The sequence below is a fragment of the Nocardia sp. bgisy134 genome, from assembly GCF_057708325.1.
The window spans coordinates 113774-229116 of sequence record NZ_JBYIRW010000002.1; the positions used below are offsets into that span (position 1 = coordinate 113774).

The window sequence follows — 115343 nt, forward strand, 5'->3', positions numbered from 1 at the left end:
ATTGCTCGCCGGACAGCTTGCGCTGCGCTGTGCGCAGGGCGTCGCCGAGCCGCAGCAGGCCGTCCACCTCGTCCGGGACCGAGCGCGCGAGCAGATTCACGGCCCACGCGGTCACCGTCGGCTTGCGCAGCTTGCCGATGGCGGACGCGAGCTCCTTGTCGCCTGCCTCTTTGGCCTCGGCGACCCGCGCGGCGCGCGCCGCGACGAACTCGGCGGGCTGCACCGCGTACAGCTCGCCCGCGACGTCCTCGAGCGTCATACCTGCCAAGAGTAACGACGCGCCGCTCGAGGACGACACAGTCGACGTATTGGACGAACGTCCACCAAGTGGACGATCTGCGGAAGGCATTGCTAGTGAACTACTTTGGTCTGCAACTGCTCGGTCAACTGCTCCCGCGAGTGCTCGGCTTCGCGATCTTGGGAATGTACGGCGCCGGCTTCTGAGCCACCGCCCGCCGTTCGACGAGGCTGATGCGGTCACCGCGATCGTGAAGGTATCCTCACCGCGTTCACGCCCGTGAACGAATTCGGTGAGAGAGGTTTTCCCGTGAAGTTCCCAGGAACGAGGCTGCTGGCACGTGTTGTGCTCGCCCTCCTGGCGGTGGCCGCGCTCGCGGTCGCGGTGACCGGCTGTTCGGCGATCGACAACGCAACCAAGTCCGACGTGGCCAAGACGAAGGTCGGTGACTGCATCAACATCACCGACAACTCGCCGACCGCCACCGAGGGCGAGCCGATCGATTGCTCCTCGCCCAAGGCTGTGTACAAGGTGCACCAGAGCTTCGACCAGCAGACCGAATGCGCGTCGAAGGAGTACACCAGCTACACCGAGCAGCTGGCCAGCGGCGGCACCGCGTTCCTGTGCCTAGCGCCCAACTTCGCCCAGGGCAGCTGCTACAACGACGTCGGCACCTCGCCGTACAAGTGGGTCGACTGCTCCTCGACCGAGGCCACGTTCAAGGTCCTGCAGCGCGTGGACGGTCAGACCGACGAACTGCTCTGCGAAAGCGCCGAGGAGTTCATCACCGTCTCGGACCCCAAGACCCTGTTCTGCGTGGGCAAGCCCAACAGCTGATCATTCCAGCAGCGCGACCGACGCGATCCGGTGCAACGTGAAGTGCCGGACCGCGCCTGTCACCGGGTCCAACGCGTCGAGCTGCCCGTTGCCGACCTTCAACGGCTCGACGACGCGCTGAGACGCGACGCCAGAGGCGTCGACATAGCCGATATTCACCGGCCGCCGCACTCGCGCCGCCAGTTGCAGCAGCGCGAGAGTGGCGGCCGTGCTGGTTCTGGTGCCGTCCGTGCGCACCGATTGGCCCGCGCGGGCGCTTGCCGCGCGCTCGCCCGCCCTGAGCTCGGCGACGAGCAGTTCGAGCTGTTCGGTGCTCGGCGGCGTCGGCCGGTAGGCCTGGCGCGCGTTCGGGCGCACCGAGATGCGGGCGCCGCGCGTGCGCAGATCGACGATCGCGCCCGCCGAATCCTCGCCCGCGGGCGCGAAACCGGCCGCGCGCAGCTGTTCGAGCACCTCGCCCAGCGGCGCCTGGGAGATCGCGACCGTGGGGGCCACCGCGCGCAGCGCCAGCGCGGAAGCGACCGGCGCGGCGAGCACCTGGGCGAGCAGCGTGGGGTCGTCGCTGCGCACGAACGCCTGCGCCATGCCCGCCCGCAGCCTGCCGTGCCTGCGGGCCACGTCATCGATGAGATAGGTCAGCGCCTGCGGGATCGGCGTGCGCGAGTGCGTGGTGAAGAGCGTGTGCAGCTCGGCGGCCGTGAGCCCGGCGTCGAGCGCGCGTCGCACCGAGTTCTCGCCGATTCGGTAAACCGTTGCCGCACCCGCCGATTCGACGTCGGCGACGAGCGCGACCCGCTGCTGTAGCTCGGCCGTCAGCGGACCGGGCGCGATCACGGTCAGGTCGGCCTGCACCAGCACATGGTCGACCGGGGCGGGCAGCGCCGCCTCCATGGCGGCCTCGGCATCGGCCGCACTGGTCACCCCGCCGTGCAGCAGCGCCCTGGCAGGCGACCCGAGCGCACCGCGTCCGACGAGACCGACCTCGGCCGCCTCGCGCACGGTGTTCTCGACCGCCTCGCGCCGGAAGTGCCTGCGCCTGCGCGGCTGCCGCCAGGCCAGGATGCGGCCGACGTCGGCGGGGGCTACGGCGGCGCCGGACGGATACTCGGCCAGCAGTTCGAGGACGGCGCGCCGGTCGCGCGGCGCGGTCGGGGTGCGCAGTTCCAGGGAGAGCGCGGCCAGCGGCTTGTCGTTGGCGTCGCGCATGCCGATCATCCACGGCATCCGGTCCAGGTCGAGCCACACCATGGCGAGCACCGTCCAGCGGCGGGCCGCCGGACCCTCCAGCCATCCGTCGGCGGCGGGAGTCGGCGCCCAGAAGTCGTCCACGGAGTCGAAATCCGGCGGTGGATCCGGTTGCCCCTTCTCGATGAGCTTCGCGGCCGCCAGCAGCTCGACGAGCAGGCCCGCCCGCATCTCGTCGATGCCGGTCTGCTTGGCGATGCGGCGCAGCTCGCGCACGCCGAGCCCGCCTGCGCGCAGGGCGGGCGCAGGCGCTTGTCCGAGCGCTTCCAGGATGTCGGTGCAATGGCGCAACAGCTCGCCCACCTCACCCGCGGCGACGGCGTTGACCTCGGCGGGGGCCTGCTTGGTCAGCTCCGGCTTCGGGGGCATGAGGGCATGCGGATGGCTCACCGGCTCGCGGCGCAGCACTTGGCCGACGGTGATCGGCAGCTCGACGGTCTCGTCATCGATGCGGTGCAACAGCCGGCGGGCGAGCAGCTGCTGGACCGGGCGGTCGGCGGGGGTGCCGGGTGCGGCGTCCCTGGTGCGGCCGCGCGGACCGGTGCCTGCCAGCTTCTCGAGCAGGGCGTGTTCGGCGGGGGAGATCTCGGCCAGCGCCGCGGTGGTCTCGGCTTCGGTGAGCGCGTCGGGCAGCTCGGTGCTGCTGCCCATCGGCCAGGGCAGCGCCTCGGCCGCGGTGGCGACCAGGTGCAGATCGTCACGGTCGAGCCAGACCAGTGCGCGGGCGGTCAGCCGATCGAGCGACTCCTCGATCGCGGCCTTGGTCGCGCGTCCTTTCAGTTGCGCGTGCAACGCCTTGCGGGTCAGCGGCGTGCTGTCGCCCGGCGCTCGCGTCGCACCGTGCACCGCAAGCGTTTCCACGAGGGCGAAGTCGAGGGTGTTCAAATCGTCGGTGGCGCGCAGCACCGAGGCGCGCTGTTCGGCCCTGGCCGCGAGCACCGCCATCGAGGATGGCAGCGGCACGGCGAGATCGGGCCGCAATTGCAGCAGGTGCACCAGTTGGTCATCGCTGCGCGCGCCGAGCCACGCGGCAAGGGCACTGGTCACGGTCATCCAATCCAGCCTAATCTGTCCCGCCTCTCCGCGTTCAAGGCCAGGCTCAGGTGCGGGGCTGGGTTGCGTTGGCGGCCGGCGGCAAGGAGATGGCTGAGTTGGCTCGTCCCCGGTGAGTTACCCGGGCCGTGCGAAATCTGTCGTCGCGTAAGGCATATCAGCGCTGCCGGCGGAGCGGGAGGTTCTCCGGTGGCGCGACCCGGCTCGAGCAGGTCAGAGGGGAAGGAGGCTCGAACGCGGGGGTTTGCACCTCCCGCTAGCATGAGGGCGTGGTGAACAAATCGAAGAAACCCTATGTCGACAACGGTTGGCCCCAGGTGGCCGATGGTGATCACGCGGTCACTGAGCTCTCGTCGACCCGTTCCGGTGGCCTGTCGCCCTACGGCGAGGACACCGAGTTCCCGGTCCCGGCCGAGCAACTGGCCTACGTGCACCCTCAGACGGTGATCAACCGCTGATCTCGCCGATCACGGCCGTAGGTACGAACAAGGCCCCCGCATCCTCGTTGATGCGGGGGCCTTGTTCGTGAACGGCGAAACTCAGGAGGGCAGCAGGCCCTTGTTCGCCTCGTAGAAGTTCACGACCGTGGGGTCCAGCGTGACCCCGTTCGCCTTGGCGGCGTTGAAGAAATCGAGTGCGGGCTGCGGGATCTGCACGCCCTGCTGCTGCACCGCGGCGATCGCGCGGTCGACGGCCTGGAAGATCTCCTGGTTGGCGTCGGCGGCCTGCGCCTGCTGCGGGGCGGATGCCTCGGGGGCCCACCGCGGGGTGTCGACGGTGGCCGGAGCGCTGCGCTGGCTCGGTGAGCTCTTGAGCCCCAGCTTGGACGAGCACGAGGGCCAAGCGCCCCAGCCCTGCGAGGCCAGGACCTTTTCGGCGACGACGATCTGCTCTTCGCGGCTGGCCTGGTTGGCGGTGGCCGCGTACTCCTGGCCGCCGTGGGAGTTCCAGGTGCTCGGGGAGAACTGCAGGCCGCCCTGGAAACCGTTGCCGGTGTTGATGCCCCAGTTGCCGCCCGCTTCACACTGCGCGAGGCGATCCCAGTCGGAGTCGGGAGCCGCGCTGGCGTTTCCCGCGAGGGCAACACCTGCGGTGCCGAAGATCGCGCCGGTGACGGCGACCTTGGCTACGGTGCGCCCGGTGGAGGTCGGCTTGCGATGGCGTCCACTCATATCGGGTTCTTCCTCTCGTCCGCACCTGCGAGGTTTCGCTCGGGTTCGGACTGAGAGGTCGTCCGTCCCGCCCCCGCCCCTGTTTCCGTCGGGGTCCGGTACCCGCGGGGCGAGGTTCGGTGCGGCGGGCCGGTGGTGCCGGGTGTCCCGGCTGGGATAGACCGTACGTCGATCGCCGCGAAAAATCACTATTTGATAACCGGCGTGTACCCGTCGGTCTCGATGTGGTCTCGGCCGCTGCGAAATCGCTTCCGCGCAGCTAGAAGCCGCGGCGCACGGATGGCTCCGGTCCGTTGCCGGTCCGTGACCCGTGCTTGATGTGACGAGGATCACACCGCAGGGTGGGTAACGAAAGGCTCGGGTACCCAGTTGCCGGTCATCTGGACCGGCGGCCGGACCAGAGCGCGAACACGAGCGCGCAGAGGAAACCGACGGGCGTCAGCATCGCGAGCAGATACAGCCACAGTCCCGGCTGCCCGTCGGTGAGGATCGGCGTCAGGAAGATCGCGATGATGGCCAGCAATCCGACCGCGAACAGGCCGAGCGCGAGCTTCAACAACCAATCTCCTGACCGGCGCGGCGAGCTGCTCGGCGGCGGCGGTACGGAAGGGTTCGTCACCTCTCGACGGTAAAACTGATGTGCTTCGGTTATCGCCACCGGGGTAGACTCGATGACAATCGCGTCCTACAGGCTTGTGGGGCGCGTTCTTTACGCAAACTGACAGGAACTGCTCCCGGCGGGAATTCGTCGCGCAGTTTCGAGCAGACAGGTGTGCTCGGACCGACCGGGTCCGGGTGTCGAATGATGAACGGGTGAGCGCAGTGCCGACCGGCAGGGTGAAGTGGTACGACGTCGAAAAGGGCTTCGGCTTCCTTTCCCAGGACGAGGGTGAGGACGTCTACGTCCGCTCGTCCGCGCTGCCCGACGGTGTCGAAGGCCTGAAGCCCGGGCAGCGTGTCGAATTCGGCATGGCCGCGGGCCGTCGCGGTCCGCAGGCGCTCAGCCTCAAGCTGCTCGAGGCGCCGCCGTCGGTGCGGCAGGGCCAGGAGCGCGACCGCAGTGCCCGCAAGGAGCCCACCGGCCCGCGCCGCACGCCCGACGAGCTGCACGGGATGGTCGAGGACATGATCACCCTGCTGGAGACCAAGGTGCAGCCGGACCTCCGCAAGGGCCGGTACCCGGATCGCAAGTCCGCGCGCACCATTTCCGAGGTCGTCCGCGCCGTCGCGCGCGAGCTCGACCACTGACGAGCCGCGAGCGCTCGCTCGGTCGAGCGCCGATGATCCGGTCCCTGTCGTGACCGATCCGCCGGGATGCCGTGTGCGCCCGGCGGATCGAGCGATCAGGCCGTGCGGATCGACCAAGCGGCGTGCGGAACGGTTGTCTCCCTGCCGTTCTCGTCGATCGCGGGCACCGGCAGCTGCAATTCCACGCCGATGAGCCTGAGTTCGGGCAGCGGCCGCGAATCGATGGTCAGCGCGAGCGCGCCCTCGGGGTAGTCGTTGTGGCTCACCACGCGGTCCACGACGTCGCCGTTCGGCAGCGCGTAGACCAGCTGCGCCAGCCACGGCGCGTCGGCGATCGAACGGGGCAGCGACAGTTGCAGCGGATAACCCGCGGGAACCTCGAGATCGATGGATTCGCCACCGCGGCAGTTGGACAGGTCGAGCTGGTCCTCGCCGACGATCCTGATGTCGCAGTACTGGTACGGCGGCACGGTGACCGACCTGCCGTGCGCGTAGGCGGTGATCTCGGGGTCGTGGTCGGGCGCGTTGCGCACCGTCACGGTCACCACGACGGCGACCGTGGCGGCGACCAGCAACAGCGCGACCGCGGACAGCGCGGCGATGGTGCGGCCAGTGAGCTTGTTCACCAGATCGGATCTCCCGTTTCTCGTTGGATGCTGTCGCCGTGCGGTTTACGCGCCGCGGGCACTTCCTGTTCCGCGTGCTGCGGCCGGTTCCCGCCGAAGCCGGGCAACAGCGAGTGGCCGCGATAGCTGACGAAGGTCTGGATCAGTCCGAGCACGAGTATTCCGGAGACGACCGCGAAACCCTTCCAGTAGTCGGTCGGCAGCAGCACGCCCGCCGCGCCGCCGACCACCCAGCTCAGCTGGAGCACGGTCTCCGAGCGGCCGAATCCGGAGGCGATCGACTCCGGCGGCAGGTCGTCCTGGATCGACGCGTCCAGCGACACCTTCGCCAGCGCGCTCGCGCCCGCCGCGACCAGGGTGGCCACCGCCGCGCCGAGCAGGTTGTCGGCGAACACCGCGAAGATCGCGACCCCGGTGCACGCGGCGGTGCAGCCGAGCACGATGAGCGATGGCCTGCCGAGGGCGAGGCGGGCGCCGGTGGCGTTGCCCGTGAAGTTGCCGATCGCGGCGGCCGCGCCGACCGCGCCGAGCATCGCCGCCTGCTGCACCGGCCGATGCTCGGTCGCCTTGGCCACGAACGCCACGTAGAAGGTGAGGAAACCGGTCAGCACGCGGATGGCGCCGTTGCCCCACAGTCCGGTCACCACGGCGCGGCCGAGCGGCTGCCTGCGTTTGCGTGCGGGCACCGCGGACTGCGCGCCCTGGCGCAGCACCTCGGTGTGCGCGTCGTCGCCGTGATAGCTCAGTGTCGCGGGCACCTCGCCCTCGGTCACCTCGACCCAGCTCGGGATGCGCAGGCTCAGATAGGTGCCCGCGCCCGCGATCAGGACGGCGAGCACGAGCGCCCCCGTGGAGCCCGCGATGGTCGCGATCAGCGCGGCGACGGTTCCGGCGCCGATGGTGCCGCCGACCAGACCGAAGACGGTGAGCCGGGAATTGGTGCGCACCAGGTCGATATCCGGTGGCAGCACGCGCGGTGTCACCGCGCTCTTGAGCACCGAGAACGACTTGCTGCCGATCATCATGCACAGCGCGAGCGGATAGAGCGCCCAGGTGTCGAACTGCATGATCAGCACCACCGCGAGCACGGCGCGCGCCCCGAACGAGGTCGCCAGCGCCAGCCTGCGGCCGCGCTGCAGACGGTCGAGCAGCGGGCCGATCAGCGGCGCGATCACCGCGAACGGCGCGATGGTGATCAAGAGATACAGCGCGACATTGGACTTGCTCTCCGCGGTTGCGCTGGCGAAGAACAGCGTGTTGGCCAGTGCCACCGCGATCGCGGCGTCCAGCGCGAAGTTCGCCATGGTGGCGTAGGTCAGCGCGGTGAGGCCGGACTTGTCCGCGCCGTCCGCCTTGGCGGCGCGCTGGAAGGTGGCGATGCCCTTCTCGGTGAGTTCCTTGCCGCGCAGTGCGGCGACCCTGGTGACGGTCAGTTTGCGCGGAGCGCGCTGCTCGCTCGGCGGTGCGGCGGGTTCCTGCCGTTCGGGTTCGGGGGGCCGGTCCTGCGCCTCGAAGCGCTTGGTGTCGGCGGGCCGTTGCGCGGGCGTGTGCGGGAAGACGCGGCGCGGGGTCTTGCGGGTCGGCTCGTCGGGCGGACCGGAGCGGGCGGGCGGCCTGTCCGTCCGTCCGGGCGGATCGAGTTCGGGCGGCGTCTTGCGCAACGGACCGAGTGGGTCGCGCTGCGGCGCGTGGCGGCGGGGATCCAGCGGCGGCAGCGGTCTGCGCCCGGACGGCGCGCTGGGCGGGGGATACCGGTCGTAGCCGGGATGCCGTTCGATCGGCGCTTCCTCGCCATCCCATGGACCACGCTCGGGACCGAAGGGATCGCGCGGAGTAGTCACCCCTCAATTCTGTCGTACTGCGCCGACAGGAACTCACCGGCGCTCCACGGTGCGGGCCAGAAGTGACGTTCCTCGCGTCCCGTGACGGCTCAGGCGGGCACGAAACGGACCTCGAACATGGCCGGCCAGTATTTCCCGGTGATCAGGAAGCGATCGGTGCCGGGCAGCTGGGCGATCCCGTTGAGCACCTCGGCGTCGGCGCGCTGCTCGCGGGTGAGCAGCGCGGAGGCGTCGGCGACGCCGAGCACGACGCCGGAATCGGGGTCGATGCGCAGGATCCGGTTCGTCGGGTAGTCGTTGGCGTAGACCGAACCGTCCGCGGCGCAGTCGAGTTCGTTCAGGTGCGCACCCCTCTGGCCACGGAGGGTGACCGAACCGGTCGGCGTGAAGGTGACCGGATCGCGGAAGGTCAGCGTGTTCGTCCCGTCGCTCATGACCAGCTGGCCGTCGCGGGCGCACAGTCCCCAGCCCTCACCCTGATAGGCGGCCTCTGTCCGGGTGTGGAGGGTGACCGGATCGCGGGCGAAGGCAACGCCGTCCTGCCAGGTCAGCTGCCACAGGGTGTCGCCCGCTCTGGCGATGCCTTCACCGAAATACGGCTCCGGCAACTCGACGCGGGTCAGCTCGGCGCCCGTCCGCAGATCGGTGGCGCGCACGGTGGAGCGGCCGCGCAGCCCGGTGCCTTCGTACAGGGTGTCGCCGTCCACCTCGAGCCCCTGTGTGAAGGCCCCTGGATCGTGTGGACGGACGCCGACGACCTCGATCCGCAGCCCCGGCGGCTCCGGCTCGGCGTCGCCGCAACCGCCCGTCAGGAGCGAACCGACCAGCACACCGATGGCCAACGCACGCGGATTCAGCTCCATACGGCAAAATGTAGGCCGTGAGCGCAGTTTCTGTTTCGGAGCCCGACGTCCGGCCGGTACTCGCCGAAGCCGTGGACCTGGCCCGCCGTGCGCTCCTGGAGTTGGAGCCCTCCGCCGTCGGCGCGCACCTAGGTGTCAGCGCCGAGGACGAGAGCGCGGCGACCCATCGGTTCGAGGCCACGCTGCCCGGCTATCGCGGCTGGCAGTGGGCCGTGGTCGTGGCGGCGCCGCCGGACGCGGACCGTGCGACGGTCAGCGAGTCCGCGTTGCTGCCCGGCCCCGACGCGCTCGTCGCGCCCGACTTCGTGCCGTGGGAGCAGCGCATCCGCCCGGGCGACCTGTCGCCGGGCGACCTGCTCGCCCCGGCGCAGGACGACCCGCGCCTTGCGCCCGGCTACGTGGCCAGCAGCGATCCCGAGATCGACGAGGTCGCGCTGGAGATCGGCCTCGGCCGCACCAAGGTGCTCAGCGAAGAGGGCCGCGTCGAGGCGGCCGAACGCTGGTACTCCGAATACGGCCCCGACACCGACATGGCCAAGGCCGCCCCCGCCACCTGCGGCACGTGCGGCTTCTACCTGCCGCTGGCGGGCGCGCTGCGCGCCGCCTTCGGCGTCTGCGGCAACGCGATGGGCGCCGACGGCCGCGTGGTGCACGCCGAATACGGCTGCGGAGCCCACTCCGACGTGGTCGCGCCGACCGGCAGCGGCTCCCCGCTCTACGAGGCCTACGACGACGCGGCCTTCGACGTGATTCCGTCCGAGGAGCTGGGCAAGCCCGCGAGCCGGTCCGACGTGGTCGCCGGTGACGGGGCGCAGTCCGCTCCCGAAGCCGTGAGTGCCGAAACTGCCGCGGACGAAGGTGTTTCCGCGGCCGCCGAGACCGAGGCACAGGTCGTCGACGGGGAGAGCGTTGCCGCCGCTGTCGATTCGATCGGCGAGCAGACCGCGACCATCGACACGTCGGCCGGTACCGAGGTCGGAGGCGATTCGGCCGAGGGCGTAGCCGCTGCCGAGGATCTCGGGGTCGAGCAGGCAAAGCCGGTCGCCGAAACCGCGGCCGTCGCCGAACCCGTTGCGCATCCGGAAGCGATTGCCGACGCCACCACCGCCGAATCGGCTGTGGCCGCCGCGGTGGATGCCGAAAAGGATTCGGAGCTCGGCGGTTCGGTCGCCGATGAGACCGTGACCCCCGAGCAGAGCGGCGTGCGCGAAGCGGCAGCCGAGGAGCGGGCCGCTGCCGATGCGCCGGTGTTCGACGAATCGGCGAACGCGGAGACGAACGCAGCTGAACCGGTGACCGGTGAAGTGCCGTCGTTGGATGCCGGCCCGGCGGCCGAATCGGTTGCTGACGTAGCGCCTGCGGCCGAGTCGGTTGCGGCTGAATCGGTGATCGGTGAAGCGGCATCGTTGGAGACGAGCCCAGCAGCCGAATCCGTGGCTGACACAGCGCCTGCCGCCGAGGCGAAGACGGCCGAAGCGGTGACCGGTGAAGCGTCGATGGTGGAGAGCAGCCCAGCGGCCGAGTCGGTGACCGACGCAGCCCTCGCCGTCGAGCCGGGCGCGGAAGCAGGCGAGGGGCCGACGGCCTCGGAGTCGAGCACTGCCGAGCCGGGTGTGGCTGAATCGGTGACTGGCGAAGCGTCGACGGTCGACAGCAGCCCGGCGGCCGACGCAACGCCCGCCCCCGAGTCGGGCGCGGTGAGCGTGGACGCAGGCGACGTGCAGCCGTCGACCTCGGATGACGCCTCGGCACCCTCGGAGTCGAATGCCGCCGAGCCGGTGACAGCTGAGGTGCCGTCGCTGGAGGCGACCCCGGCCGAATCCCCGACCGATGCAACACCTGTCGCCGAGTCGAGCGCGGTGAGCGTGGAAGCGGAGGATGTGCCACCAACGGTTTCGGATGATGCCTCGGCCCCCTCGGAGTCGGACGCTGACGAGCCGGTGACGGGTGAAGTGCCGCCGCTGGAGACGAGCCCGGCCGAATCCCTGGCTGATGCAACACCTGCCGCCGAGTCGACCGCGGTCAACGCGGAAGCCGACGATGTGCAGCCGTCGCTTTCGGAGGACGCCGCCACAGCCGCGGGCACCGAAGCGCCCGCGAGCGACGTTGCCGCCGAGCCGGGTTCGACGCCCGCCGCGCAGGCGGGTGCGGATGACGAGGCGGAATCGCGGCCGGAGTCCGGGTCATAGCCGCGGAACTGGTCGGCTCGGCCGACCCGTTCGGCACCGAAGGGCTGCGCGCCGCCGTTCTCGCCTCGTGGCGTGATTCGCCGACCCGGCTTCGGGAGGACGCCGCCACCGAGGCGGATCTGGTCCGCGCCGGTTACCGTGACCGGCTGCTGACCGAGATGGCGCAGAACGCCGCCGACGCCGCGGCCAAGGCGGGCGTCCCCGGCCGGGTTCGCGTCCAGCTGGACGGTCGTACGTTGTCCATCGCGAACACCGGTGCGCCATTGGACGTTTCCGGCGTGCACGCCCTCACGGCTCTGCGGGCTTCCGGAAAGGCCGAGGCAGCCACGGTCGGTCGTTTCGGCGTCGGGTTCACCGCCGTGCTCGCGGTGAGCGACGACATCGAGTTCCGCTCCACCACCGGATCGCTGCACCTCTCCCGCGACAGAACGCGAGAGGCGCTGAGCGAGGGCGGAATAGCCACGCCGAACGCGGTGCGTCCTGATCGGCCTGCCGATGCGGACCCTGCCGCGCCGACCTTCCAACCCCCTGCGCTTCGCTTGGCCTGGCCCGTCGAGGCCCGCCCCGCACCGGGCTTCGATACCGAGGTCGTGGTGCGCCTGCGCGCCGACGTGGACGCCGAGGCCCTACTCACCGCCATGCACGACGAGGCCGCGGATCTGCTCCTGGAACTGCCCGCCCTGCAAGTCCTTCGGATCGATGACGCCGAGTTCACCTCCGTGGTGCGCGAACTCGGCGACGGTCTGGCGGAACTGGGGGTGACCGGTCCGGACGATCGCCGCCGCACCTGGTGGCAGTTCCGTACGCCGCGCGCGCGATGGCTGCTGCCGCTGCGCGACGGCAAGCCCCACGCCGCGCCGCACGACGTCCTGCGGGCACCCACTCGTTCCGACGAGGAACTGTCCCTGCCCGCCCTGCTGATCGCCGATATCCCGATGCAGCCGGACCGGCGCCGCCTGCTGCCCGGCGCCCGCGTCGCCGAACTGGCCTCGGGCTATGCCGATTTCGCACGGGCGCTGCCCCCGGGCGAGCGTCTCGTCCTGGTCCCCGCACCGGGTTTCGCCCGCAGCGAGGCCGACGGCCTGCTCCGCGAGGCCCTCGTCCGCGAACTGCAAACCCACTCGTGGTTGCCCGTGGTCGACACGAGCGCGGGGCGCACCGAATCCGGTCCGGCGGACGCCGGCACCCTGGAAACGGTCGATCGCAGCGGTGAACTCGGCCAGGGCATCGACCTGGATCGAGGCGCGGCACCCACGGCGGTGCCTACTCGCGCGAGCGTCTTCCCCTACCTCACACCGGAATTGGCCCGCCTCCTGGACGACGTGGTCGGCTCCCTCGTCATCCCCGAACTGTCGGACCGCGCCCACACCGAAGCACTCGCGGTGCTCGACGTGCATCGCCTCGGCCTGGCGAGGCTCGCGGAGCTGTCCGGCGGTGTGGATCGCCCGCCCGCCTGGTGGCGGGAGTGGTACGCGGCGCTGGAACCGTTCGTCGTGGACCCGCTGACCGCCGAGGAACTCGGGGCGCTGGCTGTTCCGCTGGCCGACGGCCGCTTGGTGACCGGTCCGCGCACCGTCGTCCTGGACGACCTGCTCGAGGTCGCCATCCCGTTGCACTGGGCGCGCCTCGTGCATCCGGAGGCCGCGCACCCGCTGCTGTCGCGCCTCGGCGCTCGCTCGGCCACCGCCGAGGACCTGCTCGCCGATCCGGCGCTGCACGCGGACCTGGCGGACCACCCGGACGATCCCGACCTGGTCGACGCAGTGCTGCGCTTGGCCGCGCACGCCGATCCGGACGCGCTGCCGCCCTGGCTCGGCATGATCGAATTGCCGGACGCCACAGGCGAATTGCTGCCCGCCGACGAACTGCTGCTGCCCGAGGCGCCGCTGTACGCGTTGCTGGTCGAGGACGCGCCGCTCGGGACCCTCTCCGAGGAGGTCGTGGCCGAGTACGGCACGCAGGCGCTGCGAGCCGTCGGTGTCGGCTGGGATTTCGGCATCGTCGCCGAGTCCGATCCGACCGGACCCGATCACCATCTGGACGACGAAGAGGCCTGGTGGGCAGGCCTGCCCGAGGAACCGTCCGAATTCGTCGCCGTCCGCGATCTGGACCTGGTCGACGACATCGCCTGGCCGGACGCCCTGCACCAGCTGCTTTCCGAACCGCGGACCAGGCGTCTGCTGGCCGACCCGGACGGCTACACCGCCTGGTGGCTGCGCAGGCACGCGCGTTTGGACGGCATCCCGCTCGGCCACTACCGCCATCCCCGCGACGCCGAATTCACCGGCCTCCTCCCGGAATTCGCGGTGCCTGGCCTGAGCCACGCCGATCTGGAGGTGCTGCGCACCGTCCTCGCGAATCCGGAGCGGATCACCCCGGACCTGGCCGACGCCCTGCTGGCCGCGCTGGCCGATCCGGCGAACAGCCCTGAGCCGGAAGTCGTTTCGCGGGCGCACCGCCACCTTGCTGCCGTGGCGGACCGCCTGGACCTCACCGAGCTGGTGCTGCCGGAACGGGTGCGCGCGCTGTCCGGCGCGACGGTGGCCGCCTCGGACGCGATGGTGCTCGACCTGCCGTGGTTCGGCCTCGCGCTGCCGCCCGATCGCCTCGTCTTCGGCGATCAGGAGACCGCATCCGGCCTGGCGACCCTGCTCGACCTGCCGCTGGTGTCGGAGTCGGTTACCGCCGAGGTGCTCGGCGCGGGCCTGCGCACCTCCTGGTCTGCGGCGCCGCTGGGAGTTGTGCTGCGCCAACTGTTCTCGCTCGCGCCGCAGGAGGGCGAGCTGGTGTTGCACGAGGACCTGCGGGTACGTCTTTCGGGGGCGGCGACCGGCACGGTGTCCGTGCCATGGTGGCGTACGGGAACCGAGACGCATGTCCGCATGCCCGCTGCGGTCGACGGAACGTCGCCCGCAGCTTCCTGAGCGGCTGTTACGCCGCGTACCCCGCGATCATCTCGCTCAGCAGATCGAGCTGGGTGCGCACCGCCTCGCTGTCGTTGTCGACGAGCCAGCGCAGCACGACGCCGTCGATGACGTTGAGGGTGAAGCGGCTCAGGGTCTGCACCGGCACCGACCACTCGGTGGCCGTGGCGTCGCGCGCGTGGTCGAGGATGTCGGTGAGCGTCGAGTCGTTGAAGGCGTACTGCTCGCGCGCGATGGCGAGTTTTTTCGGGGTCTGTTCCCCTTCGCGCAACGCATAAGTCGTTGTTTCGTAGGTGAGCAGTTGTCGTTCCGGTGTGGCCTCGATGTTGAGCCACATCAGTTCGAGCCCGGCGCGCACCAATTTTTGAAGCGCTTCTTTTCCACTTTCGACGTCTTGCCAAACTGTTTCATTGGCGTCGACGGAATCGCGTAATTCCATCGACAACGCTTTGACCAGCTCGGTCATCAGCGCGTCCTTATTTTCGAAACAGTAATGCACCACACCGAGCGAGACACCGGCTGCTTGAGCCACATCGCGCGTGGTCACGCCTGCCACGCCCTTTTTTTCGGCAAGGCCGATCGCGGCCTCGATAAGGTGGGCCCGTCGTTCTTCGACGCTCAATCGGGAGGACACCTCAGCGAGTTAAGCGCCCGCAGCGCGCGCAGTCAATTCGCGCCGCAGAAAAATCTGGACTGGACGAATGTCCAGTTGTGTGGTTCGCTGCCAAACGGAAGAAGGGAGGCTCGGATGCCGGTGCCACGCAGAACGGTTCTCGCCCGAACCGCGGTAGGTTCGGCCGCGCTCGCCGCCACGAGCGTCGTGCCGGGGCTGACCGCCACACTCGGGGCGAGCGCCGCCGCCGCACCGGACGCGGGCTACCAGGCCGGCGTCGGCCTCTCCGACCTCACCGGGCCGGCCGCCGAATGCGGGATGATGGGCTACTCCCAGCTCGAGCAGACCACCGCGGGCATCCATCTGCGTCCGCGCGCCCGTGCGTACGTGATCGCCGCGGGCGGGCGGCGCATCGTCTTCGTCGTCGCCGAGAACGGCATGATCTTCCAGTCGGTGCACCGCGGCGTGCTGCTCGAGCTGGCCCGCCGCTTCGGCGATCTCTACACCGAGCAGAACGTGCTGCTCACCTCGACCCATTCGCACGCGACCTGCGGCGGCTCCAGCCACGACTATGCCTACAACCTGTCCATCCTCGGCTTCCAGCAGCAGGTGTACGACGCCGAGGTGAACGGGATCGTCGAGGCCATCGCGGCCGCGCACGCCGATCTCGCGCCCGCCGCCCTAGCGCTCGGCCGCGCGGAATTGCACGACGCCAGCGTCAACCGCTCGCGCGTCGCCTTCGATCGCAACCCCGCGGCCGACCGCGATCACTTCCCCGAGGCCATCGACCCGGCCGTGACCACGCTCTCGATTGCCAAGGGCGGCAAGCGGGTCGGCGCCATCACCTGGTTCGCGACCCACAACACCTCGATGACCAACGCGAACCGGTTGATCAGCGCCGACAACAAGGGCTACGCCTCCTTCACCCATGAGCACACCGAACACGGCGTCCGATACCTCGACGGCGCACCGGACTTCGTGTCCGCCTTCGCCCAGACCAATGCGGGCGACATGTCGCCGAACCTGAACCTGCGCCCCGGCTCCGGGCCGACCGAGGACGAGTTCGAGAACACCCGCCTGATCGGTGAGCGGCAGTACCGCGCCGCCAAGAACGCGCTGACCGCAGCGCGCGCGCTGAGCGGACCGATCGATTCCCTCCTCTGCTACATCGACCTGGCCGATATCGCGGTCGACGGACGCTTCACCCCGGACGGTCAGCCGCGGCACACGGCCTCGGCCGCCGCGGGCGTCTCGTTGATCGCGGGCAGCGTCGAGGACGGGCCCGGCCTGCCGGGCGGGCCGATTCCCGAGGGCGTGCGCAATCCGTTCCTCGGCGCGCTCGGCGATCCGAACCAGCCTGCGCCCGCTTGGCTCGCGGATGCCCAGGCGCCCAAGGCGATCGCCGCGCCGCTCGGTCTGCTGCCGCCGGTGCCGTGGGTGCCGAGCGTGGTGCCGATCCAGCTGGTGCGGATCGGCGAGCTGTATCTGGCGGCCGCGGGCGGTGAGTTCACCATCGTGTCCGGGTTGCGCGTGCGCCGCGCCGTGACGGAGGCGCTCGGCGTCGGTCTGGACCAGGTGCTGCTCCAGGGCTATGCCAACGCCTACCACGAATACGTCACCACGCCGGAGGAATACGACGCCCAGCAGTACGAGGGCGCGTCGACGCTGTACGGGCGCTACACCTTGCCCGCCTACCAGCAGGAATTCCACCGCCTGGCAACGGCTTTCGCGGCCCGCACCGCGGTTCCGCGCGGCCCGGCCCCGCGAGACGTGTCGAACCTCCAGCCGAACTTCGTGCCCGCGCCGGGGCCGGACGCCACTCCGCCGGGGCGTGGCTTCGGCGACGTGCTGATCCAGCCCGCCTCCTGCGCTCGCGGGGAAAGGGTTGTCGCCGAATTCGTTTCGGCGCATCCGAAGCACAACCCGCGCCGCAACGGCACCTTCCTCGAGGTGCAGCGCCGAACCGGAAGCGGCTGGGTGCGCGTCGCCAACGAGGGGGAGTGGGCGGTGAGATACCACTGGAGCACACGCGGCTCGGCCGAATCGGTGGCCGGGTTCAGCTGGGACGTGCCCGCCGACGCGGAGCCGGGCGACTATCGGTTCGTGCACTTCGCCGACAGCCTCGGCGCCGACGGCGTGCTGCGGCCGTTCACCGGGGTGAGCGCGGAATTCCAGGTGAGCTGATCACCGCAGACCGGTCTGCGCGCCCTTGTCGCCGCGCCGGGCGCCGCGGCGCTGGATCAGGAAGATGGTCAAGCCGATCAGGCCGACCACCAGGCCCATCAGGCAGACGGGCCGGGCCGACTCCCAGCGCTCGCCGCTCGCCCACACGACGATGGTGGCGATCACCCACAGGGCGCTGCCGACGGCGAGCACCGGCCGCGGATCGGTCAGCCGCGGCGGGATCTCCGGCACTTTCTGGGTCACGGCCTCAGCGTAGCGGCGGGAACAGGCGTCCCGCAGTCGGCCGGTCCCGTATCGTTTGCCACTGTGACAACGCCATCGGATGTTCGAGCCCTCGCCGGTGAACTCTCGCTGGCGGTGGTTCGGCTGACGCGACACCTGCGGGGGCGTCGCGCCGACTCACAGATCTCGCTCACCCAGCTCTCCGCCCTGGCCACGCTGGCGCGCGAGGGTGCGATGACACCGGGCGCGCTGGCCGCCAAGGAGCGGGTGCAGCCGCCGTCGATGACCAGGGTGATCGCTTCGCTGTCCGACCTGAACCTGGTGGAGCGCAAGCCGCATCCGACCGACGGACGCCAGATCATCGTCTCGCTCTCCGAATCCGGCCGTGCGTTGATCGCCGACGAGGCCAGCGCACGCGAAGCCTGGATGACCGAGCAACTCTCGTCCCTCACCGACGACCAGCTTGCGGTCCTCACCCAGGCCGTCACCATCATGAAGCACATCGTCTCCGAATCGGAGTAGCCCTCGTCGCACGCGTCCCCCACGCCTCGCAGCGATTGCGAGCGCTGCGAAGCGTGCGCACGGTCCCCGAACTCAGCCGGCGCCGAAGGGGCGGTCGGAGTCGACGATCTCGCGGCCGAGGGGGAAGAGCGAGAGGGGGATGAACTTGAGGTTGGCCCAGCCGAAGGGGATGCCGATGATCGAGAGGAACAGCGGGATGCTGGTGAGCAGGTGGCCGAGGGCAAGCCACCAGCCGGCCACGATGAACCAGATGATGTTGCCGATCAGCGAGCCCGCGCCCGCGCCCGGTTTCTCCACCGTGGTGCGGCCGAACGGCCACAGAACATAGGCCGCGATGCGGAACGAGGCGATGCCGAACGGGATCGTGATGATCAGGATGAAGCAGATGATCCCGGCGACGACGTAGCCGAGCGCCATCCAGAACCCGGCGAAGATGAGCCAGAGGATGTTGAGAACCAGCTGAAGCGGCTTCATGTTCTCCAGGATGCCAGCCTGTCGCCGACCCGTGGGGACATTCCGGGTCGGGCGCGGAACCCGCACCCGGTCCGAGGAAGCCGCGGTCAGAAGAACCAGCCGAGCACCGCGTCCCGGTCGGCGCCGAACGCCTCCTCGAGCGCGCGCAGCGTGCCGTAATCCTTGACCTGGAGCCGATTCGCCGCCGCGAACGCGCGCGCCGAGTAAGCGCCGAGGTACATGCTGCCCAGGACGTCGATGCCGAGCTCGATGTCTGCCGCCCGGTCGGTGGGCGCGCACTCGGCCTGTCCGTTGCGCACGGTGAGCGCGAACGTGCCACCCGCCGCGCGGAACGGGTCGGTGACGCCGAGGACGACGTCGAGATCGGTCCCGTAGTCGCGGGCCGTCAGCGCGCCGGGGACGTTCATCAGCCGCAGCCAGAGGTTGTCGTAGCGCGCGGTGGTGCGGACCAGCCGGGGATTCCGCAGCAGGTACGGGAGCGGGTCGTTGTCGCTGAGCTCGGCCTTGACCTGCGTGACCAGGTCCAGACCGAACAGTGCGCGCCAGAGCGCGGCGTGCGCGTCGGTGGTGACCGTGCGCATCTCGACGACGTCGACGATCATCTCCCTGCCCTCGCGGTAGTAGCGATAGAGCGCGTAGCCGTCCGGGTGCAGCAGCGTGAACAGATCCGAGCCGCCGCCGCGGAACCGCTCCGGATCGGCGAACAGATGGCCCCACGACGCGTCGGGCCGCACTTGCGCGCCCGGGGTCGGCCTGCGCCAGCGGTCGTAGATCTCGCGCACCCGGTCGGCGACGTCAGCGAGCATCACGAGCTCGACGCCGCCGGGATCCGGTGTGCTGGGCAGGAATTCGACGAACCTGCGATCGATCTCGACCGCGTTCAGCCGCACCGTCGGCCCGTACCCGAACCGCCCGTAGATGCCGCCCTCGCTCGCCGTGAAGATGGTCAGCGGCAGGCCCTGCGCCTCGGTGCGCCGATGCTGTTCGGTGTACATGGCGCGCAGAATGCCGCGCCTGCGGTGCGTGGGCGCGACGCCGACTCCGGCGATGCCGCACGCCGAGACGGTCCGCTCCCCGGGCACGGTCAGGATCATCTCCCGCGACCGGACGTGCCCGACGACGCGGTCGCCGTCCACCGCCACGATGACGTCACGCGGCGGGAACAGTTGCGCCGACCGCTCCAGCCACGCCTCGTCCGACCTCGTGCCGAACGAGGTCTCCACGAGTAGCCGCACCCCCGCCGCGTCCTCCTCGGTGGCCGATCGGACGGTGATGCCGGGTACGAGCGTCATGCGCCGATCGTCACACGACTCCCGCCCCGGCGCACCCGGTTTTCCGGCCGAGACCCGGTCGGGAAAGCCCGATCGCCGTGTCCGCACCGGCCGGTCGTTGTCCGGTCCGTACACCGGATCCAGCGGGTGGACCTGGGCCGTTGCCGAGCAAGTGCGGGTCGAGGTCGAACGCGGCGATCCGCCGGTATCCGGTCAGCAGTTGGGCCGTGAAACGCGTCGCCTCATCGACGGTCGCCCCGGTGACGGCGGTCACCGTGGCGGTATCGGACGTGTCGGTTCTAGCGTCGACCTCCTTGGCCAGTCGCAGTGCCGACTCGGCGACCCGTGCTGCTCGATCGAGATCGGCAGCAGCACAGGGAGTTTCGGTCGTGCGCAGGGCGCGCGTCCGAGCGTTCGGTGTAGGTGTGCCATCTTCTCCCCCGCACTCGCGCGCGATGAGGTCGGACCAGTCGCGCGTCAGCTGCTCGTGCAGGGTGCTGATCGTGCAGGGTCTCGGAATCGCCTGCGGCCGAGCAGATCATCCGATCGGGATCCGACCACGCCGGGCCGGTGGTGACGGCACGGCCCGTCGGTCCGGCGATGGCGAAAGCGAACAGAATCGCATGCATCTCGCGGTCACCCTGCCTCGTGCGCTTCCGCTGATTCGGCGGCTCGACTCGCCGAATCAGCGGCGTCCCGCGCGGTGGACGGGTGCGGTTTCGAGCGCCCGGCCGGGGCGGGCAGGATATGGCGGTGGCCGAAGTGATCGATATCGATGATCCCAGCGATCCCCGGGTCGACGATTTTCGCGACCTGGCGTCGGCGGATCGGCGGCCGGACCTGCCCGGTCGCAAGGGACTGGTGATCGCCGAGGGCGTAGTGGTCGTGCAGCGGATGCTGGACTCTCGGTTCCGGCCGAGCGCACTGCTCGGAGTGGCGCGCCGGTACGAGCAGTTGACCGAGGATCTGGCGACGGTCGACCTGCCGTATTACCGGGCCAGCGCCGAGGTGATGGCGGAGATCGTGGGCTTCCACCTCAATCGCGGGGTGCTCGCGGTGGCGCGGCGCCCGCCCGAGTTGACCCTGGACGAGGTGACCGAGGGCGCGCGCACCGTCGCGGTGCTCGAGGGGATCAACGACCACGAGAATCTCGGGTCCATGTTCCGCAACGCGGCCGGACTCGGGGCCGAGGCGGTCCTGTTCGGCGATCGCTGCGCCGATCCGCTGTACCGGCGTGCCGTGCGGGTGTCGATGGGCCACGTCCTCCGGGTGCCGTTCGCTCCGGTGCCGGACTGGCCGAACGGCCTGGAGGTGCTACGGAGCAAAGGATTTCAGATCATCGCGCTCACGCCGAATCCCGCGGCGCCGAATCTGGCCACCGCCATGACGGGCGAACGGGTCGCGTTGCTGCTCGGCGCGGAGGGGCCCGGCCTCACCGAGGACGCGATGCGCGCGACCGATGTCCGCGCGCGCATTCCGATGTCTCCGGGCACCGATTCGCTGAATGTGGCCACGGCCGCGGCGATGGCGTTCTATGAACGGGTGAGAACGTCGTGAGGGACAAGGACATGGTGGATCACCCGACGAACGGTGCGTACCGTCCCTATCCGCCCGCGCAGGATCCGACGCCGTGGGCCGCGGGTATCACCGTGACGGTGATGGTCGCGCTGCTGGCGGCCGTGGCCGTCTACGCGTTCGGCATCGCCCTGGCCCAGGTGCATCCGCTGCTGGCCGTGGTGGTGAACCTGGTGGCGGCGGGTGGCGCCGCGCCTACCGCCTGGCGTGCGCGGTTCACGCCGGTGACCAGGTGGGTGTTGCTCGGCTGCGGAGTGGGCGTGGTGCTCGGCTGGCTGGCGCTCGTCGTCGAGGGTCTGTCGGCGCTGTGAGAAGACCGGCTGTGCAAAGGAAACGGGGCACTTGACGCTCCGCGGATCCGACGCGGGGGTTGGTCCAACGTCGCTTTGGTTCGATGCCGGGCCGGTCCGATTCAGCCGACCCGGTCGCCTCCGCGCAGCCAACCGAACAGCCCACGCCTCGGCTTGATCTCGGTCCGGAGCCTTTCGGAATCGACCAAGGTCGAGTGGTCGGGCGCCGCGCCTTTCGCGTACAACGTGAACCCGCACACCGCGATGTCACCGGGCACCAGCGCGCCTTGGGCCGACGGGGCGCGGTAGTGGAAGCCGAGCCACTCGTTGTTGGCGGCATCGGCGAAGTCGGGCGGGTCGAAGGGCAGCGTCTGCGGGTCGGGCAACTCCCCGGCATGCCAGCGAACGGGATGCTCGCCCGCCCAGAAAGGTCGCTCCCACACCAGCGGAAGGCCCTCGTCCTCCAGGATGTTCACCCTGGTCGAGCTGAACGCGCGGCGGAATTCCCCGCGCTCCCAATGCGCGAACGCGCCCCAGTTGATGGCGGTGTCGAAGGAGAGCAGGTAGGTGTGGTCGGAGGCGAGCGGGCGCACCAGAAGCTCCGGCAGTTTCGTCGGCCGCGGCAGTGCGGCCTGCGCCGAACACACCACGGTGACACCGGGATAGCAGCCGATGTACACCTCGTCCAGGTCAGGGCCCGCGCAGCCGCCGAGGGTGCCGACCATGATCGGCACCACGTCGCGGTCGGCGTAGAGCTGCTTGGCCAGTGCCAGCGCGGCGTCGGGGTCCGGGTCGTGGTCAGCGCGCAGTACCGCCAACGGGTCGGGGGCGTCGACATACCAGAGGGACGAGGCTTTGGACAGCATTTTCCGGCACCTCCCGATGGTCGCACGAAACTACTCCGCGAACTTCCCGCTACCTTTCGTGTCCGGTGACGGTGCGCGTCATCCGGCACGTATCGAAAAATCTACTCGCCTCGGACGACCCGCGACGCAGCTTCCGTGACGGAACACGCCAGCGCGCCGAAAATTTCGGGTCCAGCAATCTGGGCGAGTCACCCAGCAAACTCTGCGGGGAGATGGTACGAGCCGGAGCGCGTCGATTCGACTCAGTGACCCGAGCTGCGCACGCCGAGCAGCACGTCCTCCCAGGACGGCATGGGCGCCTTCCCGCGCTTGGTGCGGTTCGGCTTGGCGGGAGCGGACTTGCCGTTCGCGTTGCCGGACTTGGTGTTCTCCTCGGCGGGCGCGGGGTTCGCTGCCGGTGCCGAGGTGTTCGCGGACTGCGCGCCGTTGGTGGGAGCGCTCGCCGCAGGGGCGGCGTTCGTGCTCGCCGCCTGCGTCGTGGTGCTGTTGCTCGCGGCCGGTATCGCTGCGGAACTGCCGCCTGCGGCCGGTATCGCTGCGGAACTGCCGCCCGCGGCCGGTATCGCTGCGGAACTGCCACTCGCGGCCGGAATTGCCGCGGCGCTGCCGCCGGTGGCCGGGATCGCCGCGGCGCTGCCGCCTGCGGCGACCGCGCGCTGCTCGAAGTACTCGTCCAGCGTCGGCTGCTGCTGCCGGGCCGTCGCGGGACGCGCGCCGGTGGCGGCGGGCGTTTCCTTGCGCGGCTCGACGACGGGCTCGGCGGGCTCGGGCGCCTCCAGCTCGGCCTGCGGCGGAAGCACTGTCGCCAGACCGCGCAGCGCGCGACCGAAATCGGGATCGATCAGATCCGCGGCGGGATCATCGAGCGGCGAGACCGAACCGCCGTGCGCGTCGGGCTGGTAACGCCAGTGCGCGGCGATCTCGGAACGTCCGTTCTGCCACTGCAACTGGGCCACCCAGTAGCCCTTTTCGTCCTTCCACGCATCCCACTCGGCATTCTCGAGCGTGTGCCCACGCTCGGTGAACGCGGCGGTGACGATATCGATCAGAGTTTCCACGGCGGGGCCGTCGGGACGCACCGGGTGCGCTTTCTGCGCGAGCTCGGCGGCCCGGGCGCGCTCCAGCAACACCGGATACGCGAAACGCTCGACCCGGCTCGCGGGCATGCCGGATTCTTCGGTGACCTGTTCGACGGAGGCCCCGGCACGGATACGGGCCTGGATATCGCGGGGACGCATAGACGCTTCCATTTCGATCTCGATCTGGCCGAATCGGGCAAGGTCTCCGCGCGCGGCGGCTCGTAGCTTGTCGTCTGCGGGCAGCCGGAACTTCTGGCCGGACTCGGTGTCGATGCACACGATGTGCGTGGAGTCGGGCGTCACCCCGATCACTCGAAGTTCACGCACCGTTACCTCCTTATCGCGTCGGCTCGCGACACCGCCCACTTTCCGAAACAGTAGTGCACAGTCGATGATCTCGAGGCAAGACACGCGGCACCAAAATCTGCCGCGCTTTAGAGGAAACGGCTAGTGTTTGCTCTTTGGTTCGGTGCGCGAGGGGTTCACTGGGTTGCTGGCGCACATGCCCAGGGCGGGTATGCGGGCTGTGTTTTTGGCGCGCTGGCGCGCGCGTGTTCGCGGCCCTTATGTCTCGCTTCCGAGCGGTCGGGACTCGCGACTTCGTCGCATGCGCTTCGACCGCTCGGAAGCGAGACGGCCGCGAACGGGCTCGTAAGACTCGCCCTGGACGGGGCTGGGAGGCGGGGAATTTCGGTTGTTCAGTGGGGTTTACCGCTTTTCGGCGGGGTGCCCACGTAATCGTGGTTCGAGCGCGGCGCCCGCGGTCTGGGGTCAGACCACGGGCACCGGGAAATTCGCTCAGGAAAGCTTTTCGACGACCCAGTCGATGCTGCGGGTGAGCTGGCTCACGTCCTCCGGGTCGATGGCCGGGAACATGCCGACGCGCAGCTGGTTGCGGCCCAGCTTGCGGTAGGGCTCGGTGTCCACGATTCCGTTGGCCCGCAGCACCTTCGCGACCTGCGCCGCGTCCACCGAGTCGGCGAAGTCGATGGTGCCGACGACCTGCGAGCGGTGCGCCGGGTCGGTGACGTAGGGGGTCGCGTATTCGCTCGACTCGGCCCACGAGTACAGCCGCGAAGAGGAATCCAGCGTCCGCTTGACCGCCCAGTCCAGACCGCCGTTGGCGTTCAGCCACTCGATCTGGTTGGCGAACAGCAGCAGGGTGCCCAGCGCCGGGGTGTTGTAGGTCTGGTCCTTGGTGCTGTTGTCGATCGCGACCGGGAGCGAGAGGAACTCGGGGGTCCAGCGGCCGCTGTCCTTGATCTCCTCGACCCTGGCCAGCGCCGCGGGGCTCATCAGCGCGACCCACAGGCCGCCGTCGGAGGCGAAGCACTTCTGCGGCGCGAAGTAGTAGACGTCGGCGTCGGCGATGTTCACCGGCAGGCCGCCCGCACCGGAGGTGGCGTCGATGGCGATCAGCGCGTGCTCGGAACCGGCCGGACGCTGCACCGGAATGGCCACGCCCGTCGAGGTCTCGTTGTGCGCCCAGCCGATCAGGTCGGCCGACGGGTCGGCCACCGGCTCGGGAGCGCTGCCCGGCTCGGACGAGACCACGATCGGGTCACCGATGAACGGGTTGCCCTTGGCCACGGCGGCGAACTTGCTGGAGAACTCGCCGTTGGTCAGGTGCAGCGAGCGCTCGCGGATCAGGCCGAACGCGGCGGCGTCCCAGAACGCGGTGGTGCCGCCGTTGCCGAGGACGACCTCGTAGCCGTCGGGCAGGGCGAAGAGCTCGCGCAGGCCGCTGCGCACACGCGCGACCACGTCCTTCACCGGCTTCTGCCGGTGGGAGGTTCCGAACACCGAGGCCCCCACCTTGACGAGGGACTCCAGCTGTTCCGGGCGCACCTTGGAGGGGCCACAGCCGAACCGTCCGTCGGCGGGCTTGAGGTCGTCGGGAATGGTCGGGAACGCAGTGGTCATGGCCAACAGAATAAAGAGTGTCCGACCTGCTCGGTTCGTGCGGGTGGGTACCCGAGGCCCGTGACGTCCCGGAAATCGGCGAAGGTGTGATCAATTACTCATAGAACCAACGTATTGCTGTGGCGCACGCCACAGTCCGGCTACCCTTTCCGGCCATGGGCATGGCGTCGGCTGATTCCGGGTGGCGGATTCGCGCCCGGCGACCACGGAATTTCGGTCTGCGGGCGGGCGCCCTGTCGGGCGCGGCGCGGCGCGAATTGCTGATCCGCGGCACGGCGGGATCGGCGACCATCCTCGGCATGCGGAAGAGCTCGGCGCCGTCGTTCGCGCTGCCCTTCGTGGCGGGTCCTGGGCCGCAGCCGCGGCGAGGTGAGCCGAGTCACGTGTTCTGGGTTCGCGTGCAGATCGACGAGGAACTCCCGTACGAGACCAGGGTGCGGCAGCGGGTGCGCGAGGAAGACCTGGAGTGGATGCAGCCCGCCGACGTGGTCGCCTGCCGGGTCGATCCGGGGGACCGGGACCGGCTGGTGCTCTATATCCCCGACGCGGACGAGGCGGCCAGGGTGAGCATCGCCAAGATCCTCGCCGATGGGCGCAGGGCCGACGCCACCGTGCTGGCGGCCGCGCCGGTGGCGGCCGACTACTCCGGCCGCGACGATCCGGTGCTCCGCCTCGATCTCGAGCTGCACGCCTGGGACGAAGCGCTGCCGTGGCGGGTCCGCCTGATCCAGCCGGTGCCGCTGGCCGCCCTCGGCCTGGTCGACCTCGGCCAGCACCTCGAGGTGGCCTTCTTCACCGTCGATCACGGTGAATCCGTCGCGGTGGACTGGGCGGCTTCGCTCGGCGACGAATAAGGGCGTCTCGCCCCGGCGTGCGGGGTGGATTCGGGCCGCTCGCACTAGGGTCGTCGGATGTGAGTGCGGTGCGGTCGAGACACAGTTACGCCGGACAGTCGGTCGCGGAGCGGCAGGTCGAGCGGCGCGCGTTGTTCTTCGAGGCCGCGCTCACGGTGTTCGCGGAGAAGACGTACGCGCACAGCTCCATCACCGATATCTGCGCGGCGGCGGGGTTGTCCCGCAGGCAGTTCTACGAGCAGTACGCCGGCCGCGAGGAACTGCTCGTCGAGGTCTACGACCGGATTCACGAGCAGGCGCGCGACGCCGTGGCGCGGGCGCTCGCCACGGCGGACATCGTCGAGCCGCGCGTGCTGGTCGACGTGGCCATCCGCGCCTACATCGAGGCCGTCGTCGGTGACATCCGCAAGGCGAAGGTCGCGTTCGTCGAGATCGTCGGGGTCAGCGAGGCGGTGGAACGGCATCGCGCCGACGTCAGGGATCGGTGGGGCGCGGTCGTCGAGGCCGCCGCTGGATCGTTGCCGGGAGTGCGCACGCCGCCGGGTGGCTGGCGGGTGGCCATGGCGGCGTTCATCGGGGCGGTCAACGGCCTCGTGCACCAGTGGAGCCTCGACGATCCACGGCCGCCCGTCGAGGTGCTCGTCGACGTGCTGACCACGCTGCTCACCGCACTGGCACTGCCGGACGACGCCTCGAACTGATTGCGTCCCAGACACATCCGTGCCATAGTGTGCCCCAGATTGAGACGCAGGCGTCTCAATCTCGGAAATCGTGAGGATGTGGGTCGATGAGGACCAGTACGAGGCCGGGTCGGATACGCCGGTTCTGCATGGTGTCCATGAGCGCGGCGGTCGCCGTCTCGCTCGCGGGGGTCGGGGCGCAGGCGGGAGCGGAGCCGGACGCGCCGGTCGGTCCTCCCGTCGAAGCCGCGCGCGTGCTGCCGCTGCCGCCTGAACTCGATCAGGCTTTCTACCGCCAGCTCCCGGACGTGCTGGCCGCGGCCGCGCCCGGCGAGGTGATCGCGGTGCGCCAGGTCAACCTAGCGAATTTCGGCCTCATCCCGCTCAATGTGGATGCCTGGCAGGTCTCCTACCGCTCCAGCGACAGCAGGGACCAGCCGATCTCGGCCGTCGCCACGCTGATCAAGCCGCGCGGCGTCGCGCCGGAGCCGCGCAAGTTGCTGTCGTTGCAGATCGCCGAGGATTCGACCGCCGGCTACTGCACGCCGTCCTACGCGCTCCAGCACCTCTCCGTCGCGCCGCTGCTCGGGCAGATCGTGGCGCCGGGCGAATTCGTATTCGCCCAAGCCGCATTGCAGCAGGGCTGGGCCGTGGTCATCCCCGATCACCAGGGGCCGAATTCCGCGTACGCCGCGGGTCCGCTCGGCGGTCGCATCACCCTGGACGGCATCCGCGCCGCGACGTCGTTCGCGCCGCTGGAGGTGGGACCCAACGCGCCGGTCGGCCTCTACGGCTACTCGGGCGGTTCCATGCCGACCGGTCACGCCGCCGAACTACGGGCCACCTACGCGCCCGAATTGAACATCGTCGGCGCGGCGCAGGGCGGTGTCGGCGCGGACCTGGGCGCGACGCTGAACATGGCCAACAACCAGGCCACCGCCGGACTGGTGTTCGCCGCGGTGATGGGTCTGGCGCGCGAGTACCCCGAGTTCGCGGCATTCCTCGACCGAAAACTCGATCCGCTCGGCAAGGCACTCGTGGCGGTCAAAGCGCCGCTGTGCGTGCAGTACCAGTCGGCCCTGTTCCCGTTCCTGAATCTGAAGGGACTCATCAAGACCCAGGGCGATCCGCTGCTCGATCCGGTGGTGGCCGCGATGCTGGAAGACACGAAGCTGGGTAAGACCGTGCCCGACGTGCCGATGTTCATCTGGCATTCGGCGTGGGACGAGATCCTGCCGCTCGGCTCGACCAACGACCTGGTGAACACCTACTGCCAGAACCCGGACGCACGGGTGCAGTTCACCCGTGACCACGCCAGCGAGCACATCGTCGCGGAGGTCACCGGCGGCCCCGCGGCCCTGCTGTGGCTGCGTGACCGGCTCGATGGCGTGCCCGCTCAGCCGGGGTGCAGCACCAGCGACATGCCGACAATGCTCGCCACCCCGGGCGAGCTGCCGTTCCTGGCCGCGGTGTTCGGCGAAACCGTCGCCTCGTTCTTCGGGAAGCCGATCGGCGCACGGTAGTTGGAAGATGAAGCACCGCCCCGGGATGTGCGTGGCACGTCGCGGGGCGGTGTGGTCTTCGGACGGTCGCTATCGCGTCGGTCTCACCCGGAAACGCTGCGAGCCGGATGCCGTGGCGGGCAAGGAGACCCGCCGGGGCATCCGGCTCGCGATCGTTTGTGCGGTCAGCGCCTCAGAGGTGGGCGATGGCCGCCCAGCCCGCGACCTCTTCCGGCCTGCGCGCGGCGGGACCGGTGTAGATCGCGGCCGGGCGCACCAGCTTGCCCAGCTGCTTCTGCTCCAGGATGTGCGCACACCAGCCCGCGGTCCGGCCGCAGGTGAACATGGCGGGCATCATGTGCGCGGGCACCTCGGCGAAGTCGAGGATCACCGCGGCCCAGAACTCCACGTTGGTCTCGATGGCGCGGTCGGGGCGACGCTCGCGCAGCTCGGCGAGCGCGGCCTGCTCCAGCGCGGCCGCCACCTCGTAGCGCGGGGCCTGCAAACGCTTGGCGGTGGCGCGCAGCACGCGGGCGCGCGGGTCCTCGGCCCGGTACACCCGGTGACCGAAGCCCATCAGCTTCTCCTTGCGGTCGAGGATCCCCTTGACCAGCGCACGGGCGTCGCCCGTCTTCTCGACCTCTTCGATCATCGGCAGCACGCGGGCCGGGGCGCCGCCGTGCAGCGGACCGGACATCGCGCCGATCGCGCCGGAGAGCGAGGCGGCCACGTCGGCGCCGGTCGAGGCGATGACGCGGGCGGTGAAGGTGGAGGCGTTCATGCCGTGCTCGGCGGCGGAGACCCAGTAGGCGTCGATGGCCTCGGTGTGCCGCGGGTCCGGATCGCCCTTCCATCGGGTCATGAAGCGCTCGGTGACCGTGGTGCACTCGTCGATCTTCTTCTGCGGCACCGCGGGCTGGTAGATGCCGCGCGCCGACTGCGCCACGTAGGACAGCGCCATCACCGAGGCGCGAGCCAGGTTCTCGCGCGCTTCCTGGTCGTCGATGTCGAGCAGCGGCTGGTAGCCCCAGATCGGCGCGAGCATGGCCAGACCGGCCTGCACGTCGACGCGCACGTCGCCGGTGTGCACCGGAAGCGGGAAGGGCTCGGCGGGCGGCAGGCCGCGGCCGAACTCGCCGTCGACAAGTAGCGCCCACACGTCGCCGAAGGTCACCCGGCCCGCGACCAGGTCCTCGATGTCGACGCCGCGGTAGCGCAGCGCGCCGCCGTCCTTGTCCGGTTCGGCGATATCGGTGGTGAAAGCCACCACGCCCTCGAGGCCGCTGACGAAATCGCTGGGTACGGTGGCCTGGCCACCGGGAACCGCGGGGCTGGTAGTCATGTTGTGACTCTCCTTGCACTTCGGGTCGCATGGGTTCTCGCCGATGAGGGTGCTGCTCGCCGAGCACATGCCGATCACCAAAACCTTAGCCCCCTGCTACCGCGGAGTAACGTCTGGCCCATGCGTGACCTGGACAATTCAGCGCCGGATCCCGTCCTGCTCCCGCCGGACGCGGGACGCAACGCGATCGAGCTCCCGGTGGACACCGACCTGTCGTCGATGCGGGCCGAGTACGGCGGCGCGCCCTTCGGCTCCGGCGAGGACATCGACCTCGACGAAACGTGGCTGGCCGGGGGCTGGGAGCCGCTGCTGCGCCACTGGATCGAGCAGGCCACCGCCGTCGGCATCGCCGAACCCAACGCGATGATCCTCGCCACGGTCTCGCTGGCGGGCGGCGCGCCGCGACCGGTCGCCAGAACGGTGCTGTGCAAAGGACTCTCACCGGAAGGTGTGACTTTTTACACGAATTACGACTCCGCCAAGGGCGCGCAACTGGCCGCCGTCCCGTTCGCCGCGGCGACGTTCCTGTGGCCCGCCCTCGGCAGGCAGGTGCACGTGCGCGGGCCGGTCGAGCGATCCTCCGCCGATCAGACCTCGGTGTACTGGCGCTCGCGTCCACGTGACTCCCAGCTCGGGGCGTGGGCCTCGCACCAGTCCCGCCCGATCGGGTCGCGGGCCGAACTGGATCGCGCGCTGGCCGAGACCACCGCGCGGTTCGCCGACGTCGACGAGATCCCGGTGCCGCCGCACTGGGGTGGCTATTTGCTGCGTCCCGACGAGGTGGAGTTCTGGCAGGGCCGACGCGGCAGGCTGCACAACCGGATTCGGGTGCGGATCGCCGAGGGCCGGATGATGGTCGACCGTTTGCAGCCCTGACAAGATCTGATCATGTGATGAATCTCGCGTCGTCTGGCCGGCCGGAAACTCGCTAATCTCCGGCCGGTGAAGCTGCTCGCCGACACCACCCCGCTGCGCAATCCCGACTACCGCAGGCTGTGGACGACCAACATCGTCACCGTCATCGGGGCCCAGCTGTCGGTGGTCGCGGTGCCGCAGCAGATCTTCCAGATCACCGGAAGTTCCGGATATGTCGGACTTTCCGGGCTTTTCGGACTCGTGCCGCTGATCCTGTTCGGGCTGTGGGGCGGTGCGCTCGCCGACGTCATGGACCGGCGCAAACTGATGGTGATCACCACCGCGGGCACCGGCGTCACCGCGGTGCTGTTCTGGGCGCAGGCGGCGGCCGGGCTCGACAACGTCTGGGTGGTGCTGGTCCTGTTCGCCGTGCAGCAGGCGTTCTTCGCGGTGAACCAGCCGACCCGCAGCGCGGCCATCTCCCGCATCCTGCCGCCCGAACAACTCGCCGCCGCCAGTTCGCTGAGCATGACCGTGCAGCAGGTCGGCGCCATCGCGGGGCCGGTGCTCGCGGGTGCGCTCATCCCGCTGATCGGGCTGTCCACGCTCTACCTCGTCGACGCCATCGCCCTGCTCGTCACGCTGTGGGCGGTGTGGCGGCTGCCCGCGTTCCCGCCGACCGGCGACACGCGCAGGGCCGGATTCCGCACGGTCCTGGACGGTTTCACGTACCTGGCCACCCAGCGCATCCTGCTCGCCTCGTTCCTGGTCGACGTCATCGCCATGGTGTTCGGCATGCCGCGCGCGCTGTTCCCGCAGATCGCTCACGAGACCTTCGGCGACCCGGCCAGCGGCGGCGTGGCGCTCGGCCTGCTGTTCGCGGCCATGTCGGCGGGCGCGGTGCTCGGCGGCGTGTTCTCCGGGTGGATTCCGCGCATTCGCCGCCAGGGTCTCGCCGTGATCGTCTGCATCGCGCTGTGGGGCGTCGCGATGGTCGGCTTCGGGCTCGCGGTCGGCTTGGCCGGGCAGCTGTTCGGGCTCGGCGTCTGGCTGTGGATCGCGGTGGCGTTCCTCGCTTTCGGCGGAGCGGTCGACATGGTGTCCGCCGCGCTGCGCACCACCATGTTGCTGACCGTCGCCACCGACGAGATGCGTGGTCGCCTGCAGGGGGTGTTCATCGTGGTGGTCGCTGGTGGCCCGCGGGTCGGTGATGTTGCCCACGGTTTTGCTGCCGCCGGCCTGGGTACCGCGGTCGCCGCGGCGGGCGGCGGCGTGCTGGTGGTGATCGGTGTCGTGCTGGCCGCGTTGGCCTTCCCAGCATTCGTTCGCTACCGGGTCGCCCGCCCGCACACCGAATCGCTGCCCGCCTGACCGGCGAAACCTCACGTGACGACACGGCGTTTGTGAGGTCGCTCGGTGGGCACCCTCGTGGCTGGGCCGCGTGGACAGCGACTAGCGTCTAGGTAATCGCACCGCCGTGCCGACCGCACTTCGATGCCGACGGTCCTAGCCTGAGAGGGATCCTTCCGTGCCCGAGAAAGACATCAACGACGCCAAACCGGTGCTGAGCTACCCGGGTGGCGAATACGCCATGACGATCACCGAAGCCTCCGAAGGCAACGACGGTGTCGACCTCGGCAAATTGCTGGCCAGCACCGGGTACGTCACGTACGACCCCGGATTCATGAACACCGCCCCGACCAAGTCGGCGATCACCTACATCGACGGCGAAGCGGGCATCCTGCGCTACCGCGGCTACCCGATCGACCAGCTGGCCGGTTCCTCGACCTTCATCGAGGTCAGCTACCTGCTGATCTACGGCGAGCTGCCGACCCAGGCTCAGCTCGACGAGTTCACCGACCGGATCCGCCGCCACACGCTGCTGCACGAGGACCTCAAGCGGTTCTTCGACGGCTTCCCGCGCAACGCGCACCCCATGCCGGTGCTCTCCTCCGCGGTCAACGCGCTGTCGGCGTACTACCAGGACTCGCTGGACCCGCGCGACCCCGAGCAGGTCGAGCTGTCCACCATCCGCCTGCTCGCGAAGCTGCCGACCATCGCGGCCTACTCGTACAAGAAGTCCGTCGGCCAGCCGTTCCTCTACCCGGACAACTCGCTGAGCCTGGTGGAGAACTTCCTGCGCATGACCTTCGGTTTCCCGGCCGAGCCCTACGAGGTCGACCCCGAAGTGGCGGCCGCGCTGGACATGCTGCTGATCCTGCACGCCGACCACGAGCAGAACTGCTCCACCTCCACGGTGCGCCTGGTCGGCTCTTCGGACGCCAACCTGTTCACCTCGGTGTCCGGCGGCATCAACGCGCTGTGGGGCCCGCTGCACGGCGGCGCCAACCAGGCCGTGCTGGAGATGCTCGACGACATCAAGGCCCAGGGCGGCGACGTCAAGGAGTTCATCCGCAAGGTCAAGAACAAGGAAGACGGCGTGAAGCTCATGGGCTTCGGGCACCGCGTCTACCGCAACTACGACCCGCGCGCCTCCATCGCCAAGAAGCACGCCGACGCCATCCTGCGCAAGCTCGGCGGCGACGACGAGCTGTTCGACATCGCGCAGGCGCTGGAAGAGGCCGCGCTCACCGACGACTACTTCGTCTCGCGCCAGCTCTACCCGAACGTCGACTTCTACACCGGCGTCATCTACAAGGCCATGGGCTTCCCGACCCGCATGTTCACCGTGCTGTTCGCGATGGGCCGGCTGCCCGGCTGGATCGCGCACTGGCGCGAAATGCACAGCGAGCCGCTGAAGATCGGTCGTCCGCGCCAGATCTACACCGGTTACGGCGCGCGCGACTACCGCGAGATCACCAACCGCTGACAATCCAACCCACCTATCGAAGGGGATAGCCGAATGACCAAGCCGGTTGTCGAATTCCAAGAGGGCCCCGCGCCCACCGAGCTCGTGATCAAAGACCTTGTCGTGGGCGAGGGCAAGGAAGCCGTGCCCGGCGGCACCGTCGAGGTGCACTACGTCGGTGTCGAATTCGACAGCGGCGAGGAATTCGATTCGTCGTGGAAGCGTGGCGAATCCATCACCTTCCCGCTGCGCGGCCTGATCCAGGGCTGGCAGGACGGCATCCCCGGCATGAAGGTCGGCGGCCGCCGTCAGCTCACCATCCCGCCGGAGCTCGCCTACGGTCCGGCCGGCGCGGGCCACCACCTTTCCGGCAAGACCTTGATCTTCGTGATCGACCTGCTGAACGCAGGCTGATCGGCTGACTCGCTCGTGGCCCGCACTCCTCGGAGTGCGGGCCACGGTCGTATCCGGGGCAATTGGGTGGAACCGGAACGGCTTCCGTTGCGTCGAAGATGATGTGGGCATCGTCCGGCACCGTCGCCCTCGGCAGAGGGAAGCCACCGCCGCATGCTTTCCGGACCGCACCGATCGGTCGGATCTGCGGTGGGGCCATTGGACATAGTCGCCGGAAGACGTAGGCCGCGGAGGGGAAGCAGGGTGATGCGAGCGATGAAGAAGGCCGTGCTGATGGTGGGGGTGCTTGCCGCGGGGGTCGGGCTGGCGGGGTGTGGGGGATCTACCGGTGGGGAGGCGCAGCCTTCCGGTGGTGTGACGAGCAGTGCGACAACGGCTGTCGGGGTTGGCGGTGGATGTGCCGAAGGGGTCCAACCCGTGTACGGATGTGCCTGAGAGTGTGCTGAAGTCGGAGCGGTTGGTGAAAGGTGTCGCCGACAACAAGGCCAACGCCGACGGACCCAATGGCACCAAGTGGCGAGGCTGTAGATGGGTCATCGCTGGCGGCAACGGTTATTCGGTGGCGATCCAGGCATCGAATCTCACCATTCCGTATGTTCGCGAGCACTACTCGTTCGACGTTCGAGAACTCACAGTCGCAGGTCGACCGGCGATCACTACGCGCCGCAACGAGACTCGCGCCAGCGAGGTTTGCAATGTCAACGTTGAGATCTGGTACAGCGATGCCAACGACCGGTTCCCGCGCCCACTGAAGTACCTCAGCCGGTTCGCCGTGCAGAACGATTTCGATCAGCACCGTCTCGGGGTGCGCGCCCGCTACTCCCGCGACGAGCTGGAGGAGATCGAGTTCGCGATGCAGACGCTGTCCACCTCGGACATGCGCATCGAAATCCTCGGCGGCTCACGGAAACACAAGAACAGCACGGGCGAGGTCAAGCAGTACCGCATCCTCGGGGCGCGCAATGTCTCGCACGCGGTGGTCGCGTTCCAGACCGTGCTCGACGACGAGAACGGCCCCATCCGGCTGCGGACCTGCCCTCCGGAATCGCTGGCCGCCCAGATCGTGCGATCCATCCCGCCGTGCCAGCCGGGCAAACAGCAGCCCGCCACCTTCCATCCCGACGATCTGCGCCCGAATCGCGACACCTATCTACAGGACAATGCCCGCAACACCCCGCGGGAGCAGTATCGACGCCTGCTCGGCAGGCCCGCGGACGGCGGCGGCTCGGCCGGTCTGCGCGTCGGTCCGCTGCACACCCGGCCCGACGCCGTGCACACGTTGCAGTGGTACGACATCGCCGACGACGGCCGCTACACCGAGGTACGCGCCCAGCACATCAGCGTGCGGCCGACGACGCCCGCCGATCTCGCGGCCGCGTTCTCGCGGTGGATCGATGGTGCCGTGCAGCGCTTGCGGGAGGCCGACGACGACCGTCTCGACGACCCGCGCTGGCACAGCAGGCTCGGATAGCGGCGTTCACTCGCGGACGATCTCGACCGGGTCGGTGAGGGCGAGGGCGATCGCGGACTGCTGGGTGGTGCTGCGCATCGGGAGGGCTTCCATGGCCTTGCCAGTCTGTGTATTGAGGTTGGTCACGATCTGCTGTAGCTGGGTGACCCCGCCGGTGAGCTGGCCGATCGCGTCGACCAGCTGCGCGCCGCCCTGTTCGGCGAGCTGGGGGAGACCCTCCGCGAGCTTGGCGCCCTCGTTGAGCTGGGCGCTGGCGGACTGGAGGCGGCCGACGACGGTACGCAGCAGCGCGCCCAGGTCGGTATTCGGGTCGACGGCGCCGCCGACGAGCAGGTCGAGGCCGTCCAGCTGCGAGCCCGCCTGACCCGAAACCGCGCGTAGCGCATCGAGTTTGCCGATGATGTCGGCCAGCGCGGGATCGTGGGCGAAGGGCAGCGCGCGCAGCAGCGGCAGGATCTGGTCGAGGCCGGTGCTGACGGTGCCCGCGGTCTGCTGCACCTGCGCGATCGTGATCCCGGTCGAATCCAGTGCCTCGGCAAGCTGATTCGCCTGCACGGCCGCGCCGTCGATGGTGTCGTTGAGCATGGCGATGGCCGAGGTCAGCTGCGCGGAGCCCGATCTCGCGAAGTCCAGGAAGCCGAGGAGCTGATCGGCGCCCGCGCTGAACTGATCGGCGCCCGAGGCCGCGGCATTCACCCCGGCGCCGAGCAGCTGGGCGGTGAACTGCACGCCGGTGAGCTGGCTGCGGGCCTGGGCGACGGCGGCCAGCGCGGTATCCACGCCGGTCGCGCCGATGCGGTGCGTCACCGCCTGGACGGCCCCGTTCACCAGGTCGCCGTCGGCGTTGTCGTGCGCGGCGACGGTGACGATGGCGCGCTGCGGTTGCGGACCGGCCAGCGTGCCCATGGACTGGGTGAGATCGGCGGGCAGCGTGATCACGGCGGCGTAGTCGTCGGGGTCGGTCTCGCCCGGCTTCGCCATGGTCCACTGGTAGCCCGCGCCGTCCTGCTCGAGCGCTTGCACGATGCGCGCGCCGGTCGGGCCGGTGTCGGCGTTGACCAGTGCGATCCCCGACGGCCCCGAGCCGGGGCCCGCGCAGGCGGTGAGTCCACCTCCGATCGCTCCTGCGGTGACGATCCCAACGGCGAGCAGGGCCCAGCGGGCGCGATGTCCGATCACGAAAACCGACCCTAGGGATCGCTGCTAACGGTCCCGTTGGCGTTTCTCTGAGAGTTCGATAAGGGCGCAAAGGTTTTCGTTGCGCTCAACGCCGCTCTCGCGATGCTCGCCACCATCGCGCGACAGCTGGGCGGCCATCGCCGATTCTCCGAGGGGCCCTCGACACCGCGGTACTCAGCGGCCGCGGTAACCGGACCCGTTCGACGTGAACTGGCCGTCGAGGCGATGCCGCTCCGGCAGGTCGAGCACCAACCGCGCGCCACCGAGCGGACTGTCCTCGAAGTACGCCCGCCCGCCGTGCAACTGGGCCTGCTGGGCGACCAACGCCAGGCCGAGCCCGGAACCGCCCTTGCTCGCCTGGCTGCCGCGATAGAACCGGGCGAAGACGGCGTCGCGCTCCTCGACCGGAATGCCGCGCCCGTTGTCGTCGACGGCGATCACGATGTGGCCCCGCGGTGTTCGGTGCGCCGAGACCACCGCCTCGGTGGCCCCGCCGTGCTTCACCGAGTTGGCGAGGGCGTTGTCCACCGCGAGGCGCAGGCCCGCGGGCAGGCCGCGGGTCACCAGTTCGGCGTCGGTCTCGATGCGCACGGTCAGGCCGGGGAAGTGGCGCATGGCGTCGTGCGCGGCCTGGTCGCACAGGTCGCCGACGTCGGTGTCCACGTGATCGCGTTCGTTGGTGAGATCGCCGGTGGCCAGCCGTTCCAGCGCGGCCAGCGTGGTTTCCACCCGGCCCTGGCTGCGCTGCAGGTCGGCGAGGATCTCCGCGCGCTGCGTCTCGTCCAGGTCGAGGGTGCGCAGCACCTCCAGGTCGGTGCGCATGGCGGTGAGCGGGGTGCGCAGTTCGTGCGCGGAGACTGCGGCGAAATCGCGCGCGGTCTCCAGCGCGGCCGCGGTCTCCTCCTGCGCTTGATCCACCCGTTGCAGCATGCGGTTCACGGCGTCGGCCAGCTCTTCGGCCTCGCGCATGCCCTTGCCGTCGACCGGGGGTTGCGGATTGTCGCGATCGGGAAAGGCGCTACGGGTGCCGACCTGACTGGTGAGGTCGACGATGGGCCGCACCGCGCGGCCTGCGAGCAACCAGCCGAGCGCGCCCGCGGCGGCCACCGCGAGCAGTGCGCCGCCCATCACCCAGCGCTGCTGTTCCGCCGTGGCGCGTGCCGCTTCGTCGGCCGGAATGCCAAGGGAGACAGTGCGATCCGGCGGTTGGTTCTCGGTCGTGGTGAGCACGCGGTACGGGACGCCGCCCACGGTGACGGTGCGCGATCCGGTGGACAGGTCGGGAAGCTGGACCGGGCTGCTCGCCACCACGGAACCCTTGTCGCGCACCGTGATCGCCATATCGTCGTTGAGCCCGGTCAGCCCGAGCACGCCGACCGCGATCACCGGGTCGAGCAGGACGAGCCGGGACGCGACCGCGAGTTGCTGGTCGCTCTGCTGCAAGTTGGTGCGCTCGATCGCCTGCACGGTGATCGCGCTCAGCGCGGTCACGATGATGACGGCGCCTGCCGCCGCCGCACCCGCCACCCGGGTGCGCAGCGAAAAGGTCTTGCGCCCACGCGTTTTCATGGCACGGCCGGATTCATTTCGGCGCTCGCAGGACGAATCCGACGCCGCGGATGGTGTGCAGCAGACGCGGGGTGTCGCCGACCTCCAGCTTGCGGCGCAGATAGCCGACGAAGACGTCCACGACGTTGGTGTCGGCGGCAAAGTCGTAGCCCCACACCAGTTCCAGCAGACGTTCCCGGCTCAGCACCACGCCCACGTTGCGCGCCAGCGTGGACAGCAGCTCGAATTCCCTTTTGGTCAGCTCGATTTCGGTGCCGTGCAGCAGCGCGCGATAACCCGCGACGTCGATCTCGAGCGGACCGACGGTGATGGCGCCGGGGGTCGCGGGGGCGGGTGTGTCGGTGCGGCGGCGCAGCAGCGCGCGGATCCGCGCCACGAGCTCGGCGAGCACGAACGGTTTCACCAGGTAGTCGTCGGCGCCGGATTCCAGCCCGGAGATCCGATCGTCCACCGAGGCGCGGGCGCTGAGCACGCAGATGGGTACTTCGTTGCCCATGGCGCGCAGCGCGGTCACCACCCCGGCGCCGTCCAGCACCGGCATGTTCATGTCCAGCACGATGGCGTCGGGGGCGTGCTCGCTCACGCTGCGCAACGCCGCGGCGCCGTCCCGGGCGACCAGCACCCGGAAACCGGACAGCCGCAGCCCGCGCTCGACGGAGGCGAGCACGTCCTCGTCGTCGTCGACAACGAGGACGGTCGGCGTCGAGGTGGTCACGTCGTTCATTCTGCCGCTCTCGGGTGCGGTCGTCGGTCAGGCGTCGATCAGTAGTTGTGGCAGGACGCCGCCACGGCCTGGATCGTCTCGCGCAGTCCCGCCGCTCGCGGATCGTTCTCCGCCTCGCGCGCGGCGCCCGGGTTCTGGTCGACCAGGCGCTGGAACTCGGCGCGGCGCTGCTCCACCGGCTGATCGAAGCGGCGCTGGAGCTCCGCCTTCCTGGACGGGTTCGCGTCGAGCATCGCGGCCAGCTGCGGCGCCTTGTCGTGCAACGCGGCGTCGACCTGGGCGAAGGTGCAGTCCGAGGCGAGCAGCGGGGCGGCCAGCTCCGCCGGGTCGGCGGACGCGAGCGCCGGGGAAAGCAACATCGCCACCGTGGCCATGCTGCCCGCGGTCAGCGCGGCACGACCGGTGCGACGACGGAAAGAGTTCATCGAGAATGCCTCCAGTTCTTCGAGGGATCGAGCGAAAGCGCATCCGACGCTATTGCGAAGCGCTGGCACGCGTGTGAGCTATCCCTGAGAAAGTTCTGAGGGCACGATCGCCACCGGAGGGGAATCAGGACGGCGCAACGGGATCCGAGTCGGGCAGGGTCGCCTCGCCGTTGTCCGCCGCCGCGTTCGCCTCCTCCTCGTCGGCCCTGGTGGTGATGATCTGATCCTCCAGCGCGGCGAGCACGGCGGGGTCCTCGATGGTGGAGGGCATGTCGTAGGTGTCGCCCGCGGTGATCTGCCGGATCGTCTTGCGCAGGATCTTGCCCGATCTGGTCTTCGGCAGCCCGGCGACGACGATCGCGTCGTGCAGCGTGGCGATCGCGCCGATCTTCTCGCGCACCAGGGCGATGAGTTCCTCGCGCAACTGGACCGGGTCGACCTCGACGCCTTCCTTGAGCACCACGTAGGCGATCGGGCGCTGGCCCTTGAGCTCGTCGGGCAGACCGATCACCGCGCACTCGGCCACCGCCTCGTGCCCGGCGATGGCGGCCTCGATGCTGCCCGCCGACAGCCGGTGGCCCGCCATGTTGATCACGTCGTCGCTGCGGCCGAGGACGTAGAGGTAGCCGTCCTCGTCGAAGTAGCCCGAGTCGCCGGTCAGGTAGTGCCCGGGGAAGGCCGACATGTACGAGCGGCTGAAGCGGGGCTCGTCCTGCCACAGGCCGGTCAGCGTGCCCGGCGGCATCGGCAGCCCGATGACGATGTTGCCCTCGGTGCCCGCGGGGACGGGGTTGCCCTCGGCGTCCAGCACCCGCAGTCGATAGCCGGGCACCGGCACCGAGGCCGAACCCGGCTTGATCGGCAGCTCCTGTAGTCCTAGTAGGTTGGCGCAGATCGGCCAGCCGGTCTCGGTCTGCCACCAGTGGTCGACGACCGGGCAGTCGGGGCGGTCGGCCAGCAAGGTGCCGGTCGCCCACTCGTAGGTGGCCGGGTCGAGCCGCTCGCCCGCGCAGAACAGCGCGCGCAGCGAGGACAGGTCGTAGTTGCGGGCCAGCTTGGCCTCGGCGTCCGCCTTGCGGATGGCGCGCAGCGCGGTCGGCGCGGTGAACAGCACGCGCACGCCGTGTTCGGCGACCACGCGCCAGAAGGCGCCCGAGTCCGGGGTGCCGACCGGCTTGCCCTCGTAGAGCAGCGTGGTCGCGCCGACGAGCAGCGGCGCGTAGACGATGTAGGAGTGGCCGACCACCCAGCCGACGTCGGAGGCGGCCCACATCACCTGGCCGGGGCCGACGTCATAGATGTTGCGCATCGACCAAGCCAGCGCGACCGCGTGGCCCCCGTTGTCGCGGACGACGCCCTTCGGCTTCCCGGTGGTGCCCGAGGTGTAGAGGATGTAGAGCGGATCGGTGGCCGCGACCGGCACCGGATCGGCGGGCTCCGCGTCGCGCACCGCGTCCTCCCAGTCCAGCCACTGCGCCGCCACCGTGGCTTCGGAGCTCGGCAGCGTCTCGGTGGCTGCCTGGGGCGCGGCGAAGGTGATCGGGGTGAACTGGTCGGGCCGCTGCTTGACGATCACATGCCGCGGGGCGGTGGTCTCCGCGATGTCGAGTGCCTGCAACACGATGGGCGGGTATTCGATCTTGCGGCCCGGCTCGATGCCGCCGGAGGCGGTGATGATCAGCACAGGCTGGGCGTCATCGATGCGGGCGGCCAGCTCCGGGGCGGCGAAGCCGCCGAACACCACCGAGTGCACCGCGCCGATCCGCGCGCAGGCGAGCATCGCGATCACGGCTTCGGGAATCATCGGAAGGTAGATGACCACTCGATCGCCCTTGCGGACACCGAGCCCGGTCATCGCGCCCGCGAAGGTGGCCACCTCGTCGAGCAGTTCGGCGTAGCTGAAAACGACCTTGGCGCCGGTCATAGCGGAGTCGTATATTAGGGCCGGCTGATCGGCCAGGCCCCCCTCGTCGGCGGTGCCGGTGCGCACATGACGGTCGAGGGCATTGAAGGAGGTATTGAGGCTGGCATCCGGAAACCACCTGGTCACGGGCCTGGCAGTCGGGTCGACGATCTGGCTGGGGGGCACCTCCCAGTCGATCGCTTCGGCCGCGCCGGCCCAGAACTCGGCGGGATCGACCAGGCTGGTCTGATAGACGGGTCGGTAGTCGTGCTTCGCGTGTCCACCCGTCGACCGGCCACCGCCCTCCACCGAATCACCCTGTGATGCTGTGCTCAAACCCGTGACTCCCTAGCTTCGCCTCGATGCCCGCCTCGATAGATCTGGATGATTGTGGCAGACTTCACGCGACGCCCGGGTGGGTGCCGCGACCTTTGGTTTTGCCTGGAACGGGCAGGTCAAGGCCCGTAGCTATACTCGATGTCACCCAAGCTGTTATTGATCCGTTAGAATCTGATGTCACTTATTTCGGCCGTCGTAGACGCAATTTCTCGGCCAGCCGCAGTTCTCGGCCAGCTCCACCCGTCGAGCCAGCATGCGATTGTGGAGGTTCGCTGATGGCGCGCGTGAATGGGGCCAGTTTGGAAAGTGAGTGGGAGATGCGTGACGCCGCTAGGTCCGGCAAGAAGCGCTGGGCGCTCGGCAATTGGGACCTGCGCTGGAAGGTTACGGCGGTTCTTGCCGTGCCGCTGGCGGTCGCGGTGGGCCTCGGCGTGTCGAGGATTACCTCGGAGTTCACCGAAGCGAACCGCTTGGAAGGGGTCGCAGGGAACGTCGCGGCGATCCCGGCCGTCACCGGTCTGAGTGCGGCCTCGGCCACGGTCGCGGGCTCGCAGATGGTCTCGCTGTTGCCGGGCCAGAGCGTGGTGACCGACCAGGACCTCAGTGATCTGGACAAGGCGATATCCACGGCGCAGAGCGCCGTGAGCAAGCTCGCCGGGCAGCCGAAGGCCGAGGCCGCGCTGCAGAACATGATCACCGAGGCCAAGGGGATCCTGTCCAGAGGCAAGGCCGCCGCGGACTCCGCGGAGGCGCTCGGCGGGATCGACAGGATCCGCAACGACAGCGTGCGGATCGTGGAGAGCACCGTCTCGCAGGTGTCCGACCCCGCGCTGGACGCCGCGAAGCTGCGCCTGGTGGACTCGCTGAACACCCGCGCGACCCTGGTCGGCGAGCTCGCCGCGTTCAACGACGTGCTGCACAGCACCCAGTCCGGCATCGCGTCCTTCCTGACCGCCGCGAACACCGAGCGGCAGCTGCTGAACGTGCTCGCGCACCGCTTCCCCGACGGCGACGCCTCGATCGCGGACATGCGCGCGGGCGTCGACAACCGGGTCTCGCTGCTGGGCAGCCCGGAGGCGGCGGCGGGCAAGATCCCGCTCGGCGAGTTGAAGAACTCGCTGACCGGCAGCGTCGACGTCTACGAGCGAGTGGTCGCCAAGGCCACCAAGGACATCGACACCGCGATGGACGCGCTGGCGGCTCAGGCCAACCGCGACGCCTGGACCTATACCGCGGTCGTCATCGCGACCATCCTCGCGGCGCTGCTGCTCGCGGTGTTCGTCGCGCGCTCGATGATCGTGCCGCTGCACCGGCTGCGCCTCGCGGCGCTGCGCGTGGCGGAGAGCGATCTGCCGCACGAGGTCGCCCAGCTGCGTACCGGCGCCCGCCCGGAGGACGTGCCGCTGGAGCCGATGCCGGTGCGTAGCACCGAGGAAATCGGTCAGCTGGCGCGCGCCGTCGACGACATCCACGGCCAGGCGCTGCGCCTCGCGAGCGACCAGGCGCAGATGCGCCGTCAGGTGAACGATATGTTCGAGACCCTGGCCCGCCGCTCCAAGTCGCTGGTCGACCATCAGCTCAGCCTCATCGAGGCGATGGAGTACGACGAGAAGGACCCCCGCCTGTTGGAGAACCTCTTCCGGCTGGACCATCTCGCCGCCCGTATGCGTCGTAACGGCGACAACCTGCTGATTCTGGCGGGTACGAAGCAGCGCCGCGGCAAGTCCGCGCCGGTCGAGGTCGCCGACGTGCTGCGTGCCGCGATCTCCGAGGTCGAGGACTACGAGCGGGTCAAGCTCGGCGCGACGCCTCGCGGTTCGCTGAAGGAACCGGCCGCCTCCGACCTCGCGCACCTGTTCGCCGAGCTGCTGGACAACGCGCTGCGGGCCTCCCCGCCGGAGACCGACGTGAAGTTCACCTTCGCGCAGGCACACGACCAGGGCATGCTCATCGAGGTCGCCGACCGCGGCATCGGTATGCCGCCCACGGAGATGGTCGAGATCAACAGGAAGCTCGAGCAGACCGCGGAACCCGGCCCCGACACCGCCCGGCACATGGGTCTGTTCGTGGTCGGCCGCCTTGCCGAGCGCCACGGCCTGACCGTGCGGCTGCGCCCGACCTTCGACACCGCGCGCGATCCCGGTGTCACCGTGACGGTGCACGTGCCGATCGGACTGATCGTCGCCGGAGGGCCGATCTCGGGCCCGCAGCCCGTGACGCCGACACCGTCGCCCGCCGCGCCGCAGCGCCAGTCGACTCCGTCGTCGTCCATGCAGATGCGCTCGATCACCCGCACGCCGGGCGGCAACATGATGGTCACCGTCGATCCCGGGGTGAGCGGACCGATTCCGGTCAGCAAGCCCGCCGAGACGAGCGACGACGCCGCGGGCGGACTCCCGCAGCGTCAGCCGGGCAACGCGATGCCGACCGGACTGCGCCAGGACACGGCTCAGTCGAGCCCAACCCTGCGTCCGCAGCCCGGCCAGACCACCAACGGTCCGCAGCGCGGCAAGCTCGCCGCGGCGAGCCTGCCCAAGCGCAACCTATCCCCGGGTGGCCCGCAGCGGCCGACGCCGCCGCCGACTGTCAGCGGCGCGAAGCCGGGCGGCACCGGTGCGCCGCCGCAGCGCGAGACGCCGCAGTCCGGTGATCTCCCGCAGCGTCAGCCCGGTACCAACGGCGTACCGAAGCCGACCGTCGGCGGTCTGCCGCAGCGCCAGCCCGGTACGAACGGTGCGCCCTCGCGTGACGCGGCCTCGGGCCTGTCTCCGCGTGACGCCGCCTCGGGCCTGTCCTCGCGTGATTCGGCCTCGGGCCTGTCCTCGCGTGGCGCGGCCTCCGGTGGTTTGCCGCAGCGTGATTCGGCGGCGGGTGGTTTGCCGCAGCGTGATTCCGCCGCGGGTGGTTTGCCGCAGCGTCAGCCGGGCGCCAACGGAATGCCGCCGCGTAAGCCGTCTTCCGGCCTCCCGCCACGCGAGGGCGCCGCGAACGGTCTGTCGCAGCGCGACGCGGCGCCCAACGGTCTGCCGCAGCGGGAGCCCGGTGCGAACGGTGCGCCCGCGCGTGACGCCGCGTCGGGTCTGCCGCAGCGTGACCCGTCCGTCGGTGGTTTGCCGCAGCGTGAGTCCGCGTCCGGTGGTCTGCCGCAGCGCGATCCCGCGTCCGGTGGCTTGCCGCAGCGTGACTCGGCCTCCGGTGGTCTGCCGCAGCGTGATTTCGCCTCCGGCGGCTTGCCGCAGCGCGATTCCGCCGCGGGTGGTCTGCACCAGCGCGATCCCGCAGCCGGTGGTTTGCCGCAGCGTGATTTCGCCTCCGGTGGTTTGCCGCAGCGTGATTCGGCCTCGGGTGGTCTGCACCAGCGTGACTCCGCCTCCGGCGGTCTGTCGCAGCGTCAGCCGGGCGGCAACGGCCTGCCCCAGCGCGAGCCGGGCGCCAGCGGCGCACCGCGGCGCGACCCGTCCTCGGGTGGTCTGCCGCAGCGGCCTGCCGCGGCGGACCGCCTGTCGCAGCGCGAGGCCCCCAACGGCCTGCAACAGCGTCCTACGGCCGCACCGTCGCCCACCGGCCTGCCGCAGCGGGATCCCGGCGCCACGGTGATGCCGCAGCGCGAGGTGCCGCCGGGAGTCGGGCTGCCGCAACGGGAACGGACCGTGCAGCCCGCCGCGACCCACGCGGAACAGGGAGCCGAGCCGAGCACGCAGGCGGGCCGCGACCCCGGCAAGCACAGTTACCGGTCCAATCCGTCGAAGACGGCGTCGTTCTTCCAGACTCGCCTGCAACCCGCGGTCGAGCCCGGTTCGACGATGGACAGCCCGATCTTCGCCGAGATGATGTCGGCGTGGCTGGCCGATCCGAACCCGGACCGGTCCCAGATCGCCGCCTCCTTCGAGGGGGCGCCGGGCGACGAAGGTTGGCAGGCCGCACGCCGGGCCAGCGAGGCGCAAGCCGAAACAAAAACCGCCGCCGGCTTGCCTCAACGCAATCCGGGCGGGAGGCTTGTCCCCGGCGCCGTCAGCGGCACCGCGGATCGGGCGCCGAGCCGAGATCCGGAAACGATCAGGTCCAGCTTGAGCCGTCACCAGCAGGGCGTCCGGGATGGCCGTGCGATGAGAGAAATGAACCTAACCGGAGACAAAGGAGACCGATGAACCCCGATCTAGGTGGTACGAACCGTCAGCTGGATTGGCTGGTTTCGAACTTCGCCAACGAGGTTCCTGGCGTAGCTCATGCCGTCCTGGTCTCGGCTGACGGCCTACTCATGGCCGCGAGCGCCCAGCTGCCCGTCGACCGCGCTGAACAACTCTCGGCGGTCACCGCCGGCCTGGCCAGCCTCTCGGTCGGCGTCTCGAACCTGTTCGAGGGCGGCACGGTGCTGCAGTCGGTCGTCGAGATGGAACACGGATACCTGCTGCTGATGGCGGTCGGCGACGGCTCCTATCTCGCGGTGCTGACCAATACGTCCTGCGATATCGGACAGGTCGGCTACGAGATGGCTCTGTTGGTCGAGCGTGTTGGCCAGACGGTACAGGCCACGCCACGCGTCACGATGGGTTCCTGATGGTGGGATGGACATAGAAGATCACCGCGTGGGGAGCGCCGAGCCGAGTCTCGTTCGCCCATACTCGTTGACCGCGGGCCGGACCAGGCCCACGGTCGAGTTGGCGCTGGAGGCCCTCGTCGCATCGCATCCGGTCGCCCTGGAGCGGCAGTTCGAACTGACCAACATCGAGACGTCAATCGTGGAGTTGTGCAGAGAATCGCCGTCCGTTGCCGAAGTAGCGGCTCGACTCGGAATTCCGATAGGTGTGGCACGAGTACTCGTGGCCGACCTCATCGAGGCCGGGCACGTACGCGTTTCGGCGACTTTGAAAGACGATTCCAGCGACGATGAACGTCGCGAGCTGATCGAAAGGGTTCTCAGTGGACTCCGGCGTATTTGATTCGACGGCACAGGTCGATACCCGCACCAGCAAGCCCACCTCGGCGAAGATCGTGGTCGCTGGTGGTTTCGGTGTTGGCAAGACCACGTTGGTCGGTGCCGTCTCGGAGATCGTTCCGCTGCGTACCGAGGCATTGGTGACCAATGCCAGTACCGGAATCGATAATCTGACCGGCATTCCGATGAAGTCCACCACCACGGTGGCCATGGACTTCGGCCGGATCAGCCTCGCGGACGATCTGGTTCTGTACTTGTTCGGTACGCCGGGCCAGTACCGGTTCTGGTTCATGTGGGACGACCTGATCCGGGGTGCCATCGGCGCCGTGGTGCTGGTCGACACCCGCAGGCTGGAGGACAGCTTCGCGGCCGTCGACTACTTCGAAGCGCGCAACCTACCCTTCCTGGTCGCGCTCAACGAATTCGACGACGCACCGCGTTATCCGATCGAGGACATCCGCCAGGCACTCGCGGTGCCCGCGGACGTGCCGATCCTGTCCATCGACGCGCGGCGGCGCGAGCCCGCCAAGCAGGCGCTGGTCTCGCTCACCGAGTACGCCCTACGCAAGGTGATGCAGGGCTACTGATCGCGGGGGCGGCCGCGGCTCGCCGCGGCTGTCTCGTCACCGACCGATCCGCCGCGCGGACGGCTGTGCCGTCCGACCGTGCGGATATGCTCGCGCGATGCGAATTTCGGCGCGAGAGTGGCTCGGGCAACTGCTCGACGCGGAGTCGTTCGTCAGCTGGGATCGGCCACCACTCGAGGTGGCCGCGTCCCCGCGATATCGCGAGGATCTGCGTAAGGCTGCGTCGACGGCGGGCACCGACGAGTCGGTGCTTACCGGCGAGGGTTTGCTGCGCGGTCGGCGAGTGGCCGTGATCGCCTGCGAGTTCGGGTTTCTGGCCGGCTCGATCGGCGTCGCGGCGGCCGAACGCATCGTCGCGGCCGTCGAGCGGGCCACCGAACTCGGTCTGCCCCTCGTCGCGTCACCGACCTCCGGCGGCACCCGCATGCAGGAGGGCACCGTCGCGTTCGTGCAGATGGTGAAGATCGCGGGCGCAGTCGCCGCGCACAAAGCCGCGGGCCATCCCTATCTGGTCTACCTGCGCGACCCGACCATGGGCGGGGTCTTCGCGTCGTGGGGCTCGTTCGGCCATATGACCTTCGCGCAGCCGGGCGCGCTGATCGGCTTCCTCGGCCCGCGCGTCTACAAGGCCCTGTACGGCAAGGACTTCCCGGAGGGCGTGCAGGTCGCGGAGAACCTGTACCACCGCGGCGTCATCGATGGGGTGATGCCGGTACATGTCTTCCGCCGGATCGCCCATCGCGCGCTGAGCGTGCTCAGCGGAGAAGTACGCGACGAAGAACCGGCCGCGACTCGGCGTGCGGGTCATGCAGCGACCGCGGGCGAGACGACCGCGGATGCCGCCTGGCGCTCCGTGCTGGCCTCGCGCCGCTCCGATCGCCCCGGCCTGCGCGATCTGTTGCGCCATGTGACGCAACGGGTTCCGCTCAGCGGCACCGGCCAGGGCGAGACCGATCGCAGCGTGGTGCACGCACTCGCCAGATTCCGCGGACAGCCCTGTGTGGTCTTCGGCCACGATCGGGCCGGGTGGCTCGGCGAGACCATGGGCCCGGCCGCGTTGCGCGAGGCACGCCGCAGCATGGCGTTGGCTGAGGAGTTGCGGCTGCCGCTGGTGCTGGTGATCGACACGGTGGGCGCGGCGCTGTCCAAGGAGGCCGAGGAGCGCGGACTCGCTCCCGAGATCGCGCGCTGCATCGCCGATCTGGTGACTTTGGACACCCCCACCATCTCGGTGCTGCTCGGCCAGGGCACCGGCGGCGGCGCGCTCGCGCTGCTGCCCGCCGACCGGGTTCTGGCCGCCACCAACGCCTGGCTCGCGCCGCTACCACCGGAAGGCGCCAGCGCGATCGTCTTCCGCGACACCGAGCACGCACCGGAACTCGCCGCCGCCCAACGCATCAGCGCACCCGCTCTGCTCGCCGACGGCATCGTCGACCGCATCGTCCCGGAACACCCCGACGCCGCCGACGAGCCGGTCGACTTCGCCTGCCGCATGGTCGCCGCCATCGGCGCGGAACTGGCCCTCCTGCGCACGCTGCCCCTGCACGATCTCGAACGGGCCCGCCGCGGGCGTTACCGCAGACTCGGACTCCCGGCGGCCTGACCGAACCGAGCCCGTGCGCTGCCGCGGTCTCGTCCGCTAACGGCCCGCAACGACATCCGCTGTCGGCGCGCCTGCCCGAGCACGCGGGCGAAATGCCCAGTTCAGGCGTTTTGTCGCGTGTGAACACGCGGGTAAGCGTCGTTGACGGTTTGCCCGCGCGCTTCTACGGTCGAACGGTGAGCTTCCGAAGCGAGACCTCCGCCGTGCCTTCGATCGTGCTGAACGACGGCAACGTCATCCCGCAGCTCGGGTTCGGCGTGTTCCAGGTGCCGCCCAAGGACGTGGCCGACGTCGTCACCTCCGCGCTCGAGGCCGGGTACCGCAGCATCGACACCGCCGCGATCTACGGCAACGAGGAGGGCACCGGGCAGGCGATCAACGCGTCCGGCCTGCCACGCGACGAGGTCTACGTCACCACGAAGCTGTGGAACGCCGACCAGGGCTATGACGCCACGCTGCGCGCCTTCGACGTGAGCATGGCCAAGCTCGGCCTGGACTACCTGGATCTCTACCTGATCCACTGGCCGGTGGCCATCGCCGACAAGTTCGTCGACTCTTTTCGCGCCTTCCAAGAGCTCAAGCGTCAGGGCAGGGTCCGCTCGATCGGTGTGTCCAACTTCACCGTGGCGAATCTGCGGCGGGTGATCGAGGAGACCGGCGAGATCCCCGCGGTCAACCAGATCGAGCTGCACCCCGGCCTCGCCCAGCACGAGCTGCGCGAATTCCACGCCGCCAACGCCATCGCCACCGAGGCGTGGAGCCCGCTCGGCCAGGGCACCCTGCTGGAGGACAAGACCATCACCGCGATCGCCGACGAGCTCGGCCGCACCTCCGCACAGGTGATCATCCGGTGGCACCTGCAGCTCGGCAACATCGTCATCCCGAAGTCGGTCACGCCGTCGCGCATCGCCGCCAACTTCGACGTGTTCGGCTTCGAGCTGGCCCCCGCACAGATGGACGCCATCGACGCGCTCGACCGCGGCGGCCGCCTCGGCCCCCACCCGGACAGCTTCACCATCGGACTCTGATCGGCGGCTCAGCGGCGGTCGCCGAGACCGAGATGCTCCGTCAGCTCGACGGCGGCCGCCCGGCCCGCGCGGTTCGCGCCGATGGTGCTCGCCGACGGGCCGTAGCCGATCAGGTGGATGCGCGGATCGACGGCCACCTGCGTCGCGAGACGCCCGGTCATGGTGATCCCGCCGCCCGGCCCGCGCAGCCGCAGCGGGGCCAAGTGGTCGAGCGCGCTGCGAAACCCGGTGGCCCACAGGATGACATCGGCCCGCTGGAACGAGCCGTCGGACCAGCGCACGCCGTCGGGTTCGATGTGGTCGAACATCGGACGCCTGCGCAGCGCGCCGCGCGCGTCGGCGGCGCGCAGCCGGTCGTCCCAGCGCAAGCCCGTCACCGAGACCACCGAACCCGGCGGCAGGCCGTTGCGCACCCGGTCCTCGACCAGCGCGACGGCCGTCCGCCCCGCCTCGTCGCTGAACTCGGCGTCGCGGAACACCGGCTCGGTCCTCGTGACCCAGGTGGTCGTGGTGACCTCGGAGATCTCGTCGAGCAGCTGCACGGCGGAGATGCCGCCGCCGACGACGACCACGTGTTGTCCGGCGAACTCCTCGGCGGTCCGATAGTCGCGCGTGTGCAGCTGACGTCCCGCGAAGTTCTCCTGACCTCGGTAGCGGGGGATGAAGGGCCGTTCCCAGGTTCCGGTGCCGTTGATCAGTCCGCGCACCCGGATCGTGCCCGCGGTGTCGGTCTCGGCGTTGAGGACGGTCCCGCGCCCGTCGCAGCGCAGGCCGTCGTCGGTGCGGTCGCACACCACGCCGACCGACACCTGCCTGCGCACCCGCAGATCGAAGCGCTTCTCGTACAGCTCGTAGTAGTGCGGCACGGCCGTGGCCGCGGGCGCGCTTTCCGAACCGGGCGGCAAGGTCTCGGCGAACGGCATTCCCGGCAGATCGTGCACTCGGTTGACGGTGCTCAGCGTGAGCGATGGCCAGCGGAACTGCCAGGCCCCGCCCGGACCCGGCGCGTGGTCGACGACGAGAAAATCGACTTCCGGGCGCAGCCCGAGGCGACGGAGGTGGTAGCCGGCCGACAGTCCCGCCTGACCAGCGCCGATCACCAGGATGTCGAAGTCGGTCGGCACAGCCGCCGATCGTATCGCCTGCGACATACCGCTCCGCCGCCTGTGGCAGAGTGAAAGCAACCAAACGACACGTTGAGTCGGGGAGGATGCATGCTCGGAGTTAGCCGAGATGGTGACGTCGTCACCATCGAATTACAACGCGAGGAGCGGCGCAATGCGCTGAACCACGAGCTCGTGACCCGGCTACGCGAGGCCGTCCTAGCCGCCGTCGCCGAGGGGGCGCGGGTGATCGTCCTCACCGGGCGCGGTCCGATCTTCAGTGCGGGCGCCGACCTGTCGGGTGTCTACTCCGACGATTTCCTCTCCGGTCTGCTCGACATGCTGCACACCATCGAGTCGGTCCCGGTGCCGGTGATCTCCGCCATCAACGGCGGCGCGCTCGGCGCGGGCGTGCAATTGGCGCTCGCCTCGGATCTGCGGGTGATCGCGCCGGATGCCTACATCGCCGTCCCGGCCGCCAAGCTCGGCATCACCGTGGACCGGTGGACCGCGCGGCGGCTGGTCTCGCTGATCGGCGGCGGTCCGGCCCGCACCGTTCTGCTTGGCGCCGAACGGATTCCGGCCGCCGACTGCTACTCCTTCGGCTTCGCCAACAAGCTCGGTACCCTCGCCGACGCGCAGGAATGGGCGAGATCGATCGCAGAGCTGGCGCCGCTTTCGCTGCGCCACATGAAACTGGTGCTCAACGACGACGGCACCCGCGAACCGGAATCCGCGCAGCAGCGCGCGGCGCTCGAAGCCGCGTGGTCCAGCGCCGACGCCCATGAGGGCAGGACGGCGCGGGCGGAGAAGCGCGCGGCGAAGTTCGTGGGGCGATGATGAGGACGAAGAAGATGTTCGGTTTCGCAGCAGGGGCGTTCGGTCTCGCCTGGGTGGTCAGGGCCGCGTGGGACATCCCGTCGGCGATCGGCGCCTCGATGTCGGCCATCCAGCCGTACGCGGCCGGATCGGTGAGTTATCGCAACCGTCAATTCCACAACAGCGAGCCGAGCACCCAGATCGCCGCGGGTTCGGTGCCCTCCCTGCTGTATTCGGCGTTCACCAAGCGCAATTTCGGGCGCCCGCGCGGGGTGGTTCCGCTGCAGAAGCCGCAGCCGCCCGCCGAGGCCGCCGATCTCGCGGTGACCTGGTACGGCCACGCGTCGGCGCTGATCGAGGTGGACGGGTACCGGATCCTCACCGATCCCGTTTGGAGCGAACGGGTTTCGCCCTCGCCGCTGGTCGGGCCCGCGCGGTTGCATCCGGTGCCGGTCCCGCTCGCCGAGCTGCCGCAGGTGGACGCGGTGATCATCTCTCACGACCACTACGACCACTTGGACAAGGAGACCATCCGGGCGCTCGTGGTCGGGCAGTCGACGCCGTTCCTGGTCCCGATCGGGATCGGCGCGCACCTGCGGCACTGGGGTGTTCCCGAGCATCGCATCATCGAATTGGATTGGGGCGGTTCGATTTCGCTGGCGGCGCTGGGCCGCGAGCGGGACGGGACCGATCTGGTGCTCACCTGCACCGAGGCGCGGCACTTCTCCGGTCGCGGCCTGGTGCGGAACACCACGCTCTGGGCGTCCTGGTCCATCGTCGGCCCGACGCGGCGGGTGTACTTCGGCGGCGACACCGGCTACACCAAGTCGTTCGCCGAGGCGGGCGCGGCACTCGGTCCCTTCGACCTGACGCTGCTGCCGATCGGCGCTTACGACGAGCGCTGGGCCGACGTGCACATGAACCCGGAGGAGGCGGTGCGCGCGCACGCCGATCTGTGCGTCGGCGATGCCGGCCACGGCCTGCTCGTGCCGATCCACTGGGCGACGTTCAATCTGGCCTTCCACGGATGGTCGGAGCCGGTGCACCGGATGGTCGCCGCCGCGGAAGAAGTGGGCACCTCGGTCGCGGTACCGATGCCCGGACAGCGCGTTGTTCCGCAAGCTCTGCCTCCCCGCGATTCATGGTGGGAAAATGTAGGTTGACCTGTCGGTATCTCCGACATCCGATTGGCGGCAGGAAAGGAACGACGGCGATGAGCCTGGCGGACACTCTGAAGGGCCTGGTCGGTAAGGGCAAGGAGGCGGCGTCCAAGAACGCGGGCAAGATCAACGAGGCGGTCGACAAGGCCGGCGACTTCATCGACCAGAAGACGCACGGCAAGTACACGGACAAGATCGAAAAGGGCAAGGAAGCCGCCAAGAAGGTGGTTCCGCCGGAGCAGCCCGGACAGCCGGGCCAGGGCCCGGCACCGCGGGCCTGACGATCGCACGGCCGGGGACCGCCGACCTGTCGGTCCCCGGCCGTACTATCGAGTCATGGTGTCCCGCCGTGCATTCGGCGGTGGTCCGGGCCGACCCGATATCGAGGTCGAACTCAGCAATCTCGACAAGGTGCTGTATCCGGCGACCGGGACCACCAAAGGCGAGGTGATCGCCTACTACGCGGCCATCGCTCCGGCGATGTTGCCGCATATCGCCGGGCGCCCGGTGACGAGAAAACGCTGGCCCAACGGGGTCGACCACCCTTCCTTCTTCGAGAAGAATCTCGCCGAACACGCGCCGTCCTGGATCGAGCGCCGCACGCTGGTGCACTCCGATCGGCGGGTGGTGTATCCGCTGATCGATTCCGAGGCGGGTCTGGCCTGGCTCGGACAGCAGGCGTCGCTGGAAGTCCATGTGCCGCAATGGCGTTTCGACGGCGATCGGATGGGTCCGGCCACCAGGCTGGTCTTCGACCTGGATCCGGGGCCGGGCGTCGGCCTCGCGGAGTGCGCGACCGTCGCCCTCGCCGTGCGGGAGATGGTCGAGGGCATCGGACTGCACGCGTTCCCGGTCACCAGCGGCAGCAAGGGCATTCACCTCTACGTGCCGCTGGATCGGGTGCTGAGCCCCGGCGGCGCGTCGACGGTGGCCAAGCAGGTGGCTGGCAATCTGCAGAAGCTGCACCCGGACCTGGTCACGGCCACCATGGCCAAATCCGTGCGGCGCGGCAAGGTGTTCCTGGATTGGAGCCAGAACAACCCGGCCAAGACCACCATCGCGCCCTATTCCTTGCGCGGCCGCGCCGAGCCCAATGCCGCGGCGCCGCGCAGCTGGGCCGAGATCGAGAACCGGAAGAAGCTGCGGCACTTGCGTTTCGAGGAAGTGCTCGTGCGCTGGCGGGACGACGGCGATCTGCTCGCCGAGCTGGACCCGCCGGACGCGGGCGGGGCCGACGCACTGAGCAAGTACCGTTCCCTGCGCGATCCGGCGCGCACGCCGGAGCCGGTGCCGTCCGCGCGGCCGGCTCCCGGCGCCGGAAATCGGTTCGTGGTGCAGGAACACCACGCGCGCCGCCTGCACTGGGACGTGCGGCTCGAACGCGACGGCGTCCTGGTGTCCTGGGCGGTGCCGAAGGGTCCGCCGACCTCCTCGCGGCAGAACCGGCTCGCGGTGCACACCGAGGATCATCCGCTGGAGTACCTGGACTTCCACGGCGAGATTCCCAAGGGGGAGTATGGCGCCGGGGAGATGACCATCTGGGATACCGGCACCTACGAGACCGAGAAGTGGCGCGACGACGAGGTGATCGTCTGCTTCCACGGCGAGCGGCTCACCGGTCGCTACGCGCTCATCCAGACCAACGGCAACCAATGGCTGATGCACCTCATGCAGGATCAGCAGCCGGAACCGGAAGACGCCGAGACACAGCATGATTCGTCGCGGAGCCGGGGGAAGCGTGCGGCGTCCGATGGATCCGGCGGCAAGTCCGCCGTCAACGAACCGCTCGAACCGCGGGCGCAGGCAGGCGGCGACGCGCCGTTTCCCCGTGGCCTCGCGCCGATGCTGGCGACCTCGGGCGATGTCGGCGAACTGGACGAGGCGGAATGGTGCTTCGAGACGAAGTGGGACGGCTTCCGTCTCGTCGCCGAGATCGATTCCGGCGCTGTGACCTTGCGCAGCCGCGCGGGCAACGTGGTGACCTCGCGTTATCCGGGTATCGGGGTGCTCGCGAAGGAACTGGACGGCCACCGGGTCGTCCTCGACGGCGAGGCGGTCGTCTTCGACGACCACAGCGTCGCGAATCTGGGTCTGCTGCAAGCGGATGCGGCCCGCGCCGTCTTCGTCGCCTTCGACGTGCTGTATCTGGACGGCACCTCGCTGGTCCGCAAACGGTATTCGGACCGCAGACGGGTGCTGGAGGCGCTCGCCGCCAACGCGCCCTCGCTGCGCGTGCCGCCCAGGCTGGACGGTCCCGGGTCCGTGGCGCTGCACTACAGCCAGGAGCACGGCATGGAGGGCGTCGTCGCCAAACGCAAGGATTCGGTGTATCTGCCTGGTAAGCGCGGACATTCGTGGGTCAAGCAGCGCAATTGGCGCACCCAGCGGGTGGTGGTCGGCGGCTGGCGACGCAGCGATGCGCGCGAGTTCAAGTCGCTGCTCGTCGGTATTCCATACCAGGACAGGTTGATCTACGTCGGCCGCGTCGGCACCGGCTTCGGCGATACCGGCATGCGCGAGCTGGCCGCCAGGCTGCGCAAGCTGGAACGCAAGACCAGCCCGTTCGACAACCCGCTGAGCGCCGAGGAACGCAAGGAGGCGGTGTGGGTGACCCCGAAGATCGCGGGCACTGTGCGCTTCATGAACTGGACCGAGACCGGACGGCTCTGGCATCCGGGTTGGGTCGGTGAGATCGACTGACGCGTGCGGTGTGGCGCCGATCGCCAGTAGTTTGCCAGGCCGGTCGTGCGCGGGCTCGGTATCGTGAATTCGAGTTGTTTCGACTCGAGAACGGGGAGTGCACGGTGGACTTCAAGAACCTGGCAGCCAAGGCGATGGACCTGGCCCAGCAGAACGCGGACAAGGTCGACACGGTGATCGACAAGGCGGGCGACATCGTCGATCAGAAGACCGGGAGCAAGTTCGCCGGCCAGGTCGACGCGGCTCAGGACGCCGCCAAGAAGGCCATCCGCAAGGAAGGCTGAGCGAGCTCCCGTCGTCCGGCCCGCGCCGGACGACGGGACGGTCTCACTCCTTCTCGCCCGCGAGCAATGGCGTGATGGTCGCGGAATCCGTCACGATCGCATGCGCCTGGAATTCGAAATCCGCGTACGCGCGCGCGATCGCGTCCTGATCGCGGCCGCCGCACGCGTCGCTGATCACCACCGGGACGAACCCGAGATCGGTGGAGTGGATGACGGTCGGCGCGATGCCGATCTCCAGCGCGACGCCCATGATCGCGTACGCCCCGATGCCGAGATCCCGCAGCGTGCTGGCCAGCGGGGTGCCCTCGAAAGCCGACATCGAGGTCTTGTCGAAGACGATTTCGTCGGGCCGCGGCCGCAGCTCCGGCACCAGCTCGAAGGCCGGGGTGTCGCGCTGCAGAATGGGTTTGAGCTCGTCGATCGAGTCCACCCCCTGCCAGCTCATCGCCATCCGCAGCGCGAACTTGCCGCTGAGCCGGTGCGGCAGGAAGAAATGCCGCAGGAATATCACCGGATAGCCGCCGCGGCGGGCCGCCTCCACCACGGGCACCACCCGCTGGATGATCTCCGGGCCGTCCGGCAGTTGCGACAGCACCCCCACCTGCATGTCGTAGACGATCACCGCCATCCGATCCGGACCGCACACATCGGCGAGTCCCTCGGGGATGTCCAGTCCGTTGCCGTACCGCATCGTCAGCTCTCCTTCTCGATGATCGAACGTCGCCGAGACCCTCGTCGGGCGCGATTCGATTGCGCTGAGGGCACTTTCGCACCACTGTAACCACGCGCGCCGAGCCTGTTGCCGGGCGGCCGCCCCCGCAGTACCGTCGAGTGTGTCGAGGCGGAGATAGCCGCGCCTCGGTGAGTCTTGGAGTCGGGATGAGTACGAAAGGCCTACGTTCGCCACGGGCTTTCGGTGCGCTCCGCGAGCGCACGCTTGCCAAGCTTTCCCGTACGCCGAGGGGGGTGAGGGCCCGGAGTCGGCCCCGGTTCCGCGCTTTCGGTGTCGTCCTGCTGGCGGCGGTGCTGTCGCTGAGTCTCGCCGTGCCCGGCGCGGCGATCCCGCGACCCGACGACGATCCGTTCTACGCCGCTCCCGCCGACCTCGCCGACTACCCCGCGGGCGCGATCGTTCGCTCGCGGCCGATCACGCTGTTGGGTCTGCCGCTGCCGGTTTCGGCGTGGCAGGTGCAGTACCGGACGAACGACGCGGGCGGCGCGCCGACGCCGGGCATCGCCACCGTGATGGTGCCGAACCTGCCGTGGTGGGGCGCGGGGGAGCGGCCGCTGCTGTCCTACCAGGTGCCCGAGGACAGCCTCGGCACCCAGTGCGCGCCCTCCTATGCGCTGCGCGGTGGCTGGGAGTTGAGCGGCATCACGACCTACCTCGACACACCGTTCATGGCGGACGCGCTGCGTCGCGGCTGGGCGCTGGTGGTCAGCGACCACCAGGGGCCGTGGTCCCGCTTCCTGGACGGAGTGAATGCCGGGCACGCCGTGCTGGACGGCATCCGGGCCGCTCGAGCCTTCGCTCCGGGCGGCGTCGGGCCCGCGAGCCCAGTGGGCGCGTACGGGTATTCGGGCGGTGCGTTCGCGACGCTGTGGGCAGCGCAGCTGCAACCGGGCTACGCCCCCGATGTCGAGTTCGCGGGCATCACCTCGGGCGGGGTGCCTGCCGACTGGCCCGCGATCGCCCGCGGCGTGGACGGCGGCGTGCAGGCCGGGTTGGCGCTACTGATCGTGCTGTCGGTCGCCCGCGACTACCCGGAGTACGGCGTCGCCGAGCTGTTGAACGAGCGCGGGCGCGCGATGCTGGCCGAGAACGGGTCGGCCTGCGGGTCGGAACTGGTGGTGAAGTACATCGATGCGCGCGTCGACGATTTCGCGATCGAGCCGAACCTGCTGGCGCATCCGGCCTTCCTCGCGGCGACGGCTGCGCAGGAGTTGGGCGGGACCGCGCCGCGAGTCCCGGCCTACCTCTATCACAGCACCACCGACGACGTGATTCCCGTCGCGGGCTTCACCGCGCTGGTGGACCGCTACTGCGCACTCGGCGCGGACCTGACCGTCACGCATTCGACATTGCCCGGCCACAATCCGACCGCGGTGGTCGAGGCGTTCGGAGCGATGAACTATCTCGGGGACCGCTTCGCGGGCGTGCCGGTGGCGGCGGGGTGTCACCCGCGCTGAGCCGCGTGTTCGGCTAGGTGTCGCCGTGCTCGGGCATGGGCGATCGCACAACCGGGATCAGGCCGGGACGACAAGCGGCGCGCACCGACTCGAGGGGGAAGCCGGTGCGCGCCGCGTTTCGGAAAGGGGCGGTTCAGTTCACCGGAGTCCCGGTCTGATCCGTCCACTTGGTGGTACCCGGCGCCGCGGTCAAGGTGCTGAGCAGATCGATACCGGCGACCACCAGCGTCGGGCCTCCCACGATGATGGTGCCGATGATGCCCCCGATCGAGGCGCCCGTGATGACGCTGGCGATCACGCCGGGGCCGGTGATGATTCCGGTCAGGCCGATGAGGGCGCCGAGCGCGGTGCCGATGAATCCGCCGACCGCGGTCGCGATTCCGAACTGCGAGGCGAACGCATTCATCGCCTGCTGGTTCTCCATCAGTGACGCGACAGGGGTGGCCTGCACGGGTCGCGCCTGTGCGGCGTTCTTGACCGCCGTCAATTCCAGCACCCGGCCGTCGTCGCGGACCTTGTGCGGCAGCGGGTATTCCAGTCCGTCCTGCCGGACCGAGAGCGGCAGGGTGACGACCGCGTTCCCGGCCGAGTCCTCGATGGCTACCGAGTTGCCGGTCAGCTCGAAGGAACCGTTCGTCAGTGTGGTGATGATCGTGTCGCCGATCAGCTTCGCCTCGTACCCGATGTCGGGAACGGGCGCGGCAGCCGGTTGTGCGTGCACAGTGCCCGCGCCGACGGCGACGGCGGCGACGAGCGGTACGACGGCCGCGGTGATCTTGCGAAGAATCATTTTGCGGTGTTCCAATCTTCGTCAGGATTTCATGCCCTACGAACACCCCACACGCCGAAAAACCTTCCCCCTCAACGCGCGCGGAGCCTTGATGTGATTCAGAGAACAGCAACGCTGGGTGTCACATTACTGGGCGATCGCGGGTTTGGAACGCAAAATTGCGGGTAAGCCCGACTCTTGTCGGCAGCGGTCGTCGCACCGGTGCCAAAGGTCTTATGTCTCTTGGCTATATGTGCACGTCAAACCGCTTTCGGTTGACTAACCGAAGATTTGCTACAAGGCGCGATACGCGACGCGCCGAAGGGTGACACGCCCTATTCGATGGAACTCTTGATCTTGTCGATCGCCTTGGAGTTGAGCTCGTCCTGCTGCTGGAACGCCGACGCGATGGCGTCGACGCCGCCGCTGAGCGCCTCGATCGACTTGCCGAGCCCCTCGATGCCCTTCATGCCGTCCTCGGCGCCCGGCGTGTACTCCTTGGCGAAATTCTGGCCGATCTCGTCGTCGCCCCAGCATTCGCCCTCGGCCGCGACCGTGGTCTGGACGTTCTTCACCGCCTTAAGCACCTTGTCGGCGGCCGCGGCGAAGCCGGGCTTGGTGGCGCGCAGCGCATCCGGGTCGACCTGCAAGCTACTCATCGACCCTCCAGATATCCCCGGTTGCGGTAGTACTCGTCCTCGGCTTTCTCGTCCAGCTCGGCGGGCTGGGACGCGGCATCGGTCGAGGCCGGTTCGGGGAACAGGGAATTCACCAGGTTCTTGATGCTCGGCGCGCCGGGCACCAGATCGGGTAGATCCGGGATGTCGTGGCCTACTTGTTCGAACGCGCCGAAGGCCCGCTGGGCCTCTTCGCTGGCCAGGCGGGCGGCCACCTGGGTCGCCTCGGTCATGGCCGCGCCGAGCTTCTGCGGCGTCGAGCGTTTGAAGGCGTCCGGCTCGAGGTGCACCTCGACCGGCACGCCCGCGGAATTGCTGGTGACCCGGACCAGGTTGTCCGAGGACCACGCGGTGACCGTCGTCGCGGCCAGCCTGGCCTGCGTCTCGGCGAGTTCCCTTCGCTGCCGCTCGAATATCTCCAGCAGGTCGTCGACCTCGCCGCGCAGCGCCTCGTTGCGCGCCAGCTGCGCCGCGCGTTCACTGTCGGCCATCGGCCACCCCTCGCTCTTCCCGAATTCCGGCCCGTCATGGATTTCGACGCGCCGCGCCGACGATCGGTTCCCCTCAGTCTGCCGTCCACCGGACCGCGCCGTCGTCTCGGCGGGTCGGTCCGGATCAGAGCAGCACGTCGAGCAGCACCGAACCCGTGCACACGAGGCCGACGAGGCCGAGCGCGACCGCGTCGCGGCGACCCGGCGCGCTGGGCCGGGCGGTGAGCTGGCCGGTGCCGCCGCGGGCGGTGATGGCTTCGCCGAGCTCGCCGGCTCGGCGGGTGGCCACGGCCATGGCCGCGGTGAGGATGTCGATGATCGGGCTGTCGGACGCCCGGTCCAGCAGCCGGTCCTTGGGCCGGAGCCGTCGGGCCGCGCGCAGCACCCGGATCTCCTCCAGCAGCAGCGGCAGTCCGCGCAGCGTCAGCGCCACCACCACGGCCCACTCGTCCACCGGCACTTTGAGTTTGCGCAGCGGTGCGCCCAATCTGGCCAAGGCGGGGGCGATCTCGCTCATCGGCGTGGTCCACGCGATGAGGAAGGAGGCGGCCACCAGGATCAGGCCGAAGGTCACCGTCTGGGTGTAGCGCAGCAGCGCCGCGCCGCCCACCGGCACGTTGATCAGCGCGCCCGCGCCGAGCATCGCCCAGAACCACCACGGCAGCCTGGGCAGCGTGCCGAGCGGAAGCCGGGCGATCAGTCCGATCGCCAGCAGAAAGACGACCATCGCGCCGAGCACCGGCCAGGACGGCCAGAACATCAGCAGCAGGCTGATCAGGAACGCGGCGATCATCTTGGTGCCCGCCCAGAGGTTGTGCACCGGGCTGGACACCGGTACCTGGCGAAACAGGACCGTGCTCATTTCGCGCCTCCGTGTCCGAAGCGCCACGCCGCGTCGCCGGAATGCGGCGGTGGCGCGGCCGATCGCAGGTCGCGGTGCGGGTCGATGCGATGCGCCGCGGGCGCGGCGTCGGAGACCGGCTGGGTCTCCAGGATGCGGCCCGAGCTCAGGTGCACGGTGCGGTCGCACACGGCGGCCATGTCCTCGACGTCGTGTGAGATGACGATCAGCGTCAGCCCGGAATCCCGCAGCTGCGCAAGCAGTTCCACGATGTCGGCGCGGCCCTCGGGATCCAGTCCGGCCAGCGGTTCGTCGAGCACGACCACCTGCGGGCGGCTGGCCACGATGGCGGCGAGCACCACGCGCTTGGCCTGCCCGCCGCTGAGCTCCTCGATGGAGCGCGCGGCCAGTGCGCGATCCAGGCCGACGGCGTCCAGCGCCTTGCCCACCGCGCCGGATCCGGTGGCGCGTCCGCCCCAGTCGGCGATCTCCGCGCCGACCGTCTGTTTCTGCAATTGCAGCCGGGAATGCTGGAACGCCAGCTCCACCCGGCCGATCTGCCGCGTCACCGGGCGGCCACCGAGTTCGCAGCGCCCGGAGCTCGGTTCGATCAGGCCCGCGATGATCCAGGCGAGGGTCGACTTGCCGGAACCGTTGCCGCCGACCACGAGCAGCGCCTCACCGCGGCGCACCATCAGGTCGACGCCGTGCAAGGCGGGCGCCTCCCACGGCGTGCCCCGGTTGTAGGTGTGTCGGACGTCGCGCAGTTCCAGGACGCTCTGGCCCATGGGGCGGCGGCGCGCGTCGCGCACCGGCTGCGGCCAGGCGGGTAGCCGGTCGACGGTCCGGCCCGCCGCCAGATGCACCACCCGGTCCGCGGCCGCGGCGTCGGCCTCGTGGTGGGTCACCAGCACCACCGCCATCGGGTGGCGGCGCGGCAGCTCGGCGAGCAGGGCGACCAGTTCGCCGCGACCTTCGGGATCGATCATCGAGGTGGCCTCGTCGGCGATGAGCAGCGCCGGGCGGCGGGCCAGTGCCGCCGCCACCGCGAGGCGTTGCTGCTGGCCGCCGGAGAGTGTGGTGGTCTCGCGTTCGCCCATGCCCGCCAGGCCGACCTCGCCGAGCAGCGCTTCCACGTCTACTTCGGCGGCGAGCACCTGGGGAAGTCCCCAGACGACGTCGTCGGCGACCAGGACGCCAAGGGTCTGGCTTTCCGGCCGTTGCAGCACCAGCGCCGTGCCGCCGAGGTGGCCGAGGCCCGCGGAGCCCGGTCGCCGCACCTCGCCCGAGGTGGGCGGCAGCCCGGCCAGCAGCCGGGTGAGCGTGGACTTGCCCGAGCCGTTGTGGCCGACGATCGCGACGAACTCCCCGACCCGCACGCCGAGGTCGATATCGCGCAGTGCGTCGGTGCGCGCGCCCGGGTAGCGGAAGCCCGCAGCGTGCAGCGTCACCGGCAGCGGGGCGATCGGCCGCTCGTCCACCGGCGCGTCGAGGCGATCCCGGGCGGGCAGCCAGGCCAGCCGGTCCAGCACCGAACCGAGCACGAACCAGGAGAACACCGCGCTCACCACCACGCCGAGCGCGACGCCGCCGCCGATCCACACCCACCACCAGGTGAGCGCGACGTCGGTGAGATCCGACGCGGCCCGCCCGAGCGGCTCCAGGGCGGACTGTCTCTCGGCGAGTCGCTGCACGCCGTCGGCGGTGTTGCGGACGGTGTCGAACAACAGCTCCCTGGTCTGTCCGGCGACCAGCAGCGATCCGATGGTGAACGCGGCCCACAGCACGCCCGCCAGCATCGCGAGGAAGAGCACCGAGAACAGCCCACCGCCGCGGCGCTTGACCCCGCCGATGATGCCGCCGATGGTCGCCGACGCGACCACGCCGAGCGCGGGCATGACGCCTGCGGCGACGAAAGTGACCAGGGTGGCCGAGGCGGTCGCGGTCATCAGCGCGCGCGGCCGGTAGCGATGCGCCAGCATGCCCATCGGAACGGCCGCGACGATTTGCAGCGCGGCGGCCAGCGGAACCACGGACCCGACGGTGACCAGCCCGACCGTCACCCCGCCCAGCACCGCGCCGGTGGCCAGCTCGATCGGGCGCAGCGGGCCGCGCTCCGCGGAACCGGTGCGGCCGTCGGCCATCGGCAGATCACTCACGCAACAAGTCTGCCAGCAGGCGCGGCGGGCGGCCGGTTCGCCGGATCAGGCGACCCTGGTCATGGTGTAGTCGTCGCGGTTCAACTTGCGGGTGCGGCGGCGGTAACTGGACACGGTGCCCGGCCAGTTGTTGGTGATGCGGCCCGAGGCGGTGCGGTACCAGCTGGTGCAGAAGTTCCACGGGGTGCGGGTCAGCCGTCGCTGGAGCGCGTCATTGAATTCGCGCTCGAGTTCGTCGCGGACCTCGAGACAGTGGCCTGGCCGGTCGGCGAGCAGCCGCACGGCCTGCCGGATGTAGCGAGCCTGCGATTCGATCATGTAGATGATCGAGCCCGCGGCGAGGTTGGTGTTCGGCCCGTAGACCAGGAAGAGGTTCGGGAAATCGGGCACGGCGATGCCGAGGAAGGCGTGCGCGCCGTCGGCCCACGCGTCGGCGAGTTTGCGACCGCCGCGCCCGTAGATCCGCATCGGCCAGAGGAATTCGGTGCCTTTGAAGCCGGTGCCGTAGATGATCACGTCGGCCTCGTGCAGCCTGCCGTCCGCGGTGCGCACGCCCTCGGGGACGATCTCGCTGATCGCGGTGGTCTCGACCGCGACGTTGGGCTGGGTGAGCGCGGGGTAGTAATCGTTGGAGAACAGCCCGCGCTTGCAGCCGATGGGGTAGTCGGGGGTGAGTTTGGCGCGCAGTTCCGGATCGGCGACCTGTTTCTGCAGGTGCTTTTCGGCGATGCGGCCGACCATCCGTGCGATCGCGGGGAATTCGACGAGACCCAGCGAGACGAATTCTCCCGCCGACCACCAGCCGAACCGCTCCACCAGCAGCGCGCCGGGCAGCTTCGCGAACAGCTTGTGCTGAATCGGTGAGTAGTCGGTGTCGAACTTGGGGATGACCCAGGCCGCGGTGCGCTGGAACAGCGTCAGGTGCTCGACCTTCGGCTGGATTTCGGGGATGAACTGGATGGCGCTGGCCCCGGTGCCGATGCAGAGGACGCGCTTTCCCGTCAGGTCCACGTCGTGGTCCCACTCGGCGGAATGAAAGGACGCGCCCGCGAAGGTGTCGAGGCCGGGAAGGTCCGGCAGCTTGGGCCGGGAGAGCTGGCCGACCGCGGAGATCAGCACATCGGCGGTCCGCGCCGTGCCATCGGCGGTCCGGACGGTCCATCGGCCGGTCTGCTCGTCGAATTCGGCGTCGGTCACGTCCGCGCCGAAGACGATGGCCTCCAGCAGCTCGTGTCGCCGCGCGACCCCGCGCAGGTAGTCGTGGATGGCGTCGCGGCCGGAGTAGCGCTGTGGCCAGTCCGGCTTCGGTTCGTAGGAGTAGGAGTAGAGCGGTGACGGCACGTCACAGGCCGCGCCGGGGTAGGTGTTCTCCCGCCACACCCCGCCGAGGTCGGCGGCCCGCTCCAGGATCGTGATGTCGCGGATACCGCTGCGTCGCAGCTCGATCGCGGTGCCGATGCCGCCGAAACCCGCGCCGATGATCAGAACCGATGGCCGGTCGCCAGCTGTCATGTGACACTCCTCACAACATCCGATGTCTCCACTCTAGAACCGGCCCGGTCGGGCGCATCGAGACTTTCGGCCATAATGTGGGCTGTGGAGCGGGTGCTGGCTACTGGAATCCGCGACTGGAACTTTCCGCGCGGGATCGCCAGCGTGGCCCTGATGGTGGGCTACGCGGGCGAGCACGAGGTGCCAGCGGCGCGCATGCTGGCCGGGACCGGACTGACCGACGCCATGCTGCGCGACCCCGACGCCCAGATCGACGCGCACACCGAGCTCGCGGTGATCCGCAATCTGGTGCGTGAGGTCGACGAGCCCGCGCTTGGTGTCGAGCTGGGCAGGCGATACCGGATCACCACCTTCGGCATCTTCGGCTTCGCGTGCGTCAGCAGCCCGACCCTCGGCGAGGCGATCTCCTTCGCGCTGCGGTTCCTCGATCTGAGTTTCGCCTTCTGCCTGCCGGCCGCGCACTGGGAGACGGGGGAGTTCGTCGCGCAGGTGCACGACGAGTCGGTGCCCGCCGACGTGCGCCAATTCCTCGTCGAACGCGACGTGACGGCCATGTACCAGGTGATGAGCGATCTGCTCGGACGGCCGGTGCCGCTGCTGCGCGCCGAATTCCGCTTCGCGGAACCGGAATACGCCGACCGGGTGACCGAGGTGCTCGGCGTCCGCCCGGCCTACGGCCGCGCGCACAATGTGTTCACCATCGATCCCGCGATGCTGGAACAGCCGCTGCCGCAGGCCAACGAACACACCTGGGCCATGTGTCTGGCCCAGTGCCGCCAGCTGGTGGATCGCCGCAGGGCCCGCACCGGCATCGCCGCGGAGGTGCGTGAGCTGCTGGTGCCGGGCGGCGCGGACGGTTTCGCCGCGCCGCTGGGTATCGACCTGGTGGCGCGCGAGCTGAACATGAGCACCAGGACGCTGCGCAGACATCTCGACGCGGCAGGCACCAGCTACCGCGCACTGCTGGACGAGGTGCGCCGCGCCCTCGCCGAGGAAATGCTCACCGCCACACCGCTTTCGGTGAGCGATGTGGCGATCCGCCTCGGCTACGCCGAGTCCTCGACCTTCATCTACGCCTTCAAGCGCTGGACCGGCGTGACACCGGCCGCGTACCGGCGCGAGCGAGTGGCGGTGCGCTGATCAGCCCGGCTGCCCGAGATAGCCGTCCATCGGGACCGTCCGGAAATGTGTTGTCAGGCTGCGGTTGTCGTCGATGATGTGCAGCGCGACGGCGGGGTCCGGCGCGTAATCCATCACGTGGTCCGGCAATTCGAGCTCCCATTCGCCGCCGAGCACCGAGGCCGTGCTCGGCGCGACCAGCAGCGGGCGACCGCCGAAGGTCGTCGTCGCCGCGGAGTGGGCGTGTCCGGTGAGCACGCCGAGGATGCGCTCGTCTGCGGCCACCAGGGCTGCCAGGCGCTCGGGGTCGGCGAGGGTGATGCCGTCGATGATCGGGCTGTGCAGGTGCACCGGCGGGTGGTGCATGGCGAGCAGGATGGGTCCGTCGGCGGGCGCGTCGGCCAGTACACCGTGCAGCCAGTCGTAGGTCTCCTCGCCGAGCGCGCCGCCCGCCTCGCCGGGAATGCTCGAATCCAGCAGGGCCACGGTCAATTCGCCGATCCGGTGCGCGTGATTGATCGGGGTGGTCGCGGCGGGCTCGCCGAGCAGCGCGGTGCGGAAGTGGGCGCGGTCGTCGTGATTGCCGGGGATGGGATAGACCGGAATGTCGGCGGTCAGCGCGACGCGGGCCTCGGCGTACTGTTCGGCCTTGCCGGAATCGGTGATGTCGCCGGTCACCAGGATGGCGTCGGGCTTGCGGCGTAGGTCGGCGAGAAAGGCCATCACTCGTTCGACGCGTTCGGCGTTACGAGAGCCGAGATCGAAGTGTGTATCGCTGACCTGTGCCACCAGGATCATCGGCGTTCGCTTTCTCTGAGGGATCGCTCCGTTGCGTCAGAGTGTGCCCACATTGTGTGCTCGGCACTTTCCCAGGCTAGATGACCTGCGCATTGTCCGTCTGCATGAGGCTCGCCACCGCGCGGGGCATGCTCGTTCGAAAGTGACGACGGTCACATTCGCGGGTCGGCGGCGAGACGGGCCTAGGGGTGACGTTCGGTGGTGGCGTTCGACCAGAGCGTGCGCAGAGCGCGGAGAAACGCCTGGCGATCGGCGCGGGAAAGGGCGGCGAGCGTCTCGTCCTCTCGCTCGCGGATCTCCCGCTGGGCGCGGTCGCGGAGCGCCTTGCCTTCCTCGGTGAGCGAGACCAGGTTGACGCGCCGGTCGGTGGGGTCGGGTGCGCGTTCGATGAGACCGCGCCGTTGCAGGTCGTCCAGGACGCCGATGATGCGGGTCTTGTCCGCGCCGATGGCCTTGGCCAGTGCGGCCTGCGTGTACACCGGCTCCGATTCCAGGCCGAGCAGCACTCCGTAGGCCCACATGGTGAGCCCGTTGCGTTCCAGGACGGGCAGTTCGGCCGCGACGAGGGCGCGGCCGAGCGGCACGACCATCGCGGCGAGATCGGGTCGGTCGGGGTCTGGCATGTCTAGAAAATACTTCTTGGCAGATAGTATGCCTATGCTTACGATAAGCGCATGAGTATTGATTCCGAGAGAAAAGCGAACGAATCGAACGAGCGGCTGCGGGAACTGCACGCACGGGCCGTGCGGCTGAGCGCGGGGGTCGTCGCGCGCGTCGAAGCGGGCCAGCTGTCGGCCGAGACACCTTGTGCGGGATGGGATTTGCGCGCACTGCTGGCGCACATGGCCACTCAGGACCGGGGGTTCGCGGGCGCGGCGCGTGGATCCGAGGACCCCGGTGCTTGGGAGGTGCGGCCCGCGGTGGATCCGGTGGCCGATTACCTTGCCGCTGCGGACGACGTCGTCGCGGCCTTCGCCGAGCCCGACGTCTTCGAACGCACCGTGCTCCTGCCCGAGGTCTCCAGCCATCATCGGTTTCCCGCCGCGACCGTCATCGGGTTCCACCTCGTCGACAGCGTCGTGCACGCGTGGGACGTGGCGCGTTCGATCGGCGAGACCGTCGTGCCCGACCCGGAATTGGCGCTGATGGCGCTCGAGGTCGCGGCGGCGGTCCCGGACGGTCCGGAGCGTTCCGCGCCCGGCGCCGCGTTCGCCCCGGCGCTGGCGGCGGACGATGCGGCTTCGACCATGGACCGGGTGCTGCGGCAGCTCGGGCGCGCGCCCGAGTGGACGCCGGCTTCGTTGCGCGCGTAGGTCGTTCGTTCGAGCGGATCCGCGCGGTCGTTGCCGTAGTCGGCGCGTGAACGTCAGGAGACCGTGCCGAGGAGTTCGGTCGCGCGGTCGAGGAGCTCGGCGGAATCGGGCGGGGCGACCGGCGCCCAGAAATCCGCGCCCGGCGGGGCCGCCAGGTTCAGTTCGGGCGGGGTGCGCCAGGACGCGGCGAGGCCGAGCCGCCACGAATGCAGGTGGGCGCGCGGATAGGCGCCGGACTTGTCGAAGAGCGGGTCGCCGAGGATCGGGTGCCCGATCCAGGCCAGGTGCACCCGGATCTGGTGGCGACGGCCGGTCACCGGTCGCAGCGCGAGCACCGTGTGTCGCTCGGTGCGCAACACGGTCGCGAAGCGTGTCAGCGACGGATAGTTCTTGGTGTCGAGCAGATCGGCTTCGTTCACGAACCAGCGCCCGCCCTCGGTGCGGATGCTCTCGCGTGGCGCCGCGATCCGCACCCGGTTCTTGCGGCCCACGCTCAACGGCAGATCGATGACGCCGCGCTCGGGCAGCCCGGTGGAATCGACGATCGCCAGATACGCCTTGTCCGCGGTCTGCTTGTTGAACTGCCTGGTCAGCTGGCCGTGCGCGCCCAAGTCCTTGGCCAGCAGCACCAATCCGGACGTCACCTTGTCGATCCGGTGCACCGGATACAACGTCTCACCCGCCGCCGCGGCCAGCTCCACGATGTCGGTGTCGTGCCGCTCCCCGGTAACCGAAATCCCCGCGGGCTTGTTCAACGCGAGAACCGCCTCGTCCTCGGCGATCAGGCAGCTCTCCCGCAACTGCGCCCACTCGATACCCATCCGCACGACCTTACGGACGCACCGCGATCGCGCGCCGAGCCGCTCCCACAGTCGGTCCATACGCCGCACACAGGTGTCGGCCGTGTGCGAAGTACGGCTGGGAGTCAGGCGCGGCGCAGGGCGTGGGGGCGCAGCCGGTTGAAGCCACGGACTCGAACGCTGCGCAGGTGGCGCACGTCGAATTCGGGATCGCCGCCCAGTGCCGCCGCGGCGGAGTCGTCGATCAGGACCGTGCCGGGGCGGGCCACGCCGGTCAGGCGGGAGGCGATGTTGACCACCGAGCCGTACAGATCGCCGAAGCGTTGCAGCACCGGGCCGTAGGCGAGCGCGACTCGCAGGTCCGGCGTGCCGCCGACCATCATGGTCGACTCCTGGATGGCCAGCGCGATGCGCGCGGCGGCCTGGGCGGTCTCCGCCGCGAACATCACTTCGTCGCCGACGTGCTTGATCACCCAGCCGCCGTTCTCGGTGATGGCCGCGTTCGTCGTCGACTCGAACGCCTCCAGCAGCGTCGACAGCTCGTCCGGGTGCAGGTGCCTGGTCAACCGGGTGTAGCCGACCATGTCGGCGAAGCCCACCGCCAGCTCCCGCGTGGAGTCCTCGGCGGGGGCCTCGTTGTCGAAGGAGCGGGCGAGCGCGGCGGCCAGATGGCGGCGCCACGCGTAGGTCTGCAATTCCTCGAGCACCGAGACCGTCTCCTCGGTGGCGATCCTGGCGATCTCCGCCGCGTCCGCCCTGTTCTCGCGGGTGGCGGCGGCGACTTTGGTCGAGATCTCGGCGATGACGAGATCGGCTTGCCATTCCGCCAGCCGCGCCATGGACTGACCGAGCGTGCGCGCGGCCGCGGCCTGCTGGCGCAGATCTGAGGCGGCGACCACCTTCAGGCCGCGGAAGTGCTGGACCGCGTCGACGTCGGCGTCGGTGTAGTCGACGGCGTCCGCGGGATTCTCGGGGAAGCCGAGCGCGGTCCACAGCCGCCGGGAGATCGCGGGTGACACCCCCGACCGCTCGGCCACCTCGGCGCGGTTGTACCTGCGCTCGCCCGCGAGCAGATACGACTCCACGACCGACTGGACGAGCTCGGAGATCTCGGGCTTCGACATGATCGCCACATTACGGCCAGGGCGCGCGCGAGTGGAGTCCGTCGATGCCCTGTTGGGGTACGTCGATGCCCTGTTGGGGTACGTCACAGCATCGCGCGGGGCGGGTCGTGCCGGTGCTGCGAAGATCGCCGCGACGACGCTCGCCGGTGCGGCCGGACGACGTCCGACCGGGTCGGCGGCTGCGGCGACGGCGAAATTACTCGCGTACGACGCGCACCGTCCGCAGGCTGGAATCGGCGGCGTCCGGCACGTTCATGCCCTCCTCGTGACCGGACCGCAAGTACTCCGCCACCGCTTCGTTGAGCCGCTCGCCGGGCACCACCACCGGAATGCCCGGCGGGTACGGGGTGAGCTGCTCGGCCGCGATCCGTCCCGGCGCCCTGCCGATCGGGACGATCTCGACGTCACCGAAGAACGCCTCGCGCGGCAGCTCCACCGTCTCGAGCTGGAGCTCGTCGGGCGAGGGCAATCGGATCCGCGACGGCCGGGGGTCTTTCAGCTGGTCGCGCCATGCGGCGATGCCCTCGACCAGAGCGGCGACGGTGTCCTTGTCGTCGGCCATCGACACCGTCGCGAGAACGCGGCGGTGATCGACCAGCCCCATGTCGATGCCGCGATGTTCGCGCAGCCAGTCGGCCGCGTCGTAACCCGTCGATCCCGTCGCCGAGACGTCCATCAGCACCTGGAGTCGATCCAGATCGTGCGATGCCTCGACGCCGAGCAGTTCGTCCGCCATCACGTCGATGCCCGGTATCCGGGCCAGGTCGGCGCGGGCCTGGTCCGCGACGCGCAGCGCCGCGTCGAGCAACTCGCGCCCGTGCTGCACCATCTGCCTGCGCCAGCCGTCGAGCGCGGTGTAGACCAGCACGTTCGGGCTGGTGGTCATGAGCAGGTCGGCGCACGCGCTCAGCCGCGCCGGGTCGACCAGATCCCCTTGGAGGTGGAACACCGAGCCCTGCTCGAACCCCGCGCCCATCTTGTGCACGCTCACCACGCACAGGTCGGCACCCACATCCATGGCCCAGGTGGGCAGTTCGGGATGGAACGGCAGGTGGGCGCCCCACGCCTCGTCGACGATCAACGGCTTGCCGCGCTCGTGGCAGATGCCCGCGATCCCCGCGATATCGGCGCAGGTGCCGTACGGGCTCGGGCTGACGATCAACGCGCCCGCCGCGTCGGGATTGCGCTCCCATGCTTCGCGCACCTGTTGCGGTGAGGGCGGATGCGAGAAATGCCGCTCGGCGTCCCAGCGCGGGGTGATCCAGTGCGGCCTGACGCCGGCGAAGATCAGCCCGGCGACGATCGACTTGTGGCTGTCGCGGGCCACCAGCAAACCACCGCCCTGCCCGCCTGCCACCGCCATCATCGCGGCCTTCACCGACAGCGAGCTCCCGCACGTGGAGAAGAAGGCCTTCTCGGCGCCCACCGCGTCGGCCATCAGTTTCTCGGCCTCGGCCAGGTAGCCGCCTCGGGAAAGGCGGTCGTCGAGACCGGGTCCGACCAGCACATCGGAGCGGAACGCGTCCCGCCCGATCACGTCCAGCACGCGCTCGTCGACACCGCGACCCTGTCGATGACCCGGCGGAGTGAACCCGTACCGGCCCGAACGGTGATACGCGGCGAGTGCGTCCACCAGGGGAGCTCGTGAGTGGTCCATGGTCGGGAGCTACCCGCTGCCCAGTCGGCTAATCTCCGGCTGACCTGGGGGAGCGCGTGCCCCGACGGGGTATATGACCCCTCGTGCGCTGCTCGGCCTGCCGACGTTGGGCGCTGGTGGTGCCCAGCAATGGTCGCAGAGTCGGTGCGGTCGTCGGTGTCGCACACGTCCTCGCACCGCAGGCCGCGAAAAGGGGGCAGCGGACGTTGAGCGCAGGTGGCGCCCGACGACAGCGATCGGAGCTGCGACTGCCGTTCAGGCAGCGGCGCTGACTTCCTTGGTTTCTAAATATAAAGTGGCACAACATATTTCATGAGAATCTCGGCGCAGATTCGTGGTCGCCGACCTGCTCCTCGCGTTCGTCGCGGAGCGTCACGCCCGGCGTGCCGATGGCGGAAAGTCGACGTATGAGGGGACTTGACCCATGCGATAGGGTTGAAAAAATTGTGAGTTTTGCTAACTAGATGGCTTCTCGCGGAAGTCGCCGAGAGGATTCGCAGTGCCGGTCGTCAGCTTCGACAACACCGCGTTGGTTCTGATCGATCTCCAGCGCGGCGTGCTCGAGCGGCCGACGGTACGTCCCGTGCGCGACGTGCTGCGACAGAGCGTCCGCCTCGCCGAGGCATTCCGCGCCAACCGGTTGCCGGTCGTGGTGGTGCGCGTGGAGTGGTCCGAGGACAGCGGCGATCTGCCGCCCGCCGCCTGCGATCGGCCCGGCCCGGCCGCCGCCCCTCGCCCGCCCTTCGCGGAGATCCCGGCCGAGCTGGTCGACCTTGCCGACCTGTTCATCACCAAACGGCACTGGGGCGCGTTCACCGGCACCGAGCTCGATCTCCAGCTGCGCCGCCGCCGCATCGACCGGCTGGTGCTCGCGGGCATCGCCACCAGCATCGGCGTGGAGTCGACCGCGCGCTCGGCGTGGGAGCACAACTACGAGCTGGTGTTCGCCGAGGATGCGACCACCGACACCGACGAGGCCTCGCACCTGCATTCCTTCACGAAGATTTTCCCGCGCCTCGGGCGTGTCAGTTCGACCGAGCAGATTCTCACCGCACTGGGCGCCTGACCGGCCGTCCGGCCGCTGTGTCCAATTGGACACGGTCGCGGCGCCGAAAAAGACGCGTCGCAATCAACGGTAATTCGCTTGCGCTGTGCAAGACTCGTTCCGCCAGAGTTTCTTGCACTCCTCACACTCGGAGGACTGTCCATGACGAATTCTGTTGCGCCTCTCGAACTGCCCAAACCCTTGGTGATCACGTTGGGGAATCTGAAGGGCGGTGTCGGAAAAACAACTTCGGCCTTCTTCCTGGCCTCTTATTTCGCCAGAGTGCACGAGCTGCGGGTGCTGGTCATCGACGCGGACCCGCTCAGCCAGACGGGATATTCCTGGTATCGCAGGCTGCTCAAAGGGCAGGTCGCGGTGCCGTTCGAATTGATCGCCTTTCCGTCCCGGCACGTCGACGACTGCATCCACGACAATGCCCACAAATTCGACGTCGTCATCGTGGATGCCGGCGGCGAGTCGGCCGAGATATTCAAGGCGGCCATTCCGGTCAGTGACGAACTCCTGTTGCTGACCAGCGTGAGTCCCTCGGAGGTCAAGCGCGTCCCGAGTACCTATCAGGCCGCCGCGGAGGCCGCCGCCGGACACGACCGGGAAATCCGGGTGCGCGTGCTGATGACCAAGGTGCCGGTCACCATGAAGAACGGCGTGAACGTCTCCACCGAATACCGTACGCAGCGCGGCAATTTGGAAGACGCCGGATACGACGTGTTCGGCGCGTATCTGAGCGCGTGGAAGTGGTATCGCGAGGCCGCGGACGGTGAGGTCGGCGAGGGCGCCGAGAACCCGATCGCGGATCTCGGCGAATATCAGCAGGTCGGCGATGAATTGGTCGCCCCGTACCGACTAGCGGTGGAGGTGTCGGCCTGATGCCTCCGCAGCGTAGAAAAGGGTCCATCGGCGGGGCCGCGAATCCGTTGTCCGACAGCGCCGAACACACGCCGCCGGTCTCGCCGTTGCGAGACGCCGAATGGCGGTCCGAGCGGGCACGGCCGGTCACGGAGGAGTTCCCGCAGGGTACCGAGCCGTCCCGGCCGGCTGTCGCGGATCCGCAGCCACTCCGCCAGTCCGCGCCTGCACAGGTGGAGACGCAAGCGACGCGTTCGGCCGCGTCGGCCCCGGTCGAGACACAAGCGACGCGGCCGGTCGCGCCGGCCCCGGCAGAGGCGCGAGTGACGCCGCCGGTCGCGCCCGTCCCGGCGGGAGCGCAAGCGATGCCGCCGGGGACGCAGGCGGTGCGCCAGGTTGTCGCGAATCCGAGCCCGAGCGGGACGGAACAGCTGGCTGACGTGCTCACCATGCCGCTGCCCACGGCGGGCGAAGGTCCGCTGAACCGGCGCGAACAAGAGCAGCTCAGCGCGTGCGAGTCCTCGATCGACTCGCTGCGCATCGCGTTCTGGGCCGCGGGTCGCGCGTTGCAGATCGTCCGGGACGGCCGCCTCTATCGTGACAGCCACCCCACCTTCGACGACTACGTCGAGCAGCGCTGGGACATGCAGCGCTCTTACGCGCACAAGCTGATTCGCGCGTGGCCGCTTGCCGCCCGGCTGTACCCCGTCGCGCCGACGATCAACGAGGGGCAGGTGCGCGAACTGCTCCCGGTGGCCGCGGAACACGGCGAGGACGCGGCGGTGACCGTGTACACCACCGTCGCGGGCGGTCCCGGCGGCAAAGTCACGGCGGGCAAGCTGCGCGAGGCGATCGCGCTGCTGCCCGATCGCTACGACGAGGCCCTGGTGATCGCGCGGTTGCAGGCGTGGCTGCGCGGGGAACTGACCGCGGGCGGTCATCGGCCCGCCGATCTGTTCTCCACCATGGAATCGCGGCTGGTCGCGCTGAGCAGGCGGGTCGTCAAGGGTTCCAGCGGCGATCCGGCCGCGGCCCGCGAATTCGCGGCTCGATTGCGCACGCTCGCCGAACAAATCGAGGAGCAGATCACCGCCTGACTTCCTCGCGAAAACGGCGCCCCGCTACGGAGAAATTCCGGGCGGGGCGCCATCGTATTTTCGAAAAGTAGAATTCGTGGAATTTGGTTATTATTTTGTTATCATAAAATGTCGTGTTGGTGCTTGCGGCCTTTGTTCTCCGGCGCAAGATGGATTCTCGGATCCGCTGGACTGAACACCGTGATGTTTTTCGAATCGAATTCGAAGGTCTAGGTGACGTCCTGCCCGCCAGTAATTGCGGCGCCGCATGGCAGAGCCGAGAGCCTTCGATATGAGCATCGGAGGACCGCATCATGGCATCAACCGCTGAGGGTCGATATTCGCGCTTCCTACGTCGCGCGATTTTCTGGGGCCTGGCCGCCGCGGCGGCAATCGGCGCCCTGCTCGTGGGCGCCGGACAGGCTTCGGCCAAGCCGGTCGCAATTCCCGGCATCGGCGTTTTCGAAGTTCCGGACGCGATTCCGGTACCGCCCGCTTTCACCGAATTCGATTATCCCGATATTCGAGTACGCCCATCCCAGGTTGTCCCCGCTGTCATCGACGAGCCCGCTGCCGTCGACATGCCGGTCGTGGTGGACGTTCCGGCTGCTATCGATGTTCCGGCCGTCGTGAGCGTTCCGGCTGCTATCGATGTTCCGGCCGTCGTGAACGTTCCGGCCGCGGTCGATGTTGCGACCGCCGTGGAGATTCCGGCCGGGATGGATGTCTCGGCCGCCGTGAGTGTTCCGGTCGCCACGGATGTTTCAGCGGCTGTGGACCATCCGGCCGTCGTGGATCTTCCGGCGATCTTCGGTATTTCCCTTGTCGACATCGCGCGCATGACGCAGATGGCAGAGTCGTTGCTGCCGGTGACACATGCTCCCGCGATCGCGGGTCCCCCCGAGGTGGTGTACACGGCCCCGCTGGCGGTGATCGAATTCGCGGCGACTCCACCGGCTCCGCAGACCGCGGCGGCTCCGCAGGCTCCGGCGAGCACGACGCCGTCGACGCCCATCGATCTGCTGCGCGCCCATCTCCCGTTCCTGGCCGGACTGCTCGAACCGGTGCTGCCCGCACCGTTCGCGGTTCCCAAGCCTCCGGTCGTCGAGCATCCGTCCCCCGGCGCCATCGCGGTCGAGGCCGCGCGCGCCAAGATCGGCTCCGACTACAGCATGGGCGCGACGGGACCTGACGTCTTCGACTGCTCCGGTTTGGTGCAGTGGTCCTACGAGCAGGCGGGTGTGGACGTGCCGCGCACGAGCTACCAGCAGTTGTCCTCGGGTATGCCGATCTCCCAGGAGGAACTCGAGCCGGGTGATGTCGTGTCCTTCTACGGTGGCGGCCACTCCGGTCTGTACGCCGGGGACGGTCAGGTGATCCACGCCTCGACGTACGGTACGGGCGTCGTGATGTCGCCGATGTCCTCGATGCCCTACGCGGGCGCCCGCCGATACTGATGGTCGCCTGGTGGCTCGGCTTGTGGGCACTGCGGAGTTTGGACGCTCAGCCCGGCAGCAGCAAGCCGTCAGTAAACTCGGAATCGGGGCCTACCGTGTACGGAAGGCGGACGGACAATGGAGTGGCTGCTGGTTTTGATCGTGGTCGTGGCCGTGGCGATCTTGCTGCTCATGCGTGGTCGAGAGGGCAAGCAGCGGACGCAGACCGAGCTGGCCGACGCGCTCGCCGACGCCCGTCAGGTGAACGAGCGGCTCGCGGGTCAGATCTACCACCTGAGCGCCAGCAACGATGCGGCGAAACAAGCCCTCGTGGACGCCTCGGAGCGGTACGCCGCCGCGGGGTCGCAGCTCGACCAGGCCGCCACGCCCGCCCAGGCCCGGCTGGCGAAACAGACTGCGCTAGAAGGTCTCTACTACATCCGCGCCGCACGTTCCGCGATGGGCATGGATCCGGGCCCCTCGATCCCCGAGCTCGACGGCCAGGCCGTGTCCGGACGAGTGAGCGAGGATCGGGTGATCGCCTTCGAGGGCAGAGAGATCGCCGCGTCACCCAACCCGTCCTCGGCCACGCCGAACTACTATCCCGGCGGACGCGTCGCCGGACGGCCGGTGCCCGCGGGCTGGTATTCCGAACCCTGGTGGAAGCCGGCGCTCATCGGCGGCGCGTGGGGGCTCGGCTCCGCGCTCTTGTTCACCTCGCTGTTCGCGGGAATGTCGGGCGTGGGGTACGGAGCGCAAGGGTTCGAGAGTGGTTACGGCGAGGGATATCAGGACGGAGTCGCGGCGGGCGAGGGTGACGCGGGCGGCGACTGGGGTTCGGATACCGCTCCGTACGACGGCGGTGGCTACGACGGTGGTTACGACGGGGGCGGCTACGGCGGTGGCTACGACGGCGGCGGTTACGACGGCGGTGGGGGCTTCGATGGGGGAGGTTTCGACGGCGGGTTCTGAGCGCGGAGCCCGGCGTGCGGGTGGGCCGATCACCACCCGACATCCGCACGATCGGCACGATGCTGTCCCTGAGCGCCTCACCCGGTAGACTGCGACAGTCCCACCAAACCGGCCTTCGTAGCTCAGGGGATAGAGCACCGCTCTCCTAAAGCGGGTGTCGCAGGTTCGAATCCTGCCGAGGGCACTTCATTCGCTCGGCGAGCCGTGCTCGCGGGGTGCGTTTGCCGGGGGCTCATTTCGTCTGTTTTGTGGGGGTGCAACCCCCACGCCCCGCCCGGCGGGCTTCGCCCCCGGACCCCCTTGTGTTGGTCGGGTTTGGTTCTATGTGAGCAGCTGCGTTGGGTTTGGGTTTCCGAGGGTTTCTCGAAACGGTGCTGGGGGCGGTGGTTCGTTGGGAGACGCTGTTCGACAGGTGAACCTTGCGGTGCACGGGTGCCTATGGATCGGGGTGGCGGGCGATGGTGTGGGGCGGGCGATACAGGTGGGGGTACGGAGGGGCTTCGGTGCGTTGGGGGTGTTGGGTTCGGTAATCCGCAGTACGCTGCTGGGCGTCTCGGGGGCGGCGTTCAATTGAGGCGGCGGGTGGGTTCGCGGGGTCGCTGTCGGAGGGTGATGCGCATGGTGAATCGCAGGGGGTTCTTCGGGTTCGGGCTGGGGGTTGCGGCGTTGCCGGTGGTCGGTGTTGCGCGGGCGGAGCCGGGTGGGGAAGCGTGGTCGGTGGGGCGGCGGGGGGTGTTGATCGATGTGGGGCGCAAGCACTTCGGGATGCCGTGGTTGCTGCGGTTCGTCGCGTATATGGCGAATCTCGGGCTCAACGAGTTGCACTTCCACTTCTCCGAGAACGAGTCCGTTCGGATCGTGAGTGATCGGTATCCGGAGATCAACGGTGGTGTGCAGTATTCGAAGGCCGAGATCGGCGAGTTCATGCGGTTTGCGGCGGGGCGGGGAGTCGCGGTGATTCCGGATTTCGATATGCCCGGTCATATGGGTGCGGCGTTGCGGCCGCATCCGGAGTTTCAGCTGCGCAACAGGTTCGGCGTGCCGCTGGCCAGCGCGCTCGACATCACCGGCGAGGCCGCGCTGAGATACGCGGAGGGGCTGGTCGAGGAGTATGCGGAGGTGTTCGCGGACGCGACGCGGTGGGGATGGGGTTCGACGAGTTTCTCGGCGTTGTCTCGATCGAGCAGTTGTATTCGAATCTGGACGACCGGGCGCGGGAGTTGTTCGGTCCCGACGCCACTCAGCACGATTTGACCACCAGCGTCGCGAATCGGTTCGGGCGCAAGCTGAAATCCCTTGGTTTCGACGTGAGCGTGTGGACTGACGGCATGCTGAAAAGCCATGTGGTGCAGTTGGATTCGGATATCGAAGTGCACTGTTGGACGCATTGGTCACCCGGGCACGCGCGCGTGCGGCAGTTCGTCGACGCCGGGCACCGACTGGTGAATTTCAACGACCGGCAGCTCTACTACGCGCTCGGCAACACGCTGGTCTACCCGTACCCGACAGCTCGCAGTATTCTCGAAAGTCGTTGGACCCCAGGAGAATTCAGTCCAATGCTACCGGTTTCGCAGCCCAGTCCGATCCCGCCCGCGCTGGCCGGGCGACAGGCGATCGAAGGTCCGCCCTATCCGGACTACCTGGAAGGCGCGGTGTTCTCCATCTGGTGCGACAACCCGACGGTGCAGACCGAGGACGAGGTCTTCCTCGGCGTGAAAGAGCCGCTCGCGGCATTCGCGCTGCGCTGCAAGGACCCGCACTACGACGGAACCGTGGCGGACGTCCGAACCGTCGCGGAGCATGCCAGCGCCCACCTGCCGTAGCCGCCACCCGCGCCGCGGGGCGCCGCCCGAGTAGCGACGCCGGACTGTCACAAAGGCTTCAGATGCGCCGCATAGGCACCGCGTATGTGGCGGGTATCGAACGTGTGTGAGGTGGAAGCTGCGGGCGGGCTGCGGCGGTCATGGTGGTCTACCGCGCCTGGGTTACGTCGCGAGCTCCGGCCAGCAACTCCACCACCCGCGCTCCCATTGCGCGAGCGGCGGAATGCAGTGGTTCTGCCGTGCGCAGCGTCCTGCTCAGCACGAATGCCCCCTCCAGTGCGCTGAGGATCGCCAGGATCAGATCGCGGGCCGCGGTGGGTTCGACGCCGCGGCGGACGAAGTAGTCCGTTCCTTGCTCGACCCAATCTCCGATGACCTCCGCCGCGACCTCGCGCAGGGCGGGCTCGCTGTCCGCGATCTCGCCTGCGACGGTGCCGACGGGGCACATGTTGATCCAGCCGGTCTGCTCGATCTGTTCGGCGGCGGCGGCGAAGGCCGCTGGCACCGCCGCGCGGAGGTCGTCGTGCGGATCCATGAGCAGGGGGAGCAGCTGGATGTAGGCGGCGCCGGAGGTGCGCAGGGCGGCGGCGGCGATCTGCGGCTTGCCCGCGGGGAAGTGGTGGTAGAGCGAGCCCATCGGCGCGCCCGCCGCCACGGTGACCTGTTTGACGCTGGTGCCGCTGTAGCCCCGGGTGCGCAGGAGTTCCGCCATGGCCGTGACGAGGCGATCGCGGGTACTTGTTGACATTTTCTCGGTCACCGTTCCAGACTAGAGCAAACACTCTAGAGCGAACGCTCGAATGGAGGAATTCGATGCCGATCGTCGACCTTCCCGCTGGTCAGGTGCACTATGTCGAACGTGGCGATGGGCCGCCGGTGGTGCTGCTGCACGGCTTGTTGATGAATCACACGGTGTGGGACACGGTGCTCGACCGGTTGCCCGCGGGTTTCCGGTACGTGCTGCCCGATCTGCCGCTCGGCGCGCATCCGATCCCGCTGAAACCGGGCGTCGACCTGAGCCTGCGCGGGCTGAATCAGCTCATCGCGGACTTTCTCGCCGCGCTCGATCTGCGCGATGTCACCCTGGTGCACAGCGACTGGGGCGGCGGGCTGTTCCTCACCGCCTACGGCCTCGACGAGCGCGTCGGCAGGCTGGTCGTGCTGCCGTGCGAGGCCTTCGACAACTTTCCGCCCGGCCTGCCCGGCAAGATGGCCGTGGTCGCGACCGCGATGCCGGGCGGGATATCGCTGGCGCTGCGGCAATTACGCGTGCGGTGGCTGCGCTCCTCGCCGCTGTTGTTCGGGTGGATGGCGCGCAGGCCGCTACCCGACGACCTGGTGCGCGGCTGGACCGAACCCGGCTTGCGCGACGAACTCATCCGCCGCGACCTGCTCGCCTACACCAAGTCCGGTTTCCCGAAAGCCGAGCTCATCGCCAACACCGCAGCGCTGCGCCGCTTCTCGGGTGACGCGCTGATCCTGTGGTCGGCCGCGGGCAAGGTGATGCCGCGCGAGCACGGCCGCAGGCTGGCCGAGTTGATCCCACGCGCCCGCCTGATCGAGATCGAGGACGCCTACGTGCTGTCCATGCTCGATCGACCCGACGCGGTCGGCGCGGCCATCTCGGAGTTTCTGACCGGCGACCGAGCGCAGCGGTAGCACCCCGATCCGGCCGCGGGTCGTAACCGCGAATTCGCGGCGGGATCGACCACACTGGGCTCGTGGCCGCCCACCCGCCCGACGCCGAGCCGGGTCCCGAGGCATCGGAGCCCACCGGCTCCGAGGTCGGGGCGCGCGAGGAGCAGCCCCAGGTCACCGACCGCAGGCGAATGCCACCGTGGGTGCCGAGGGCGCTGGTGCTGGCCTTCCTGCTGCTCGGCGCGTTCCAGTTGCTCGACTGGGCGGCGCACCGGCTGATCGGGTTGTTCGTCGTGCTGTTCGTGGCGTTCTTCGTCTCGCTGGCGATGGAACCGGCGGTGGACAGCCTGGCCGCGCGCGGCATGTCCCGCGGGCTCGGCACCGCGGTGGTCTTCGTGCTGGTGTTCTTGTTCGCCGCCGGCTTCGTCGTGGCGCTCGGCACGCTGCTGGTGGAGACCGTCCACGACCTGGTGATCGAACTGCCGCGGCTGGTGAACGACTCGGTCGACTGGGTGAATCGCACCTTCCACCAGGACTTCACCCTCGATCAACTGCGCGGCCAGCTGACCGAGGACACCGACACGCTCACGGGATACGCCGAGCACGCCGCGGGCCACGTGTGGGGTCTGTCCGCCACGATCGTCGGCGGACTGGCCAAGGTGCTGCTCATCGCGCTGTTCAGTATTTATCTCACCGCGGGCGGGCCGAAGCTGCGGCACTCGCTGTGCTCGCTGCTGCCGCCTGCCAAGCAGGACGCGGTGCTGCACGCCTGGGATCTCGCCATCCAGAAAACCGGCGGCTACCTCTACTCCCGCGCGCTGCTCGCGGTGATCTCCGCGGTCGCGCACGGCATCTTCCTCGCGGTGCTCGGCGTGCCCAACGCCATCGCCATGGGGGTCTGGTTCGGCGTGGTCGCCTCGTTCGTGCCGACCGTCGGAACGTATCTGGCAGGGGCGCTGCCGGTGCTGGTCGCGCTCACGATCCGGCCGCTGGACGCGGTCTGGGTGATTCTGTTCGTCATCGTCTACCAGCAGCTACAGGACTACGTCCTGCAACCGAAGCTGACCGCGCGCACCGTGGACGTCAATCCGGCCGTCGCGCTGCTCGCCGTGCTGGCGGGCGGTGCGTTGCTCGGAGCGGTGGGTGCGCTGCTCGCCATCCCGGCCATCGCCACGGTGCAGTCGTTCGTGAGCCTGTACCTGAAACGCTATGAGGTGACCGAGGATCCGCGCATCGACCGGGCGCAGGCCAAGCGGGCGCGCCGTGCGGGGACCGATCCCACCTCCTGACAGTGTGAGGCCCGATCGCGGTGGCGCGCAACGAGTCCGGCTCCGATCGGCGTGCGGATCGACCGCACTGGCGCGCACCGAGGCCGGGCTGCCCGACCGCACGAAGCCCAGCCGCGGCGCCGCGCACCGCGGCCGGGCTTCGCGGACGCTCAGGAGAGCGTGGTGACAGTCAGGTCGCCGTCGGCGTACTGGGCGCGCAGGCGCTTCTTGTCGAACTTGCCGACGCTGGTCTTGGGCACCTCGGCGATGAACGTCCACCGCTCGGGCAGCTGCCACTTGGCGAACTTGTCGGCGAGGAAGTCGCGCAGGTCCTCGGCCTTGGCCTCGGTGCCCTCCTTCAGCACGATCGCCACCAGCGGCCGCTCGTCCCACTTCTCGTCGGGCACGCCGATGACGGCGGCCTCGGCGACCGACGGGTGACCCATGACGGCGTTCTCCAGGTCCACCGAGGAGATCCACTCACCGCCGGACTTGATGACGTCCTTGGAGCGGTCGACCAGGGTGAGGTAGCCGTTGGGGCTGATCTTGCCGACGTCGCCGGTGCGCAGCCAGCCGTCGTCGAACTTGTCCGGGTCGATGACCGCGCCGTCGGGGGAGTAGTAGGAGCCGGTGATCCACGGACCGCGAACCTCCAGCTCGCCCAGCGATTCTCCGTCGTTGGGCACCACGCTGCCGTCGTCGCCGACCAGCCGCGCCTGCACGCTGGCGGGGAAACGGCCCTGGGTGTAGCGGTATTCCCATTCCTCCTCACCGGTGACGCCGGTGGGCGGGTGCGCGACGCTGCCCAGCGGCGAGGTCTCGGTCATGCCCCAGGCGTGCAGGATGCGCACGCCGTGCTGCTCCTGGAAGGCGCGCATCATCGAGGGCGGCACCGCCGAACCGCCGACGACCGCGGTGCGCAGGTGCGAGATGTCCTGCGGCTTGGCCGCCAGACCCGCGAGCACGCCGCCCCAGATGGTCGGCACGGCCGCGGCGAAGGTCGGCTGCTGGTCGGCCATCATCTCCAGCAGCGGGCCCGGCTGGAGGAAGCGGTCGGGCATCAGCACATTCGCGCCCGACATCAGCGCGGCGTAGGGCAGGCCCCAGGCGTTGGCGTGGAACAGCGGCACGATGGCCAGCACGTTGTCGGACCCGGTGAAGCCCATGCCCATCGGCGAGCAGACCTGCATGGCGTGCAGCCAGTTGGAGCGGTGCGAGTACACCACGCCCTTCGGGTCGCCGGTGGTGCCCGAGGTGTAACACATTGCCGCGGCGGACTGTTCGTCGATCACCGGGAAATCGAAGGTGTCCGGCTGGGCGGCGAGCAGCTCGGTGTAGGAGTGCACCTGCACGCCCTCGGGGGCCTGCAACGCGGACGCGTCGCCGTTGGCGACGATGACGTGGCGCACCGTCTTCAGGTTCGGCAGGTACTGCGCGAACATCGGCACCAGGGTGCCGTCCACGATGACCACCTGGTCCTCGGCGTGATTGGCCACGTAGACCAGCTGCTCGGGGAAGAGGCGGATGTTGAGCGCGTGCAGCACCGCGCCCATGGCGGGCACGGCGATGTAGGCGACCATGTGCTCGTTGTTGTTCCACATGAAGGTGCCGACCCGGTCGCCGACGCCGATGCCGAACCCGCGCAGCGCATTCGCCAGTCGAGCCGACTCGGCGCCCAGTTCGCGGTAGGTCATGGTCCGCACGCCGGTGCCGGTCCAGGTGGACACCGTGCTGTCGCCCTGGAAGGTCGCGGCGTACTTCAAGAGCGTCGCCAGCGAGAGCGGCTCGTCCTGCATGGTGCTCAACATCGGTAACTCCTTCATCCTCAGTGGCCGGCATGAGCCACGTCACAGCGGCGATGCTACCGAAAGGTAGTCACACCGCGACCGGCCAGAACCCAAATCGAAAACGGGGGCGTCCGCCCTCAGTTTCCCCAGGTCAGCGCGGCAACCGAAAAGCTAAAGCTGTCAATGGTTGTGGGCCGGATATGCGTGCACCAGGGCGGTGTCCAGCTTCGGTACGGCATGCGTGAGGGTGTGCTCGGCCTCGTGCGCGAGGCGGTGCGCGTCGGCCAGTGTGATGGTCGGCACAACATCGATCTCGACGTCCGCGTGCAGCCGGTGCCCGATCCAGCGCATGCGCAGACTGCGCACCCCCTCGACACCGGGCTCGGCCGCGAGCGCCCGCTCCGCGTCCGCCACCAGAGCCGGTTCGACCCCGTCCATCAGCCGGTGGAAGACATCGCGCGCCGCGGTGCGCAACACGGCCAGAATGGCCAGCGTGATCACCAGGCCGATGATCGGATCGGCCTGCGGGAAGCCCATCGCCACCCCGGCCGCGCCGAGCAGCACGGCGAGCGAGGTGAATCCGTCGGTGCGCGCGTGCAATCCGTCGGCGACCAGCGCCGCCGACCCGATGCGCCGCCCGACCCGGATTCGGTAGAGCGCCACGATCTCGTTGCCGAGGAAGCCGATCAGCCCGGCCAGCGCGACCCAGCCCAGGTGATCGATCGGCACCGGATGGATGAGTCTGCGCACCGCCTCGTACCCCGCGATCAGCGCCGAGAGCGCGATCATCGCGACGACGAAGAGCCCGGCGAGATCCTCGGCCCGGCCGAAACCGTAGGTGTAGCGACGCGTGGCCGCCCGGCGGCCGAGCGCGAACGCGATCCACAGCGGGACCGCGGTGAGCGCGTCGGAGAAGTTGTGGATGGTGTCGGCGGCCAGCGCCACCGATCCGGAGATCACGACGACGAGAACCTGGAGCGCGGCGGTGAGGCCGAGCACCGCGAGGCTGATCTTGACGGCTCGGATGCCGACCGCGCTGGCCTCGAGCGCGTCATCGATGCTGTCGGCGGCGTCGTGGCTGTGCGGAGCGAAGATCTCACGGAGGATGCCGCGCAGGCCGCCCGGGTGGTCGTGGTCGTGCGTATGCCCGTGCCCGTGCCCGTGCCCGTGCCCGTGCCCGTGCCCGTGCGCGTGGTCGTGCCCGTGCTCGTTCTCGTGGTTGTGGTTGTGGTCGTGCGTATGACCGTGGTCGTGGGTGTGCCCGTGGTCGTTCTCGGGCTCCCGATCGGAGCTGCGGCCGATCAGGTCGGAGGATGAATGCCGATGTCCCCCCGGTCGTTTCGTATGGCTCACGGCGTCGCTCGATTCCGCTCCGGCAGTTCGAGCACCGCGCCCGCGCCGCGGTGGTGCGCCGGGATGCCCGGTCCGGCGTGCTCGGCGTTGTAGACCGCGTCCACCACCAGCTGGCGGACGTGCTCGTTCTCCAGGCTGTAGAAGATCGTGGTGCCCGCCCTGCGCGTGCGCACCAGACGCGCCATGCGCAGCTTGGCCAGATGCTGGGAGACCGACGGTGCGGGTTTGCCCGCCTGTCCGGCCAGATCATTCACCGACAGTTCGCGATCCACCAGCGCCCACAGGATCTGCACCCGGGTCGGGTCGGCCAGCATGCGGAAGACCTCGACGACCAGCCGGACTTGGTCCTCGGCGATCGGAGGCCGCAGTGGCTGACTATCTGCATTCATACGCAGATAATAGAACATGGGAACGGCGGTGGGTATGGCTGCGGTATGGCCGGAAATGTGGATTAGGTGACCGCTGATGCCTCGGTGGTGGTCGCCGCCGACCTTAGTCTCGAAGCATGTCAACGCCGTCCATCATCATCATCGGAGCCGGATTCGCGGGGCTCGGCATGGCGCTCGAGCTGCGGCGCGCCGGGCTGGCGAACTTCACCATCCTGGAGCGGGCCGCCGATCTCGGTGGGGTCTGGCGGGAGAACACCTATCCCGGCGCCGCGTGCGATGTGCCCTCACCGCTGTACTCGTGGTCCTACGAGCCCAAATCCGATTGGCCGCGGCGCTTTTCCGAGCAGCGCGACATCCACGACTACATGCGCGGAGTCGCCGACAAGCACGACCTGGTCCGCTACATCCGCTTCGGCACCGAGGTCACCGACGCCGAATTCGACGAGCGCACCGGGCGCTGGCGGATCGACATCGCCGATGGAACGGAGTTGAGCGCGGACATTCTGATCCCCGCGGTCGGCCAGCTGTCCCGGCCCGCGCTGCCGAACCTGCCCGGCATCGACACCTTCACCGGAGCCGCCTTCCACTCCGCCGAGTGGAATCACGAGATCGACCTGACCGGCAAGCGGGTGGCCTGTATCGGCACCGGAGCCAGTGCGATCCAGTACATTCCGCGCATCCAGCCGAAGGTCGCGCACCTCACGCTGTTCCAGCGTTCGGCGGCCTGGGTGCTGCCCAAGCCCGACGTGGAGTACAGCGCGCTGCATCACGCGCTGTTCAAGCACTTTCCGCCGAGCCGGTGGGCCGAGCGGTTCGCGATCTGGTCGTTCTTCGAGGCGCTCGCGCTCGCGCTGACCGACATCCCGGCCATCAAGACTCCGGTGATCGCGCTGGCCGACCGGCATCGCGAAAAGCAGGTGCCCGACCCGGAATTGCGCGCGAAGCTGACCCCCGACTACGCCGCTGGGTGCAAGCGCGGCCTGTTCTCCAACGAGTACTTTCCCGCGCTCGCCCAGCCGAACGTCACCGTGGAGACGATGGCGATCGAGGCCGTCACGCCGACCGGCATCCGCACCGTCGACGGCGTCGAGCATCCGGTCGACGTGATCGTCTACGGCACGGGTTTCAAGGGCACCGAATTCCTCGCCCCGATGAACATCTACGGTGTCGGCGGCCGCAAGCTCGCCGATGTGTGGGGCGACGCGGGAGCTCGCGCCTACCTCGGCCTCTCGGTTCCGCACTTCCCGAATCTGTTCATGATGTACGGCCCCAACACCAATGTCGGCTCGGGATCGATCATCTACATGCTCGAATCCCAGGCCCGCTACATCCGGCAGGTGGTGGAGTACCTGACCGAGCGCCCCGGCCGCTACCTCGCCGCCCGCGCGAAGGTCGAACAGGACTGGGACGACTGGCTACAGCGCAGGCTGAAGGACACTCCGTGGAACTTCTGCTCCAGCTGGTACCGCAACGCGGCGGGCCGCATCACCAACAACTGGCCCGGCGCCACGGTCCTCTACCGCTGGAAGACAAGGACTTTCGACCCGTCCGATTACGACGTGGCCCGCGCCGCCGACTGACACACGACTCGCCCCCGTCCGGTCGGCCCCTGCACCGACCGGACGGAGGCGAGTCGTCGGCCGTGATCAGCAGTTGCGCAGCTCCGGGCTCTGGTTGAGCAGCTGAGCCCTGGTGCCGATGAAGGTGGTGTAGGTCTCTCCGCCGACCGCTGCCACCGGGAAGGCCGCCACCCGGTGGCAGTTCTGGAAGGCGAGCTTCACGCCGAAGTGCCGCTCCAAGCCGCCGCGGATCGCGTCCGAGGCGAGTGCGCGCAGCAGCTGGCCGCGGGCCACCTCGTCCGGCGGCGGCACCACGTTGTCGGCGAATTCGGCGGTGCCCGAATTCAATTCACCGACCACCCGGCTCACGACTTCCCAGGCGTAGGGCAGCGAGTTCCGGACGCATTCGACGAAATCGGCGTCGTCGATCTCGCCGCGTTCGGCGCGTTCCAACAGGGCGGCAGGTACGTCGAGGGACATGGCGCTCTCCTCCGTGAGATGGGGTGGATGGCGTGCGATGCCCCCGAAGTCTAATCGAAAGTGGTTGTCAACAATCCTGGATTCGTCGCGAAAGTGCCGACTCCAGAGCGGTTTTCGTCGCGGCGGCCAGCTCGGCGACCAGTTCGCGAGCCGGTAGCTCGGGCGTCAGCGCCTGGGTTTGGCCAGCCCACAGGTTCACTTCCTCCGGGTTGCCCGCGGCTCGCGCGGCGGCCCGCAATGGCGCTGTCGCGTAGTGGATTTCCGGGTACGCGGCAGGCGCTGTCGCGCTGTGCTCGGCCATGAACTCGTTGCGCAGGCCGCGGGCGCGGCGTCCGGTGAAGGCGCGGGTGAGCATGGTGGGCGCTTCGCTCGGCACGGCCGCGCGGTGCACCGGGTTGGTGCCTGCCTCCGGGCAGCGCAGGAACGCGGTGCCCAACTGCGCGGCGGACGCGCCCGCCGCGAGCGCGGCGGCGATGCCCGCGCCGGTGGCGATCCCACCCGCGGCGACGATCGGCCGGTCGACCGCGGCGGTGAGCAGTTGCAGCAGGGCGAGCAGGCCGAGCGGATCGACCGCGTCGTCGGCGACGCGATCGACGAAGGTGGCGCGATGGCCGCCCGCTTCGGCGCCCTGGGCGATCAGCATGTCGGCGCCCGCGGCCACCGCGATCTCGGCCTCCGCGACCGAGGTGACGGTCACCCAGACTTCGGTGCCCACCGCGTGCAGCCGGTTCACCTCGGCGGCGGTGGGACAGCCGAAGGTGGTGGTGACGACCGCGACCGGCGTCTCGACGAGCAGATCGAGCTTGGCGTCCCAGTCGTCGGTGTCGTGCTCGGCCGCGCCGAGCTGATGTCCGGCGCCGAGCTCGGTGAGGTAGTCCGTGTAGTCGGCGGGCGGGGTCGGCGGTCCCGGAGCGAAGAGGTTCACGCCGAGCGGCGCGTCGGTGAGTGCGCGGGTCGCGGCGATTCGGCCGGCGGTGTCGGCAGCGCTCAGGTAACCGGCGGCCAGGACGCCCAGTCCGCCCGCCTCGGCGACCGCGGCGGTCAGCTCTGGAGTGGAGGGGCCGCCCGCCATGGGAGCGAGCACGATCGGGACGCGCAATTCATCGATGATCACGGCCCAAGTCTCGCCCATCGAGACCAGTTATCCAGCTCTCACCTGCGATTTCACAATCGAAGGTTGCGAAATGGTCACGACGGGGTAGAGTTCCCGTCACAACGGATGCCGAAACGTTACAAAGTTCGGCCACCGGGAAATTCGAACCCTCGGACATCGCGGGATTCGGCCGGACCGGTAGCAACGCTCGCGACGCAGCGGCCTTCGTTCACCAATGTAGTCGGACGCTAGGACGAAGCTTTGTCGCAGCACCGGGTAGGCCCCAGTTCCATTACTGTCGAGAGCCTCATGGGCGATGGCGTGGCGGGTCGGCCGACGCGGCACCGCGCCGAGTCGTCCCAGGCCGAGCGGGTCCGGGCGGCCGCGGGCGCGGCTGTCGCCGCAGGCGCCCTGATCGGCGGCGTCGCCCAGATCGCTCCGGCCATCGCCAACGCCTCGCCGCTGGCGCCCTCGCGCGACGCCGACCACAACGCGGACGAGATCACCTTCCGGGGCACCGCCGACATCCAGAACGTCGCGGCGGCCAAGCAGGTCGCGGCGCCGGTCGCCGAGGCCGCCCCCGCGCCGCAGGCCGCCCCCGTGGCCGCGCCGGGCGCCGCCCCCTTCGGCTTCAACAACCTGCCGCCCGAGATCGCGGGCCCGCTGGCCCAGGTCGAGGACATCCTCAAGGGCGTGCACCAGCAGGTTGCCCCCGCACCCGCGGTGCGCCCGGTCGCAGGCGCGATCAGCTCCGGATACGGCAGCCGCTGGGGCGAGTTCCACTACGGCATCGACTTCGCCGATCAGCTCGGCGCGCCGATCCACTCCGTCAGCAACGGCACCGTGATCGAGGCGGGCCCCGCGTCCGGCTTCGGCCTGTGGGTGCGGGTGCTGCAGGACGACGGCACCACCGCCGTCTACGGCCATGTCAACGACATGTTCGTGAGCGAGGGCCAGCGGGTTCGCGCGGGCGACGTGATCGCCTCCGTCGGCAACCGCGGCCAGTCCACCGGCCCGCACCTGCACCTGGAGATCTGGGACCAGAACGGCGCCAAGATCGACCCGATGCCGTATCTCGCGGCCAAGGGCGTCCCGATGCACTGGGGCCCGTCCGCGCACTGATCCCGTTGCCCGGCTTGAAGTTTCCCCTTCACGCGACGGATTGCCTTCCGGCAGTGCCGGTTGGGCGTACCTTGGCATTCGCTCCAGCCATGCGCACGCTCTCGGCGGACATGCGTCCGACTGCGACCGTAAAGCGTACCACGGCCTGCACTTCGGCCATGTGCGGACTATTCCCGGACATCTGTCCGACGGCGCCAGTCAGGCGTACCTCCGCCTTCGCTCCGGCTATGCGCGGACTTTCGACGGACACCCCTCCGATTGCGCCGGTTAGGCTCGGGCCGTGACCGAGCTGGGCGATATCTTCGAGCCAGGATCACCGCACGGGCGCACCTACGCCGTGCTGGTGCACCATCCCCGATCCGGCCTGGCCGATATCGCGCGCTATCTCGACGTGTCGCCGGAAGAGGCCGCCGCCACGCTGGAGATCCTGTGCGCGATGCAGGCCGCCGTCCGGCTCGAGGATTCCGAGGGTGGACCGATCTGGGACGCGCACGCCCCGGAATCGTTGTCGGAGGCCGAGGCTCGGCGCCGCCAGCACGAGATCAACCAGATGCACGCCGCCGCCGCGCGGCTCAGCGAGACGTTCCGCTCGGTGCGACGGTCGCCGCGCGGCAACGGTTCGATGGTTCCGGTCTTCGAACGCTTGGAGATGCTGGCCGATTTCGAGGAGATGCAGAACTCGGCGCGCCACTCGGTCAAGATCATCGAACGCGGCCCCTATCTCAGCGACATCGAGCGCGAGAACCAGCAATACCTGTTGAAGCGGGCCAGGATCGGCGAGGGCATCCGCTACCAGACCCTCTACCAGGACACGATCTACCAGGACGCGGAGCGACTACGGCACGCGCTGTCCACCAATGCCAGCGGGGCGCAGGCGCGGACGCTGCCCGAACCGCCGTTCAAGCTGATCATCGTCGACGACGAGCGCGCCAACCTGGTGCTGCACGCCGACGAACGCCGCCCCGACCCGATGGGCTTGCGCTTCACCGCATCTCCCGCGCTGCGGCTGCTGGTGCGCACCTTCGACGTGCTGTGGTCGCTGGCCGCGCCGATCTCGGTGAACCCTTCCGCCGACGAACTCGACGACCGCGACAAGGCGATCCTCACCCTCATGGGCCTCGGCGCCACCGACGACACGATTGCCCGCAGACTCGGCATGTCCCGGCGGACGGTGGTGCGCCGCACCGCGCGCCTGCTGGAGCGACTCGGCGCGAGCACCCGATTCCAGGCGGGCGTGCAGGCCACCCGCCGCGGATGGCTGTGAGCTGAAACACTAATTGTTCAGCGGGACTCGTGGTTTCGCACCACGTCCACCCCGGGACCGATGGTTGCGGGCGGCTATCAGCATCGGCGCGGCGTCCACGCTCGCGAAGGCGGGCCGATCGGTCTGCGTAAATTGGTCTGCGGCACGGGGCCGCGGTTCAAGGGCCCAACTGTAGGGTTGGGGACGGTTCGACGGCGTGGTCGGACGGCCCTCGCGATGCGAGAGGTGAAAGTACTCGATGGATGGAGCCCGTCGCTCGGTCCGTGGCAGCCGTCGCCGGAGGGCGAGCAGCCCGCTGTTCGGACCGCTACTCACCGCGGCGGTGGAGTCGGCGGCCGATTCGGTTGCGGTGCGCTACAACTCGACGCCGAAGCCGAACGCGCACAGTTGCTCTCGGCGGTCACCGCCGGATCCGAAACCGGTGTGGCAGCAACTCGCGTCGCCCGGTCCGCTGAACTCGAACCGGCGCAGGCCGACCGAGTCGAGCGCGAGACGGGCGCGGCGGCAACTCGCGTCGCTCGCTCCACCGAACCCGAACCCGAACCGGCACCGGTCGACCAACTCGTGCCCGAGACACGACCGGTCGCCACGCTTGTCGACTTGTTCGGAGCGCAGGCGCGCCTGACACCGTTCACCACCGCGATCATCGATCGAGCCGCGACGGGCCAGCGCGAGTGGACCTACGCCGAATTCGCCACTCGCGTCTACCGTTTGGCGCGCAGGCTGGTCGACGCGGGCGTCGGTCCCGAGATGCTGGTCGCCCTCGGCATGCGTCGCTCGGTCGATCTGGTCGTCGCGATGTACGCCGTGCTGGAGGCGGGCGGCGGCTACCTGCCGCTCGATCTCGACCAGCCCGCCGAACGCCTCGGACACGTGCTCGACACCGCGAAACCGGTGTGCGTGCTGACCACCGCGCGCGACGATTTCGACACCGGGCTGCCGACGATCACCGTCGAGACCGAGGATCTGTCGGGTTACCCGGCCACGCCGCTGACCGACGCCGAGCGTCGCGCTCCGCTGCGTGGCGCGCACCCGGCGTACGTCATCTTCACCTCCGGTTCCACCGGACGACCGAAGGGCGTCGCGGTGTCGCACGCCGCAGTGGTGAACCAGATCCGTTGGCTCACCGCCGAATACCGCATCGGTCCCGCCGACACGGTGCTGTTCGAGCTTCACCCTCGAGGTCGTGACCGCCGTGCGGCGGGCCACCGACGCCGCGCTGCACAACCTGTACGGGCCCACCGAGTTCACCGTGCACGCCACCCTCGCCGTGGTCGCCGACGACGTCACCGGCGCGGTGCCGATCGGCGCGCCGGTGTGGAACGCACGCGCCTACGTGCTGGACGCGCGGCTGCACCCGGTGCCGGCAGGCGTCGCGGGCGAGCTGTACCTGGCGGGCGACCAGATCGCGCGCGGCTACCTCGGCCGACCCGATCTGACCGCTGATCGCTTCGTCGCCGACCCGCTCGGCGGGCCGGGCGCGCGCATGTACCGCACCGGCGATCTGGTGCGCCGCGGGCCGGACGGCGCGCTGATCTACCTGGGCCGCACCGACTTCCAGGTGAAGCTGCGCGGCCTGCGCATCGAGCTGCCGGAGATCGAATCCGCCTTGCGCGCCGACGATTCGGTGGCTCAGGCCGTCGTGGTGCTGCGCTCGGACCCGCACACCGGCGATCGCCTCGTCGGCTATGTCGTGCCCGCCGAAGGGCGGACGGTGGACGTGGCGGCGGTCCGCGAAGGCGCGGCAGCGCTGCTGCCCGCGTACATGGTGCCCGTCGCGTTGGTGGTGCTGGACGAGATGCCGCTGAACGCCAACAGCAAGCTCGACCAGGGCGCTGCCCGAGCCGGTGTTCGAACAGGCCGTGTTCCGCGCGCCGAGCACCCCGGTGGAGCAGGTCGTGGCGGGCGTGTTCGCCGACGTGCTCGGCGGCGGCGCGGCAGGCGACCGGCAGCTCGGCCTCGACGACGATTTCTTCGCACTCGGCGGCAATTCGCTGCTGGCCACCCAGGTCTCGGCCCGGCTCGGCGCGGCATTGGACACCGCGGTGCCGGTGCGGCTGCTGTTCGAGGCGTCCACGGTGGCGGCGCTGGCCGCCCGCGTCGAGCGGCACACGGGCGGGGGAGGGCGGCCCGCGCTCGTGGCCGGTCCACGCCCGGAGCGTATTCCGCTCTCGCTCGCCCAGCAGCGCATGTGGTTCCTCAACCGCTTCGACCCGTCCTCGCCCGTCTACGACATACGGCGGAACGGTTCGTGCCGAATCCGTGGGGTGAGCCCGGCGATCGCATGTATCGCACGGGCGATGTGGTGCGCTGGTTCGCCGAGCCCGGGCAGCGGGCGGGCGATGCAGCGGTCGGCACGGTGGACTGGCAGCTGGATTTCGCCGGGCGTTCGGACTTCCAGGTGAAGATCCGCGGGCTGCGCATCGAGCTCGGGCGGTGCTCGGCCGCCACGAGGACGTCGAGTTCGTCATCACCCTCGGCAGGGAAACGCCCGCCGGGACAACCGCCCTGGTGTCCTATGTGCTCGCCGCGCCCGGTCGCCGGATCGACCCGGCGGCGCTCACCGAATACGCGGCTCGCAGCTTGCCGGGGTACATGGTGCCCGCGGCCGTCGTGGTGCTCGATCAAGTGCCGTTGACGCCCGTCGGCAAGCTGGACCGGCGCGCGCTGCCGGAGCCGGTGTTCCAGCAGGCCGTCTTCCGCGCGCCGTCGACGCCGCTGGAGGAGGCGGTCGCCGCGGTGTTCGGGGAGGTGCTCGGCGCGGAGCGGATCGGCTTGGACGACGACTTGTTCTCCCTCGGCGGCACCTCGCTGCTGGCCACCCAGGTGGTCGAGCGGCTGTAGGTGCGCACCGGCGCCGAGCTGACGGTGGCGTCCTTCTTCACCGATCCCACCGTCGCCGGGATCGCGGCGCAGGTCGCCGCGGCGCTCGAGGCCGGGCACGACCACGACGCGAACGCCGAGAGCGCGCTGCGCGTGCTGCTGCCGATCCGGGCGGGCGGCGCCCGCCCGCCGGTGCTCTGCCTGCCGCCGATGTCGGGCATGCCGTGGACTTACGCGGGCCTGGCCCGGTTCCTGCCCGCCGACCAGCCGATCTACGGACTCCAGTCGCCCGAGCTGACCGAGCCCGACTACCGTCCGGTCACCGCGGCGGAGATCGTGCGCCGCTACGTGGACATCGCCGACTTCCACGCCGAGATCAGGGAGGGTTTCGAGGCGCTCGGCATCACCCTGCCCGTCGGACAGGACCTCGCCGAACTCGACGAGACGGCGCTCGCGACGCTGGGCGAGGCGCTCACCTGGGACTCGGCGGTGCTCACCGCGGAGCGCATCGGCGGCATCTACCGCGGCGCGCTGCGCACGGTGGAGATCGCGACGGCCGCCGAGCCCGGCGTGTTCGAGGGTCGGGTCGATTACTTCCGCGCCATGATTCCGGACCCGAACGGCCAGGGCCACGGCGGTGCCCCTGCGTGGGAGCCGCACGTGTCCGGCGTGATCGAGGTGCATCCGATCGTTTCGACGCACCGGGCGATGACCACCCCCGAACCGCTCGCCGAGCTGGGACCGCTGCTCGCGGCCCTGCTCGACGGAAAGGAGTGACTCCGTACCCGGCGGTGACGTGGCTGGCGGTAGCCTCTGCGGGAATGTAACGCCGCGGCGCGGCGTCCGCGATTGGGTTCATAACCGAGTCGATCAGACCGGTCGGCCTGTTGCGGCTGCCCGCCTACACTGATGTGATTGCTCGGACCGCGCCGACCCATGGCAGTTCAGTGGGGCGGGGGACTGATCTGCGTTCGGTCGTGCGGTGATAGCTCGACGAGAGGTGAATACGCTCGAATGGAAACTACCCGCCGTTCTACACGTGGTAGTCGTCGCCGCAGGCCAGGTAGTCCACTCTTCGGGCAGCTCCTCACTGCCGCGGTGGAGTCCGCGGCCGATGAGGTGGCGGTGCGCTTCGACCCCGCCAACGACCCCGAGACCGCCATCGAGCTGACCTACCGTCAGCTGGACGAGGACTCCTCGCGGCTGGCAAGGGAACTGATCGATCGGGGCATCGGCCCCGGCGACGTGGTGGCCATCGGCATCGCGCGGTCCGTCGCGTCGGTGCTCTCGGTGTGGGCGATCGCCAAGACCGGCGCGGCCTACGTGCCGGTGGATCCGGCCTATCCGCCGGACCGGATCGCGCACATCGTCTCCGACTCCGGAGCCGTGCTCGGCCTGACCACCGCGGCGCACCGGCGGGCCCTTGGCACCGGCGTCTACTGGATCGAGCTGGACGACCCTGTGGTGGCCGAGCGCATCCTGAACCGCGAAGAGTGGCCGATCACCTACGCCGACCGCGTGCGCGCCCTGAACGAGCACCACCCGGCTTACGTCATCTACACCTCCGGATCGACCGGCAAGCCGAAGGGCGTCGTCGTCACCCACACCGGCCTCGCCGGTCTGGTGGCCGCCGAACGCGACCACTACGGGGTCGACGGCGACTCACGGGTGCTGCACGTCTGCTCGCCGAACTTCGACGTGTCGGTGCTGGAACTGCTGCTGACCTTCTCCGCGGGCGCGACCCTGGTGATCGCGCCGCCGAAGGTGTTCGGCGGGTACGAGCTCGCGGATCTGCTGCGCCGCGAAGCCGTCACGCACATGCTGATCACGCCGGGCGCGCTGGAATCGGTCGACGCCACCGGACTCGACGACCTACGCGCCGTGGTGGTCGCGGGCGAGAAGTTCGGCCCGGAACTGGTCGCGCGCTGGGCCGACGGGACCCGCGAGTTCTACAACGGCTACGGCCCGACCGAGGCCACCATCCTCGCCACCAGCACCGCGCCGATGCACCCCGACGAGCCGATCACCATCGGCTCGGCCATCCCTGGCGTAGGCGCGTTCGTGCTGGACACCAGGCTGCGTCCGGTGCCGGCGGGCGTCGTCGGCGAGCTGTACCTGTCCGGCCCCGCGCTGGCCCAGGGCTACCTGAACCGACCCGGTCTCACCGCGGAACGCTTCGTCGCGAGTCCGTTCGGCGCGGAGACCGGACAGCTGGGCTCCCGGCTGTACCGCACCGGTGACCTGGTGCGCCGCAGCGAGATCGACGGCACCATCGAGTACCTCGGCCGCTCGGACTTCCAGGTGAAGATCCGCGGCCTGCGCATCGAGCTCGGCGAGATCGACAACGCGCTGACCTCGCACCCGGACGTCGACTTCGCCGCGACGCTCGGCCGGTCGCTACCCTCGGGCGCGACCGCGCTGGTGTCGTACGTGCTGCCGCGGCCCGGCGCGACCGTGGACACCGACGCGCTCTCGGCGTTCGTCGGCCAGTCGCTGCCCGCCTACATGGTGCCCGCGGTGATCATGGTGCTCGACGAGATCCCGCTGACGCCAGTGGGCAAGCTGGATCGCAATGCCCTGCCGGAGCCGGTCTTCGCGGTCAAGGAGTACCGCGCGCCCGAGACCAGGACCGAGGAGATCGTCGCCGAGGTGTTCGCGGCCCTGCTGCTGCCGGACGACCCGGAGGCCCGCGTCGGCGCGGACGACGACTTCTTCGACCTGGGCGGCAACTCGCTGCTCGCCGCGCAGGCCATCGCGCGGATCGGCACGGCGCTCGGTGCGCGGGTGCCGATGCAGCTGCTCTTCGACGGCTCCACGGTGGCCGGGCTGGCCGCGCAGCTGGAGCAGCACGCGGGGTCGGCGCTCGGCCGCGCCCTGGAGCCGCAGCCGCGTCCGGAGCGGATTCCGCTGTCGTTCGCGCAGCAGCGCATGTGGTTCCTGAACCGCTTCGATCCGGCCAGCGGGGTCAACAACATTCCCGTCGCCGTGCGGCTTTCCGGCGCGCTCGACGTGACCGCGCTCGGCGCGGCCGTGCGGGATCTGGTGCAGCGGCACGAGGTGCTGCGCACCGTCTACCCCGAATTCGACGGCGCCGGATACCAGCTCGTGCTGACCGCCGACGACCCGCGCGCGCTGCCCGAACTGGTCGCCGAACCCGCCACCGAGGCGGAGCTGTTCGGCCTGGTCGCGGCCGCGGTGACCGAGGGCTTCGACGTGACCGCGGCCGCGCCGATCCGCTTGCGCCTGCTCGCGGTGAGCGAGACCGAGCACGTGCTGGTGTGCGTGGTGCACCACATCGCGGGCGACGGCTTCTCGATGGGCCCGCTGACCCGCGACCTGATGACCGCCTACGCGGACCGCGCCGCAGGCCGCGCGCCGCAGCTGGCTCCGCTCGCCGTGCAGTACGCCGATTTCACGCTGTGGCAGCGTGAGGTGCTCGGCGACGAGGACGACCCGGAATCGGTGCTCGCGCAGCAGGTCGCCTTCTGGCGCGCGGAATTGGCCGGGCTGCCCGAACAATTGGAGCTGCCCGCCGACCGCCCGCGCCCCTCGGTCGCCTCGTACCGCGGCGACGTGCTGCGCTTCGAGATCGACGCCGAGGTGCACGCCGCGCTCGGCGGGGTGGCCAAGCGCCAGCATTCGACGCTGTTCATGGTGGTGCACACCGCGTTGGCGGTGCTGCTGGCCCGGCTGTCGGGCACCAGGGACATCGCCATCGGCACGCCGGTCGCCGGCCGCGGTGACGCCGCGCTCGACGATCTGATCGGCATGTTCGTCAACACGCTCGTGCTGCGCAACGACGTCGACCCGGCCGCCACCGTCGATCAGCTGCTCGACGCGGTCCGCCACGGCGACCTGGCCGCCTTCGGCCACGCCGACCTGCCGTTCGAGCGACTGGTCGAGCTGCTCGATCCGGTGCGTTCGGCGGCGCGTCATCCTCTGTTCCAGGTGATGCTGACCTTCCAGAACTTGGCGCGCACGGAGCTGGAGCTGCCGGGCTTGGCGGTGTCCGGCGTGGACATGACGGTGCCGCTGGCCAAGTTCGACCTGCAACTGGCGTTGGCGGAGCAGCTGGATCCCAGCGGCGCGCCCGCGGGTATCTCGGCCGAGATCACCTACGCCACCGACCTTTTCGACGCGGCGACGATCCGCGGATTCGCCGACCGCTTCGGGCTGATCCTGGCCGCGATCGCGGGCGAGCCCACCGCCGTGATCGGCGACATCGATCTGCTCACCGCCGACGAGCGCGCCGCGGTGCTCACCGGCTGGAACGACACCGCGCACCCGGTGCCCGCCGCCACGCTGGTCTCGCTGTTCGAGCGCCAGCGCGCCGCGACGTCGTACGCGACGGCGCTGGTGTACGAGGACGAACGGCTGACCTACGCGGAGTTCGGCGCGCGGGTGCACAGCCTGGCCCGGCGGCTGCTCGCCGACGGGGTCGGCCCCGGTTCGCTGGTGGCGCTGGCGATCCGGCGTTCGACCGAGTTGGTCGTCGCGATGTACGCGGTGCTGGAGGCGGGCGCGGGCTACGTTCCTCTCGACCCGGACCAGCCCGCCGAGCGGGTGGACTACGTCCTGGAAACGGCCAGGCCCGCGCTCGTGCTCACCACCGAGCGCGACGATTTCGCCACGGCCGCCGCGCCCGTGCTCGCGGTGGACACGCTCGACCTGAGCGGGTTCGAGTCGGCGCCGATCTCGGATTTCGAACGGGCGCGGCCGATTCGGCCGGGCGACACGGCCTACGTGATCTTCACGTCGGGCTCCACCGGCCGCCCCAAGGGCGTTGCCGTCACGCACGGCGCGATCGTGAACCGCCTGCTGTGGATGCAGCACGAGTACCCGCTCGGCGCGGACGACGTGGTGTTGCAGAAGACGCCCGCGACGTTCGACGTGTCGGTGTGGGAGTTCTTCTGGCCGTTGCAGGTCGGCGCGCGGTTGGTCGTGGCGAAGCCGGACGGTCATCGCGACCCGGTGTACCTGGCCACGGTGATGGCCGAACAGAACGTCACCACGGCGCATTTCGTACCGTCGATGCTGTCGGTGTTCGTCTCGACGCTCGGCGACGGCGCCGCGGCGCCCGCGTTGCGTCAGGTGTTCGCCTCGGGCGAGGCGTTGCCCGCGCCGACGGCGCACCGGTTGCGCGAGCTGACCGGTGCGCGTCTGCACAACCTCTACGGTCCGACCGAGGCCGCGGTCGACGTCACCTACCACGAGGTCGTCGACACCGACGAGGTGTCTGTGCCGATCGGGCGCCCAGTGTGGAACACCCAGCTCTACGTGCTGGATTCGCGGCTGCATCCGGTCGCACCCGGTATCGCGGGTGAGCTATATCTCGCGGGCGATCAGCTGGCGCTGGGCTACCTGAGCCGCAGTGACCTGACCTCCGACCGTTTCGTGGCGAATCCCTACGGCTCGGCCGGTTCTCGGATGTACCGCACCGGTGACCTGGTCAAATGGCTGCCTGCATCGCGAAGCGATTCGATGGGGGGCGGTGGCCGGGCGACGGGTGGGCCCTCCGCCGGTGAGCTGGAGTACTTGGGCCGCACCGACTTCCAGGTGAAGTTGCGTGGTCTGCGCATCGAGCTGGGCGAGATCGAGGCGGCGCTGTTGGCGCAGCCCGGTGTCGCGCAGTCGGTGGTGGTGTTGCGCTCGGACGCGCACGCCGGTGATCAGCTGGTGGGTTACGTCGTCCCCGAACCGGATTCGTCGCTCGAGACCGAGGCCGTGCGCAAGGAACTCGCGGCGGTGCTGCCCGGCTACATGGTGCCCGCGGCCCTGGTGGTGCTGGACGCCTTCCCGCTGAACCCCAGCGGCAAGCTGGACCGCAAGGCGCTGCCCGCGCCCGTGTTCGGCGGCGGCGCGGAGTTCCGCGCGCCGAGCACGCCCATCGAGCAGACGGTCGCCGAGGTGTTCGCGGCGCTGCTCGGCGCGAGCGAGGTCGGTCTGGACGACGACTTCTTCGCCCTCGGCGGCAACTCGCTGCTCGCCACCAGGGTGGTGGCCAGGCTGAACGCGGCGCTTGACTCGAACATCGAGGTCCGCGAGATCTTCGAGGCCCCGACCGTCGCCGCGCTCGCCGCGCGCGTCGTGCCTGGCGAGTCCGGTGACGCGAGGCCGCCGCTGGTGCCCGCCGTCCGCCCGGAGCTGGTGCCGCTCTCGCTGGCTCAGCAGCGCATCTGGGTGCTCAATCAGATCGATCCGGATTCGGCCGCCTACAACATCCCGTTCGCCATTCAGCTGGCGGGCAGGCTCGACGTGGCCGCGCTCCAGCAGGCCGTGCTCGACGTGCTGGAGCGGCACGAGGCGCTGCGCACCCGCTACCCGGCGGTGGCCGTCGGCGAGCTGCCGTACCAGGAGATCCTGACCGTCGCGGACGCGCTGCCCGGCGGGCTCGCCGTGGAGCAGCCTGCCGACATCATGGGCCGGGTCGTGGAACTGATGTCGGGTGGCTTCGACGTCACCGAACAGCCTCCGGTACGGATCGCGCTGCTCAACGGCGGCGTCCCGGACAAGCACCTGCTCGTCCTCGTGGCCCACCACATCGCCGCCGACGGCGCCTCGCTGGCGCCGCTGGCCCGCGACCTCATGACCGCCTACATCGCTCGCACCGAGGGCGAGGCGCCGGGCTGGGCGCCGCTGACCGTGCAGTACGCCGACTACGCGCTGTGGCAGCGCGAGGTCGTCGGCGTGGTGGACGACGCGGATTCGGTCGCCGCGCGCCAGCTGGCGTACTGGACCGAACAGCTTGCGGGCCTCACCGGCGCCGCGGCGCTGCCGCAGGACCGGCCGCACCCGCCCGTGCCGTCGATGCGCGGCGCTTCGGTCGGCTTCCGGCTGCCCGCCGAGGTACACGGCGAGCTCGCTCGCCTTGCGCGGGAACAGAACTCGTCGCTGTTCATGGTGCTGCACGCGGTGCTCGCCGTGCTGCTCGCGCGCCTCGTCGGCGACTCCGACGTCGCCATCGGCACCCCCATCGCGGGCCGCGGCGAGCGCGCGCTCGACGACCTGGTCGGCATGTTCGTCAACACACTGACGCTGCGAACGACCGTCGATCCCGACGCCACCTTCGCCGAGCTGGTCCACGCGGCGCGGGAGACGGACCTGACGGCGTTCGCCAACGCGGACATCCCGTTCGAGCGCGTCGTCGAGACCGTCGCGCCCGGCCGCGCCAGCGCGAACAATCCACTGTTCCAAGCGGTTCTGGCCTTCCAGAACCTGGAGCGCCCGACGCTGGAGCTGCCCGGTCTGACCGTCGGCGTGCTGGACTCGGAGTCCATCGCGGCGAAGTTCGACCTGCTGTTGAACGTCGAACCGCGCCACCGCGAGGACGGTTCGCCAGCCGAGCTCGCGGCCGTCTTCACCTACGCCACCGACATCTTCGACGAGGCGACCGTGCGCTCGTTCGCGCGCCGCCTCGCGATGGTGGCCAGCGCGGTCGCGGACGACCCGCAGCAGCGCGTCGGCGCGATCGACCTGCTCGAGCCCGCCGAGCGGGACCGGCTGCGCCCCAACCGCATTCCGGTCTCGCGTGACATCACGCTGCCGCAGCTGCTGCGCAACGCCGTGCAGACCAACCCGAACGGCGTCGCGGTCGTGGTGGCCGACGCCGCCGAGCGGTACGGCCAGCTCGGTTACGCCGAACTGGATCTGCGCTCGACGCTGCTGGCGCGGCTGCTCATCGACCGCGGCATCGGCCCGGACGACGTGGTGGCCGTCGGCATTCCGCGTTCCGTGGAATCGGTGCTCGCGGTCTGGGCGGTGGCCAAGACCGGCGCCGCGTTCGTGCCGGTGGACACCAACTACCCGGCCGAACGCATCGGCCACATGGTCAAGGACTCGGGCGCGGTGCTCGGCCTGACGGTCTCCGACGCCCAGCGCGCGCTGCCCGATCTCGTCGAATGGCTGCTGCTCGACGACATCGAGTTCGTCAGCGGGCTCGCGGTGTACTCGGCCAAGCCGATCACCGACGCGGACCGGGTGCGGCCGCTGCGGCCCGCGCACCCTGCCTACGTCATCTACACCTCCGGCTCGACCGGCACCCCGAAGGGCGTCGTCGTCACCCACGCCGGTCTCTCGGGCTTCTGCGATGAACAGCGGGAACGTTATCGGGTGACCCCCGGTTCGCGGACGCTGCACTTCGCGTCCCCGTCCTTCGACGCCTCGGTGCTCGAACTGCTGCTCGCGGTGGGCGGCGCCGCGACGATGGTCGTCGCCGCGCCGGACGTCTACGGCGGCGCGGGTCTGGCGGAGCTGTTGCGGCGCGAGCGGGTGACGCACGCCTTCGTGACGCCCGCGGCCCTCGCGTCCATGGACGCGACTGGTCTGGACGAACTGCGCGTGCTCATCACCGGTGGCGAGGCATGCCCGCCGGAGTTGGTGCGGCGCTGGGTGATTCCGGTCGGCCACGGCATGCGGCAGTTCTTCAACGCCTACGGTCCGACCGAGGCCACGGTCATGACCAACGTGACGAAGTCGATGACGCCGGACCTGCCGGTGACCATCGGCGCGCCGATCCGCGGCGTCGCCGCGTATGTGCTCGACGAGCGGATGCGTCCCGTGCCGACCGGGGTGGCCGGTGAGCTGTACGTCTCCGGCGCGCAGCTGGCACGCGGTTACGGCGCGCAGTCCGGCCTGACGGCGGGCCGCTTCGTCGCCGACCCGTTCACCGCCGACGGCGCGCGGATGTACCGCACCGGCGACCTGGTGCGTTGGACTCCGAAGGGTGACCTGGAGTACCTGGGCCGCAACGACTTCCAGGTCAAGGTGCGTGGCTTCCGTATCGAGCTCGGCGAGATCGACGCCGTGCTCGCGGCGCACGAGAGCGTGGACTTCGCGGTGACCGTCGGTCACGAACTCGACAGCGGCACCACGATTCTCGCCTCCTACGTGCACGCCGCTCCCGGCGCGCGGGTGGACGTCGCGTCGCTGACCGCGTTCGCCGAGGAGACGCTGCCGCGCCACATGGTGCCGACGGCGATCACCGTGCTCGACGAGATCCCGCTGACCCCGGCGGGCAAGCTGGACCGGCGCGCGCTGCCCGCACCGCAGTTGCAGGTCAGGGAATTCCGCGCGCCCAGCGGCCCGCTCGAGCAGCTCATCGCCGAATTGTTCGGTGAGGCACTCGGTTCCGAGGAGCCGATCGGCGCGGACGACGACTTCTTCGCCCTCGGCGGCAATTCGCTGATCGCCACCCAGGTGATGGCTCGCCTCGGCAGCGCGCTCGGCGGTCGTCTCGAGGTGCGCGAGCTGTTCAACGCCTCCACCGTGGCGGGCCTCGCCGCGCGGTTGGCGCAGAACACGGCGGCCCCGGCGCGGCCCGCGCTGGTCGCCGGTCCGCGACCGGGGATCATTCCGCTCTCGCCCGCGCAACGGCGCTACTGGTTCCTCAACCAGTTCGACACCGCCGCGTCCGCTGTCGACAACATCCCGCTCGCGGTGCGGCTCATCGGCGCGCTCGACGTCGACGCGCTGGGCCAGGCGATCGGCGACGTGGTCGCCAGGCACGAGGTGCTGCGCACCACCTACCCGGGATCGGACGAGGCGCCCCGCCAGCTGATCCATCCCGCGTCCGAGCTACCCGCCGAACTGGTCCCGGTCGACATCGCCGCGGGCGAGTTGCAGTCCGCGGTGGTCGATTTCGCGCTGACCACCTTCGACGTGACGGCCGAGGTCCCGTTCGCCGTGACGTTGTTCCGGCTGGCGCCCACCGAGCACGTGCTCGCGATCGTGGTGCACCACGTCGCGGCCGACGGCGCCTCGATGAACCCGCTGGCCCGCGACGTCATGACGGCGTACGCGGCCCGAGCCGCGGGCGCTGTCCCGGTGTTCGCGCCGCTGCCTGTGCAGTACGCCGATTACGCGCTGTGGCACGACGCGGTGCTCGGTTCCGAGGACGATCCGGAATCCATTGCCGCCCAGCAGATCTCCTACTGGCGCGCGGCGCTGGCCGGGCTGCCCGACCAGCTGGAGCTGCCCGCCGACCGTCCGCGTCCCCCGGTGCAGTCCTTCCGCGGCGCCGCGTTGCGCACCGTGATCTCGGCGGACCGGCACGCCGCGCTGCAGGAGCTGGCGCGGGCCAATCACGCCTCGCTGTTCATGGTGGTGCACGCGGCGCTCGCGGTGCTGCTCGCGCGGCTGTCCGGCACCGATGACATCGCCGTCGGCACCCCGCTCGCGGGTCGCGGCGAGCGCGAACTCGACGACCTGATCGGCATGTTCGTCAACACTGTGGTGTTCCGCACCAGGGTGCGCCCCGGCGAGCGCTTCGCCGACCTGCTCACCGAGGTGCGCGAACGCGACCTGGAGGCGTTCGCCAACGCGGACGTTCCGTTCGAGCGCCTCGTCGAGGTGCTCAACCCGGTGCGGTCGACGGCGCGCAACCCGCTGTTCCAGATCGGCCTGTCGTTCCAGAACCTCGCCGAAACCACCTTCGAGCTGCCCGGATTGACGGTCGGCGCGGTGGATTTCGACGCCAGTCTCGCCAAGACCGATCTGCAGCTGACGGTGACCGACCGCTACGCCCCCGACGGCGCCCCCGCCGAGCTGGTGGCCGACTTCAGCTACGCCACCGACCTGTTCGACGAGGACACGGTGCGTGGCTTCGCGGACCGCTTCGAGCGCGTGCTCGACGCCGTGATCGCCGACGCCGCCGTGTCGGTGGGCGAGATCGATCTGCTCTCCGACGAGGAGAACGAGCGAATCCTGCGGTCCTGGAACGACACCGCGCGCCCGGTGGACACCAGGGCGACCCTGGTGTCGCTGCTCGACGCCAGCGTGGCCGGTTGGCCGCAGGCGCCCGCGCTCGTCGCCGACACCGCCGCAGGACTGCTCGAGCTGACCTACGCCGAGCTGGATGCTCGGGTGAACCGGTTGGCGCGGTACCTGATCGGGCGTGGTGTGCGTCCGGAGGATCGGGTGGCGTTGGCGATTCGTCGTTCGGCGGATCTGGTGATCGCGATGTACGCGGTGGCCAAGGCCGGTGCGGCGTATGTGCCGATCGACCCGGATCAGCCCGCCGAGCGGGTGGACTACATCCTGAACACCGCGGCGCCGCGCTGCATGCTGACCACCGCGGCCGACGGCTTCGTCAGCGCCGCGGCGGAGACGGTGTCGCTCGGAGCGCTCGACTTGACCGCCTACTCGCCCGCGCCGATCGCGGCAAGTGAGCGCAATGGTGTTCTGACTGCGGCGAATACGGCGTATGTGATCTTCACGTCGGGTTCGACGGGTCAGCCCAAGGGTGTGGCGGTGCCGCACGGTGCGATCGTGAACCAGTTGTTGTGGAAGTCGGACGAGTTCGGTCTCGACAGTGAGAACGTGGTGCTGTTGAAGACGGCGGCGACGTTCGACCTGTCGGTGTGGGAGTTCTGGTCGGCGGCGGTCAGCGGTGGCCGGCTGGTGGTGGCGACCGCCGATGGTCATCGGGATCCGGCGTACCTGAACGGGTTGATGCGTTCGACGGGTGTGACGACGTTGCACGTGGTTCCGTCGATGCTGGACGCGCTGCTCACCGAATCCGAAGGGCGGCTTCCCGAATCGCTGCGCCGGGTGCTCGCGATCGGCGAGGCGCTGCCCGCCGCGCTGGCCCAGCGGGTCCGCGCGGGCGGCACCGAGCTGTTCAACCTGTACGGTCCGACCGAGGCGGCGGTGTCGATCACCAACCATCCGGTCACCGATGCCGACTCGGGTTCCGTCCCGATCGGCGTGCCGCAGTGGAACAGCCGTGTCTACGTGCTGGACGCCATGCTGCGTCCCGTCCCGGTCGGCGTGCCCGGCGAGTTGTACCTGGCCGGTGCGCAGTTGGCGCGCGGCTACTTCGCGCGGCCTGGTCTCACCGCCGACCGCTTCGTCGCCGACCCGATCGCCGCGGCGGCCTCCGGCGAGCCGGGTGCGCGCATGTACCGCACGGGCGACCTGGTGGTCTGGAACGCCGAGGGCGAACTGGAATACCGGGGCCGCACCGACTTCCAGGTGAAGGTGCGCGGCTTCCGCATCGAGCTCGGCGAGATCGACGCCGCGCTCACCGCGCAGCCCGGCGTCGACTTCGCGATCACGGTCGGCCGCGAATCAGGCGGGCGGGCAATGACTCTCGTCTCCTACGTTGTGCCGGTGAAGGGCGCGCGGGTCGACGCCGACGCGCTTGTCGCGCAACTCGGGCAGCAGCTGCCGGAGTACATGGTGCCCGCTGCCGTCGTCGTGCTCGACGAGCTGCCGCTCACCTCGGTCGGCAAGGTGGACCGGTCGGCGCTGCCCGAGCCGGTGCTGCCGACCCGCGAATACCGCGCGCCGCGCACGGCGCAGGAAGAGGTCGTCGCCTCGGTCATCGGCGAGGTGCTCGGCATCGAGCGCGTCGGCGCGGACGACGACTTCTTCGCCCTCGGCGGCGACAGCATCGTGTCCATCCAGGTGGTGGCCAGGGCACGCGCCAAGGGCGTGCTGTTCACCCCGCGCCACGTCTTCGAGGCGCGCACGGTGGCGGCGCTCGCCGCGATCGCCACCTCGGCGGCGACGGCCGCGGAGGAGCAGACCGGCGAGCTGCCGCTCACGCCGGAGGCCGCTCGACTGCTCGCGGCCAGGCCCGACGGCGTCGAGGTGCGCGCGATCGTGCTCGACGTGCCCGCCGACCGCCCGGTGCCGATGGTGCGCGCCGCGATCGACGCGGTGCTGCAACAGAACCCGATGCTGTGGGTGCGGCTGCGCCCGGCGGCCGACGGAGTCCCCGCGGCCTTCGACCTGCCCGCCGCGCCGATGCCGACCGACCAGCCGTTCTATCTGCTGGAGGACGCCGCCGTCCCGCTCGACGACGTGGTGCAGGCCGCCGCCGCGGCGCTGGACCCGACGCAGGGCCGCAACATCCGGTTCGTCCGCATGGGTCCCGACACGGCCGCGCAGCTGGTCGTCGTCGCCAACGGCCTCGTGGTGGACGACCTCTCGTGGCGCACGGTCATCGATCAGCTCACCGCGGGCTGGTCGCGACACCGCCACGCCGCGCCCGACGCGACCGAATCAGGTCTCGGCACGGTGCTGCGCGCACTGGCCGCAAGGGCCGAGGCGCCGGCGACCGTGGCCGAGCTGGCCTGGTGGCAGCGGGCATTGGCCGACGTGATCACGGAACCCCCTGCGGGAGCGGATCTTTCGATCCGTTCGCGGGTGTCGCTCACCATCACCTCCGAAGGCGCTGCCGCGGTGACGACGATGGCGCAGGCCTACCACGCCACCGTCGAGGAGGTGCTGCTCACCGCGCTGGCCATCGCCCTGCACACGGCCGAGAAGGAGAACTTCGCGCGTGCGGCGGGCTCGGTGGTCCGGCTCACCGCGGACGCGCGCGACCGAGCGCATTCGGATCTGGTCGGCGGTTTCACCACCGACTACCCGCTGCCGCTTCGGCTCTCGGGCGTCGATATCGCCGACGCGCTGGTCGGTGGCCCCGCCGCGGGCGCCGCGCTCGGCCGGGTCAAGGAGCTGCGCCGCGCGGTGCCTTCCGGCGGCGTCGGCTACGGCCTGCTGCGCTACCTGAACGGCGCGGCGGAACTGCCGGGAGCGGGCCTGATCCGGCTGCGCTACCGCGACCTGCGCCCGGCGAAGATGCACACCGACGCCGCCGCCGAGGACCTGCTGCTCGACATCGTGGTGGAGACCACCCGTGAGGGGCTGCGGGCCAGGTTCGACTTCGCCGCCGCCGCGTGCGGCGCCGACGACGTGAAAACCTTTGCCGAGCATTGGGTCCGGGCCCTCGGCGGTCTCGCCGAACACGCCCTCCGTCCCGGCGCGGGCGGATACACGCCGTCGGACTTCCCGCTGGTGCGGCTCACCCAGTCCGATCTGGACCGATTCGGCGGTGCGTACCCGGAACTGGGCGACGTCTGGCCGATGACGCCGCTGCAGTCGGGCATGCTCTTCCACGCGCAGCTCGCCGACGCTTCGATCGACGCGTACATGCTGCAGTTCGTGCTGGATCTGGACGGCACGGTGGACGCGGCGCGGTTGCACGCCGCGGCCCAGGCGCTGCTGAATCGGCACGCGAACCTGCGGGTCGCCTTCGCCGACACCGGCGACGGCCGCGCGGTGCAGGTGGTGCCGGATTCGGTCGTGGTGCCGTGGCGCCAGATCGCGCTCGACCACCTCGATCCGGCCGTCGCCGCGAGCGAGGCCGAGCGAATCAAGGCCGCCGACATGGCGCAGCATTTCGACATGCGGACCGCGCCGCTGCTGCGCTTCACGCTGCTGCGCACGGCCATCGATCGGTTCCACCTGATCGTGACCAGCCACCACATCCTGCTGGACGGCTGGTCGGTGCCGCTGCTGATGCGCGAGCTGCTGACCGTCTACGCGCTCGGCGTTCGCTCCCGCCATCTGCCGAAGATCCGGCCCTACCGCGACTACCTGGAGTGGCTGGTCGCGCAGGATCCGGATGCGGCGCGGCAGGCGTGGCGCGCGGCGCTGGCCGGCATCACCGAGCCGACGCCGCTGGCCGGTGCGGCCAACCGCGAGATCTCCGCGGGCATCGGCGAGGTCGACTTCGTCTTCTCGCCCGATCAGACCGCGGCGCTGACCGGTGCCGCGGCCCGCGCGGGCGTCACGGTGAACACGGTGGTGCAGGCCGCGTGGGCGCTGCTCATCGGACGCGTCACCGACCGCGACGACGTGGTCTTCGGCGCGACCGTGTCCGGCAGGCCCGCCGAGTTGGACGGCGTGGAGACCATGGTCGGTCTCTTCCTCAACGCCATTCCGGTGCGGGTGCGCCTCGGCGCTTCGCAGACGGTGGCCGAGCTGCTGCGCACGTTGCAGGGCGAGCAGGCCGCGCTGCTGGACTACCACTACTTGGGCCTGAGCGAAATCCAGGACGCCATCGGGGTGGACGGGCTGTTCGACTCGCTGGTGGTGTTCGAGTCCTACCCGGTGGACCGGGAGGGACTGCGGCGCGCCAGCGCGATCGACGGCATGAGCGTCAGCGGTGTGCACGTCGCCGACGGCACGCACTACCCGGTGTCGGTCATCGTGGCGCTCGGCGAGCAGTTGCACGTCGAGATCAAGTACCTGCGCGATCTGTTCGACGAGGCCGCGGCGCGGACGCTCGCCGACCGGCTGGCCATGCTGATCGGCGCGTTCGTCGCCGAGCCGCGCGCCAGGATCGGTGAGATCGACGCGCTGCTGGCCAAGGAGCGCAGCGCGCTCGCCGCGCACAACGCCACCGAAGTGCCCGAGCTGCTGGACGATTCGACGCTGCTCTCGCTGTTCGACGCCCAGGTCGCGCGCACACCGCACGCGACGGCGCTGATCTCCGGCAACGCCCGGCTGAGCTACGCCGAGCTCGACGCCAGGTCGCGGCGGCTCGCGCGGGAGCTGGCCGCGCGCGGCGTCGGCCCGGAATCGCTGGTGGCCGTGGCGATGCGGCGCAGCGTGGACCTGGTCGTCGCGATCTACGCCGTGCTGCGCGCGGGCGGCGCGTACGTGCCGGTCGATCCGGACCATCCGGTCGAGCGCAGCGAGTACGTGCTCGCAGGAGCCGCACCGGTGTGCGTATTGACCACGGCGCGGACCGGATTCGGCACGGCCACCGGCGTTCCGGTGGTCGCGGTCGACACGCTGGAGTTCTCCACGCCCGCAGGCGCGATCGCCGAGGCGGACGTGCGGGCCGACAACGTCGCCTATGTCATCTACACCTCCGGTTCGACCGGCCGTCCGAAGGGCGTGGCGATCACGCACCGGCAGATGGCCAACCAGTTCCGCTGGGCCCAGCGGACCTATCCGCACGACGGCTCCGACGTGGTGCTGCACAAGACGCCGATCACCTTCGACATCTCGACATGGGAGTTGTTCTGGCCCTTGCAGACCGGCGCCACCGTGCTGATCGCCGAGCCGGACGGTCATCGCGACCCGGCCTACCTGGCGCGCGCCATGGTCGAATACAGCGTCAGCACGGTGCATTTCGTGCCGTCCATGCTCGACGCCTTCCTCGACGGCCCGGACGAGCACACCGAGTACCCGGCGCTGCGGCGCGTGTTCGCGGCCGGTGAGGCGCTCTCGGCGGAAACGGCCGAGGCCTTCGCCGCCGCGCTGCCCTCGGCCGAGCTGGTGAACTGGTACGGCCCCGCCGAGGCGACGGTCGTCACCGCGCACCCCGGCCGGGTCGACCACGGTTCCGCGGTGCCGATCGGCACGCCGGTGGCCAACACCGAGGTGCTGGTGCTCGACCGCCAGCTGCGCCCGGTGCCGTTCGGCGCGGCGGGCGAACTGTACGTCGCGGGCGTGCAATTGGCCCGCGGCTATCACGGCGCCCCCGCGCTCACCGCGGAACGTTTCGTCGCGCACGAGGACGGCGGGCGGCTGTACCGCACCGGTGACGTGGTGCGCTGGCGGGCCGAGGGCGACGGCGCGGCGCTGGAATACCTGGGCCGCACCGACTTCCAGGTCAAGCTGCGCGGCCAGCGCGTCGAGCTCGGCGAGATCGAGGCCGTGCTCGCCGATCACGACGAGGTGCGCCACGTCGCGGTGTCGCTGGTGCGGCAGGCCGCGGGCGACCGGCTGGTGGCCTACGTGGTTCCGGTGCCCGGCTCCGCGGTGGACGTCGACGACCTGCTCGCGCACGCGCGCGCCGCGCTGCCCGCGTACATGGTCCCGTCGGCGATCGTGCCGCTCACGGCGATGCCGCTCAACGCGAGCGGCAAGCTGGACCGCAGGGCGCTGCCCGAGCCCGAGCTCGCGTCGCGCGACTACCGCGCCCCGGTGACGCCGATGGAGCAGGCCGTCGCCGCGGTCTTCGCGGAGGTGCTCGGCGTGGACACCGTCGGCGCCGACGACGATTTCTTCGATCTCGGCGGCAACTCGCTCGTCGCGACCCGCGTGGTCGGCAGGCTGCGCGCGCTCACCGACGCCGAGGTGCGGGTGCAGTGGTTCTTCACCGACTCCACCGTCGCCGCGCTGGCCGCCAAGATCAGCACCGCGCAGGAGAACGGCGTCGACTACGCGGCCGATTCGGCCGCCGCACTCGGCCCGCTGCTGCCGATCCGCGGCACGGGCGCGGCCGAGCCGCTGTTCTGCTTCTATCCGATGGCCGGATTGTCGTGGAGCTACGCGGGTCTGGTGCCGCACGTCGACCGGTCGCGTCCGATCATCGGACTCCAGTCGCCCGCGCTCTCCGAGGAGGACTACCTGCCCGAGTCGCTGGACGCGATGGCAGCGCGCTGCCTGGCCGAGATCCGCTCGGTCCAGCCGCAGGGTCCGTACCACCTGCTCGGCTGGTCGCTCGGCGGCATCCTGGCGCACGCGGTCGCGGTCCGGCTGCAGGCGGCGGGGGAGCGGGTCGCGTTGCTCGCCATGCTGGACAGCCACCACGACATCGGCGTCGCGGATTTCCGCACGGCGCTGCGCGGTGCGCTCGCCGAGATCGGCATCGGCGCCGACGATCTGCTCGGCGACGGCGATGTGCACGATCTCAGCGACGCTTCGCTCGCCGCGCTGCACGCGACCATCCCGCCGGAGCTGGCCGTGCTGACGCCGGAACGGCTGCGCCGCATCTATCGCAGCGCGGTGCGCTCATCGGAACTGATCGCCAGGCACCGGCCCGGCGTGTTCCGGGGCAGGCTGGAGTACTTCAGCGCGCGGATCCTCGGCGAGAACCTGGTGCACGGCATCGACCCGGAGACCTCGGCGAACAAGTGGCAACCGTTCGTCGACGGCGTCGTCGCCGATCACCCGATTCAGGCCACGCACGATCAGATGACCTCGCCGGAGGCGCTCGCGGAGATCGGACCGAGACTTTCGTCACGGCTCCCCGGGCCCGGTGAGGATCACAATTCGGCTGGTCGGGCATGATGAGGAAACGGCAAGGTAACAAAGACCCCTGGTCCGACGACTACACAAGCCGTAGGGTCGGGCGTGGCGCAAGCCGCGCGGACGTCCGGCGGCCAGGGGAAGCCCATCCGTGATCCCGATACGAAGTGAAGGTGCGAAATTGATACGTCGACACACCCGGCGCCGTGGCACGCGTGGCGCGGCGATGATCGCGACCGCTGCGGTGTTCGCGGGACTCGTGTCCGGACTCGGCGCATCCTCGGCTACGGCTGACCCGATCATCGAATCGAACGCGCTGCTGGCGAACCCGACCTCCTCCGACGGGTCGAAGATCGTCAAGGCGGAGGTCAAGGACTCCCGCACCATCCGGCTGCACGTGTACTCGGCCGCCATGGACGAGAACGTCCTCATCGACGTGCAGCGTCCGGCCGACGCGTCGGTGCCGCGGCCGACCCTGTACCTGCTCAACGGCGCGGGCGGCGGCGAGGACGACGCCTCGTGGGTGGCCCGCTCGGAAGCGCTGGAGTTCTTGAAAGACAAGAACGTCAACGTGATCCAGCCGATCGGCGGCAAGTGGAGCTACTACACCGACTGGATCGAGGACGACCCGACGCTGGGCCGCAACAAGTGGACGACGTTCTTCACCGAGGAGCTGCCGCCGCTGGTCGACGGCGCGCTCGGCACCAACGGCGTGAACGCCGTCGCGGGCCTGTCCACCTCGGGCACCACCGTGCTCGCGCTGCCGATCGCCAAGCCCGGCCTGTACAAGGCGGCGGCGGCCTACAGCGGCTGCGCGCAGACCAGTGACCCGGTGGGCTCGGAGTTCGTGAAGCTCACGGTCGAGACCTGGGGCGGCGGCGACACCGCGAACATGTGGGGCCCGCCGGGCTCGGAGGCGTGGGTCAAGAACGACCCGTACGTGAACGCCGAGGGTCTGCGCGGTCTCGAGCTCTACATCTCCACCGGCACCGGTCTTCCCGGTCAGTACGACACGCTGAACGGCGAGTACGCGCTGCCCGGCGCCTACGGTCTGGCCAACCAGATCCTGATCGGCGGCGTCATCGAGGCGGGCACCAACTACTGCACGCACAACCTGCAGAACCGCCTGAACGAGCTCGGCATCCCGGCGACCTTCAACTTCCGCCCGGACGGCACCCACTCGTGGGGCTACTGGAACGACGAGTTCCCGCGCTCGTGGCCGGTCCTGGCCAAGGGCCTCGGTCTCTGAGCCTGCCCGATTCTCCCTCGACCGCCCCGGTCACACGCTCGGTGTGACCGGGGCGGTCGATTTTTTGCAGGGCGAGCAAACGGGAAAGTTCGGTAACCCGTAAAATTCTGTTCCGTGAGCACCACCCTGGCGGATCCGCCCCGATCGACCGGTCGGGCGCGTTCGCTGGTCGCGCTGCTCGGCCCCGCCTTCGTCGCCGCCATCGCCTACGTCGACCCGGGCAATGTGGCGTCCAACGTCAGCGCGGGCGCGCAGTTCGGGTACCTGCTGGTGTGGGTGATCGTCATGGCGAACGTCATGGCCGGGCTGGTGCAGTTCCTCTCCGCCAAGCTCGGTTTGGTCACCGGGATGTCGCTGCCCGAGGCGGTGCGTGCGCGCGCGAGCCGTCCGGTGCGCCTCGCCTACTGGGGACAGGCCGAGACCGTCGCCATGGCGACCGATCTGGCCGAGGTGGTCGGCGGCGCGATCGCGCTGAACCTGTTGTTCGGGCTGCCGCTCGTGGTCGGCGGAGTGATCACCGGCGTGGTGTCCATGTGCCTGCTCGTGGTGCAGGACCGGCGCGGTCAGCGGCCCTTCGAACGGGTGATCATCGGCATGCTCGTGATCGTCGCGGTCGGCTTCCTCGCCTCCGTCGTGATCGCGCCGCCATCGGTGCCCGGAGCGATCGGCGGGCTGACCCCGCGCTTCGACGGCGCCGAGAGCGTGCTGCTCGCCGCCGCCATGATCGGCGCGACCGTGATGCCGCACGCGGTCTACCTGCACTCCGGCCTGGCCAGGGACCGCCACGGACACCCAGCGCCCGGACCACTCCGGGTTCGCCTGCTGCGGGCCACGCGGCTCGACGTCGTCCTGGCGATGCTGCTCGCGGGCACGGTGAACCTGGCCATGTTGCTGATGGCCGCGAATACGCTGCGCGGCAAGGAAGTCGACTCCATCGAGAGCGCGCACGCCGCGGTCGGCGACGCGCTCGGCCCGGCCGCGGCGCTGCTGCTCGCGGTCGGCCTGCTCGCCTCCGGGCTGGCCTCCACTTCGGTCGGCGCGTACGCGGGCGCGATGATCATGCAGGGTCTGCTGCGCCGCACGATTCCGCTGCTGCTGCGCCGGTCGATCACCCTCGTCCCGGCGATCGTCATCCTGGCCGCGGGCTTCGACCCGACCCGCGCGCTGATCGTCTCGCAGGTGGTGCTGTCCTTCGGCATTCCGTTCGCGCTGATCCCGTTGGTGCGTTTCACCAGTGACCGCGGGCTGATGGGCGCCGACGTCAACCATCGGGTGACGACCGGGCTGGCCTGGCTGGTCGCGCTGATCATCAGCTCGCTCAATGTCGCGCTGATCTACCTGACCGTGACGGGCGGGTAGCTCGGCGGTCTACCGCTCGAGGCGCGCCGACCGTCGGCGTGGTGATCGGCGCGACCGATGCGCAGGGGGCAGCGGTCGACCACGCCGACGATCGGGCGCGTGCCGATCACACCCAGTTCTCGATCCAGTACTTCCAGATCAGCGGGGCGTACGCGGCCAGCGGCGGCACCTTGATATCGGTGCCAGCGAGCGCGGCGCCGGCGCGGGCGGCGTCGAACCGGCAGGTGAACTCGCTGTGCTCGAGCACGTCCATCGGGACGCCGACGCGCGGCAACATCCACTTGGCGCCCGGCACCCGCAGCACCATGTTCATGGCGCGCTTGGGCATCACCTCCACCAGGTGCGGCGAGCCCGCCTCGTCGGCAAACAGATTCAGCGCCTCGACCGCGCTCATCCGGCGCGGATCGACCAGGTGGTAGGTGCTCGACGCCGGGCCGGGGCGGTGGGCGATGTGGTCGAGCGCCCGCGCCACGAAATCCACCGGGACCATGTTGGTTTCACCGAGCTTGGGCACCAGCACCGGAAGGATGCGCGGCAGCTGGGCCGCCATCCGCAGCAGCCGGAAGAAGTAGTAGGGACCGTCGATGCGGTCGATCTCGCCGGTCCGGGAATGGCCGATGACGATGGACGGGCGATAGATCCGCCAGTCGAGTCCCGAGTCCCTGACGATGCGTTCGGCCTCGAACTTGGCCTGCTGCAAGGGAGTTGTCAGCGTCTGTCCGTGGTCGAACATGTCCTCGGTGAACACGCCCTCGTAGGAGCCCGCCACCTCGACGGTCGACATGTGGTGCAGCAGACCGGCTTCCAGCGCCTCCGCGGCGTCCACGACGTTGCGGGTGCCCGCGCCGTGTTCGGTCAGGTCGTAGCTCGCGGCTAGGTGAAAGACATGGTCGATGGCGCCGCGCTGCTGTGCCAGCCAGTTGCTGTCGATGCCGAGGCCCGGCGCGCCGAGGTCGCCGCGGACCGGACGCACCCGGTCGCCCGCGTCCCATTCCCTGGCGCAGCAGGCGAACCGGTCGGCCGATTGCTGACCGGGCCGGACCAGCACGTGGATGTCCGCATCGCGCTCGAGCAGCTGTGGGATCAGGAAACGACCGATGAACCCAGTTGCTCCGGTAACCAGGTAAGCCATAGCCGATCAACATAGTCGCCCCGGCCGCGCGGTTTGTGCCCGGGATCACACTGCGGCGGGCCGGGTGGTGTTCGCGGGTCCGAGCTACCGGTTGGCGACCCGCGAACGACCGGTCCGGCGCACTTCGTTGTGCCCGGATTCCTCCGGCGTCGCGGGATCGCCGCGCCGCCGAGGAGACTCAGTCCGCGAAGACCGGCTTGCGCTTGGTCAGCATCGCGGTGGCGCCTTCGCGGAAATCGGGGGAGCCGAGCAGCTCGGTCTGGCCGGACTTCTCGGCCGCCAGCGCCCCGTCGAGGGCGATCAGGGTGGCCTGGTTGAGCGCCTTCTTGGTGAGCTCCAGCGCGCGGCGCGGGCCCGCGGCGATCTTGGCGACCGCGGCCTCCACCGCTGCGTCGAGCTCGTCGTCGGGCAGCACGGCCGTGAACAGTCCGGCGCTCTTCGCGGCAGGGGCGGGCAGCCGCTCGCCGAGCAGCGCCATCTCCGCGGCCAGCGGGCGTCCGGCCGCGGCGGCGACCAGCGCGGCCGCACCGCCGTCGGGCATCAGGCCGATGTTGATGAACGCCAGCAGCAGGTAGGAGTCCTCGCTCGCGTACACCAGGTCGGCGGCCAGCGCGATGCCGACGCCGACGCCCGCGGCCGCGCCCTTGATCCGGGCCACGACCGGAACCGGCGCGTCCACGATGGCTTTCACCAGCCGGTTGGCCGCGTCCATCACCAGGTCGGCGGTGATGCCGCGCTGCGCCTCGCCGGGGGACGCGGCCAGATCCGCGCCGGTGCAGAAGTCGCCGCCCTCGCCGGTCAGTACGATCGCGCGCACCGATCGGTTCTCGGCGGCCGTCAGGAAC

At 69.7% G+C, this 115343-nt stretch carries 89 protein-coding genes, 1 tRNA gene and 1 pseudogene (2 of these 91 running past the window's edge); 50 read left to right on the forward strand and 41 right to left on the reverse strand.

Going from position 1 to position 115343, the window contains the following annotated elements:
- A protein-coding gene (locus AC3ERS_RS04530) for a hypothetical protein (RefSeq protein WP_431963794.1) crosses the window boundary here: on the reverse strand, nt 1-259 show its beginning. 581 nt of this gene lie to the left of the window's left edge; only the first 259 of its 840 coding nucleotides appear in the window; its start codon is at nt 257-259; its stop codon lies beyond the left edge, outside the window.
- Between the two features lie 288 nt (nt 260-547).
- Here AC3ERS_RS04530 and AC3ERS_RS04535 point away from each other — a divergent pair, with 288 nt between their 5' ends.
- On the forward strand, nt 548-1075 hold the full coding sequence (locus AC3ERS_RS04535; protein ID WP_431963796.1) for an LppU/SCO3897 family protein: 528 nt from the start codon (nt 548-550) through the stop codon (nt 1073-1075).
- On the opposite strand, the gene AC3ERS_RS04540 is transcribed toward AC3ERS_RS04535, so the two are convergent.
- Complete coding sequence (locus AC3ERS_RS04540; protein ID WP_431963798.1) at nt 1076-3373, reverse strand: helicase-associated domain-containing protein; 2298 nt, start codon at nt 3371-3373, stop codon at nt 1076-1078.
- A 269-nt stretch (nt 3374-3642) separates the two neighbouring features.
- On the opposite strand from AC3ERS_RS04540, the gene AC3ERS_RS04545 reads away from it, so the two are divergent.
- Nucleotides 3643-3831 (forward strand): hypothetical protein, encoded by a 189-nt coding sequence (locus tag AC3ERS_RS04545; protein ID WP_068056142.1) that lies wholly within the window; start codon nt 3643-3645, stop codon nt 3829-3831.
- Between the two features lie 81 nt (nt 3832-3912).
- Here the strand turns inward: AC3ERS_RS04545 and AC3ERS_RS04550 are convergent, their stop codons facing one another.
- Together AC3ERS_RS04550 and AC3ERS_RS04555 are read right to left on the reverse strand one after the other, a co-directional pair.
- Nucleotides 3913-4545, reverse strand: a complete 633-nt coding sequence (locus tag AC3ERS_RS04550; RefSeq protein WP_431963800.1) for a resuscitation-promoting factor Rpf1 domain-containing protein — start codon at nt 4543-4545, stop codon at nt 3913-3915.
- A 376-nt stretch (nt 4546-4921) separates the two neighbouring features.
- Nucleotides 4922-5164: a hypothetical protein gene (locus AC3ERS_RS04555; protein WP_431963802.1), complete on the reverse strand. Its 243-nt coding sequence runs from the start codon at nt 5162-5164 to the stop codon at nt 4922-4924.
- 203 nt (nt 5165-5367) lie between these two features.
- Here AC3ERS_RS04555 and AC3ERS_RS04560 point away from each other — a divergent pair, with 203 nt between their 5' ends.
- Nucleotides 5368-5793 carry a cold-shock protein gene (locus tag AC3ERS_RS04560; protein ID WP_431964515.1) on the forward strand — a complete coding sequence of 142 codons (426 nt, stop codon included), beginning with the start codon at nt 5368-5370 and terminating at the stop codon, nt 5791-5793.
- A gap of 95 nt (nt 5794-5888) precedes the next feature.
- On the opposite strand, the gene AC3ERS_RS04565 is transcribed toward AC3ERS_RS04560, so the two are convergent.
- From AC3ERS_RS04565 to AC3ERS_RS04575, 3 genes are all read right to left on the reverse strand, one after another.
- Nucleotides 5889-6419, reverse strand: a complete 531-nt coding sequence (locus AC3ERS_RS04565) for a DUF2771 domain-containing protein (RefSeq protein WP_431963804.1) — start codon at nt 6417-6419, stop codon at nt 5889-5891.
- Nucleotides 6416-8260, reverse strand: coding sequence for an MFS transporter (locus AC3ERS_RS04570; RefSeq protein ID WP_431963806.1), 1845 nt, complete (start codon nt 8258-8260; stop codon nt 6416-6418). Before AC3ERS_RS04570 ends, AC3ERS_RS04565 begins: the two co-directional genes overlap by 4 nt.
- Before the next feature lie 89 nt (nt 8261-8349).
- On the reverse strand, nt 8350-9123 hold the full coding sequence (locus AC3ERS_RS04575) for a glutaminyl-peptide cyclotransferase (protein WP_431963808.1): 774 nt from the start codon (nt 9121-9123) through the stop codon (nt 8350-8352).
- A gap of 17 nt (nt 9124-9140) precedes the next feature.
- On the opposite strand from AC3ERS_RS04575, the gene AC3ERS_RS04580 reads away from it, so the two are divergent.
- A complete protein-coding gene (locus tag AC3ERS_RS04580) occupies nt 9141-11312 on the forward strand; it encodes a DUF3027 domain-containing protein (protein ID WP_431963810.1) in 2172 nt (723 codons plus the stop codon).
- A gap of 158 nt (nt 11313-11470) precedes the next feature.
- Nucleotides 11471-14236 (forward strand): sacsin N-terminal ATP-binding-like domain-containing protein, encoded by a 2766-nt coding sequence (locus tag AC3ERS_RS04585; RefSeq protein WP_431963812.1) that lies wholly within the window; start codon nt 11471-11473, stop codon nt 14234-14236.
- A gap of 7 nt (nt 14237-14243) precedes the next feature.
- Here AC3ERS_RS04585 and AC3ERS_RS04590 read toward each other — a convergent pair whose 3' ends face one another.
- Nucleotides 14244-14858: a TetR/AcrR family transcriptional regulator gene (locus AC3ERS_RS04590; protein ID WP_431963814.1), complete on the reverse strand. Its 615-nt coding sequence runs from the start codon at nt 14856-14858 to the stop codon at nt 14244-14246.
- Between the two features lie 126 nt (nt 14859-14984).
- Between AC3ERS_RS04590 and AC3ERS_RS04595 the strand changes: the two genes are divergently transcribed.
- The gene (locus AC3ERS_RS04595; protein ID WP_431963816.1) at nt 14985-17033 is read left to right on the forward strand and encodes a neutral/alkaline ceramidase; all 2049 of its coding nucleotides are present in this window, start codon (nt 14985-14987) and stop codon (nt 17031-17033) included.
- Here AC3ERS_RS04595 and AC3ERS_RS04600 read toward each other — a convergent pair whose 3' ends face one another.
- Entirely contained in the window at nt 17034-17276 is a 243-nt protein-coding gene (locus AC3ERS_RS04600; RefSeq protein ID WP_357409388.1) for a DUF2530 domain-containing protein, read from the reverse strand.
- 63 nt (nt 17277-17339) lie between these two features.
- Between AC3ERS_RS04600 and AC3ERS_RS04605 the strand changes: the two genes are divergently transcribed.
- Complete coding sequence (locus AC3ERS_RS04605) at nt 17340-17777, forward strand: MarR family winged helix-turn-helix transcriptional regulator (protein ID WP_431963818.1); 438 nt, start codon at nt 17340-17342, stop codon at nt 17775-17777.
- Nucleotides 17778-17849: 72 nt separating this feature from the next.
- Here AC3ERS_RS04605 and AC3ERS_RS04610 read toward each other — a convergent pair whose 3' ends face one another.
- Both AC3ERS_RS04610 and AC3ERS_RS04615 read right to left on the reverse strand, forming a co-directional pair.
- Nucleotides 17850-18251, reverse strand: coding sequence for a YccF domain-containing protein (locus AC3ERS_RS04610; RefSeq protein ID WP_431963820.1), 402 nt, complete (start codon nt 18249-18251; stop codon nt 17850-17852).
- Nucleotides 18252-18337: 86 nt separating this feature from the next.
- Nucleotides 18338-19543, reverse strand: a complete 1206-nt coding sequence (locus AC3ERS_RS04615; protein ID WP_431963822.1) for a GNAT family N-acetyltransferase — start codon at nt 19541-19543, stop codon at nt 18338-18340.
- Between the two features lie 732 nt (nt 19544-20275).
- Between AC3ERS_RS04615 and AC3ERS_RS04620 the strand changes: the two genes are divergently transcribed.
- Nucleotides 20276-21079 (forward strand): TrmH family RNA methyltransferase, encoded by an 804-nt coding sequence (locus AC3ERS_RS04620; RefSeq protein ID WP_431963824.1) that lies wholly within the window; start codon nt 20276-20278, stop codon nt 21077-21079.
- A gap of 11 nt (nt 21080-21090) precedes the next feature.
- Nucleotides 21091-21408: a DUF2537 domain-containing protein gene (locus tag AC3ERS_RS04625; RefSeq protein WP_431964517.1), complete on the forward strand. Its 318-nt coding sequence runs from the start codon at nt 21091-21093 to the stop codon at nt 21406-21408.
- A gap of 101 nt (nt 21409-21509) precedes the next feature.
- Here the strand turns inward: AC3ERS_RS04625 and AC3ERS_RS04630 are convergent, their stop codons facing one another.
- The 3 genes from AC3ERS_RS04630 to serC all read right to left on the reverse strand — a co-directional run bounded on the left by AC3ERS_RS04630 (nt 21510) and on the right by serC (nt 25255).
- Nucleotides 21510-22253, reverse strand: coding sequence for a DUF6928 family protein (locus tag AC3ERS_RS04630; protein WP_431963826.1), 744 nt, complete (start codon nt 22251-22253; stop codon nt 21510-21512).
- 242 nt (nt 22254-22495) lie between these two features.
- Entirely contained in the window at nt 22496-23659 is a 1164-nt protein-coding gene (gene sepH, locus AC3ERS_RS04635; protein WP_431963828.1) for a septation protein SepH, read from the reverse strand.
- A gap of 471 nt (nt 23660-24130) precedes the next feature.
- Entirely contained in the window at nt 24131-25255 is a 1125-nt protein-coding gene (gene serC, locus AC3ERS_RS04640) for a phosphoserine transaminase (RefSeq protein ID WP_357409397.1), read from the reverse strand.
- Nucleotides 25256-25374: 119 nt separating this feature from the next.
- On the opposite strand from serC, the gene AC3ERS_RS04645 reads away from it, so the two are divergent.
- The 3 genes from AC3ERS_RS04645 (at nt 25375) to AC3ERS_RS04655 (ending at nt 28312) form a co-directional block, all read left to right on the forward strand.
- Nucleotides 25375-26109 carry a hypothetical protein gene (locus AC3ERS_RS04645; RefSeq protein ID WP_431963831.1) on the forward strand — a complete coding sequence of 245 codons (735 nt, stop codon included), beginning with the start codon at nt 25375-25377 and terminating at the stop codon, nt 26107-26109.
- A gap of 59 nt (nt 26110-26168) precedes the next feature.
- Nucleotides 26169-26810, forward strand: a complete 642-nt coding sequence (locus AC3ERS_RS04650) for a TetR/AcrR family transcriptional regulator (protein WP_431963833.1) — start codon at nt 26169-26171, stop codon at nt 26808-26810.
- Between the two features lie 86 nt (nt 26811-26896).
- A complete protein-coding gene (locus AC3ERS_RS04655) occupies nt 26897-28312 on the forward strand; it encodes a lipase family protein (protein ID WP_431963835.1) in 1416 nt (471 codons plus the stop codon).
- A 172-nt stretch (nt 28313-28484) separates the two neighbouring features.
- On the opposite strand, the gene AC3ERS_RS04660 is transcribed toward AC3ERS_RS04655, so the two are convergent.
- Nucleotides 28485-29633 (reverse strand): citrate synthase 2, encoded by a 1149-nt coding sequence (locus AC3ERS_RS04660; protein WP_431963837.1) that lies wholly within the window; start codon nt 29631-29633, stop codon nt 28485-28487.
- A gap of 120 nt (nt 29634-29753) precedes the next feature.
- On the opposite strand from AC3ERS_RS04660, the gene pdxH reads away from it, so the two are divergent.
- The 5 genes from pdxH (at nt 29754) to AC3ERS_RS04685 (ending at nt 35182) form a co-directional block, all read left to right on the forward strand.
- Entirely contained in the window at nt 29754-30509 is a 756-nt protein-coding gene (gene pdxH / locus AC3ERS_RS04665; RefSeq protein ID WP_431963839.1) for a pyridoxamine 5'-phosphate oxidase, read from the forward strand.
- Nucleotides 30510-30575: 66 nt separating this feature from the next.
- The gene (locus AC3ERS_RS04670; RefSeq protein WP_431963841.1) at nt 30576-31859 is read left to right on the forward strand and encodes an MFS transporter; all 1284 of its coding nucleotides are present in this window, start codon (nt 30576-30578) and stop codon (nt 31857-31859) included.
- A gap of 157 nt (nt 31860-32016) precedes the next feature.
- Complete coding sequence (locus AC3ERS_RS04675) at nt 32017-33318, forward strand: citrate synthase (RefSeq protein ID WP_431963843.1); 1302 nt, start codon at nt 32017-32019, stop codon at nt 33316-33318.
- A gap of 33 nt (nt 33319-33351) precedes the next feature.
- Nucleotides 33352-33711, forward strand: a complete 360-nt coding sequence (locus AC3ERS_RS04680) for an FKBP-type peptidyl-prolyl cis-trans isomerase (protein ID WP_431963845.1) — start codon at nt 33352-33354, stop codon at nt 33709-33711.
- Between the two features lie 397 nt (nt 33712-34108).
- Nucleotides 34109-35182 (forward strand): ESX secretion-associated protein EspG, encoded by a 1074-nt coding sequence (locus tag AC3ERS_RS04685; protein WP_431964519.1) that lies wholly within the window; start codon nt 34109-34111, stop codon nt 35180-35182.
- A gap of 6 nt (nt 35183-35188) precedes the next feature.
- Here AC3ERS_RS04685 and AC3ERS_RS04690 read toward each other — a convergent pair whose 3' ends face one another.
- The 5 genes from AC3ERS_RS04690 to AC3ERS_RS04710 all read right to left on the reverse strand — a co-directional run bounded on the left by AC3ERS_RS04690 (nt 35189) and on the right by AC3ERS_RS04710 (nt 41291).
- Nucleotides 35189-36361, reverse strand: a complete 1173-nt coding sequence (locus AC3ERS_RS04690; RefSeq protein WP_431963847.1) for a YhgE/Pip domain-containing protein — start codon at nt 36359-36361, stop codon at nt 35189-35191.
- A gap of 174 nt (nt 36362-36535) precedes the next feature.
- Nucleotides 36536-37930 carry a sensor histidine kinase gene (locus AC3ERS_RS04695; RefSeq protein WP_431963849.1) on the reverse strand — a complete coding sequence of 465 codons (1395 nt, stop codon included), beginning with the start codon at nt 37928-37930 and terminating at the stop codon, nt 36536-36538.
- A gap of 13 nt (nt 37931-37943) precedes the next feature.
- A complete protein-coding gene (locus AC3ERS_RS04700; RefSeq protein ID WP_431963851.1) occupies nt 37944-38654 on the reverse strand; it encodes a response regulator transcription factor in 711 nt (236 codons plus the stop codon).
- A gap of 38 nt (nt 38655-38692) precedes the next feature.
- Nucleotides 38693-39079, reverse strand: coding sequence for a hemophore-related protein (locus tag AC3ERS_RS04705; protein ID WP_431963853.1), 387 nt, complete (start codon nt 39077-39079; stop codon nt 38693-38695).
- Nucleotides 39080-39203: 124 nt separating this feature from the next.
- Nucleotides 39204-41291: an AMP-binding protein gene (locus AC3ERS_RS04710; protein ID WP_431964521.1), complete on the reverse strand. Its 2088-nt coding sequence runs from the start codon at nt 41289-41291 to the stop codon at nt 39204-39206.
- 305 nt (nt 41292-41596) lie between these two features.
- Here AC3ERS_RS04710 and AC3ERS_RS04715 point away from each other — a divergent pair, with 305 nt between their 5' ends.
- From AC3ERS_RS04715 to AC3ERS_RS04740, 6 genes are all read left to right on the forward strand, one after another.
- Nucleotides 41597-45469: a HAMP domain-containing sensor histidine kinase gene (locus tag AC3ERS_RS04715; RefSeq protein WP_431963855.1), complete on the forward strand. Its 3873-nt coding sequence runs from the start codon at nt 41597-41599 to the stop codon at nt 45467-45469.
- Nucleotides 45466-45879 carry a roadblock/LC7 domain-containing protein gene (locus AC3ERS_RS04720; RefSeq protein WP_011207200.1) on the forward strand — a complete coding sequence of 138 codons (414 nt, stop codon included), beginning with the start codon at nt 45466-45468 and terminating at the stop codon, nt 45877-45879. Before AC3ERS_RS04715 ends, AC3ERS_RS04720 begins: the two co-directional genes overlap by 4 nt.
- A gap of 7 nt (nt 45880-45886) precedes the next feature.
- Nucleotides 45887-46261, forward strand: coding sequence for a DUF742 domain-containing protein (locus AC3ERS_RS04725; RefSeq protein WP_067785475.1), 375 nt, complete (start codon nt 45887-45889; stop codon nt 46259-46261).
- Nucleotides 46242-46844, forward strand: coding sequence for a GTP-binding protein (locus tag AC3ERS_RS04730; protein WP_174414979.1), 603 nt, complete (start codon nt 46242-46244; stop codon nt 46842-46844). Before AC3ERS_RS04725 ends, AC3ERS_RS04730 begins: the two co-directional genes overlap by 20 nt.
- A gap of 97 nt (nt 46845-46941) precedes the next feature.
- On the forward strand, nt 46942-48447 hold the full coding sequence (locus AC3ERS_RS04735; protein ID WP_431963858.1) for a carboxyl transferase domain-containing protein: 1506 nt from the start codon (nt 46942-46944) through the stop codon (nt 48445-48447).
- Nucleotides 48448-48623: 176 nt separating this feature from the next.
- Nucleotides 48624-49475 carry an aldo/keto reductase gene (locus AC3ERS_RS04740; protein ID WP_431963860.1) on the forward strand — a complete coding sequence of 284 codons (852 nt, stop codon included), beginning with the start codon at nt 48624-48626 and terminating at the stop codon, nt 49473-49475.
- 8 nt (nt 49476-49483) lie between these two features.
- On the opposite strand, the gene AC3ERS_RS04745 is transcribed toward AC3ERS_RS04740, so the two are convergent.
- Complete coding sequence (locus tag AC3ERS_RS04745; RefSeq protein ID WP_431963862.1) at nt 49484-50626, reverse strand: NAD(P)-binding domain-containing protein; 1143 nt, start codon at nt 50624-50626, stop codon at nt 49484-49486.
- Nucleotides 50627-50689: 63 nt separating this feature from the next.
- Between AC3ERS_RS04745 and AC3ERS_RS04750 the strand changes: the two genes are divergently transcribed.
- The 5 genes from AC3ERS_RS04750 (at nt 50690) to AC3ERS_RS04770 (ending at nt 55541) form a co-directional block, all read left to right on the forward strand.
- Nucleotides 50690-51418 carry an enoyl-CoA hydratase gene (locus AC3ERS_RS04750; RefSeq protein ID WP_431963864.1) on the forward strand — a complete coding sequence of 243 codons (729 nt, stop codon included), beginning with the start codon at nt 50690-50692 and terminating at the stop codon, nt 51416-51418.
- Entirely contained in the window at nt 51418-52560 is a 1143-nt protein-coding gene (locus AC3ERS_RS04755; protein WP_431963866.1) for an MBL fold metallo-hydrolase, read from the forward strand. Before AC3ERS_RS04750 ends, AC3ERS_RS04755 begins: the two co-directional genes overlap by 1 nt.
- A gap of 50 nt (nt 52561-52610) precedes the next feature.
- Nucleotides 52611-52838, forward strand: coding sequence for an antitoxin (locus AC3ERS_RS04760; protein ID WP_431963868.1), 228 nt, complete (start codon nt 52611-52613; stop codon nt 52836-52838).
- A gap of 55 nt (nt 52839-52893) precedes the next feature.
- The gene (locus AC3ERS_RS04765; RefSeq protein WP_431963870.1) at nt 52894-55257 is read left to right on the forward strand and encodes an ATP-dependent DNA ligase; all 2364 of its coding nucleotides are present in this window, start codon (nt 52894-52896) and stop codon (nt 55255-55257) included.
- A gap of 104 nt (nt 55258-55361) precedes the next feature.
- Nucleotides 55362-55541 carry an antitoxin gene (locus AC3ERS_RS04770; protein WP_431963872.1) on the forward strand — a complete coding sequence of 60 codons (180 nt, stop codon included), beginning with the start codon at nt 55362-55364 and terminating at the stop codon, nt 55539-55541.
- Between the two features lie 43 nt (nt 55542-55584).
- Here the strand turns inward: AC3ERS_RS04770 and AC3ERS_RS04775 are convergent, their stop codons facing one another.
- Nucleotides 55585-56232, reverse strand: coding sequence for a cysteine hydrolase family protein (locus tag AC3ERS_RS04775; RefSeq protein ID WP_431963874.1), 648 nt, complete (start codon nt 56230-56232; stop codon nt 55585-55587).
- A gap of 275 nt (nt 56233-56507) precedes the next feature.
- Between AC3ERS_RS04775 and AC3ERS_RS04780 the strand changes: the two genes are divergently transcribed.
- Entirely contained in the window at nt 56508-57731 is a 1224-nt protein-coding gene (locus AC3ERS_RS04780; RefSeq protein ID WP_431963876.1) for a lipase family protein, read from the forward strand.
- Nucleotides 57732-57864: 133 nt separating this feature from the next.
- Here AC3ERS_RS04780 and AC3ERS_RS04785 read toward each other — a convergent pair whose 3' ends face one another.
- From AC3ERS_RS04785 to AC3ERS_RS04810, 6 genes are all read right to left on the reverse strand, one after another.
- Nucleotides 57865-58521 carry a DUF8020 domain-containing protein gene (locus AC3ERS_RS04785; RefSeq protein ID WP_431963878.1) on the reverse strand — a complete coding sequence of 219 codons (657 nt, stop codon included), beginning with the start codon at nt 58519-58521 and terminating at the stop codon, nt 57865-57867.
- Nucleotides 58522-58835: 314 nt separating this feature from the next.
- A complete protein-coding gene (locus AC3ERS_RS04790; protein ID WP_431963880.1) occupies nt 58836-59159 on the reverse strand; it encodes a hypothetical protein in 324 nt (107 codons plus the stop codon).
- Nucleotides 59156-59668, reverse strand: coding sequence for a YbaB/EbfC family nucleoid-associated protein (locus tag AC3ERS_RS04795; RefSeq protein WP_431963882.1), 513 nt, complete (start codon nt 59666-59668; stop codon nt 59156-59158). Before AC3ERS_RS04795 ends, AC3ERS_RS04790 begins: the two co-directional genes overlap by 4 nt.
- A gap of 124 nt (nt 59669-59792) precedes the next feature.
- Nucleotides 59793-60530, reverse strand: a complete 738-nt coding sequence (locus AC3ERS_RS04800) for a CbiQ family ECF transporter T component (protein ID WP_431963884.1) — start codon at nt 60528-60530, stop codon at nt 59793-59795.
- Entirely contained in the window at nt 60527-62653 is a 2127-nt protein-coding gene (locus AC3ERS_RS04805) for an ATP-binding cassette domain-containing protein (RefSeq protein WP_431964523.1), read from the reverse strand. The genes AC3ERS_RS04800 and AC3ERS_RS04805 overlap by 4 nt, the downstream gene beginning before the upstream one ends.
- A gap of 60 nt (nt 62654-62713) precedes the next feature.
- Complete coding sequence (locus tag AC3ERS_RS04810) at nt 62714-64180, reverse strand: flavin-containing monooxygenase (protein ID WP_431963886.1); 1467 nt, start codon at nt 64178-64180, stop codon at nt 62714-62716.
- 75 nt (nt 64181-64255) lie between these two features.
- Between AC3ERS_RS04810 and AC3ERS_RS04815 the strand changes: the two genes are divergently transcribed.
- Nucleotides 64256-65320: an AraC family transcriptional regulator gene (locus AC3ERS_RS04815; protein WP_431963888.1), complete on the forward strand. Its 1065-nt coding sequence runs from the start codon at nt 64256-64258 to the stop codon at nt 65318-65320.
- Here AC3ERS_RS04815 and AC3ERS_RS04820 read toward each other — a convergent pair whose 3' ends face one another.
- Together AC3ERS_RS04820 and AC3ERS_RS04825 are read right to left on the reverse strand one after the other, a co-directional pair.
- A complete protein-coding gene (locus AC3ERS_RS04820) occupies nt 65321-66097 on the reverse strand; it encodes a metallophosphoesterase (protein ID WP_431963890.1) in 777 nt (258 codons plus the stop codon). It lies immediately after the preceding gene.
- Between the two features lie 182 nt (nt 66098-66279).
- Entirely contained in the window at nt 66280-66720 is a 441-nt protein-coding gene (locus AC3ERS_RS04825) for a MarR family winged helix-turn-helix transcriptional regulator (protein ID WP_431963892.1), read from the reverse strand.
- A gap of 51 nt (nt 66721-66771) precedes the next feature.
- Between AC3ERS_RS04825 and AC3ERS_RS04830 the strand changes: the two genes are divergently transcribed.
- A complete protein-coding gene (locus AC3ERS_RS04830; RefSeq protein ID WP_431963894.1) occupies nt 66772-67410 on the forward strand; it encodes a TIGR03086 family metal-binding protein in 639 nt (212 codons plus the stop codon).
- 53 nt (nt 67411-67463) lie between these two features.
- Here the strand turns inward: AC3ERS_RS04830 and AC3ERS_RS04835 are convergent, their stop codons facing one another.
- The 3 genes from AC3ERS_RS04835 to AC3ERS_RS04845 all read right to left on the reverse strand — a co-directional run bounded on the left by AC3ERS_RS04835 (nt 67464) and on the right by AC3ERS_RS04845 (nt 70991).
- Nucleotides 67464-68231, reverse strand: a complete 768-nt coding sequence (locus AC3ERS_RS04835) for an RluA family pseudouridine synthase (RefSeq protein WP_431963896.1) — start codon at nt 68229-68231, stop codon at nt 67464-67466.
- Between the two features lie 104 nt (nt 68232-68335).
- On the reverse strand, nt 68336-69337 hold the full coding sequence (locus AC3ERS_RS04840; protein ID WP_431964525.1) for an adenylate/guanylate cyclase domain-containing protein: 1002 nt from the start codon (nt 69335-69337) through the stop codon (nt 68336-68338).
- A 193-nt stretch (nt 69338-69530) separates the two neighbouring features.
- Nucleotides 69531-70991: an aminotransferase class I/II-fold pyridoxal phosphate-dependent enzyme gene (locus AC3ERS_RS04845; RefSeq protein ID WP_431963898.1), complete on the reverse strand. Its 1461-nt coding sequence runs from the start codon at nt 70989-70991 to the stop codon at nt 69531-69533.
- Between the two features lie 499 nt (nt 70992-71490).
- Between AC3ERS_RS04845 and AC3ERS_RS04850 the strand changes: the two genes are divergently transcribed.
- From AC3ERS_RS04850 to AC3ERS_RS04885, 8 genes are all read left to right on the forward strand, one after another.
- Nucleotides 71491-72057, forward strand: a complete 567-nt coding sequence (locus AC3ERS_RS04850; protein ID WP_431963900.1) for an isochorismatase family protein — start codon at nt 71491-71493, stop codon at nt 72055-72057.
- Between the two features lie 141 nt (nt 72058-72198).
- Nucleotides 72199-72924 carry a ParA family protein gene (locus AC3ERS_RS04855; RefSeq protein WP_431963902.1) on the forward strand — a complete coding sequence of 242 codons (726 nt, stop codon included), beginning with the start codon at nt 72199-72201 and terminating at the stop codon, nt 72922-72924.
- A 344-nt stretch (nt 72925-73268) separates the two neighbouring features.
- The gene (locus AC3ERS_RS04860) at nt 73269-74000 is read left to right on the forward strand and encodes a hypothetical protein (protein WP_431963904.1); all 732 of its coding nucleotides are present in this window, start codon (nt 73269-73271) and stop codon (nt 73998-74000) included.
- Between the two features lie 293 nt (nt 74001-74293).
- Nucleotides 74294-75436: a C40 family peptidase gene (locus AC3ERS_RS04865; protein ID WP_431963906.1), complete on the forward strand. Its 1143-nt coding sequence runs from the start codon at nt 74294-74296 to the stop codon at nt 75434-75436.
- Between the two features lie 117 nt (nt 75437-75553).
- On the forward strand, nt 75554-76387 hold the full coding sequence (locus AC3ERS_RS04870) for a DUF1542 domain-containing protein (protein WP_431963908.1): 834 nt from the start codon (nt 75554-75556) through the stop codon (nt 76385-76387).
- A 111-nt stretch (nt 76388-76498) separates the two neighbouring features.
- Nucleotides 76499-76571: transfer RNA gene (locus AC3ERS_RS04875), tRNA-Arg, on the forward strand.
- Between the two features lie 434 nt (nt 76572-77005).
- On the forward strand, nt 77006-77641 hold the full coding sequence (locus AC3ERS_RS04880; protein ID WP_431963910.1) for a family 20 glycosylhydrolase: 636 nt from the start codon (nt 77006-77008) through the stop codon (nt 77639-77641).
- Nucleotides 77533-78210, forward strand: coding sequence for a hypothetical protein (locus AC3ERS_RS04885; RefSeq protein ID WP_431963912.1), 678 nt, complete (start codon nt 77533-77535; stop codon nt 78208-78210). Before AC3ERS_RS04880 ends, AC3ERS_RS04885 begins: the two co-directional genes overlap by 109 nt.
- Before the next feature lie 148 nt (nt 78211-78358).
- On the opposite strand, the gene AC3ERS_RS04890 is transcribed toward AC3ERS_RS04885, so the two are convergent.
- The gene (locus tag AC3ERS_RS04890; protein WP_431963914.1) at nt 78359-78958 is read right to left on the reverse strand and encodes a TetR/AcrR family transcriptional regulator; all 600 of its coding nucleotides are present in this window, start codon (nt 78956-78958) and stop codon (nt 78359-78361) included.
- A 65-nt stretch (nt 78959-79023) separates the two neighbouring features.
- Between AC3ERS_RS04890 and AC3ERS_RS04895 the strand changes: the two genes are divergently transcribed.
- Entirely contained in the window at nt 79024-79869 is an 846-nt protein-coding gene (locus tag AC3ERS_RS04895) for an alpha/beta fold hydrolase (protein WP_431963916.1), read from the forward strand.
- A gap of 62 nt (nt 79870-79931) precedes the next feature.
- A complete protein-coding gene (locus tag AC3ERS_RS04900; RefSeq protein ID WP_431963918.1) occupies nt 79932-81137 on the forward strand; it encodes an AI-2E family transporter in 1206 nt (401 codons plus the stop codon).
- A 149-nt stretch (nt 81138-81286) separates the two neighbouring features.
- Here AC3ERS_RS04900 and AC3ERS_RS04905 read toward each other — a convergent pair whose 3' ends face one another.
- From AC3ERS_RS04905 to AC3ERS_RS04915, 3 genes are all read right to left on the reverse strand, one after another.
- Complete coding sequence (locus AC3ERS_RS04905; protein ID WP_431963920.1) at nt 81287-82924, reverse strand: long-chain fatty acid--CoA ligase; 1638 nt, start codon at nt 82922-82924, stop codon at nt 81287-81289.
- Between the two features lie 159 nt (nt 82925-83083).
- Nucleotides 83084-84256, reverse strand: a complete 1173-nt coding sequence (locus AC3ERS_RS04910; RefSeq protein ID WP_431963922.1) for a cation diffusion facilitator family transporter — start codon at nt 84254-84256, stop codon at nt 83084-83086.
- The gene (locus tag AC3ERS_RS04915; protein WP_431963924.1) at nt 84253-84645 is read right to left on the reverse strand and encodes an ArsR/SmtB family transcription factor; all 393 of its coding nucleotides are present in this window, start codon (nt 84643-84645) and stop codon (nt 84253-84255) included. The genes AC3ERS_RS04910 and AC3ERS_RS04915 overlap by 4 nt, the downstream gene beginning before the upstream one ends.
- Before the next feature lie 116 nt (nt 84646-84761).
- On the opposite strand from AC3ERS_RS04915, the gene AC3ERS_RS04920 reads away from it, so the two are divergent.
- The gene (locus AC3ERS_RS04920) at nt 84762-86225 is read left to right on the forward strand and encodes a flavin-containing monooxygenase (RefSeq protein ID WP_431963927.1); all 1464 of its coding nucleotides are present in this window, start codon (nt 84762-84764) and stop codon (nt 86223-86225) included.
- Nucleotides 86226-86291: 66 nt separating this feature from the next.
- On the opposite strand, the gene AC3ERS_RS04925 is transcribed toward AC3ERS_RS04920, so the two are convergent.
- Complete coding sequence (locus AC3ERS_RS04925; RefSeq protein WP_431963929.1) at nt 86292-86684, reverse strand: SCO5389 family protein; 393 nt, start codon at nt 86682-86684, stop codon at nt 86292-86294.
- Between the two features lie 67 nt (nt 86685-86751).
- A complete protein-coding gene (locus tag AC3ERS_RS04930) occupies nt 86752-87798 on the reverse strand; it encodes a nitronate monooxygenase (protein ID WP_431963931.1) in 1047 nt (348 codons plus the stop codon).
- Nucleotides 87799-88086: 288 nt separating this feature from the next.
- Between AC3ERS_RS04930 and AC3ERS_RS04935 the strand changes: the two genes are divergently transcribed.
- From AC3ERS_RS04935 to AC3ERS_RS04970, 8 genes and pseudogenes are all read left to right on the forward strand, one after another.
- Nucleotides 88087-88899 (forward strand): M23 family metallopeptidase, encoded by an 813-nt coding sequence (locus AC3ERS_RS04935; RefSeq protein WP_431963933.1) that lies wholly within the window; start codon nt 88087-88089, stop codon nt 88897-88899.
- Nucleotides 88900-89179: 280 nt separating this feature from the next.
- The gene (locus AC3ERS_RS04940) at nt 89180-90163 is read left to right on the forward strand and encodes a DNA-binding response regulator (RefSeq protein WP_431963936.1); all 984 of its coding nucleotides are present in this window, start codon (nt 89180-89182) and stop codon (nt 90161-90163) included.
- A gap of 588 nt (nt 90164-90751) precedes the next feature.
- Nucleotides 90752-92400 (forward strand): annotated as a pseudogene (locus AC3ERS_RS04945) (AMP-binding protein); the annotation flags it as partial.
- 199 nt (nt 92401-92599) lie between these two features.
- Entirely contained in the window at nt 92600-93007 is a 408-nt protein-coding gene (locus AC3ERS_RS04950) for an AMP-binding enzyme (RefSeq protein WP_431963938.1), read from the forward strand.
- On the forward strand, nt 93008-93763 hold the full coding sequence (locus AC3ERS_RS04955) for a hypothetical protein (protein WP_431963940.1): 756 nt from the start codon (nt 93008-93010) through the stop codon (nt 93761-93763).
- 237 nt (nt 93764-94000) lie between these two features.
- Complete coding sequence (locus AC3ERS_RS04960) at nt 94001-110800, forward strand: amino acid adenylation domain-containing protein (RefSeq protein ID WP_431963942.1); 16800 nt, start codon at nt 94001-94003, stop codon at nt 110798-110800.
- 184 nt (nt 110801-110984) lie between these two features.
- A complete protein-coding gene (locus AC3ERS_RS04965; RefSeq protein ID WP_431963944.1) occupies nt 110985-112007 on the forward strand; it encodes an alpha/beta hydrolase in 1023 nt (340 codons plus the stop codon).
- Nucleotides 112008-112121: 114 nt separating this feature from the next.
- The gene (locus AC3ERS_RS04970) at nt 112122-113366 is read left to right on the forward strand and encodes an Nramp family divalent metal transporter (protein ID WP_431963946.1); all 1245 of its coding nucleotides are present in this window, start codon (nt 112122-112124) and stop codon (nt 113364-113366) included.
- Between the two features lie 106 nt (nt 113367-113472).
- On the opposite strand, the gene AC3ERS_RS04975 is transcribed toward AC3ERS_RS04970, so the two are convergent.
- Nucleotides 113473-114498 carry an SDR family oxidoreductase gene (locus tag AC3ERS_RS04975; RefSeq protein ID WP_431963948.1) on the reverse strand — a complete coding sequence of 342 codons (1026 nt, stop codon included), beginning with the start codon at nt 114496-114498 and terminating at the stop codon, nt 113473-113475.
- 178 nt (nt 114499-114676) lie between these two features.
- Nucleotides 114677-115343: the 3' portion of an enoyl-CoA hydratase gene (locus AC3ERS_RS04980; RefSeq protein ID WP_431963950.1), read on the reverse strand. It continues 146 nt past the right edge of the window; the window shows 667 of its 813 coding nt (coding positions 147-813); the start codon falls outside the window, past its right edge; the stop codon is at nt 114677-114679.

What these genes read in the sequence shown, in the direction of transcription:
- AC3ERS_RS04540 (WP_431963798.1), bottom strand. Translation starts at nt 3,373, where the DNA reads ATGACCGTGACCAGTGCCCTTGCCGCGTGGCTCGGCGCGCGCAGCGAT.
- AC3ERS_RS04550 (WP_431963800.1), bottom strand. Translation starts at nt 4,545, where the DNA reads ATGAGTGGACGCCATCGCAAGCCGACCTCCACCGGGCGCACCGTAGCC.
- AC3ERS_RS04575 (WP_431963808.1), bottom strand. Translation starts at nt 9,123, where the DNA reads ATGGAGCTGAATCCGCGTGCGTTGGCCATCGGTGTGCTGGTCGGTTCG.
- AC3ERS_RS04585 (WP_431963812.1), top strand. Translation starts at nt 11,471, where the DNA reads ATGGCGCAGAACGCCGCCGACGCCGCGGCCAAGGCGGGCGTCCCCGGC.
- AC3ERS_RS04595 (WP_431963816.1), top strand. Translation starts at nt 14,985, where the DNA reads ATGCCGGTGCCACGCAGAACGGTTCTCGCCCGAACCGCGGTAGGTTCG.
- AC3ERS_RS04610 (WP_431963820.1), bottom strand. Translation starts at nt 18,251, where the DNA reads ATGAAGCCGCTTCAGCTGGTTCTCAACATCCTCTGGCTCATCTTCGCC.
- AC3ERS_RS04615 (WP_431963822.1), bottom strand. Translation starts at nt 19,543, where the DNA reads ATGACGCTCGTACCCGGCATCACCGTCCGATCGGCCACCGAGGAGGAC.
- AC3ERS_RS04625 (WP_431964517.1), top strand. Translation starts at nt 21,091, where the DNA reads ATGGTGGATCACCCGACGAACGGTGCGTACCGTCCCTATCCGCCCGCG.
- AC3ERS_RS04630 (WP_431963826.1), bottom strand. Translation starts at nt 22,253, where the DNA reads ATGCTGTCCAAAGCCTCGTCCCTCTGGTATGTCGACGCCCCCGACCCG.
- serC (WP_357409397.1), bottom strand. Translation starts at nt 25,255, where the DNA reads ATGACCACTGCGTTCCCGACCATTCCCGACGACCTCAAGCCCGCCGAC.
- AC3ERS_RS04655 (WP_431963835.1), top strand. Translation starts at nt 26,897, where the DNA reads ATGAGGACCAGTACGAGGCCGGGTCGGATACGCCGGTTCTGCATGGTG.
- AC3ERS_RS04660 (WP_431963837.1), bottom strand. Translation starts at nt 29,633, where the DNA reads ATGACTACCAGCCCCGCGGTTCCCGGTGGCCAGGCCACCGTACCCAGC.
- pdxH (WP_431963839.1), top strand. Translation starts at nt 29,754, where the DNA reads ATGCGTGACCTGGACAATTCAGCGCCGGATCCCGTCCTGCTCCCGCCG.
- AC3ERS_RS04680 (WP_431963845.1), top strand. Translation starts at nt 33,352, where the DNA reads ATGACCAAGCCGGTTGTCGAATTCCAAGAGGGCCCCGCGCCCACCGAG.
- AC3ERS_RS04695 (WP_431963849.1), bottom strand. Translation starts at nt 37,930, where the DNA reads ATGAAAACGCGTGGGCGCAAGACCTTTTCGCTGCGCACCCGGGTGGCG.
- AC3ERS_RS04700 (WP_431963851.1), bottom strand. Translation starts at nt 38,654, where the DNA reads ATGAACGACGTGACCACCTCGACGCCGACCGTCCTCGTTGTCGACGAC.
- AC3ERS_RS04705 (WP_431963853.1), bottom strand. Translation starts at nt 39,079, where the DNA reads ATGAACTCTTTCCGTCGTCGCACCGGTCGTGCCGCGCTGACCGCGGGC.
- AC3ERS_RS04715 (WP_431963855.1), top strand. Translation starts at nt 41,597, where the DNA reads ATGGCGCGCGTGAATGGGGCCAGTTTGGAAAGTGAGTGGGAGATGCGT.
- AC3ERS_RS04720 (WP_011207200.1), top strand. Translation starts at nt 45,466, where the DNA reads ATGAACCCCGATCTAGGTGGTACGAACCGTCAGCTGGATTGGCTGGTT.
- AC3ERS_RS04725 (WP_067785475.1), top strand. Translation starts at nt 45,887, where the DNA reads ATGGACATAGAAGATCACCGCGTGGGGAGCGCCGAGCCGAGTCTCGTT.
- AC3ERS_RS04735 (WP_431963858.1), top strand. Translation starts at nt 46,942, where the DNA reads ATGCGAATTTCGGCGCGAGAGTGGCTCGGGCAACTGCTCGACGCGGAG.
- AC3ERS_RS04745 (WP_431963862.1), bottom strand. Translation starts at nt 50,626, where the DNA reads ATGTCGCAGGCGATACGATCGGCGGCTGTGCCGACCGACTTCGACATC.
- AC3ERS_RS04750 (WP_431963864.1), top strand. Translation starts at nt 50,690, where the DNA reads ATGCTCGGAGTTAGCCGAGATGGTGACGTCGTCACCATCGAATTACAA.
- AC3ERS_RS04755 (WP_431963866.1), top strand. Translation starts at nt 51,418, where the DNA reads ATGAGGACGAAGAAGATGTTCGGTTTCGCAGCAGGGGCGTTCGGTCTC.
- AC3ERS_RS04760 (WP_431963868.1), top strand. Translation starts at nt 52,611, where the DNA reads ATGAGCCTGGCGGACACTCTGAAGGGCCTGGTCGGTAAGGGCAAGGAG.
- AC3ERS_RS04765 (WP_431963870.1), top strand. Translation starts at nt 52,894, where the DNA reads ATGGTGTCCCGCCGTGCATTCGGCGGTGGTCCGGGCCGACCCGATATC.
- AC3ERS_RS04775 (WP_431963874.1), bottom strand. Translation starts at nt 56,232, where the DNA reads ATGCGGTACGGCAACGGACTGGACATCCCCGAGGGACTCGCCGATGTG.
- AC3ERS_RS04785 (WP_431963878.1), bottom strand. Translation starts at nt 58,521, where the DNA reads ATGATTCTTCGCAAGATCACCGCGGCCGTCGTACCGCTCGTCGCCGCC.
- AC3ERS_RS04790 (WP_431963880.1), bottom strand. Translation starts at nt 59,159, where the DNA reads ATGAGTAGCTTGCAGGTCGACCCGGATGCGCTGCGCGCCACCAAGCCC.
- AC3ERS_RS04795 (WP_431963882.1), bottom strand. Translation starts at nt 59,668, where the DNA reads ATGGCCGACAGTGAACGCGCGGCGCAGCTGGCGCGCAACGAGGCGCTG.
- AC3ERS_RS04800 (WP_431963884.1), bottom strand. Translation starts at nt 60,530, where the DNA reads ATGAGCACGGTCCTGTTTCGCCAGGTACCGGTGTCCAGCCCGGTGCAC.
- AC3ERS_RS04805 (WP_431964523.1), bottom strand. Translation starts at nt 62,653, where the DNA reads ATGGCCGACGGCCGCACCGGTTCCGCGGAGCGCGGCCCGCTGCGCCCG.
- AC3ERS_RS04810 (WP_431963886.1), bottom strand. Translation starts at nt 64,180, where the DNA reads ATGACAGCTGGCGACCGGCCATCGGTTCTGATCATCGGCGCGGGTTTC.
- AC3ERS_RS04815 (WP_431963888.1), top strand. Translation starts at nt 64,256, where the DNA reads ATGTGGGCTGTGGAGCGGGTGCTGGCTACTGGAATCCGCGACTGGAAC.
- AC3ERS_RS04820 (WP_431963890.1), bottom strand. Translation starts at nt 66,097, where the DNA reads ATGATCCTGGTGGCACAGGTCAGCGATACACACTTCGATCTCGGCTCT.
- AC3ERS_RS04825 (WP_431963892.1), bottom strand. Translation starts at nt 66,720, where the DNA reads ATGCCAGACCCCGACCGACCCGATCTCGCCGCGATGGTCGTGCCGCTC.
- AC3ERS_RS04830 (WP_431963894.1), top strand. Translation starts at nt 66,772, where the DNA reads ATGAGTATTGATTCCGAGAGAAAAGCGAACGAATCGAACGAGCGGCTG.
- AC3ERS_RS04835 (WP_431963896.1), bottom strand. Translation starts at nt 68,231, where the DNA reads ATGGGTATCGAGTGGGCGCAGTTGCGGGAGAGCTGCCTGATCGCCGAG.
- AC3ERS_RS04845 (WP_431963898.1), bottom strand. Translation starts at nt 70,991, where the DNA reads ATGGACCACTCACGAGCTCCCCTGGTGGACGCACTCGCCGCGTATCAC.
- AC3ERS_RS04855 (WP_431963902.1), top strand. Translation starts at nt 72,199, where the DNA reads ATGACGAATTCTGTTGCGCCTCTCGAACTGCCCAAACCCTTGGTGATC.
- AC3ERS_RS04860 (WP_431963904.1), top strand. Translation starts at nt 73,269, where the DNA reads ATGCCGCCGGGGACGCAGGCGGTGCGCCAGGTTGTCGCGAATCCGAGC.
- AC3ERS_RS04865 (WP_431963906.1), top strand. Translation starts at nt 74,294, where the DNA reads ATGGCATCAACCGCTGAGGGTCGATATTCGCGCTTCCTACGTCGCGCG.
- AC3ERS_RS04870 (WP_431963908.1), top strand. Translation starts at nt 75,554, where the DNA reads ATGGAGTGGCTGCTGGTTTTGATCGTGGTCGTGGCCGTGGCGATCTTG.
- AC3ERS_RS04880 (WP_431963910.1), top strand. Translation starts at nt 77,006, where the DNA reads ATGGTGAATCGCAGGGGGTTCTTCGGGTTCGGGCTGGGGGTTGCGGCG.
- AC3ERS_RS04885 (WP_431963912.1), top strand. Translation starts at nt 77,533, where the DNA reads ATGGGGTTCGACGAGTTTCTCGGCGTTGTCTCGATCGAGCAGTTGTAT.
- AC3ERS_RS04890 (WP_431963914.1), bottom strand. Translation starts at nt 78,958, where the DNA reads ATGTCAACAAGTACCCGCGATCGCCTCGTCACGGCCATGGCGGAACTC.
- AC3ERS_RS04895 (WP_431963916.1), top strand. Translation starts at nt 79,024, where the DNA reads ATGCCGATCGTCGACCTTCCCGCTGGTCAGGTGCACTATGTCGAACGT.
- AC3ERS_RS04905 (WP_431963920.1), bottom strand. Translation starts at nt 82,924, where the DNA reads ATGTTGAGCACCATGCAGGACGAGCCGCTCTCGCTGGCGACGCTCTTG.
- AC3ERS_RS04915 (WP_431963924.1), bottom strand. Translation starts at nt 84,645, where the DNA reads ATGAATGCAGATAGTCAGCCACTGCGGCCTCCGATCGCCGAGGACCAA.
- AC3ERS_RS04920 (WP_431963927.1), top strand. Translation starts at nt 84,762, where the DNA reads ATGTCAACGCCGTCCATCATCATCATCGGAGCCGGATTCGCGGGGCTC.
- AC3ERS_RS04925 (WP_431963929.1), bottom strand. Translation starts at nt 86,684, where the DNA reads ATGTCCCTCGACGTACCTGCCGCCCTGTTGGAACGCGCCGAACGCGGC.
- AC3ERS_RS04935 (WP_431963933.1), top strand. Translation starts at nt 88,087, where the DNA reads ATGGGCGATGGCGTGGCGGGTCGGCCGACGCGGCACCGCGCCGAGTCG.
- AC3ERS_RS04960 (WP_431963942.1), top strand. Translation starts at nt 94,001, where the DNA reads ATGGAAACTACCCGCCGTTCTACACGTGGTAGTCGTCGCCGCAGGCCA.
- AC3ERS_RS04965 (WP_431963944.1), top strand. Translation starts at nt 110,985, where the DNA reads ATGATCGCGACCGCTGCGGTGTTCGCGGGACTCGTGTCCGGACTCGGC.
- AC3ERS_RS04975 (WP_431963948.1), bottom strand. Translation starts at nt 114,498, where the DNA reads ATGGCTTACCTGGTTACCGGAGCAACTGGGTTCATCGGTCGTTTCCTG.